This window comes from Proteus sp. STS61-E (assembly GCF_040932335.1).
GTDB classification, from domain to species: Bacteria; Pseudomonadota; Gammaproteobacteria; order Enterobacterales; family Enterobacteriaceae; genus Proteus; species Proteus mirabilis_B.
In genome coordinates this window covers 173,015-288,357 of the sequence record NZ_JBFQGE010000002.1, presented here as the reverse complement: position 1 = coordinate 288,357, position 115,343 = coordinate 173,015, and the positions used below count along the sequence as shown (strand labels likewise).

101 protein-coding genes, 1 tRNA gene and 3 pseudogenes (1 of these 105 cut by a window edge) are annotated in these 115,343 nt (G+C 36.2%); 69 read left to right on the top strand and 36 right to left on the bottom strand.

Going from position 1 to position 115,343, the window contains the following annotated elements; all coding sequences use genetic code 11:
- From AB4J89_RS07150 to allD, 8 genes are all read left to right on the top strand, one after another.
- Window positions 1–884 carry the 3' end of a DNA translocase FtsK 4TM domain-containing protein gene (locus tag AB4J89_RS07150; RefSeq protein ID WP_368468726.1) on the top strand. Its footprint begins 2,827 nt before the window's first position, so the window shows 884 of its 3,711 coding nt (coding positions 2,828–3,711); its start codon lies off the left edge, out of view; the stop codon is at window positions 882–884.
- A gap of 113 nt (window positions 885–997) precedes the next feature.
- The gene (lolA, locus tag AB4J89_RS07145; RefSeq protein WP_368468724.1) at window positions 998–1,606 is read left to right on the top strand and encodes an outer membrane lipoprotein chaperone LolA; all 609 of its coding nucleotides are present in this window, start codon (window positions 998–1,000) and stop codon (window positions 1,604–1,606) included.
- Between the two features lie 7 nt (window positions 1,607–1,613).
- Complete coding sequence (locus AB4J89_RS07140; RefSeq protein ID WP_368468722.1) at window positions 1,614–2,963, top strand: replication-associated recombination protein A; 1,350 nt, start codon at window positions 1,614–1,616, stop codon at window positions 2,961–2,963.
- 118 nt (window positions 2,964–3,081) lie between these two features.
- Entirely contained in the window at window positions 3,082–4,371 is a 1,290-nt protein-coding gene (serS, locus tag AB4J89_RS07135) for a serine--tRNA ligase (RefSeq protein ID WP_088493304.1), read from the top strand.
- 259 nt (window positions 4,372–4,630) lie between these two features.
- A complete protein-coding gene (locus tag AB4J89_RS07130; RefSeq protein WP_368468720.1) occupies window positions 4,631–5,662 on the top strand; it encodes a methionine ABC transporter ATP-binding protein in 1,032 nt (343 codons plus the stop codon).
- 1 nt (window position 5,663) lies between these two features.
- A complete protein-coding gene (locus AB4J89_RS07125) occupies window positions 5,664–6,350 on the top strand; it encodes a methionine ABC transporter permease (RefSeq protein ID WP_088493303.1) in 687 nt (228 codons plus the stop codon).
- Window positions 6,351–6,398: 48 nt separating this feature from the next.
- Window positions 6,399–7,223, top strand: coding sequence for a MetQ/NlpA family ABC transporter substrate-binding protein (locus AB4J89_RS07120; RefSeq protein ID WP_088493302.1), 825 nt, complete (start codon window positions 6,399–6,401; stop codon window positions 7,221–7,223).
- Window positions 7,224–7,480: 257 nt separating this feature from the next.
- The gene (allD, locus tag AB4J89_RS07115) at window positions 7,481–8,530 is read left to right on the top strand and encodes an ureidoglycolate dehydrogenase (RefSeq protein ID WP_368468718.1); all 1,050 of its coding nucleotides are present in this window, start codon (window positions 7,481–7,483) and stop codon (window positions 8,528–8,530) included.
- Window positions 8,531–8,616: 86 nt separating this feature from the next.
- Here the strand turns inward: allD and AB4J89_RS07110 are convergent, their stop codons facing one another.
- The 5 genes from AB4J89_RS07110 to ycaO form a co-directional block, all read right to left on the bottom strand.
- Window positions 8,617–9,513 (bottom strand): BPSS1780 family membrane protein, encoded by an 897-nt coding sequence (locus tag AB4J89_RS07110; RefSeq protein ID WP_088493300.1) that lies wholly within the window; start codon window positions 9,511–9,513, stop codon window positions 8,617–8,619.
- Between the two features lie 373 nt (window positions 9,514–9,886).
- Window positions 9,887–10,627 (bottom strand): pyruvate formate lyase 1-activating protein, encoded by a 741-nt coding sequence (gene pflA / locus AB4J89_RS07105; protein WP_023581312.1) that lies wholly within the window; start codon window positions 10,625–10,627, stop codon window positions 9,887–9,889.
- A 108-nt stretch (window positions 10,628–10,735) separates the two neighbouring features.
- Complete coding sequence (pflB, locus tag AB4J89_RS07100; RefSeq protein WP_088493299.1) at window positions 10,736–13,018, bottom strand: formate C-acetyltransferase; 2,283 nt, start codon at window positions 13,016–13,018, stop codon at window positions 10,736–10,738.
- Window positions 13,019–13,072: 54 nt separating this feature from the next.
- The gene (gene focA, locus AB4J89_RS07095; protein WP_075673549.1) at window positions 13,073–13,927 is read right to left on the bottom strand and encodes a formate transporter FocA; all 855 of its coding nucleotides are present in this window, start codon (window positions 13,925–13,927) and stop codon (window positions 13,073–13,075) included.
- Window positions 13,928–14,599: 672 nt separating this feature from the next.
- Window positions 14,600–16,357 carry a 30S ribosomal protein S12 methylthiotransferase accessory factor YcaO gene (ycaO, locus tag AB4J89_RS07090; protein WP_088493298.1) on the bottom strand — a complete coding sequence of 586 codons (1,758 nt, stop codon included), beginning with the start codon at window positions 16,355–16,357 and terminating at the stop codon, window positions 14,600–14,602.
- A gap of 228 nt (window positions 16,358–16,585) precedes the next feature.
- On the opposite strand from ycaO, the gene ansB reads away from it, so the two are divergent.
- Complete coding sequence (ansB, locus tag AB4J89_RS07085; protein WP_368468714.1) at window positions 16,586–17,623, top strand: L-asparaginase 2; 1,038 nt, start codon at window positions 16,586–16,588, stop codon at window positions 17,621–17,623.
- 68 nt (window positions 17,624–17,691) lie between these two features.
- Here ansB and AB4J89_RS07080 read toward each other — a convergent pair whose 3' ends face one another.
- On the bottom strand, window positions 17,692–19,122 hold the full coding sequence (locus AB4J89_RS07080; RefSeq protein WP_368468712.1) for an MFS transporter: 1,431 nt from the start codon (window positions 19,120–19,122) through the stop codon (window positions 17,692–17,694).
- A gap of 136 nt (window positions 19,123–19,258) precedes the next feature.
- Here AB4J89_RS07080 and serC point away from each other — a divergent pair, with 136 nt between their 5' ends.
- The 11 genes from serC to kdsB all read left to right on the top strand — a co-directional run bounded on the left by serC (window position 19,259) and on the right by kdsB (window position 32,687).
- Window positions 19,259–20,347 (top strand): 3-phosphoserine/phosphohydroxythreonine transaminase, encoded by a 1,089-nt coding sequence (serC, locus tag AB4J89_RS07075; RefSeq protein ID WP_088493295.1) that lies wholly within the window; start codon window positions 19,259–19,261, stop codon window positions 20,345–20,347.
- A 196-nt stretch (window positions 20,348–20,543) separates the two neighbouring features.
- A complete protein-coding gene (gene aroA / locus AB4J89_RS07070) occupies window positions 20,544–21,830 on the top strand; it encodes a 3-phosphoshikimate 1-carboxyvinyltransferase (protein WP_368468710.1) in 1,287 nt (428 codons plus the stop codon).
- Between the two features lie 312 nt (window positions 21,831–22,142).
- Window positions 22,143–22,829, top strand: a complete 687-nt coding sequence (gene cmk / locus AB4J89_RS07065; RefSeq protein WP_100159572.1) for a (d)CMP kinase — start codon at window positions 22,143–22,145, stop codon at window positions 22,827–22,829.
- Between the two features lie 173 nt (window positions 22,830–23,002).
- Complete coding sequence (gene rpsA, locus AB4J89_RS07060; protein ID WP_006537421.1) at window positions 23,003–24,676, top strand: 30S ribosomal protein S1; 1,674 nt, start codon at window positions 23,003–23,005, stop codon at window positions 24,674–24,676.
- Between the two features lie 64 nt (window positions 24,677–24,740).
- Window positions 24,741–25,028 carry an integration host factor subunit beta gene (gene ihfB / locus AB4J89_RS07055; RefSeq protein WP_006537420.1) on the top strand — a complete coding sequence of 96 codons (288 nt, stop codon included), beginning with the start codon at window positions 24,741–24,743 and terminating at the stop codon, window positions 25,026–25,028.
- Window positions 25,029–25,680: 652 nt separating this feature from the next.
- Complete coding sequence (locus AB4J89_RS07050; RefSeq protein ID WP_368468878.1) at window positions 25,681–27,828, top strand: DNA internalization-related competence protein ComEC/Rec2; 2,148 nt, start codon at window positions 25,681–25,683, stop codon at window positions 27,826–27,828.
- Between the two features lie 36 nt (window positions 27,829–27,864).
- Window positions 27,865–29,610: a lipid A ABC transporter ATP-binding protein/permease MsbA gene (gene msbA / locus AB4J89_RS07045; RefSeq protein ID WP_088493292.1), complete on the top strand. Its 1,746-nt coding sequence runs from the start codon at window positions 27,865–27,867 to the stop codon at window positions 29,608–29,610.
- Window positions 29,607–30,596, top strand: a complete 990-nt coding sequence (gene lpxK / locus AB4J89_RS07040; RefSeq protein ID WP_088493291.1) for a tetraacyldisaccharide 4'-kinase — start codon at window positions 29,607–29,609, stop codon at window positions 30,594–30,596. The genes msbA and lpxK overlap by 4 nt, the downstream gene beginning before the upstream one ends.
- Window positions 30,597–31,110: 514 nt before the next feature.
- A complete protein-coding gene (locus AB4J89_RS07035; protein ID WP_023581324.1) occupies window positions 31,111–31,326 on the top strand; it encodes a cold-shock protein in 216 nt (71 codons plus the stop codon).
- Window positions 31,327–31,741: 415 nt separating this feature from the next.
- Entirely contained in the window at window positions 31,742–31,921 is a 180-nt protein-coding gene (locus AB4J89_RS07030) for a Trm112 family protein (RefSeq protein WP_004244593.1), read from the top strand.
- Between the two features lie 4 nt (window positions 31,922–31,925).
- A complete protein-coding gene (gene kdsB, locus AB4J89_RS07025; RefSeq protein WP_088493290.1) occupies window positions 31,926–32,687 on the top strand; it encodes a 3-deoxy-manno-octulosonate cytidylyltransferase in 762 nt (253 codons plus the stop codon).
- An 80-nt stretch (window positions 32,688–32,767) separates the two neighbouring features.
- Here kdsB and elyC read toward each other — a convergent pair whose 3' ends face one another.
- Entirely contained in the window at window positions 32,768–33,598 is an 831-nt protein-coding gene (elyC, locus tag AB4J89_RS07020) for an envelope biogenesis factor ElyC (protein WP_194952151.1), read from the bottom strand.
- A 374-nt stretch (window positions 33,599–33,972) separates the two neighbouring features.
- Between elyC and cmoM the strand changes: the two genes are divergently transcribed.
- From cmoM to AB4J89_RS06980, 8 genes are all read left to right on the top strand, one after another.
- Window positions 33,973–34,746: a tRNA uridine 5-oxyacetic acid(34) methyltransferase CmoM gene (cmoM, locus tag AB4J89_RS07015; protein WP_088493288.1), complete on the top strand. Its 774-nt coding sequence runs from the start codon at window positions 33,973–33,975 to the stop codon at window positions 34,744–34,746.
- Between the two features lie 9 nt (window positions 34,747–34,755).
- Entirely contained in the window at window positions 34,756–36,078 is a 1,323-nt protein-coding gene (gene mukF / locus AB4J89_RS07010) for a chromosome partition protein MukF (RefSeq protein WP_088493287.1), read from the top strand.
- Window positions 36,059–36,790, top strand: a complete 732-nt coding sequence (gene mukE / locus AB4J89_RS07005) for a chromosome partition protein MukE (protein WP_211838953.1) — start codon at window positions 36,059–36,061, stop codon at window positions 36,788–36,790. The genes mukF and mukE overlap by 20 nt, the downstream gene beginning before the upstream one ends.
- Window positions 36,787–41,247, top strand: coding sequence for a chromosome partition protein MukB (gene mukB / locus AB4J89_RS07000; RefSeq protein ID WP_368468704.1), 4,461 nt, complete (start codon window positions 36,787–36,789; stop codon window positions 41,245–41,247). Before mukE ends, mukB begins: the two co-directional genes overlap by 4 nt.
- Before the next feature lie 226 nt (window positions 41,248–41,473).
- Window positions 41,474–42,187: an acid phosphatase AphA gene (gene aphA, locus AB4J89_RS06995; protein WP_088493285.1), complete on the top strand. Its 714-nt coding sequence runs from the start codon at window positions 41,474–41,476 to the stop codon at window positions 42,185–42,187.
- Between the two features lie 379 nt (window positions 42,188–42,566).
- Entirely contained in the window at window positions 42,567–44,294 is a 1,728-nt protein-coding gene (gene ldtD / locus AB4J89_RS06990; protein ID WP_368468702.1) for a L,D-transpeptidase, read from the top strand.
- A 329-nt stretch (window positions 44,295–44,623) separates the two neighbouring features.
- A complete protein-coding gene (locus AB4J89_RS06985; RefSeq protein WP_075673124.1) occupies window positions 44,624–45,172 on the top strand; it encodes a YcbK family protein in 549 nt (182 codons plus the stop codon).
- A gap of 37 nt (window positions 45,173–45,209) precedes the next feature.
- Window positions 45,210–45,860, top strand: a complete 651-nt coding sequence (locus AB4J89_RS06980) for an MBL fold metallo-hydrolase (protein ID WP_088493284.1) — start codon at window positions 45,210–45,212, stop codon at window positions 45,858–45,860.
- A gap of 153 nt (window positions 45,861–46,013) precedes the next feature.
- Here AB4J89_RS06980 and AB4J89_RS06975 read toward each other — a convergent pair whose 3' ends face one another.
- The 4 genes from AB4J89_RS06975 to pncB all read right to left on the bottom strand — a co-directional run bounded on the left by AB4J89_RS06975 (window position 46,014) and on the right by pncB (window position 51,961).
- Window positions 46,014–47,204, bottom strand: coding sequence for an amino acid aminotransferase (locus AB4J89_RS06975; protein ID WP_088493283.1), 1,191 nt, complete (start codon window positions 47,202–47,204; stop codon window positions 46,014–46,016).
- 420 nt (window positions 47,205–47,624) lie between these two features.
- Window positions 47,625–48,737: a porin gene (locus AB4J89_RS06970; protein ID WP_088493282.1), complete on the bottom strand. Its 1,113-nt coding sequence runs from the start codon at window positions 48,735–48,737 to the stop codon at window positions 47,625–47,627.
- 340 nt (window positions 48,738–49,077) lie between these two features.
- Window positions 49,078–50,478 carry an asparagine--tRNA ligase gene (gene asnS / locus AB4J89_RS06965; RefSeq protein WP_088493281.1) on the bottom strand — a complete coding sequence of 467 codons (1,401 nt, stop codon included), beginning with the start codon at window positions 50,476–50,478 and terminating at the stop codon, window positions 49,078–49,080.
- 268 nt (window positions 50,479–50,746) lie between these two features.
- Window positions 50,747–51,961, bottom strand: coding sequence for a nicotinate phosphoribosyltransferase (gene pncB, locus AB4J89_RS06960; RefSeq protein WP_088493280.1), 1,215 nt, complete (start codon window positions 51,959–51,961; stop codon window positions 50,747–50,749).
- A 340-nt stretch (window positions 51,962–52,301) separates the two neighbouring features.
- Here pncB and pepN point away from each other — a divergent pair, with 340 nt between their 5' ends.
- From pepN to AB4J89_RS06935, 5 genes are all read left to right on the top strand, one after another.
- On the top strand, window positions 52,302–54,917 hold the full coding sequence (pepN, locus tag AB4J89_RS06955; RefSeq protein ID WP_368468698.1) for an aminopeptidase N: 2,616 nt from the start codon (window positions 52,302–52,304) through the stop codon (window positions 54,915–54,917).
- A 204-nt stretch (window positions 54,918–55,121) separates the two neighbouring features.
- On the top strand, window positions 55,122–56,132 hold the full coding sequence (pyrD, locus tag AB4J89_RS06950; protein ID WP_036912193.1) for a quinone-dependent dihydroorotate dehydrogenase: 1,011 nt from the start codon (window positions 55,122–55,124) through the stop codon (window positions 56,130–56,132).
- A gap of 218 nt (window positions 56,133–56,350) precedes the next feature.
- Window positions 56,351–56,902 (top strand): cell division protein ZapC, encoded by a 552-nt coding sequence (locus AB4J89_RS06945; RefSeq protein WP_088493278.1) that lies wholly within the window; start codon window positions 56,351–56,353, stop codon window positions 56,900–56,902.
- A gap of 604 nt (window positions 56,903–57,506) precedes the next feature.
- Window positions 57,507–58,832, top strand: a complete 1,326-nt coding sequence (locus AB4J89_RS06940; protein WP_368468695.1) for a colicin E3/pyocin S6 family cytotoxin — start codon at window positions 57,507–57,509, stop codon at window positions 58,830–58,832.
- Between the two features lie 10 nt (window positions 58,833–58,842).
- Window positions 58,843–59,100: a colicin E3-like toxin immunity protein gene (locus tag AB4J89_RS06935; RefSeq protein ID WP_088493276.1), complete on the top strand. Its 258-nt coding sequence runs from the start codon at window positions 58,843–58,845 to the stop codon at window positions 59,098–59,100.
- A 347-nt stretch (window positions 59,101–59,447) separates the two neighbouring features.
- Here AB4J89_RS06935 and AB4J89_RS06930 read toward each other — a convergent pair whose 3' ends face one another.
- Window positions 59,448–60,572, bottom strand: a complete 1,125-nt coding sequence (locus AB4J89_RS06930) for a YcbX family protein (RefSeq protein WP_088493275.1) — start codon at window positions 60,570–60,572, stop codon at window positions 59,448–59,450.
- Window positions 60,573–60,679: 107 nt separating this feature from the next.
- On the opposite strand from AB4J89_RS06930, the gene rlmKL reads away from it, so the two are divergent.
- The 8 genes from rlmKL (at window position 60,680) to AB4J89_RS06890 (ending at window position 70,853) form a co-directional block, all read left to right on the top strand.
- Window positions 60,680–62,794, top strand: coding sequence for a bifunctional 23S rRNA (guanine(2069)-N(7))-methyltransferase RlmK/23S rRNA (guanine(2445)-N(2))-methyltransferase RlmL (rlmKL, locus tag AB4J89_RS06925; protein WP_368468693.1), 2,115 nt, complete (start codon window positions 60,680–60,682; stop codon window positions 62,792–62,794).
- A 6-nt stretch (window positions 62,795–62,800) separates the two neighbouring features.
- A complete protein-coding gene (locus tag AB4J89_RS06920) occupies window positions 62,801–64,729 on the top strand; it encodes an ABC transporter ATP-binding protein (protein ID WP_088493273.1) in 1,929 nt (642 codons plus the stop codon).
- Between the two features lie 85 nt (window positions 64,730–64,814).
- Window positions 64,815–66,104: a membrane integrity-associated transporter subunit PqiA gene (gene pqiA / locus AB4J89_RS06915; RefSeq protein ID WP_311755171.1), complete on the top strand. Its 1,290-nt coding sequence runs from the start codon at window positions 64,815–64,817 to the stop codon at window positions 66,102–66,104.
- Window positions 66,097–67,749: an intermembrane transport protein PqiB gene (gene pqiB / locus AB4J89_RS06910; RefSeq protein ID WP_088493271.1), complete on the top strand. Its 1,653-nt coding sequence runs from the start codon at window positions 66,097–66,099 to the stop codon at window positions 67,747–67,749. The genes pqiA and pqiB overlap by 8 nt, the downstream gene beginning before the upstream one ends.
- The gene (gene pqiC / locus AB4J89_RS06905; RefSeq protein ID WP_349473213.1) at window positions 67,746–68,321 is read left to right on the top strand and encodes a membrane integrity-associated transporter subunit PqiC; all 576 of its coding nucleotides are present in this window, start codon (window positions 67,746–67,748) and stop codon (window positions 68,319–68,321) included. Before pqiB ends, pqiC begins: the two co-directional genes overlap by 4 nt.
- A 101-nt stretch (window positions 68,322–68,422) precedes the next feature.
- Complete coding sequence (locus AB4J89_RS06900) at window positions 68,423–68,836, top strand: ASCH domain-containing protein (RefSeq protein WP_088493269.1); 414 nt, start codon at window positions 68,423–68,425, stop codon at window positions 68,834–68,836.
- A gap of 474 nt (window positions 68,837–69,310) precedes the next feature.
- Window positions 69,311–69,481 (top strand): ribosome modulation factor, encoded by a 171-nt coding sequence (gene rmf / locus AB4J89_RS06895; protein WP_023581348.1) that lies wholly within the window; start codon window positions 69,311–69,313, stop codon window positions 69,479–69,481.
- A gap of 880 nt (window positions 69,482–70,361) precedes the next feature.
- Complete coding sequence (locus AB4J89_RS06890) at window positions 70,362–70,853, top strand: hypothetical protein (protein WP_088493266.1); 492 nt, start codon at window positions 70,362–70,364, stop codon at window positions 70,851–70,853.
- Window positions 70,854–70,970: 117 nt separating this feature from the next.
- Here the strand turns inward: AB4J89_RS06890 and fabA are convergent, their stop codons facing one another.
- Complete coding sequence (gene fabA / locus AB4J89_RS06885) at window positions 70,971–71,489, bottom strand: bifunctional 3-hydroxydecanoyl-ACP dehydratase/trans-2-decenoyl-ACP isomerase (protein ID WP_023581351.1); 519 nt, start codon at window positions 71,487–71,489, stop codon at window positions 70,971–70,973.
- Between the two features lie 83 nt (window positions 71,490–71,572).
- Complete coding sequence (locus tag AB4J89_RS06880; RefSeq protein WP_088493265.1) at window positions 71,573–73,315, bottom strand: Lon protease family protein; 1,743 nt, start codon at window positions 73,313–73,315, stop codon at window positions 71,573–71,575.
- 361 nt (window positions 73,316–73,676) lie between these two features.
- Here AB4J89_RS06880 and matP point away from each other — a divergent pair, with 361 nt between their 5' ends.
- A complete protein-coding gene (gene matP, locus AB4J89_RS06875; RefSeq protein ID WP_088493264.1) occupies window positions 73,677–74,138 on the top strand; it encodes a macrodomain Ter protein MatP in 462 nt (153 codons plus the stop codon).
- 198 nt (window positions 74,139–74,336) lie between these two features.
- Here the strand turns inward: matP and ompA are convergent, their stop codons facing one another.
- Both ompA and sulA read right to left on the bottom strand, forming a co-directional pair.
- The gene (ompA, locus tag AB4J89_RS06870; RefSeq protein WP_088493263.1) at window positions 74,337–75,425 is read right to left on the bottom strand and encodes a porin OmpA; all 1,089 of its coding nucleotides are present in this window, start codon (window positions 75,423–75,425) and stop codon (window positions 74,337–74,339) included.
- A gap of 347 nt (window positions 75,426–75,772) precedes the next feature.
- Window positions 75,773–76,324, bottom strand: coding sequence for an SOS-induced cell division inhibitor SulA (sulA, locus tag AB4J89_RS06865; protein WP_088493262.1), 552 nt, complete (start codon window positions 76,322–76,324; stop codon window positions 75,773–75,775).
- Between the two features lie 229 nt (window positions 76,325–76,553).
- Between sulA and AB4J89_RS06860 the strand changes: the two genes are divergently transcribed.
- Window positions 76,554–77,162 carry a TfoX/Sxy family DNA transformation protein gene (locus AB4J89_RS06860; RefSeq protein ID WP_311755175.1) on the top strand — a complete coding sequence of 203 codons (609 nt, stop codon included), beginning with the start codon at window positions 76,554–76,556 and terminating at the stop codon, window positions 77,160–77,162.
- A 70-nt stretch (window positions 77,163–77,232) separates the two neighbouring features.
- Here AB4J89_RS06860 and yccS read toward each other — a convergent pair whose 3' ends face one another.
- Complete coding sequence (gene yccS, locus AB4J89_RS06855) at window positions 77,233–79,401, bottom strand: YccS family putative transporter (protein ID WP_368468686.1); 2,169 nt, start codon at window positions 79,399–79,401, stop codon at window positions 77,233–77,235.
- A 114-nt stretch (window positions 79,402–79,515) separates the two neighbouring features.
- Here yccS and helD point away from each other — a divergent pair, with 114 nt between their 5' ends.
- Window positions 79,516–81,567, top strand: a complete 2,052-nt coding sequence (gene helD / locus AB4J89_RS06850; protein WP_102949386.1) for a DNA helicase IV — start codon at window positions 79,516–79,518, stop codon at window positions 81,565–81,567.
- 1 nt (window position 81,568) lies between these two features.
- Here helD and AB4J89_RS06845 read toward each other — a convergent pair whose 3' ends face one another.
- Window positions 81,569–82,027, bottom strand: a complete 459-nt coding sequence (locus AB4J89_RS06845; RefSeq protein WP_075673145.1) for a methylglyoxal synthase — start codon at window positions 82,025–82,027, stop codon at window positions 81,569–81,571.
- 137 nt (window positions 82,028–82,164) lie between these two features.
- On the opposite strand from AB4J89_RS06845, the gene AB4J89_RS06840 reads away from it, so the two are divergent.
- Window positions 82,165–82,578 (top strand): CoA-binding protein, encoded by a 414-nt coding sequence (locus AB4J89_RS06840; protein WP_088493259.1) that lies wholly within the window; start codon window positions 82,165–82,167, stop codon window positions 82,576–82,578.
- Window positions 82,579–82,656: 78 nt separating this feature from the next.
- Here the strand turns inward: AB4J89_RS06840 and hspQ are convergent, their stop codons facing one another.
- Window positions 82,657–82,977 carry a heat shock protein HspQ gene (hspQ, locus tag AB4J89_RS06835; RefSeq protein ID WP_006537351.1) on the bottom strand — a complete coding sequence of 107 codons (321 nt, stop codon included), beginning with the start codon at window positions 82,975–82,977 and terminating at the stop codon, window positions 82,657–82,659.
- A gap of 197 nt (window positions 82,978–83,174) precedes the next feature.
- On the opposite strand from hspQ, the gene AB4J89_RS06830 reads away from it, so the two are divergent.
- The gene (locus tag AB4J89_RS06830; protein ID WP_368468683.1) at window positions 83,175–83,456 is read left to right on the top strand and encodes an acylphosphatase; all 282 of its coding nucleotides are present in this window, start codon (window positions 83,175–83,177) and stop codon (window positions 83,454–83,456) included.
- Between the two features lie 43 nt (window positions 83,457–83,499).
- Here the strand turns inward: AB4J89_RS06830 and tusE are convergent, their stop codons facing one another.
- A complete protein-coding gene (gene tusE / locus AB4J89_RS06825) occupies window positions 83,500–83,829 on the bottom strand; it encodes a sulfurtransferase TusE (protein ID WP_368468681.1) in 330 nt (109 codons plus the stop codon).
- A gap of 182 nt (window positions 83,830–84,011) precedes the next feature.
- Between tusE and AB4J89_RS06820 the strand changes: the two genes are divergently transcribed.
- Both AB4J89_RS06820 and AB4J89_RS06815 read left to right on the top strand, forming a co-directional pair.
- Window positions 84,012–84,099 (top strand) — tRNA-Ser (locus AB4J89_RS06820).
- Between the two features lie 165 nt (window positions 84,100–84,264).
- Window positions 84,265–84,513: pseudogene (locus AB4J89_RS06815) on the top strand (Arm DNA-binding domain-containing protein); the annotation flags it as partial.
- On the opposite strand, the gene AB4J89_RS06810 reads toward AB4J89_RS06815, so the two are convergent.
- Window positions 84,440–84,688 carry a 3'-5' exoribonuclease gene (locus AB4J89_RS06810; RefSeq protein WP_368468876.1) on the bottom strand — a complete coding sequence of 83 codons (249 nt, stop codon included), beginning with the start codon at window positions 84,686–84,688 and terminating at the stop codon, window positions 84,440–84,442. The pseudogene AB4J89_RS06815 and the gene AB4J89_RS06810 overlap by 74 nt on opposite strands.
- A gap of 44 nt (window positions 84,689–84,732) precedes the next feature.
- Window positions 84,733–84,957: pseudogene (locus AB4J89_RS06805) on the bottom strand (single-stranded DNA-binding protein); the annotation flags it as partial.
- A 20-nt stretch (window positions 84,958–84,977) separates the two neighbouring features.
- On the opposite strand from AB4J89_RS06805, the gene AB4J89_RS06800 reads away from it, so the two are divergent.
- The 5 genes from AB4J89_RS06800 to AB4J89_RS06780 all read left to right on the top strand — a co-directional run bounded on the left by AB4J89_RS06800 (window position 84,978) and on the right by AB4J89_RS06780 (window position 87,253).
- A complete protein-coding gene (locus AB4J89_RS06800) occupies window positions 84,978–85,202 on the top strand; it encodes a phage tail assembly chaperone (protein WP_368468679.1) in 225 nt (74 codons plus the stop codon).
- A gap of 26 nt (window positions 85,203–85,228) precedes the next feature.
- Entirely contained in the window at window positions 85,229–85,504 is a 276-nt protein-coding gene (locus tag AB4J89_RS06795) for a DUF1799 domain-containing protein (RefSeq protein ID WP_311755180.1), read from the top strand.
- A 112-nt stretch (window positions 85,505–85,616) separates the two neighbouring features.
- On the top strand, window positions 85,617–86,219 hold the full coding sequence (locus AB4J89_RS06790) for a hypothetical protein (RefSeq protein WP_311755181.1): 603 nt from the start codon (window positions 85,617–85,619) through the stop codon (window positions 86,217–86,219).
- Between the two features lie 248 nt (window positions 86,220–86,467).
- Window positions 86,468–86,803, top strand: a complete 336-nt coding sequence (locus tag AB4J89_RS06785) for a hypothetical protein (RefSeq protein WP_311755182.1) — start codon at window positions 86,468–86,470, stop codon at window positions 86,801–86,803.
- Between the two features lie 102 nt (window positions 86,804–86,905).
- Window positions 86,906–87,253, top strand: coding sequence for a hypothetical protein (locus tag AB4J89_RS06780; RefSeq protein ID WP_368468676.1), 348 nt, complete (start codon window positions 86,906–86,908; stop codon window positions 87,251–87,253).
- A gap of 172 nt (window positions 87,254–87,425) precedes the next feature.
- Here the strand turns inward: AB4J89_RS06780 and AB4J89_RS06775 are convergent, their stop codons facing one another.
- The 5 genes from AB4J89_RS06775 to AB4J89_RS06755 all read right to left on the bottom strand — a co-directional run bounded on the left by AB4J89_RS06775 (window position 87,426) and on the right by AB4J89_RS06755 (window position 92,098).
- A complete protein-coding gene (locus AB4J89_RS06775) occupies window positions 87,426–87,869 on the bottom strand; it encodes a hypothetical protein (RefSeq protein ID WP_368468674.1) in 444 nt (147 codons plus the stop codon).
- A 273-nt stretch (window positions 87,870–88,142) separates the two neighbouring features.
- Window positions 88,143–89,075: a nucleoside hydrolase gene (locus AB4J89_RS06770; protein WP_368468672.1), complete on the bottom strand. Its 933-nt coding sequence runs from the start codon at window positions 89,073–89,075 to the stop codon at window positions 88,143–88,145.
- A gap of 73 nt (window positions 89,076–89,148) precedes the next feature.
- The gene (locus AB4J89_RS06765) at window positions 89,149–90,336 is read right to left on the bottom strand and encodes a NupC/NupG family nucleoside CNT transporter (protein WP_368468670.1); all 1,188 of its coding nucleotides are present in this window, start codon (window positions 90,334–90,336) and stop codon (window positions 89,149–89,151) included.
- A 52-nt stretch (window positions 90,337–90,388) separates the two neighbouring features.
- The gene (locus tag AB4J89_RS06760; RefSeq protein ID WP_193775116.1) at window positions 90,389–91,588 is read right to left on the bottom strand and encodes a PfkB family carbohydrate kinase; all 1,200 of its coding nucleotides are present in this window, start codon (window positions 91,586–91,588) and stop codon (window positions 90,389–90,391) included.
- A gap of 315 nt (window positions 91,589–91,903) precedes the next feature.
- Window positions 91,904–92,098, bottom strand: coding sequence for a hypothetical protein (locus AB4J89_RS06755; protein WP_088493253.1), 195 nt, complete (start codon window positions 92,096–92,098; stop codon window positions 91,904–91,906).
- Window positions 92,099–92,285: 187 nt separating this feature from the next.
- Between AB4J89_RS06755 and AB4J89_RS06750 the strand changes: the two genes are divergently transcribed.
- The gene (locus AB4J89_RS06750; protein ID WP_088493252.1) at window positions 92,286–93,695 is read left to right on the top strand and encodes a DKNYY domain-containing protein; all 1,410 of its coding nucleotides are present in this window, start codon (window positions 92,286–92,288) and stop codon (window positions 93,693–93,695) included.
- A gap of 97 nt (window positions 93,696–93,792) precedes the next feature.
- On the opposite strand, the gene AB4J89_RS06745 is transcribed toward AB4J89_RS06750, so the two are convergent.
- Window positions 93,793–94,245 (bottom strand): multidrug/biocide efflux PACE transporter, encoded by a 453-nt coding sequence (locus tag AB4J89_RS06745; RefSeq protein ID WP_311755185.1) that lies wholly within the window; start codon window positions 94,243–94,245, stop codon window positions 93,793–93,795.
- A 100-nt stretch (window positions 94,246–94,345) separates the two neighbouring features.
- Between AB4J89_RS06745 and AB4J89_RS06740 the strand changes: the two genes are divergently transcribed.
- Complete coding sequence (locus AB4J89_RS06740) at window positions 94,346–95,218, top strand: LysR family transcriptional regulator (RefSeq protein ID WP_088493250.1); 873 nt, start codon at window positions 94,346–94,348, stop codon at window positions 95,216–95,218.
- A 72-nt stretch (window positions 95,219–95,290) separates the two neighbouring features.
- Here the strand turns inward: AB4J89_RS06740 and AB4J89_RS06735 are convergent, their stop codons facing one another.
- On the bottom strand, window positions 95,291–95,629 hold the full coding sequence (locus tag AB4J89_RS06735; protein ID WP_368468666.1) for a DUF1869 domain-containing protein: 339 nt from the start codon (window positions 95,627–95,629) through the stop codon (window positions 95,291–95,293).
- Between the two features lie 8 nt (window positions 95,630–95,637).
- On the bottom strand, window positions 95,638–95,970 hold the full coding sequence (locus AB4J89_RS06730) for a DUF1971 domain-containing protein (RefSeq protein WP_088493248.1): 333 nt from the start codon (window positions 95,968–95,970) through the stop codon (window positions 95,638–95,640).
- Window positions 95,971–96,337: 367 nt separating this feature from the next.
- Between AB4J89_RS06730 and cbpA the strand changes: the two genes are divergently transcribed.
- The 3 genes from cbpA (at window position 96,338) to AB4J89_RS06715 (ending at window position 99,145) form a co-directional block, all read left to right on the top strand.
- A complete protein-coding gene (cbpA, locus tag AB4J89_RS06725; RefSeq protein WP_088493247.1) occupies window positions 96,338–97,279 on the top strand; it encodes a curved DNA-binding protein in 942 nt (313 codons plus the stop codon).
- Window positions 97,279–97,584: a chaperone modulator CbpM gene (gene cbpM, locus AB4J89_RS06720; RefSeq protein WP_023581369.1), complete on the top strand. Its 306-nt coding sequence runs from the start codon at window positions 97,279–97,281 to the stop codon at window positions 97,582–97,584. Before cbpA ends, cbpM begins: the two co-directional genes overlap by 1 nt.
- A gap of 286 nt (window positions 97,585–97,870) precedes the next feature.
- Window positions 97,871–99,145: an amidohydrolase gene (locus AB4J89_RS06715; RefSeq protein WP_088493246.1), complete on the top strand. Its 1,275-nt coding sequence runs from the start codon at window positions 97,871–97,873 to the stop codon at window positions 99,143–99,145.
- 51 nt (window positions 99,146–99,196) lie between these two features.
- Here the strand turns inward: AB4J89_RS06715 and AB4J89_RS06710 are convergent, their stop codons facing one another.
- Window positions 99,197–100,129: a LysR family transcriptional regulator gene (locus AB4J89_RS06710; RefSeq protein WP_311755187.1), complete on the bottom strand. Its 933-nt coding sequence runs from the start codon at window positions 100,127–100,129 to the stop codon at window positions 99,197–99,199.
- Between the two features lie 224 nt (window positions 100,130–100,353).
- Between AB4J89_RS06710 and AB4J89_RS06705 the strand changes: the two genes are divergently transcribed.
- From AB4J89_RS06705 to AB4J89_RS06695, 3 genes are all read left to right on the top strand, one after another.
- Entirely contained in the window at window positions 100,354–100,518 is a 165-nt protein-coding gene (locus tag AB4J89_RS06705) for a hypothetical protein (RefSeq protein ID WP_368468663.1), read from the top strand.
- Entirely contained in the window at window positions 100,515–100,928 is a 414-nt protein-coding gene (locus tag AB4J89_RS06700) for a hypothetical protein (RefSeq protein ID WP_311755188.1), read from the top strand. Before AB4J89_RS06705 ends, AB4J89_RS06700 begins: the two co-directional genes overlap by 4 nt.
- A 414-nt stretch (window positions 100,929–101,342) precedes the next feature.
- Window positions 101,343–102,839, top strand: a complete 1,497-nt coding sequence (locus tag AB4J89_RS06695; protein WP_088493243.1) for a C69 family dipeptidase — start codon at window positions 101,343–101,345, stop codon at window positions 102,837–102,839.
- Between the two features lie 79 nt (window positions 102,840–102,918).
- Here AB4J89_RS06695 and AB4J89_RS06690 read toward each other — a convergent pair whose 3' ends face one another.
- Window positions 102,919–103,815: an AraC family transcriptional regulator gene (locus tag AB4J89_RS06690; protein WP_088493242.1), complete on the bottom strand. Its 897-nt coding sequence runs from the start codon at window positions 103,813–103,815 to the stop codon at window positions 102,919–102,921.
- A 381-nt stretch (window positions 103,816–104,196) separates the two neighbouring features.
- Between AB4J89_RS06690 and AB4J89_RS06685 the strand changes: the two genes are divergently transcribed.
- From AB4J89_RS06685 to lpxL, 5 genes are all read left to right on the top strand, one after another.
- Entirely contained in the window at window positions 104,197–104,529 is a 333-nt protein-coding gene (locus tag AB4J89_RS06685) for an MliC family protein (protein ID WP_088493241.1), read from the top strand.
- A 202-nt stretch (window positions 104,530–104,731) separates the two neighbouring features.
- A complete protein-coding gene (locus AB4J89_RS06680) occupies window positions 104,732–105,268 on the top strand; it encodes a GNAT family N-acetyltransferase (protein WP_088495949.1) in 537 nt (178 codons plus the stop codon).
- A gap of 260 nt (window positions 105,269–105,528) precedes the next feature.
- On the top strand, window positions 105,529–106,386 hold the full coding sequence (locus AB4J89_RS06675) for an alpha/beta fold hydrolase (RefSeq protein ID WP_088495948.1): 858 nt from the start codon (window positions 105,529–105,531) through the stop codon (window positions 106,384–106,386).
- A 395-nt stretch (window positions 106,387–106,781) separates the two neighbouring features.
- Complete coding sequence (gene cspA / locus AB4J89_RS06670; protein ID WP_006537332.1) at window positions 106,782–106,994, top strand: RNA chaperone/antiterminator CspA; 213 nt, start codon at window positions 106,782–106,784, stop codon at window positions 106,992–106,994.
- A gap of 466 nt (window positions 106,995–107,460) precedes the next feature.
- Entirely contained in the window at window positions 107,461–108,390 is a 930-nt protein-coding gene (gene lpxL / locus AB4J89_RS06665) for an LpxL/LpxP family Kdo(2)-lipid IV(A) lauroyl/palmitoleoyl acyltransferase (RefSeq protein ID WP_102949385.1), read from the top strand.
- A 437-nt stretch (window positions 108,391–108,827) separates the two neighbouring features.
- Here the strand turns inward: lpxL and AB4J89_RS06660 are convergent, their stop codons facing one another.
- From AB4J89_RS06660 to AB4J89_RS06650, 3 genes are all read right to left on the bottom strand, one after another.
- Window positions 108,828–109,139 (bottom strand): hypothetical protein, encoded by a 312-nt coding sequence (locus AB4J89_RS06660; protein WP_088493240.1) that lies wholly within the window; start codon window positions 109,137–109,139, stop codon window positions 108,828–108,830.
- Window positions 109,140–110,563: 1,424 nt separating this feature from the next.
- Window positions 110,564–111,985: an SMI1/KNR4 family protein gene (locus AB4J89_RS06655; RefSeq protein WP_088493239.1), complete on the bottom strand. Its 1,422-nt coding sequence runs from the start codon at window positions 111,983–111,985 to the stop codon at window positions 110,564–110,566.
- A 388-nt stretch (window positions 111,986–112,373) separates the two neighbouring features.
- The gene (locus AB4J89_RS06650) at window positions 112,374–112,535 is read right to left on the bottom strand and encodes a hypothetical protein (RefSeq protein WP_193775115.1); all 162 of its coding nucleotides are present in this window, start codon (window positions 112,533–112,535) and stop codon (window positions 112,374–112,376) included.
- Between the two features lie 224 nt (window positions 112,536–112,759).
- Here AB4J89_RS06650 and AB4J89_RS06645 point away from each other — a divergent pair, with 224 nt between their 5' ends.
- The gene (locus AB4J89_RS06645) at window positions 112,760–113,695 is read left to right on the top strand and encodes a 5'-nucleotidase (protein ID WP_088493238.1); all 936 of its coding nucleotides are present in this window, start codon (window positions 112,760–112,762) and stop codon (window positions 113,693–113,695) included.
- A gap of 220 nt (window positions 113,696–113,915) precedes the next feature.
- Window positions 113,916–114,095 carry a hypothetical protein gene (locus AB4J89_RS06640; protein ID WP_088493237.1) on the top strand — a complete coding sequence of 60 codons (180 nt, stop codon included), beginning with the start codon at window positions 113,916–113,918 and terminating at the stop codon, window positions 114,093–114,095.
- A gap of 146 nt (window positions 114,096–114,241) precedes the next feature.
- Here AB4J89_RS06640 and AB4J89_RS06635 read toward each other — a convergent pair.
- Window positions 114,242–114,514 (bottom strand): annotated as a pseudogene (locus tag AB4J89_RS06635) (DUF1543 domain-containing protein); the annotation flags it as partial.
- A 213-nt stretch (window positions 114,515–114,727) separates the two neighbouring features.
- Here AB4J89_RS06635 and AB4J89_RS06630 point away from each other — a divergent pair.
- The gene (locus AB4J89_RS06630) at window positions 114,728–115,291 is read left to right on the top strand and encodes an RBBP9/YdeN family alpha/beta hydrolase (RefSeq protein ID WP_368468657.1); all 564 of its coding nucleotides are present in this window, start codon (window positions 114,728–114,730) and stop codon (window positions 115,289–115,291) included.
- Window positions 115,292–115,343 lie beyond the last annotated feature (52 nt).

The following is a 115,343-nucleotide window of genomic DNA, read 5'->3' as shown; positions in this document are numbered from 1 at the left end:
TTCTAACAGAAGTTGTTACCGATATGAAAGATGCCGCAAGTGCTCTGCGTTGGAGCGTGGCTGAAATGGAACGTCGTTATAAACTAATGTCAGCATTAGGTGTGCGTAATCTTGCAGGTTATAACGAAAAAATTAAAGAAGCTGAAGCAATGGCGCGTCCTATTCCTGATCCTTTCTGGAAGCCAAGCGACAGTATGGCAACAGAAATACCGACGTTAGGAAAAGAACCTTATATTGTTGTTGTCGTTGATGAATTTGCTGATTTGATGATGACGGCGGGTAAAAAAGTTGAAGAGCTGATTGCTCGCTTAGCGCAAAAAGCACGTGCTGCGGGTATTCACCTTGTGCTTGCGACACAAAGACCTTCTGTTGATATTATTACAGGCTTAATTAAAGCCAATATTCCGAGCCGTATCGCATTTACTGTATCGAGTAAAATCGACTCTCGAACTATTTTAGACCAAGGTGGTGCAGAGTCATTACTAGGTATGGGTGATATGCTTTATGCACCGAATGGTTTTGTGCCTGAACGTGTTCACGGTGCTTTTGTTAGTGATGATGAAGTCCATGCCGTGGCAACTGACTGGAAAGCTCGAGGTCGTCCTCAATATATTGAAGCCATCACAAAATGTGGCGAAGAAGGTGAAGGTAATAGTGGCGGTGGATATGATGATGGTGAAGAGCTTGATCCGTTATTTGACCAAGCCGTAGAATTTGTGGTTGAAAAACAGCGTGTTTCTATTTCTGGTGTACAACGCCAATTTAGAATTGGTTATAACCGCGCGGCAAGAATTGTGGAACAGATGGAAATGCAAGGTATTGTGAGTGCGCCAAACCACAACAATACACGTGATGTACTTTCACCACCACCTTCAGATATGTAATATCTTGAAAACACAGTTATCAGCTAATGAGATAGCGTGATAATCTGCATAACATCATCAATAATTTATACGCCGACATTATGTCGGCGTTATCTCATGCCGAGGCTTGTAGAATGAAAAAAGTATTATTTGCAGTGTGTGCGATGACATTAATAAGTAGCCAAGCCGCTTGGGCTGATGCACGTCAGGATTTGCAACAACGATTAAATAAAGTAAATAGTTTTCAAGCGAACTTTAGTCAAACCGTGACCAGTAATGAAGGCTCACTTATTCAAAAAGGGGAAGGAAGTTTAAAAGTACAACGCCCTGATTTGTTTAATTGGCAAATGACAGCACCGGATGAGAGTACACTTATCTCTGATGGCAAAACATTGTGGTTTTACAATCCTTTTGTCGAGCAAGTCACTGCAACTTGGCTTGAGCGTTCTACAACCAATACGCCTTTTATGCTGATCGCCCGTAATGACAGCAAAGAGTGGCAAAATTATGATGTAAAACAGTCTGGTGATCGTTTTGAGTTAACACCTAAAGTAGAAAATAACTTAAAACATTTCACAATAACTGTATTACCTAACGGACAAATTCAGCAATTTGCCGCCACAGAACAAGACGGTCAAGTAAGCAATTATCAATTGACTGCACAGACTGCTGCGCCAATCGATGCATCCGTGTTTCGTTTTACACCTCCTGCGGGTGTGACTGTGGACGACCAACGTCAGTGAGGATATTTTGAGTAATTTATCACTCGATTTTTCACGCAATGAGTTCCAACCTTTAGCCGCAAGAATGCGACCTGAAACGTTGGAACAATATATCGGACAAACGCATTTACTTGCTGAAGGTAAGCCATTACCTCGAGCAATTAAAGCGGGTCAATTGCATTCCATGATCTTATGGGGACCTCCTGGCACGGGTAAAACTACCCTTGCCGAGATCATTGGTCGCTATGCGCAAGCCGATATAGAACGCTTATCTGCGGTGACTTCGGGTATTAAAGAAATCAGAGAATCTATTGAAATTGCGCGCCAAAATCGCAATGCAGGGCGTAGAACGATCCTGTTTGTTGATGAAGTTCACCGCTTTAATAAGAGTCAACAAGATGCATTTTTGCCCCATATTGAAGACGGTACGATCACTTTTATTGGTGCAACAACCGAAAATCCCTCTTTTGAATTAAATTCCGCGTTGCTATCCAGAGCAAGAGTTTATCTATTACGTTCGTTAACTGAAGCTGATATTGAGCAAGTGCTACAACAAGCGCTAGACGATCCAGAGCGAGGTTTAGGCGGACGCAATATTATCCTGCCAGATGATACGCGCAAAATGATTGCACAACTGGTTAATGGTGATGCCCGTCGTTCACTAAATTTGCTTGAAATGATGGCGGATATTGCTGAGGTCGATAATCAAGGAAAACGAGTATTAACGCCGGCATTACTGACAGAAATCAGTGGTGAGCGTAGTGCTCGTTTTGATAATAAAGGTGATCGCTTTTACGATCTAATCTCTGCATTACATAAGTCTGTAAGGGGATCTGCACCTGATGCCGCTCTTTATTGGTATGCACGGATCATAACAACAGGTGGCGATCCACTTTATGTGGCTCGTCGCTTATTGGCGATTGCGTCAGAAGATGTGGGGAATGCCGATCCTCGCGCCATGCAAGTGGCAATTGCTGCATGGGATTGCTTTACTCGTGTTGGTCCCGCAGAAGGTGAGCGCGCTATTGCTCAAGCAATTGTGTATCTGGCTTGCGCACCAAAAAGTAATGCTGTTTATACTGCATTTAAAGCAGCCATTGCTGATGCCAAAAGTAAGCCTGATTATGATGTACCTGAGCATTTGCGTAATGCACCAACAAAATTAATGAAAGAAATGGGACTGGGTGCTGAATATCGTTATGCTCATGATGAGCCTAATGCTTACGCGGCTGGAGAGGTCTATTTCCCTAAAGAAATGGCAAATACGCAGTACTATTACCCAGTAAAAAGAGGGTTAGAGATCAAGGTTGCAGAGAAATTAGACTGGCTTTCTCAACAAGATCAAAATAGTGTTACAAAACGCTATCGCAAAATGTAAAGATGCGGTAAGGTTATTAAATTATCATTAATTTCTTAACTATGCCTTGTCTCAGATATCTTTTTTATAAGATAGGAGAGAAGGTTTTTATTAATCTATCAATAAGCACAGGATAAGCATGCTCGATCCAAATCTACTGCGTAATGAGCTAGACGCGGTCGCCGAAAAACTGGCTCGCAGGGGGTTCACCCTCGATGTGGAAAAAATCCGTCAACAAGAAGAACGCCGTAAGGTGTTACAAGTTGAAACTGAATCCCTGCAAGCAGAACGTAATTCTCGATCGAAGTCCATTGGTGCGGCAAAAGCGCGTGGTGAAGATATTGAGCCACTTCGTCAAGAAGTTAACCTGTTAGGTGAAAAACTTGAAGCTGCAAAAGCCGAACTTGAAGTGCTTCAAGCGGAAATTCGTGATTACGTTTTAACGATCCCTAACATGCCAGATGATGCTGTTCCAAATGGCAAAGATGACAGTGAAAACGTTGAAGTTTCTCGTTGGGGCACACCAAAGACTTATGATTTTGAATTAAAAGATCATGTGACTTTAGGTGAACTAACAGATGGTTTAGATTTTGCTTCTGCGGTGAAAATCACTGGTTCACGTTTTGTTGTGATGAAAGGTCAAGTTGCACGTTTACATCGTGCTATCACACAATTTATGCTGAATTTGCATACAGAAGAGCACGGCTACCAAGAAATGTATGTTCCTTACTTGGTCAACCACGCAACTCTGTACGGTACAGGTCAGTTACCTAAATTTAGTGAAGACTTATTCCACACTAAACCGTTAGAAGAAGAAGCAGAAAGCCAATACGCGCTTATTCCAACAGCAGAAGTGCCTGTGACAAATATGGTAAGAGACGTTATTCTTGAAGAAGACGACTTACCATTGAAAATGACGGCTCATACACCATGTTTCCGTTCAGAAGCAGGCTCTTATGGTCGTGATACTCGTGGCCTTATTCGTATGCACCAATTTGATAAAGTTGAGCTGGTTCAAATTGCTCATCCTGAAAAATCAATGGAAGCATTAGAAGAGCTAACGGGTCATGCTGAAAAAGTACTGCAATTACTGAATCTGCCATATCGCAAAGTTGTGCTTTGCACCGGTGATATCGGTTTTGGTTCACGCAAAACTTATGACTTAGAAGTTTGGGTTCCGGCTCAAAATACTTACCGTGAAATTTCTTCATGCTCAAATATGTGGGATTTCCAAGCACGTCGTATGCAAGCACGCTTCCGTTCTAAAGGTGACAAGAAAATTCAACTTGTTCATACCTTAAATGGCTCTGGTTTAGCAGTAGGTCGTACTTTAGTTGCAATTATGGAAAACTATCAAATGGCTGATGGCCGTATTGAAATTCCAGAAGTGTTACGTCCATACATGAACGGTTTAGAATATATCGGTTAATTATTCTCTAATTAATTGAGTATTAATAATTTAACCCTCTGTTTAGGCAGAGGGTTTTTTATTATCTGTAGTAAATATATATCACCATTAATTTATCTTATATTGGAGATTAAATTCATAAAATAAATTATTTCCAAAGTAAAAATTCAATAATAGAAGCAATAGAAATAATTTAATTCTAAGGTATGTCATTTTTGTTTATCGCATTTTCATTCCCTGCTTGACAATTCCTCTCATTAACATTAATTTGGATTTCTAGATGTTTAGCCGTCTAGATTTCCATTTAATAAGTGAGTTGATTAAAATGATAACACTAAAAAATGTCAGCAAAATTTATCAGCGAGGGAAAAAGCAAACTGTTGCTGTTGATGATATTAATTTGAATATTGAGCAGGGAGATATCTTTGGCATCATTGGTTATAGTGGTGCTGGGAAAAGTAGCTTAATTCGTTTATTGAATCGCTTAGAGCCTGTAACAAAAGGGGAAGTGATTGTTGGTAAATACAATATTACCACTAGTAGTGAACGTGAGATCCGTAAAATCCGTCACTCAATTGGTATGATCTTTCAACATTTCAATTTACTGTGGTCACGCACTGTTAGAGCGAATATTGAATTTCCGCTCGAAATTTCAGGGTTAGATAAGAAACAACGTTTTCAACGTGCGGGCGAATTAATGGAGTTAGTTGGGCTTGCTGATAAAGCCGATGAATATCCATCAACATTAAGTGGTGGACAAAAACAACGTGTTGGTATTGCTAGGGCATTAGCAAATAATCCTGATGTTTTATTATGTGATGAAGCAACATCTGCATTAGATCCAAAAACAACACAAACAATTTTAGCTCTGCTCGCTGAAATTAATAAAAAAATGAATATTACGATTGTGTTGATCACACATGAAATGCAAGTTGTAAAAGCAATATGTAATAAAGTAGCGGTTATCGAGCAAGGAAAAATAATTGAACAAGGTGAAGTAGTAAAAATCTTTAACCAGCCAAAACATAAAGTGACACAACAGTTTTTATCACAATCAATACATGTAACAGATAACAGTGATGATATTGATAATATAAAACAGCAAAGTACAGTAATAAAACTGTTACTGCAAGAGGGTAAAAAATATGACTGTTTACTTTATGATTTAATTTCTAATTTTAATGAACCTATTAATTTAATAAAAGGTAGTTTTTCGAAAGAGAGTGGGTTTATTTATTTACAGTTAAATAATAAATCGGATGAAATCATCCAATATCTTGAGAATAATAAATTTGATATAGCGGTCGTGTGATATGGATGAAATACAAAGTTGGATTAATAGTTATTTACCTCATTTAAAACTCAATGTATTAGGTGAAGAAACATTAAATACATTATATATGACACTTGTTTCTGGTGCATTATCTTGCTTATTAGGGATCTTAATTGGTGTTGCATTATTTCTAACGGCAAAAGAAGGATATAAAGAGCAGGTTTCTATATATAGAACACTCTCATTTATTGTAAATATTTTTAGAGCGGTTCCTTTTATTATTTTAATTATCTTATTGTTTCCTTTTACTAAATTAATTGTGGGAACCATATTAGGTGTTAATGCAGCACTACCTGCATTAGTGATTTCAGCTGCTGCTTTTTATGCTAGGTTGGTTGAATTAGCATTACGTGAAGTTGATAAAGGTGTAATAGAAGCAAGCCTCTCAATGGGCGCTAATTTACCAACACTAATATTTAAGGTGTTATTACCTGAATCTTCGCCAGCTCTTGTTTCTGGTTTAACGGTAACATTGATTTCTTTAGTGGGTGGAACAGCTGTTGCCGGTGCAATAGGTGCGGGAGGGTTAGGTAATTTGGCTTATTTAGAAGGGTTTCAGCGCAGCCATCTTGATGTAGTTTGGATTGCAACATTAGTGATTTTATTTATTGTGTTATGTATTCAGTTATTGGGAGATAGTGTTGTAAGAAATATAGATAAACGCTAATTAAAAAATACTTCAATTAAAAATCAAATTTAAAATAAGGTTATAACAATGAAATTAACAGTATTTAAAAAACTGGGATCACTGCTACTTATTAGCCTAGCGCTCTCTGCTTGTAAACCATCAGATGAAAAATCAGAAAATAAATTAATTATCGGTGCATCAAGTACACCTCACGCGGAAATTCTGGAATTTATTAAACCACAATTAGCAAAAGAAGGATTAGAGTTAGATATTCGAATTTTTAATGATTATATTATTCCTAATCAGGCATTAGCGGAAAAAGAATTAGATGCAAACTTCTTTCAACATGTCCCTTATTTAAATAAAACACTTGCCGATCATCCTGATTGGAAATTAGTATCAGCAGGTGCAGTACATATGCACCCATATCGTTTTTTTTCACAGAAATATAAAAGCTTACAAGATTTACCTAATGGTGCAAAAATGATAAGCAGTAATAATCTAGCTCAACATGGACATATATTAAAACTTTTCCAAGATGAAGGTATAATTAAATTACGAGATGGTATTGATCCTGACGACTCTACAATTGATGATATTGTTGAGAATCCTCGTAACATTAAGTTTTTATTTACCTATGATGGCCCATTATTGCCACAAATTTATAAAAATGGAGAAGCGGATGTCGCTTCTATTGATGGACACTTTGCCATTAATGCAGGGCTCGATTTAACCAAAGAAGTTATTTATACAGAGCCTGCTGCTAACAGTAAGTTTGCCAATGTGATTGTCATAAGAGAGGAAGATAAAAATGATCCACGCATTGCTAAATTAATGGCACAGTTAAAAGCACCTGAAACCAAAAAGTTTATTTTGGATAACTTTAAAGGTGAAGCTGTTCCTGTTCCATAATCAATCTATTTTTAAATTAATGTGTAAAAGAGTGGTGTAAGAAATTATGCCACTTTTTTGTTTATTATAAGGGGGATTATAAAAAGGTTTTTAATAAAGAAATGACTATTTAACAAAAATATAACGCAATCCGTCATTGGTTAAACCGATCACGGCAGATCCTATTTATGCTGTTAAATTAGACTTATCGCTCGAATTTACCTCAGTTATTTTATGACGTTTCTATTTAATTAGAACCCTACAAAAGAGCATATTCTATGATAGTTTCTAAACAGCAGTTACATCAATTAATAAAAAACAAATTACATCATGCAGGATTGAGTGAGTCTCATGCAGATACGGTGGCTGATGTCTTAGTCCATGCTGATGCCAAAGGTATTCATTCTCATGGTGCTGTGCGTGTAGAGTATTATGCAGAACGGATCAGTAAAAGCGGTACAAATACAGCTCCTGATTTTACTTATACAGAAACGGGACCCTGTAGCGCTGTATTTGATGGTGATAATGGTGCTGGGCATGTTGCAGCGAAAGACGCAATGGAACGCGCAATTAAAATGGCACAGGAGAAGGGCGTCGCAGTCGTTGGTGTAAGACGAATTGGTCATAGTGGCGCACTTTCTTATTTTGTCGAGCAGGCATCACAAGCAGGAATGATAGGTATTTCGCTGTGTCAATCTGATCCAATGGTTGTTCCTTTTGGCGGCTCCGAAGTGTATTACGGCACTAATCCTATCGCTTTTTCGGCTCCCGGAGTAGGCGATAAACATATTACATTTGATATGGCAACAACCGTACAAGCATGGGGCAAAGTGTTAGATGCGCGTTCACGCCATGTCGATATTCCCGATACTTGGGCTGTCGATGAAAGTGGTAAACCTACAACCGATCCCTTTGCAGTAAAAGGTTTATTGCCTATTGCAGGACCTAAAGGCTATGGCTTGATGATGATGGTTGATGTGTTGTCTGGTATTTTACTTGGACTTCCTTTTGGAAAGCATGTCAGTTCGATGTATCACGATTTAACACAAGGGCGAGAATTAGGCCAATTGCATATTGTTATCAATCCTGCTTTCTTTACTGATGCCACTCTATTTAGAGAACATATCTCACAGGTTATGGGGGAATTAAATGCAATTAAACCTGCTCCTGATGTAGAGAAAGTGCTTTATCCTGGTGAGAATAGCCAAATAGAAGAACAAAGAAGCGAAAAAGAAGGCATTGAAATTGTTGATGAAATTTATAACTATTTGATCTCTGACGTGCTTTATAATAAATCTTATGATAATAAAAATCCGTTTGCGGGTTAATGATAATAGCTATTTATTCTAGACAATAAAAAGCAGTAGAATTTACGCTCTACTGCTTTTTTATTTAAGCAAGTTAATGCTAAGAATTAACTAACTAATTTACCAATATTAGATTCAGCGGTTTTATTTAGAGAAATTGTTCCATTTCCACCACTTCCGCCAATTCCACCGTTATTTCCTTGATTTCCTACATTATGGTGATAAAAAACGTCACGATAAGAGCCATACATTGCAGTGTAAGAAAGAGGAATGGTAATTAATAACCCTAAGCCAAATGGAATAACACTAATCGCGATAATAAAGAACAGCAAAATAAAGAAGAAGAAACCACCCGCTAAATTTATTTTTACTGCTGACAGGCTTGCTTTAACCGCAGGAAGAGCCTTGTAACCATTAACTAATACAAGTGCAGGAACAAACCAATAGGCAGCAGTACTTAACGCACCAAAAATAGCGATAATAATAAAAAATAATGTAAATCCAGATGAGTTATCCACCATCATTTCAGCAATGATTTCTTCAGGATAATCGCTATTGATAGCATAAAAAATATCCATCATAGCGGCACTGCTGACTAAAATAGCCAGAATAATACCTGCAAGTAAAATGAGAAAACTAATACCGTAAGCACCCATCAAACTAAGATAGCGTTTATTATAGAAACCAACAAATAAGGTATCAACATCAATACGTTGGGTTTCATACTGCTGATGAGCAATAGCCACGACACCTGCAGCTAATACAGTAGTAACAAAAGGTGAAATGATTGGACCCAATAGCGGAATAAATCCAAGAATGGTTGATATAATAAGACTAACGATAAAGTAGATAATAATAACGCCTATCCACATCCAAAAACGTTCTTTTATTAAATCCCATCCCAGTCCTAACCAGCGAACACCACCTGAGGCGCCTCGCGCTTGAGGAATAGGCGTAAATACCTCTTGTGGCTCTGTTAGCGATGAATTATTGTCTTGTTCCATTTCCTGTACCTTAATCCCGATATTTTTGTTTATAAATATAAGCGCTCTATAATATCTTTTTGTTTTGTTATTAATCAACTGTATTAAAGCTAATATAGGTTAAGGATAATCTTATAAAGACTATTTCGGTTTTTTGATAAGCGTGTTTCATATTTAATAATAAAAAACCGAATAGAGAAGAGCGTAAAAATCATTAATCTTATGAAAAATATATTATTTCTTAGAAAGTACTTTCAAGAATAGAGAGATATAAAATAAGAGGGATGAAGAGAAATGAAAAATAAGGCTTTCTAGTATCGATATGGTGTTACTTTATAAACAAAAAGCAGCGCTTAAAACCGCTGCTTCTTAAATTAATATTAAGTAGAATAACTTAATAGATAACTTTATGGCCGTAAGATTCAAGAATTGATTTTACATTTTCCATCGTCTCTTTTGACGGTGGATGAATACCATCTAGTTTGTATTCTTCTCCTAAAGCTACCCATTTATGTTTGCCGAGTTCGTGGTAAGGAAGAAGTTCTACTTTCTCGATATTTTTCATATCTTTAATAAATTCGCCTAAACGATGAGCAGAATCATCATCATCAGACCAGCCCGGTACAACAACATAACGAACCCATGTTTTTTGGCCTCGTTTTGCTAAATAACGTGCGAATTCAAGTGTACGCTGGTTTGATACACCAACCAGTTTCTGGTGGATCTCATCATTGACTTGTTTTAGGTCGAGCATCACTAAGTCAGTGGCATCCATTAATTCATCAATAACGGGATCATAACGACGAACAAAACCGTTAGTATCTAAACAGGTATGGATATTTTCTTTCTGGCAAGCACGGAACCAATCACGTACAAACTCTGCTTGCAAAATTGCTTCGCCGCCTGAAGCAGTAACGCCGCCGCCAGAAGCATTCATAAAATGACGATAGGTAACCGCCTCTTTCATTAGTTCATCAACTGTGACGATTTGCCCACCATGAGTATCCCATGTGTCACGATTGTGACAATAGAGGCATCTCATTAGGCATCCTTGAAAGAAAACAATGAAACGTATTCCGGGACCGTCAACAGTACCGCAGGATTCAAATGAGTGGATACGACCAAGTACGGACATAACAGGGTTACTCCAAAACTGTCTAATAAAAAGGCCCCAAAGTAGGGGCCTTTATTCTAAGCGATTTTATCTACTTTCTCAGTAAATAAATGCATATAGTTATCTTTATTACATTGTTTGTGTAAATGTACGGGTGATAACGTCTTGCTGTTGCTCTTTAGTCAGTGAGTTAAAGCGAACTGCATAACCAGAAACACGGATAGTTAACTGAGGATATTTCTCAGGATCTTCCATTGCTTCTAACAGCATTTCACGGTTCATCACGTTGACGTTCAGGTGTTGACCACCTTCGATGCCAGCTTCGTGGTGGAAGTAACCATCCATCAGACCAGCAAGGTTCGCTTTACGAACATCATCATCTTTACCTAATGCATTAGGTACGATTGAGAAGGTGTAAGAAATACCATCTTTCGCATAAGCAAATGGCAGTTTCGCAACAGAAGTCAGAGAAGCTACCGCACCTTTTTGGTCACGACCGTGCATTGGGTTAGCACCTGGTCCGAATGGCGCGCCTGCACGACGACCGTCTGGAGTGTTACCTGTTTTCTTACCGTAAACAACGTTTGAAGTAATAGTCAGGATTGACTGTGTAGGTACCGCATTACGGTATGTACGCAGTTTCTGAATTTTCTTCATGAAACGTTCAACTAAGTCACAAGCGATGTCATCTACACGAGAATCGTTGTTACCGAATTGTGGGTATTCGCCATCAATTTTGAAGTCAACCGCTAAGCCGTTTTCATCACGGATTGGAGAAACTTTTGCATATTTGATTGCAGACAGTGAGTCAGCAGCAACAGACAGACCTGCGATACCACATGCCATTGTACGATATACATCACGGTCATGAAGTGCCATCAGAGCTGCTTCATAGCTGTATTTATCGTGCATGTAGTGGATAACGTTCAGCGCAGTGACGTACTGAGTTGCTAACCAATCCATAAAGTGATCCATTTGGTTCATCACGGTATCGAAGTTTAATACTTCGTCCATGATTGGCGCATGTTTTGGACCTACTTGGATTTTCAGTTTTTCATCAACACCACCATTGATGGTATACAGTAAGGTTTTCGCTAAGTTTGCACGAGCACCGAAGAACTGCATTTGTTTACCAACAACCATTGGGCTAACACAACATGCGATTGCATAGTCATCGCTGTCGAAGTCAGGACGCATTAAGTCATCATTTTCGTACTGGATTGAAGAAGTATCGATTGAGACTTTCGCTGCGTATTTTTTAAAGTTGATAGGCAGTTGTTCTGACCACAGGATGGTCATGTTTGGTTCTGGTGATGGACCCATTGTGTACAGGGTATTTAAGAAACGGAAAGTATTCTTAGTTACCAGAGTACGACCATCTAAACCCATACCTGCTAAAGATTCTGTTGCCCAGATTGGGTCACCAGAGAACAGCTCATCATATTCAGGAGTACGTAAGAAACGAACCATACGTAATTTCATGACTAAGTGGTCAATTAATTCCTGAGCTTGTTCTTCTGTCAGTAAACCTGCATCAATATCACGTTGGATGTAGATATCTAAGAAAGTAGATACACGACCAAATGACATTGCAGCACCGTTTTGAGATTTAACCGCGGCTAAGTAACCGAAGTAAGTCCATTGTACTGCTTCTTTAGCGTTTTGAGCTGGGCGAGAAATATCGTAACCGTATTTCGCAGCCATTTCTTGGATTTGACCTAAAGCAGCGTGCTGCTCTGCGATTTCTTCACGCAGTTGGATAGTCATTTCCAGATCTTCGCCTTTTTCCATTCTTTCTTGTAAAGAGGTGAATTGGGCAAATTTATCTTTACGCAGGAACTCAATACCGTACAGTGCAACACGACGGTAGTCACCGATGATACGGCCACGACCATATGCATCTGGTAAACCTGTTAAGATACCAGATTTACGGCATTTCATGATGTCTGGAGTATAAACATCGAAAACGCCTTGGTTGTGAGTTTTACGGTAATCAGTAAAGATTTTTTTCAGTTCTGGATCTAGCTCACGGTTGTAAGCTTGACAAGAACTTTCAACCATACGGATACCACCGAATGGGATGATCGCACGTTTCAGAGGTGCATCAGTCTGTAAACCTACGATTTGTTCTAAATCTTTAGTGATGTAACCCGCATCGTGAGATGTGATAGTTGAAGCAACAGAAGTATCAAAATCAACCGGCGCATGCGTGCGGTTTTCGATTTTGATGCCTTCCATAACTTGTTCCCAAAGTGTATCAGTTGCTTTAGTGGAACCTGCTAGGAAAGATTCGTCGCCTTCATATGGAGTGTAGTTTTTTTGAATAAAGTCACGAACGTTAACACCGTTCTGCCATTCACCTTCAGAAAAACCTTTCCATGCTTCAGCAAATTTTTCATTTAAATCAGACATGATACTTCTACCTTTTTACAATGGAACTTAAGAAATCAGTCATACCTGCACGGATTAATGTTTGTCACCGCGCAGATGCATTAACCAGTATACCAGACCGACTAGGACTGCCCCGCCAATAATGTTACCGATAGTGACAGGTAATAAATTATTAGAGAGAAAATTTGATACAGTTAAATTTGAAAATTGTTCGGATGATGCACCTACTTTAGTCCAGAATTCTGCTGGTGCAAAATTCTTAATAACAATACCTAAAGGAATAAGGAACATGTTAGCGATACTGTGCTCAAAACCACTAGCAACGAACATACCGATAGGTAAAATCAGTGCAAAAAGCTTGTCAATCAGTGTACGACCTGCATAGCTCATCCATACTGCAAGACAAACCATTAAGTTAGCTAGAATACCTAAACAAACCGCTTCAATAAACGTGTGCTCTAGTTTATGTTGCGCAGTTTGTAAAACATTCAGCCCCCAAAGCCCATTTGCAGCCATATGTTGACCAGCAAACCACATTAAGGCGACAAAAAAGAGTGCGCCAACAAAGTTACCAAGATAGACATTTATCCAGTTAGCAAACATTTTGCCCCAAGATATACGTCCGGTTGCTTTAGGTATAATAGTAAGAACAGTTGAGGTGAATAAGTCCGCGCCACAAACGACAACGAGCATTAACCCCAGAGAGAAGCAGATCCCACCGACTAATTTAGCCAGCCCAAAAGGAACAGATGCGGTACCTGTAGTAGCAGTAATATAAAAAACAAAAGCAATAGATATAAACATTCCCGCAGTAAATGCAGATAAGTAAGTCATTGGGATCTGTTTATTTGCTTTATAACAACATGCGTCATCGGCAACTTTTGCCATATCAGCAGGTGATAATAAATTAAAAGGGCTGTCAGCTTTCATACTAACACTCTCTTATATGTTGGAATAATTATAGCACGCAATAATAGTAGCAAAGGGGCTTACTTCTAAAATTGATATGGATCATGGTCGCTCATTAGAATCCCGTTTTTAGTGCGTAAAAACCCGCTATTTTAGCTATAACTATTTGATTAATAAAATAAAAAAATTTTTTAAAAATTATCAAAAAATTTTAGACTAGCTGGATAAATAAAGTAAAAAGTAAATATAAAGTATTATTTAAACCCCGTATGTTAAGAATTAAAAATCAAATTTAACGCCTTATTTACTTTTGCTATAAATATAAACATTACTTTATTTGTGGTTAATCTTTATTGATTACTCCAGACATATATCCATTATAAAAATAAGGTTTTTTAATTTTTGGGATCTGGTTAAACAAATAGCAATTTAAACTAGAATTAAGTGATATTCTTAGTGCAAAAATTCAATATGTATTTATAGTGTCATATTAAATGCCTTAAATCGTCACTTTTGCCATATTTTGACAATTTTGTCAGGTGGCAAATTTGTCATATTGACAAATCTGTCAATATTTTATTTTTAGCAAAATAAAACACTCTACTTCTCAATAGAGTGTTTCAATTTAAATACGCGCTTATTATTCAATTAAAATTAATTATTATTTAATAAATAACCTTAAACAAAATAGGTTTATTTAGTCGATTGACGTTTTGCTTTCTGTAATTTCTCATAGGCTGCCAGTAACGACTGATGAACAGGTAAATTAGCTAAGTCAGGATCAATAGTTTGTAATCCGTAAAATGCTTGTTTACCTTGCATTGCGTTTAAGGCTGCTTGTAATGTTTTTTCGCCATACATACGAGAAAATGCGTGCATATATTGTGCTGGTTCACGTTCAGTCTCTTGTTGTAATAATAAGAGATTATGTAAACAGCGATAATAGTTTTGACGCTCTGGCGTAAATAAAGAAGCATTAAAATCTTGAGTCCATTCAACCCAAACGAGCGCTTGATCAAGATCGCCACCCGCAAGTGCTAACATTGATTTTAATTCGCCTACACGTAAATGGCTCCATCCATTATCTTTACCCGGAGCAATACCAATCATTTCTCTGATACGTGTAAAGTCGTCTAAGCCATCTTCATCAAACTGACCAATAAGCGAAAGGTACTCTTCTTGAGTGCCTTGGCTTGTTGGTAGCGAAAGAATAGTGTCGCGCCAATGTACACCCATGATGTTATTGGCTAATTGTAAATCTTCAGCAGGATAAATATCTGATAAACCAGGCACTAAAATACGGCAAGCGTAAACACCTAAGTGTGAGTAGTCCATGATATAGACTTCTGCATCGCACTGTTGGCAAAGTGACATTAAGGTGTGGAACTCTTCTTCTGTCGTGCCACTGAAGTTCCAATCAACAAATGTGTAATCGGCATCTTTCTTAAAAAGATCCCAACTAATTAAACCGCTTGAATCAATAAAGTGTGTTTCAAGATTAGTGTGATCACCGACTTCTTCATCATCAAAGCTTGGCGGATTAAAGACATCGAGATCTTTAAGGCTACGGCCTTGTAATAACTCAGTGACAGTACGCTCTAAAGCCACACCAAAATCAGGGTGAGCGCCAAAAGAGGCAAAGCATGTACCATTTTGTGGATTGAATAACACGACACAAATAACAGGGAATTGACCCCCTAAAGATGCGTCAAAGCTAAAGATTGGGAAACCTTCTTGCTCTAATGTTTCAATTGCCTCAATAACAGCAGGATAGCGAGCTAAAACTTCTTTAGGAATTTCAGGTAAGCTAATTCTTTCAGTGATAATGCGATTTTTTACATAACGTTCAAAAACTTCAGACAGTCCTTGAACGCGTGCTTCATTCTTTGTATTCCCTGCTGACATACCATTAGATGCATATAAGTTAGCAATAATGTTTACAGGAATATAAACAGGCTTTTCATCAGACTGACGTATAAATGGTAGTGCGCAAATTCCGCGATCATGATTACTTGATTGTAAATCAACTAACTCACTACCGCATAACTCACCTTCAGGATCATAAAATTCACGTAAGCGTGTATCTAATAAGCCCGCAGGAACAGAATCATCTTCTGTTAGTGGGAACCATTTTTCACTTGGATAGTGAACAAATTCACCTTCTGCAATATCAGCACCTAGCCAGAAATCAGAGAAGAAATAATTGGTCGAAAGACGCTCAAAGTATTCGCCTAATGCGGAAGCTAATGCTGCTTTTTTGCTAGCACCTTTACCGTTAGTAAAACATAAAGGGCAATCTTTATCGCGAATATGAACAGACCAAACGTTAGGAACAGGGTTTAACCATGAAGCTTCTTCAATGTTAAATCCTAAGTCGGTTAATTTTTTCTGAAAGCTAGCGATAGAATCTTCCAGTGCGGCATCTTTGCCAGGAATAAATGTTTGTGACATGGCAGGTTTCATCAATATTTTGCTGGTGATAGTTAGGGGCACATGATACTGAAATCCCCTGTAATGCACTAATAATTTCTCTCATTTACCCAAGGCTAACTATATTTATCACTCATAATTTATTTGATATATGAATTTTTTTAATAAATTCGTTTGATTTATCACGGAATTAATAATTTTAAATCATCATAATTGGATTTATTTATAAACTCATAAGGGATCAGTTCGATGATGAAAAAAACATTGCTCGCCAGCCTGTTAGCTGTAATCAGTGGTTCTGCTTTTGCCTTACCTAATGTCACCATTTTAGCAACAGGTGGCACAATTGCTGGTGGTGGCGATTCAGCAACAACATCAAGCTATACAGCAGGTAAATTAGGCATTGATACATTGATTAATGCAGTACCTGAGGCTAAAAAAGTCGCTAATTTAAAAGGCGAGCAAGTCGTGAATATCGGCTCTCAAGATATGAATGACCAAGTATGGCTTAAGCTGGCTAATAAAATTAATGCAGACTGCGATAAAACAGATGGCTTTGTGATCACTCATGGTACAGATACCATGGAAGAAACAGCCTATTTTCTTGATTTAACCACTGCATGTAAAAAACCTGTCGTTATGGTGGGTGCAATGCGTCCTGCAACAGCATTAGGTGCCGAAGGTCCTTTAAATCTATTTAATGCTGTTGTGATTGCGAGTGATAAAGCCTCTGAAAATCGTGGTGTGTTAGTAACCATGAATAATGCAGTTATCAGTGGTAAAGATGTTGTGAAAATGAACACGACTGAAGTTCAGGCATTCCAGCCTGTTAACGCAGGTGCTCAAGGTTACGTGCATAACGGTAAGGTTCATTATTACACTGCCGCATTACCTCGTGCAGATAAACCTGTATTTGATGTCAGTAAACTAACTGAATTACCAAAAGTTGGTATTGTTTATAACTACTCCAATGCTTCTAATTTACCAGCAAAAGCCTTTATTGATAATGGCTATAAAGGTATTGTCAGCGCGGGTGTTGGTAACGGCAACTTATATACTGATATTTTTGATACCTTAGCCGATGGCGCTAAAAAAGGTGTGGTTATTGTGCGTGCAAGCCGTGTACCAGTAGGCTTTACTACACAAAATGGTGAAGTTGATGATGCAAAATATGGATTTGTTGCATCAGAGCGCTTAAACCCACAAAAAGCGAGAGTGTTATTACAATTATCTTTAACACAAACGCAAGAGCCTGCGAAAATCCAAGAGAATTTCGAAAAGTATTAATTTAAAAGAGTTTGAATAATAACAAGGCCTCATTAATGAGGCTTTGTTATTTGTAAAGAGTGAAATGACTAATTTGTCTTAGCTCGAGAGACAACAACTCTTGCTGTAAAAAAAGCAATTAATGGTGTTATTGCAAAAACAATAAAGAGCCAATGTGCAGCATTTTGAGCACCTATCATGCCACCCGGATCTGTTAACCCTGCCATATTAACCACCGTCCCTGAAATAGAGGCACCAACAGCCGTTGAAAATAATTGGATAGTCGTAATGGATGTCGCTGCTTTTTGAGCTTCTTGCCCTTGAGAGACATGCAATACACGAGTTAAATAATGGGGCCATGCCATACCTATTCCAGCACCTGTAAAAAAGAGGGCTATACAAATAATGATAATTTGCCCATAAGGTATGGTTAAAACATTAGAGATACATAAACCAAGGATCACAATGGCTGAAAAATTAATCATTGGGCCAAAACGCATTAATCTCTGAGCAGTAGATTGTTTACTTGATGAAGACATAATGGCAGAGAAAGACCAACCCGCACCAACTAATGCCGCTAAATAACCCGAAAGTAGAGGAGTAATGTTATGGATAATTTGCAAGAAATAGGGCACAAAGACTTCTGTTTGTACGCTGATCCCTAATAAAGCCATGGTGAGATATATTGGTGCTAATGGTGCAGAAAAAGAAAATGTTCCTTTAGGAAATAAGCCATTATTTGATTTTTTATCAATATTGACTAACAGTAAAATAAAGATCAAAGCAAATATAAAGGATAAGGCGTTATATAAAATAACGTTATAAAGACTACCAATAGAAATAGATAATACAGCGAGCATTAATAAAATAAGCTGTTGATAAGGTAACGGCGCTTTGGCGACAATATTATCAGCATTATTTTCGGTAGGAAGAATAGTAAATAATAAAATAGCGTAAGGAATGCCTACAAATAAAATAGACCAAAATGCGCCACGCCAAACATCATATTCAGCAAATATTCCACCCAGTGCGGGACCTAATAATGTCGATATTCCCCACATACTAGACATTAACGCCATGGCTCTGGACCAAAGTGGTTGAGGAAACATGACTCGAACTAAAGAGTAAGCAAGTGCCAGCAACATTCCTCCACCAGCGCCTTGAATAAATCGCCCTAAAAGCAATATCTGCATTGAGGGTGCTGTTGCACAAATAATAGAGCCAGCTAAAAAGCAAATGGTGGCAAAAAGATAACTATTGCGAGGTGCAAATGCACTCAGTAATCGTGAAGTTAATGCAGAAGAAAGAATTGAAGCCAGAATAAAAACAGTGGTGTTCCATGCATATAAATTAAGCCCACCAATATCACGTACAATTGAAGGTAGCGTTGTGATCGTAATATAGACATTAATTGCGTGTAATGCGACGCCTCCTGCTAAAGCGAGCGATTTTAGACTATTTTTTCCATGAAGAAGCATTCCCCAGCTCGCTTCTTCTTTTTTATTTACACTCCCCGACATAAAACACTCCTAACCATTATTTTTACGCGCTGCATATTATGCGTTAGTTCACAATAATCATTGCGCCAATTTAACGGGAATGATACAACCGATAAAGGTCATTTTGTAAAAACATATTCAGATAGGGTGAATTTGAATGAGTCAGGTATATAACTTTAGTGCAGGTCCGGCTATGTTACCGGCAGAAGTCCTTCGTCGTGCAGAATTAGAATTATGCAACTGGCATGAACTTGGGCGTTCGGTTATGGAAATTAGCCACCGCAGTAAAGAGTTTCTTGAAGTTGCTCGTCAGGCAGAGCAAGATCTTCGTGATCTTCTTAATGTGCCAGAAAACTACAAAATTCTTTTTTGCCACGGTGGTGCTCGAGGTCATTTTGCTGCTTTACCTCTCAATTTATTAGGCGATAAAGCAAGCGCTGATTATATTGATGGTGGTTATTGGGCTAAAAGTGCAGCCGAAGAAGCTGAAAAATATTGTTCGCCAAATATCATTAAAATTAAAACAGAAGTTGATGGCAAAATTGGTGTTAAACCAATGAAAGAGTGGCAATTAAGCGCTGATGCAGCTTATGTGCATTATTGCCCAAATGAAACCATTGATGGTATTGCCATTCATGAAGAGCCTGATTTTGATGACAGCAAAATTGTTATTGCTGACTATTCATCTTCTATTTTATCTCAACCGATAGATGTTAGCCGTTTTGGTGTTATCTATGCGGGTGCACAAAAGAATATTGGTCCTGCGGGTTTAACTATTGTCATTATTCGTGAAGATCTATTAGGTAAAGCACGCAAAGAAACACCTTCAGTATTTGATTACACAGTGCTTGCTGAAAATGATTCTATGTTTAATACACCACCTACTTTTGCTTGGTATTTATCAGGTATGGTCTTTAAGTGGCTGAAAGAGCAAGGTGGTTTGCAAGAGATGGCAAAACGTAACTATGAAAAAGCAGCACTTCTTTATAGTGCAATTGATAATAGTGATTTTTATATCAATCGTATTGCCACAGAGAATCGTTCACTAATGAATGTGCCTTTCCAAATGTCTTCTCCTGAACTGGATTCAGTATTCTTAAAAGAGGCGGAAGCACAAGGTTTAGTCGCATTAAAAGGTCACCGTGTATCAGGTGGTATGCGTGCTTCAATTTATAACGCAATGCCATTGGAAGGTGTTCAAGCATTAGTCGACTTTATGGCTGATTTTGAACGACGCCATGCGTAATAAATAAAATCTAGAATAAGAAAGCCTGCTTAAAATACAGGTTTTCTTATTATTCAATCTTTAAGATGTTAATAATTAAAATTGAGTTACCAAGTACAGAATTAATAAATAAAAATATAAGTACCTAAATAATTTTATATTTAATTAAATGGCATCCCCGCTTAAATTACTTGTTTATTGGAGTTTTTACCTGTTTATGGAATCGTTAACATTACAACCTATCGCTCATATCGAAGGTGTTATTAATTTACCAGGATCAAAAAGTGTCTCTAACCGTGCGTTGTTATTAGCGGCTTTAGCCAAAGGTAAAACTCGTCTAACCAACTTATTAGATAGTGATGATATTCGCCATATGCTTAATGCATTAAAAGCCTTAGGTGTGCAATATCAATTATCAAATAACAATACGGTATGTGATATTGAAGGACTAGGTGGCGAATTTAAAACAAATTCCTCGTTAGAACTCTTCTTAGGTAACGCAGGTACAGCAATGAGACCATTGGCGGCCGCATTAAATCTCGGTCAGCATGATATTATTCTTACTGGCGAACCTCGTATGAAAGAGCGTCCAATTGGGCATTTAGTTGACGCTTTACGTCAAGGTGGCGCAAAAATTGACTACCTTGAACAGACTGATTATCCACCAATTCGCTTACGTGGTGGTTTTTTAGGTGGCAATGTTGAGGTTGATGGTAGTGTTTCTAGCCAGTTTTTGACTGCTTTATTAATGATGGCACCTTTAGCAGAGCAAGATACGATCATCACCATTAAAGGTGAATTAGTATCAAAACCTTATATTGATATTACCTTAGCGTTAATTAATACCTTTGGTGGGAAAATTGAAAACCAAGACTACCAGCGCTTTGTTATAAAAGGTGGCCAGCAATATCAATCACCAGAAAAGTACCTTGTAGAAGGCGATGCTTCATCTGCTTCTTACTTTTTAGCTGCGGCTGCCATTAAAGGTGGCACTGTACGAGTTACAGGTATTGGCAAAAACAGCTTACAAGGGGATATTCATTTTGCTTCTGTGCTTGAAAAAATGGGCGCAAAAGTACGCTGGGGTGAGGACTATATTGAGTGTGAGCGTGGAACGTTAAAAGGCATTGATATGGATATGAATACTATCCCTGATGCAGCAATGACCATTGCTACCACAGCACTTTTTGCTGAAGGGGAGACCGTTATTCGCAATATTTATAACTGGCGCGTAAAAGAAACTGACCGATTAGCGGCAATGGCTGCCGAGTTACAAAAAGTGGGTGCTATTGTTGAAGAAGGGCACGACTACCTAAAAGTAACACCACCAAAACAGTTAACCACTGCGGATATTGAAACGTATAACGATCATCGTATTGCGATGTGCTTTTCGCTGGTGGCGCTTTCTGATACACCAATTACTATTCTTGATCCAGGATGTACCGCAAAAACCTTCCCTGATTATTTCGAGAAATTAGAAACACTTTCTCAACGTAATAATTAATATGAAAATCATTAATTAAAATGAGTCAAAATTAAATCAGTTAAATCGGCAGTATTGGGCTTTTTGAAGAACAATACTGCCGGTTTTTTATTATAATTAGGCTAATTTTTTCTCAAAAACATCCATCTCGAAAAAATAATCTTAAATAAGACTCTTTAGTGCTTAACTGCTTGTTTCTTCCTATACATTGTATGCGTATAATGACGCGCATATATTAATACTGTTTTTCTCTGTTTGAATACTATGCCTATTATATCAATGTAATAAGAGCAACAAACACAGAAATGCAGTGCCCACGAAAAGGAGAAACTCATGGCGGTTATCGTCCCTGTTATAACTGTTGATGGGCCTAGCGGAGCAGGTAAAGGAACATTATGCCAAGCATTAGCGAAAGCATTTGGCTGGCATTTACTCGATTCTGGCGCTATTTATCGTGTATTGGCATTAGCAGCTTTACATCATCATGTAGATATCACCTCCGAAGATGCTTTAGTACCTTTGGCGGCAAATTTGGATGTGCGTTTTATTCCTAATGAGAATGGCTTAAATGTCATTCTTGAAGGTGAAGATGTTTCAACTGAAATTCGAACAGAAACAGTTGGGAATACGGCATCACAAGCTGCAACTTTTCCTCGAGTAAGAGAAGCATTATTACGTCGTCAACGCGCATTTCGTACAGCACCGGGCTTAATTGCTGATGGTCGAGATATGGGCACAATTGTTTTTCCTGACGCTCAAGTGAAAATATTTTTAGAAGCGAGTGCAGAAGAGCGCGCGCGTCGTCGCATGTTACAGTTGCAGGAAAAGGGCTTTAATGTTAACTTTGAGCGCCTTTTATCCGAGATAAAAGAACGCGATTACCGTGACCGGAATCGCGCTGTTGCGCCACTTGTTGCGGCGAAAGATGCATTAATTCTCGATTCTACAAGCTTGTCTATTGACGAAGTCATTGAAAAATCGTTGACTTATGCTAAAAAAAATCTGCAATTATCAGCGTAATTAATTTTTATTTCGTTTATACTAGGTAATTATCAAAATCGGGTTGACGTGTTAATGAAAACACAACAATGCCCGATGACCTTGTCACAAAGGATGTAACGAGGTATGTGAAACAACCCCATTCGGCCGGATGCTAAATGGACGTTAATTAAATTTACTTGAAGATCATTAACATGACAGAATCTTTTGCTCAACTCTTTGAAGAATCCCTAAAAACAATCGAAACTCGTCCTGGCGCTATCGTTCGCGGCGTTGTAGTTGCTATCGATAAAGACGTTGTTCTGGTTGATGCAGGTCTGAAATCAGAATCTGCTATTCCTGTAGAACAATTCAAAAACGCTCAAGGCGAATTAGAAATCCAAGTGGGCGACGAAATTGATGTTGCTCTGGACGCGGTTGAAGATGGCTTCGGTGAAACCGTTCTGTCTCGTGAGAAAGCTAAACGTCACGAAGCGTGGCTGATGCTGGAAAAAGCTTACGAAGAAAACGAAACTGTTGTTGGTATCATCAACGGTAAAGTTAAAGGTGGTTTCACTGTTGAACTGAACGGCATTCGTGCGTTCTTACCAGGTTCACTGGTAGACGTTCGCCCAGTTCGCGATACAACTCATCTGGAAAACAAAGAGCTTGAGTTCAAAGTCATCAAATTAGACCAAAAACGTAACAACGTTGTTGTGTCTCGTCGTGCGGTTATCGAATCTGAAAACAGCGCAGAACGCGATCAGTTATTAGAAAACCTGCAAGAAGGCATGGAAGTTAAAGGTATCGTTAAGAACCTTACTGACTACGGTGCATTCGTTGATCTGGGCGGTGTTGACGGCTTACTGCACATCACTGACATGGCTTGGAAACGTGTTAAACACCCAAGCGAAATTGTCAATGTTGGCGACGAAATCACTGTTAAAGTCCTGAAATTCGACCGTGAACGCACTCGCGTATCATTAGGTCTGAAACAACTGGGCGAAGATCCATGGGTAGCTATCGCTAAACGTTATCCAGAAGGTACTAAACTGACTGGTCGTGTAACTAACCTGACTGATTACGGCTGCTTCGTAGAAATCGAAGAAGGCGTTGAAGGTCTGGTACACGTTTCTGAAATGGATTGGACTAACAAAAACATTCACCCATCTAAAGTTGTTAACGTTGGTGATGTTGTTGAAGTTATGGTTCTTGACATCGATGAAGAACGTCGCCGTATTTCACTGGGTCTGAAACAGTGCAAATCTAACCCATGGCAGCAGTTCGCAGAAACTCACAACAAGAACGACCGTGTTGAAGGTAAAATCAAGTCTATCACTGACTTCGGTATCTTCATCGGTTTAGACGGCGGTATCGACGGTCTGGTTCATTTATCTGACATTTCTTGGAATGTTGCAGGTGAAGAAGCAGTTCGTGAATACAAAAAAGGCGACGAAATCGCTGCTGTAGTTCTGCAAGTTGATGCTGAACGTGAACGTATCTCACTGGGCGTTAAACAATTATCAGAAGATCCATTCAATAATTACCTGTCTGCTCACAAAAAAGGTGCTATTGTTTCTGGTAAAGTAACTGCTGTTGACGCTAAAGGCGCAACTGTAGAATTAGCTGACGGTGTTGAAGGTTACCTGCGTGCTTCAGAAGCTTCACGTGACCGCGTTGAAGATGCAACTCTGGTTCTGAATGTTGGCGAAGCTGTAGAAGCTAAATACACTGGCGTTGACCGTAAAAACCGCGTTATCAACTTATCTGTTCGTGCTAAGGACGAAGCAGACGAGAAAGACGCTATCGCTTCTGTAAACAACAAAGAAGAAGTTGGTTTTTCAAACAACGCTATGGCTGAAGCTTTCAAAGCAGCTAAAGGCGAATAATTTAAGTTATTAACGGAAGGCAACGTTAATCGTTGCCTATTTATCGGTAGTTTAGGGAGGTAATATGACCAAGTCTGAGTTAATCGAGAGACTTGCAGGCCTACAATCTCATCTTTCGGCTAAGACGGTTGAAGAAGCTGTAAAAGAAATGCTTGATCATATGGCTGATACTTTAGCTGATGGTGAGCGTATCGAAGTCCGCGGATTCGGCAGTTTTTCTCTACACTACCGTGCGCCGCGTACGGGTCGTAACCCGAAAACTGGTGATAAAGTAGATCTGGAAGGTAAATACGTTCCACACTTTAAGCCAGGTAAAGAGTTACGTGACCGTGTAAATATTTATACGGAATAATAACTCCTGTCGAAATGGCACGATGTTAGTTAACTTTCTCAAAAACGGTACTTAGGTGCCGTTTTTTTATTACCTATTATTATCACTTATTATCATTTTTAGTTTATTTTTCTGCTCCCTAATTTTTTCAATCTTCAATCTTCAATCTTCAATCCCAATTCTGGATTGAACGATTCGTTCTATTAATTTTATCTCACTAGCCCCTTTCTTTTTTATTACTTTATTCTGCTTTGATTTTAATTTCTCTATTTAATTACCTATATCACTTAGTTGTTTTGCTTTTTACGAGTTTCTTCTCAAAACTTATTGTATGTAACAAGAGATCTTTTTCTTTTTATAAAGCATCACTAAAAAACGACCTAAAAGCCTATCTTTAGCTAAATAATAACATCATGATATTTAAAGAATGATTGTTGGAAAGGATGCTAGAAATGATTTTATTGAATCGAATGATAGAATTTTTTGAGTTAAAGATGGTATCAATAAAACATAGGTGCTTTCATTCAGCTTATTTTCAAAGGCTCTATTTCACAAAGTTAACTTTAGATAATATTGCTTTGGCAATGATATTAGGTTGCTTACCTTTATTAGTTCAACATACCCTTTTAGTCGGACTATTTATTCTATTATTATTCTTGTTGCACTATTTCTAGTGTTTATTCCTTTTTGTTCACTTCGCTTTTCAGCGATATTTCTGTTTTTTTGGGTTTATTCAAATATGGTTGCGTCATCGTTAATGACGAGAACAGAGCAGTTTGCTGATAATATGGCAACATTTGAAACCAAGGTTATGGAGTATCGCCAATTAATAGATGGTAATATTATTATCAAAATACCAATTACGAAGAAGACACGCTTTTCATCATCTGTTTATGCAAACGTGTATTGGCGAAATCCGCCTAAAAATATAGCTGTGGGACAATATTGGAAGTTTAAAATTCAATTTAGAGCTGTACATAGTTATTTAAATGAAGGTGGGTTTGATAGCCAAAAATATGCCGTTTCTATGAAGGAAACATTAACGGGTAAGGTGATGACAGCCAAGTTTATCCGAGATGATATATCACTACGTACTCAACTTATTCAGACAATCTCAGCTCATTGGCAAACTGCAAAAAATAAAGGTGAAATTATTGCTTTAGTCTTAGGTGATAAGCGATATCTCGAACCTGAGAAAAAAGATCTCTATATGAAAACAGGGGTTGCACATTTAATTGTGATATCGGGTTTACATATAGGTTTAGCTGCCTTTTTTGGTTGGGTTATTGCAAGAGGCATTCAATTTTTTTTCCCTATCAGATGGATTAATCCAAGATTTCCATTAGTTATAGCTTGGCTATGTGGTGTTTTCTATGCTGCGTTATCAGGTTGGGGAATACCAGCAATAAGAGCCGTTATTGGATTAACAGTTTGGGTGATTTTACATTGGGGGAGTCGATTATTTTTACCTTGGCAATGGGCACTGTGGAGTGCTGCACTTATTCTTATTGTTGAGCCTCTTTCTATACTTTCAGCCAGTTTTTGGCTTTCATTTTCTGCTGTATTTGCCATTATCTTTTGGTATTGGATGTACCCATTAAAAGCTAAATATAACCATCAAAAACGGTGGTTTATTTTAAGGTTGGTACATTTACAATTTGGTTTATTAATTATTTTATTACCATTTCAATTATATTTATTTAATGGCGCTAATTTTTTTAGTTTTATCGTTAACTTATGGGCAATTCCTATTATTTCTTTTATTACCGTGCCATTAATAATGCTCGGATTATTGACATTCTTTCTCTCATTTTTACAACCAATAATTTGGCACTGGGTTGATCTTTCTATTAACCTTGCTTTTGGCTGTGCTTCCTTATTTTTACCATATTGGCAAAATAGTGGTGCCATTCCTTTATTATTAGGATTTTTGGGGATTGGAATTATTTTAATTATAAAAATGTCATGGTGGCGTCATCATTTTATTTGTATTGTGGTTATTGGTGCTATTTTATATTGTGAATTCGTCGTCTCTTCACGTTATCAATGGCGAATATCTATGTTAGATGTTGGACATGGCTTGGCGGTTATTCTTGAAAAAGAAGGGGAGGCGATTATTTATGACACGGGAATGCGTTGGAAAAATGGAGGTTCGATTGCAAAGAGTGTCATCATTCCTTATTTAAGGCATCATCGACTCACGCCAGTTGCATTGATCATTAGTCATGATCATCTTGATCATACAGGGGGAATGGAAGATTTAATAAAAACTTATCCTAATTTAAGTATTCGTAGTAGTTTTGACGATCCTTCGCATTTACCTTGCTTAAGTGATAAATCATGGCAGTGGAAAGGTCTGCAATTTGATGCATTGTGGCCGCAGAATAAATTAAGCTCTCCGAAAAACAATCAATCCTGTGTGATCAATGTTAGTGATGGGAAAAACAATATTCTACTAACTGGAGATATAGAAAAAGAAGCTGAAGCTCAATTAGTAAGAGTAAAAAAAGAACAACTAAAAGCAGATGTTTTACAAGTTCCTCATCATGGTAGTCAAACATCATCCACATTGATGTTTATTCAAGCAGTATCACCAAAATTTGCACTTGTTTCTGCTGCTCGTTATAGCCCTTGGCGTTTGCCTTCTGATAAAGTACATCATCGTTATAAAAAAGAAGCTATTAATTGGCTAACAACCTCTATTAGTGGGCAAATTTCTATCGAGTTTAATCAAGATAATATTGATGTATTTACCTATAGGCGAGATATTTTGCCTCGTTGGTATCATCAGTGGTTTGGTGTTTTGACGTTTCCCGAGTAGAATGACCGGCTAATTATTAAAAGTTTGGTAATATATATGAATGATATAGATCTATCAACGTGGCAAACATTCCGCCGCCTATGGCCAATGATCCGGCTTTTCAAAGCGGGTTTGATCACTGCTGCAATTGCATTAATCATCAATGCGGGCGTGGATGCATTTATGATTTCTTTATTAAAACCACTTCTTGATGAAGGTTTTGGTAAAGCCAGTAATGACGTATTAAAATGGATGCCTTTTGCCGTTATTGGACTGATAGCTCTGCGTGGTATATCTAACTTTATTTCAAGTTACTGTCTTTCTTGGGTCTCTGGGAAAGTTGTAATGAATATGCGTCGCCGACTGTTTTCTCATATTATGGGAATGCCGGTGAGCTTTTTTGATCAGCAATCAACAGGGACTTTACTCTCTCGTATCACATACGATTCAGAACAAGTTGCTTCTTCATCATCAGGTGCATTAATTACCGTTGTACGTGAAGGTGCTTATATCATCGGACTATTTTGTTTGATGTTTTATTATAGCTGGCAATTATCCCTGATCCTTATCGTTATCGCACCTATTGTTGCTGTTGTTATTCGTATAGTATCGACTCGTTTTAGAACGATCAGTAAACGTATCCAAAATAGCATGGGACAAGTGACAACTAGCGCAGAACAAATGCTAAAAGGGCATAAAGAAGTTCTGATTTTTAATGGCCAAGAAGTTGAAAATAAACGCTTTAACCATGTAAGCAATCATATTCGCCGTCAAGGTATGCGTATGGTTGTCGCATCATCAATTTCAGATCCTATTATTCAGATAATCGCTTCTCTTGCATTAGCATTTGTCCTGTATGCAGCAAGTTTCCCTGAGATAATGGATACATTAACAGCAGGTACAATTACTGTTGTCTTCTCCTCAATGGTTGCATTAATGCGTCCATTGAAATCACTGACTAATGTGAATGCTCAATTCCAGCGCGGTATGGCTGCTTGTCAGACTCTTTTTGCTATCCTCGATATGGAGCAAGAAAAAGACACTGGTAAGCTTGAACTGAAAAAACCAACTGGCGATATTGAGTTTCGTAATGTGACTTTCCAATATGTTACAAAAGATACACCAGCACTGAAAAATATGTCATTTACTATTCCAGCGGGTAAAACTGTTGCATTAGTTGGACGCTCAGGCTCTGGTAAGTCTACGATTGCAAACTTGATCACACGTTTTTATGACATTAATGAAGGCGAAATATTAATTAATGGTCATGATATTCGTGAATACACATTGAAATCTTTGCGTAATCAAGTCGCGTTGGTTTCTCAAAATGTGCATCTTTTTAATGAAACCGTGGCAAACAATATCGTCTACGCATGTGAAGATTTGTATACCCGCGAAGATATTGAAAAAGCAGCGAAGATGGCACATGCGATGGATTTTATCCAAAAAATGGATAAAGGCTTAGATACTGAAATTGGTGAAAATGGTGTGTTACTTTCAGGTGGACAACGTCAGCGCATTGCAATTGCAAGAGCGTTATTACGAGATTCACCGATCCTTATTCTTGATGAAGCAACATCAGCGCTAGATACAGAATCAGAGCGCGCTATCCAGTCAGCACTTGATGAATTACAGAAAAACAGAACCTCTTTAGTGATTGCTCACCGTTTATCAACTATTGAAAAAGCAGATGAAATATTAGTTATTGAAGACGGTGAAATTGTTGAACGTGGCGCACACCTTGATTTGATTGAGAAACAAGGTATTTATGCACAACTTCACAGGATGCAATTTGGCAAATGATTGAACGGGTTTGGTCTGGTAAATCTTGGTTTTATATCCTATTACTTCCATTTTCATGGTTGTATGGTGCGATCACACTGTTAAGGCGTTTTGCATATCAGAAAGGATGGTTAGCATCATGGAAAGCGCCTGTTCCTGTTGTGATTGTTGGCAATTTAACTGCTGGCGGGAATGGTAAAACGCCTGTTGTGATATGGCTTGTTGAGCAATTAATACAGCAGGGATTTAAACCAGGTGTTGTCTCTCGTGGTTACGGCGGGAAATCAGACCATTATCCATTACTTTTGACATCCGATACGACACCTGCCATGGCAGGTGATGAACCTGTGTTGATTTATCATCGAACAGGTGCTCCCGTTGCGGTTGCACCTAATCGACGAGATGCAGTAAAAGCGCTATTAGCTCAACATGAGCTTGATGTGATCATCACTGATGATGGTTTGCAGCATTACGCATTACAGCGTGATTATGAAATTGTTGTCATTGATGGTCAGCGCCGATTCGGCAATGGTTGGTGGTTACCAGCAGGCCCTATGCGAGAGCGTGCAGGGCGCTTAGATTCTGTGGATGCAATTATCGTTAATGGTGGAATAAGCCAGAATAATGAGATTGGCATGGCGCTGGAAGGTGATACTGCAGTTAATCTTAAAACAGGAGAGAAAAAACCAGTTCAGCAAATTAAAAAGGCTGTTGCTATCGCTGGAATTGGTCATCCTCCTCGGTTTTTTAACTCTTTACATGAAAAAGGGATAGAGTTAATCACAACAAAAGCATTTAGTGATCATAGTGATTATAGTGCTCAAGAATTACAGGATTTAACACCTGACTTAGAGCCCCTTATTATGACAGAAAAGGATGCTGTGAAATGTCAGCATTTTGCACAAGATAATTGGTGGTATTTGCCTGTTAGCGCTGAATTAAATAGTCAATCTGTGCTAAAACAAGTCAGCAATTTAATTTACGGCTCGAAAAAAACTTGTATCTGATCTGAAACAATGATATTTATAGTGGAAATCAGGATAGCGTTACATAAAAGATTACCTACCTACAGTCGCATATCGCTTTTGTCGTAGTTCAATTTAATTCGCCACTACTCTATCTACTCAAAAGCCTTGTGTGGAGAGTTTGTGGATCTTGAATGTAGGGTTAATATTTTGTGCAGTGAATAGCGTCGGCTTTTGTGCACAACGGATGATAAAAACCATTTTTGATGGTGACTAATTATCTCTATATTCGGTTATCTTTTTTATCAGTGCGCAATAAATATCAGAATGTCATCTTTTTGTCATATTGATACTGTAAATATTTATTGAGCTTTATGATATTTATTAAGTTTGGCTATCACGATTTTGAACATTTTTATTGAATAATAAAATGCACTACTTAAATTAATGTGTTCAGAATTTAATTGGGGTTTTATATAAGAAGACTTAATAAAAAGTAGGATGCATTTGTATAGAAAAATCAAACTATACAAAGAACAAAAGGAGTTTATCTATCATGACATTACAATTAAGAATGGGTCGCGTAAAATGGTTCGACAATAACAAGGGTTATGGTCTTATTGTTGCAAGAGATATTGAACAAGAAGTTTATGTCAATAAAAAAGCGATTGCCAATACAAAAAATAAAGCATTAACAGAAGGTCAAGACGTTGAGTTTTCTGTTATCAGAACAGCAGCAGGTTTAGAAGCCGCTGATGTTATCGGATTTTAAATAAGGCTTAGCCTTGTTAAAGATGTAGATAAAACGATAGTTTAGCATTAAGATTAAATTATCGTTTATGCCTATTTTGAGGTAGGTAAGCCACAATAGTTTACCACCAAGTCGAATAAGTAATATAAAAGAGTCGTTTCGTTAATTAGAATGCAATAAAGATAATAAAAAGGTTAAATTATTATCAATAAAAGCTGAATGTAATTCTTTATTAATGATGTTGCAGACTCAACGATAAAAAGCCACATTAATGTGGCTTTTTTGTTGCTTATAGTAAAAGAGAAAATAATAAATTTATTAATAACTAAAATAATTTTCGAATTATCACTAAACGAGAGGTTTTGAGTATTAACGCTGATCATTCCTTATGATATCCTTTTGCCATATAAAATGATTAACCCTTGAGAGGGACAAAATGGATCACCGCTTACTCGAAATTATTGCTTGCCCAGTTTGCCACGGCAAACTTATCTTTGATAAAGAAAATTCAGAGCTTATCTGCAAAATTGATCATTTAGCTTATCCTGTTCGTGACAATATCCCCGTTCTTCTGGAGAATGAAGCAAGAGAATTATCACTAGAAGAGGAAAAGTAACTTCATGTTCACGGTCATTATCCCTGGTCGATATGCATCGACCCGTTTACCGGGTAAACCCCTCGCGGATATTCATGGCAAACCTATGATTGTTCGTGTAATGGAACAGGCTATGCGCTCTGGTGCAAACCGTGTCATTGTTGCAACTGATAATTTAGATGTTGTTGCAGCTGTTGAAAAAGCGGGCGGAGAAGCCTGTATGACTCGCGAAGATCACCATTCGGGTACAGAGCGTTTAGCGGAAGTCATTGAAAAATACAAATTTGCGGATGATGAGATAATCGTTAACGTACAAGGTGATGAGCCTCTTATTCCACCTGCGATTATTACTCAAGTAGCCGAAAATTTGGCGAGTTGTGGTGCAGGAATGGCAACATTAGCAGTGCCTATTGTTGACTCAAAAGAAGCTTTTAACCCTAATGCGGTGAAAGTCGTGATGGATGCAAAAGGTTTCGCACTTTATTTTTCTCGTGCAACCATTCCTTGGGAAAGAGACCGTTTTAATTTATCACATGATGAAATTGGTGAACATTATCTTCGCCATATTGGCATTTATGCTTATCGTGCAGGTTTTATACGTCGATATATTACTTGGGAGCCAAGCCCATTAGAATCTATTGAAATGTTAGAGCAACTGCGGGTGCTGTGGTATGGCGAAAAAATCCATGTTGCAAAAGCATTAGAAGTTCCGGGTGTGGGTGTAGATACTCAAGATGATCTTATTGCAGCCAGAGCTGCATATCGAGCACTTAACCAAGAGTTCTGATTTGTTAACAGTGACAAATAAATTCTAACGGCACTTAAATTAAGTGCCGTTTTTGTATCAGTCAGCAAAAATATTTCTAATTATTGGTTTTCTTCTTTATCAGACTGATGACTTTCATTTTCAGGAATAGTGGCGGGTTGTCCGGCAGGTTTTACTGATTGCCACACCGACCCCAAAAACTCATACCATGCACGTTCACTGTGTTGAAAATAAGTCGCAGAGGGAAAATATTTCTCCCAAGGATGTAATGGTGAAGAGATAGCCAGTTGGTTAGCTGGTGCAACGATAGGTTTCATGCCTCGGGCTAAAAAGAAACGTTCCGCACGTGCTAAATGATTGGCAGACGTTACAAGTAAAAATGGTTTCTTACCAATTAATTTATCAACTTCATAGGCTTCTTCTTCAGTATCTTTTGGTGTTGATAATGCGATAGTTCTCTCGGCAGGTACACCCAAAGATTGCGCCACCTGAGCCGCTACCTCTGCACTACTTATCTGATTAACACCAGCACCACCTGTAAAAATCATTATCGCATTAGGATTGCGATAATAAAGCCTTACACCTTCAGCAACACGAAATAAACTATTGTTAAGAAGATTAGAACTGGGTGCCCAATCTGGGTTATAAGTAAAACCACCACCTAAAACAACAATGTAGTTCACATCTTGTTGCGAATTTTCTCGTAATTCATAACGAGCTTGATACTCTTTTTCACTTGGCATTAATAGTGTATCAGCAACAGGTTGTATGCCTAAAATAGTTAGCAGAACAAGCACAACAGTGAGTAGGCTTTTTCCTGTTTTTTGCCAACGAGTAAACCAAAGTAGTGCTAATGCAAAAAAGGCGATTAATAAGAGCAAAGGCAAGGGCATCAGAAAGCCTGCAACATATTTTTTGAGCAAAAACAGCATAAATCATCCTAGATTGAGTGAAATACATGCAATTGATAGCGAAAGCTTAGTGAAAACTAGGGGAATTCCAAGACATTGTGTCAAAATAGCTCATCAACAACGTTTCACTAAGTTTTTATCAATAGAAATAAAGAACCGTTTAATTATTTATAAAACGATAAACGTTTGAACGTTAATTTTTTCATTAATAAGCGTTATATTTATACTGCGCTTTGCGAATAATCTGATTCATGACTTATTTCTTTAGAGAAAACAGTCAGTATCATAGAACACTGGTAAAATTGCCGTCTTTATTTATGTACAGTGTCTCATATTTTTGAATTTATCAGAACGCAAAGAGCGCAAGTAGTAAGTTGTTATCATGAGGCGTTTTAATGTCAGATCGTAATTTTGACGATATTGCAGATAAATTCTCCCGCAATATCTATGGCACAACAAAGGGTAAAATACGTCAAGCAGTGATTTGGGAAGATTTACAACAATTATTGACCCTCTTACCTAACCGGAGTTTGCGTATTTTAGATGCAGGTGGGGGTGAAGGTTATTTCTCTCGTCAGCTTGCTAAATTAGGACACCAAATTATCTTATGTGATTTATCACAAGAGATGCTTAATCGTGCACAAGAGGCTGCGGTTGAAGAGGGTGTTGTCGAGAACATGACGTTTATTTGTTGTGCAGCTCAAGAGATCAAAGAGCATATAGATGAAAGGGTTGACTTAATTCTATTTCATGCAGTATTGGAATGGATCACGGATCAGAAAGACGCTGTAAATGTTCTTACCGATATGTTGTTACCTAATGGTATCTTATCGCTAATGTTTTACAACGCGAATGGCATTGTCATGAGAAATGCGATTTTAGGAAATTTTCATCTAGCAAATCCTGAGATCCCTCGTAGAAGAAAAAAATCGCTATCACCTCAAAACCCATTGCAACCAGAAGATGTCTATCAATGGTTAGATGAGTTTTCAATGACAATATTAGGAAAAACGGGTGTCCGCGTTTTCCATGATTATTTGCAAAGTCGTCAGTTACAAAATAAAGATTTTCCATCGTTGCTTGCATTAGAGCAACGATATTGTCGGCAAGAGCCCTATATCAGTCTGGGGCGTTACATTCATGTCATGGCACAAAAGCGTGTAAATTAAGGATGTACTATGAGTGATTTTACCCAGACAGTTCCTGAGTTAGTGTCTTGGGCGAGAAAAAATGACTTCTCAATCTCACTGCCACCAGAAAGATTAGCTTTTTTGATGGCTGTTGCTGTATTAAACAGCGAGCGTCTTGATGGCGAAATCAGTGAAGGGGAGTTAATTGATGCCTTTCGAGAAGTATGTAAAGGCTTCGAACAACCCGCAGAATCAATACAAGTTCGCGCAAATAATGCCATTAATGACATGGTAAAGCAGCGACTTTTTAACCGTTTTACCAGTGAATTGGTAGAAGGTAATGCAATATACCGTTTAACTCCGTTGGGAATTGGGATTAGTGATTACTATATTCGCCAACGTGAGTTTTCATCATTGCGCTTATCGATGCAACTTTCCATTGTGGCGGGTGAGCTTGATTCAGCAGCTAGTTCCGCTGAAGATGGTGGTGATGAATATCATTGGCATCGTAACGTTTTTGCACCTCTGAAATATTCAGTGGCAGAAATTTTCGATAGCATTGATTTGTCTCAGCGGATCATGGATGAGCAGCAAAATACAGTAAAAGAAGATATTGCTGCGCTATTAAACCAAGATTGGCAAGCGGCTATTTCAAGTTGTGAACAGTTGCTATCTGAAACTTCGGGCACATTAAGAGAGCTACAAGATACGCTTGAAGCCGCTGGTGACAAACTTCAAGCCAATCTCTTACGCATTCAAGAAGCAAACATGAATTCTGGTCATGTTGAGCAAATCGATACATTAGTATTTGAACTTCAAAGTAAGTTAGACCGCATTATTAGTTGGGGTCAGCAATCCATTGATTTGTGGATTGGATACGATAGACATGTCCATAAATTTATTCGTACAGCGATTGATATGGATAAAAACCGTATTTTCTCTCGCCGTTTACGTCAATCTGTACAAAACTATTTCGACAGCCCATGGGCATTAACTTACGCTAATGCTGATCGGTTGTTTGATATGCGTGACGAAGAGCTTGCCCTACGTGATGAAGAAGTCACAGGTGAGTTACCTGAAGAGCTTGAATATCAAATGTTCAGTGAAGTGAACGAACAAATAGCGCAATGGGTAGAGCAAGAGCTTGCTTCTTACAAATTAGAACAACGGGCATTAGATCTCAGTTCAGTGTTAGTTGAATACCTTAATCGTTATCCGCAACAGAAACATTTCGATGTTGCACGTATTGTTATTGACCAAGCAGTACGATTAGGTGTGGCGAAAGCTGAGCTCGCAGGATTACCTGCAAAATGGTCAGAAATTAACGAATATGGAGCTAAGGTACAAGCGCATGTCATCGATACATACTGAACAATTTATGCCAGCAAAACTGGCGCAGGCATTAGCGAACTCACTTTTTCCTGAACTGGATAGCCAGTTACGTGCAGGTCGACATATCGGTATAGACTCTCTAGATAATCATGCTTTCTTGATGGACTTTCAAGATGAGTTATCAGACTTTTATGCGCGTTATAACGTCGAATTAATTCGAGCGCCAGAAGGTTTCTTCTATTTGCGACCTCGCTCAACCACACTTATTCCACGCTCTGTTCTTTCTGAAATGGATATGCTGGTGGGGAAAATTCTTTGTTATCTCTATCTTAGCCCTGAACGATTAGCAAATCAGGGAATATTCACCGTTCAAGAGCTATTCGATGAATTAAGAACATTAGCAGATGAAAACAAACTTTTACGTTTAGTGAATCAACGCTCAACGGGTTCTGATCTTGATTTGCAAAAATTACAAGAAAAAATGAGAACCTCGCTAAATCGTTTACGTCGTTTAGGCATGATTTCATTCTTATTAAATGATATGCAGCGTTTTTCTATCACTGAATCTGTTTTCCGCTTTGGTGCCGATGTGCGCAGTGGCGATTCACCACTTGAGGCTCAAATGCGAATGATCCGTGATGGTGAAGCTATGGCGCTTGAAGATAGCTCAGAAGCTCTCAACGATGATGAAGAAAATGAAGATGAGCAATTACAATCCAGTGAAGATGATGCGGAGGGAGAAAATAAATGATTGAACGGGGAAAATTTCGCTCATTAACACTTATCAACTGGAATGGGTTCTTTGCTCGTACTTTTGATTTAGATGAGTTGGTGACTACGTTATCAGGTGGTAATGGTGCGGGTAAATCAACCACGATGGCTGCATTTATCACAGCTATGATCCCTGATCTTACTTTACTTCACTTCCGTAATACCACAGAAGCAGGGTCGACAAGCGGATCACGCGATAAAGGGTTATACGGGAAACTGCGTCCTGGTGTGTGTTATGCCGTATTGGATGTGATTAACTCGCGTCACTTACGTGCTGTGGTCGGTGTCCGTTTACAGCAAATTGCAGGACGTGATAAGAAAGTTGATATCAAACCCTTTATGATCCAAGGGCTGCCAATGGCAGAAAACCCAACAGAAATTTTGACGCAAGCTGTTGCGGATCGCCAAGCCCGTGTTTTACCGCTAAATGAATTAAAAGAAAAAGTTGAAGCCATTGATGGGGTTGTTTTCAGACAATTTAACTCTATTACTGATTTCCATGCTGTGATGTTTGATTTAGGGGTTATTCCTAAACGTTTACGCTCAGCGAGTGATCGCGCTAAATTCTATCGCTTAATTGAAGCCTCATTGTATGGCGGTATTTCAAGCGCAATTACACGCTCTTTACGTGATTATTTACTACCTGAAAATAGCGGTGTAAGAAAAGCTTTCCAAGATATGGAAGGCGCATTGCGTGAAAACCGAATGACGCTTGAAGCTATTCGTGTCACTCAATCTGATCGTGACTTATTTAAGCACTTAATTACAGAAGCGACATCTTATGTTGCTGCTGACTATATGCGTCATGCGAATGAACGACGTGTTCATCTTGATGAAGCTTTAAGTGTGCGCCGTGAGTTATGGAGCCAGCGTAAATCCATTAATAGCGAAGCGTATCGTTTTGTTGAGATGGGTAAAGAGTTAGAAGAGCAACAAGCGTTATCTTCTGATCTTGAAGCGGATTATCAAGCGGCAAGTGACCGATTAAACTTAGTACAAAATGCAGTTCGCCAACAAGAAAAAATTGACCGTTATGTCGCTGATGTTGAAGAGATAACTTTCCGTTTAGAAGAACAAAGCGAAGTAGTTGAAGAAGCGGCATCTAAAAAAGAAGAACTTGAAGCACGCGTAGAATCGGCAGAAGAAGAAGTCGATGAACTGAAAAATCAGTTAGCAGACTATCAGCAGGCATTAGACGTACAACAAACACGCGCTATTCAATATCGCCAAGCTGTGCAGGCTTTAGAGCGAGCTAAAGCACAATGTGATATTGCTGATTTAGACGAAACCAATGCAGAGCAATGGGCTGAACGTATCCAAGCAAAAATTCAAACCATTACGCATTCATTGCTTTCTATGGAGCAGAAACTCAATGTTTCTGAAGCTGCGAAAACACAATTCGATCAAGCCTATAAGCTGGTGAGTTCAATTGTCGGTGAAGTTGAACGTCAAAATGCATGGGATGCTGCAAAAACGGCATTACGTGAATGGTCTTCTCATCGACATCAAGCGGATAGGGTTCACCCTATTCGTATGCAATTAGCTGAATTAGAACAGCGTTTACATCAACGAAACAATGCAGAACGCCAACTTGAAGAATTTAACAAACATCATGGTAAATCGATGGAGCCTGATGATCTGTTAATTCTTCAAGATGAATTAGAAGCAAAAATTGAAGAGCTTAGCGATTACGTTAATGAGTCTGGCGAACAGCGCATGCAAATGCGCCAAGAGTTAGATCAACTTAAACAACAAATTGAAAAGCTGAAAAAACAAGCACCTGCATGGCTTGCAGCACAAGATGCGTTAACACAATTATGTGAGCAGACTCGTCAATCTTTTGAAACGGGTCATCAAGTAACTGAATATATGCAACAGTTACTTGAAAAAGAGCGCGAAGCAACGGTATTACGTGATGAAACAGCAACTCGCAAACAGCAAATTGAAGCGCAAATTGAACGTTTAAGTCAGCCAAGTGGTGCTGAAGATGGGCGATTAATTACCTTAGCTGAACGCTTTAATGGTGTTTTATTATCAGAAATTTATGATGATATTACGTTAGACGATGCGCCTTATTTCTCTGCATTATATGGTCCAGCACGCCATGCGATTGTTGTACAAGATTTATCTCAAGTTCAGGCGCAATTAGAAACGTTAGAAGATTGTCCTGAAGATCTCTATTTTATTGAAGGCGATCCACAATCTTTCGATGACAGTGTATTTAATGCGCAAGAGATGGATAAAGCCGTTCTTATCAAGAGCACTGATAGACAATGGCGTTATTCTCGCTACCCTGAAATTCCACTGTTTGGTCGAGCGGCGCGTGAAAATCAATTAGAAATTTTATCTCGTCAGCGTGATGAGCTTTCTGAAATTTACGCAACACAAGCTTTTGATGTACAGAAGATCCAACGTGCTCACCATGCCTTTAGTCAGTTTGTGGGACAACATATTTCTGTGGCATTTGAGGCTGATCCAGAAGAGGATATTCGCCAGCTCAACCAAAGACGTAATGAGCTAGAAAGAGCGTTAACACAATATGAAGAGAGTACTCAGCAACAGCGTCAACATTATGCGCGTGCTAAAGAATCGCTAAATCTTCTTAATAAACTTATTCCTCAAGTTAATATCTTGATGGATGAAACACTGATTGATCGAGTTGAAGAGTTACGTGAAGAGCTGTATGCCGCTGAAGAATCAATGCGCCACTTACAGCGTCATGAAAAAGCATTAGCAACATTAGAGCCTATCGCTTCAATCTTGCAAAGTGATCCACAAGCGCATGAACAATTAGCACAAGATTACGAGCAAGCAAAAGCAGAACAGCAACGTTATCAGCAGCAAGCTTTCTTGCTGGTGGAAGTGGTACAGCGTCGCCCTCACTTTAGTTATAGCGATGCCGTTGAGATTGTCAGTGAAAATAGTGATCTTAACGAGAAGCTACGTCACCGCTTAGAAATGGCTGAAACAGAACGCGCTACGGCAAGAGAACTTTATCGTCAACAGCAAGCACAATGTGCTCAATTTAATCAAGTACTCGCATCATTAAAAAGCTCCTTTGACACTAAATCTGAATTACTCAGAGAGCTTGAGCAAGAGATGCGCGATACAGGGATACATATTGATATTGGTGCAGAAGCAAGAGCCAAAGAGTTGCGCGATCAACGTTATTCTGCGGTAAGTGCAAACCGCACACGCATCAGCCAGCTTGAGCGAGATATCGCACTAAGTGAAGCTGAGCGAGATAATCTAACCAAGAAAATTCGTAAACTTGAACGTGACTACATTCAAATTCGTGAGCATGTTGTGAGTGCAAAAGCGGGTTGGTGCGCAGTTATGCGATTAGTGAAAGAAAATGGTATGGAGCGTCGTTTACATCGTCGAGACTTTGCTTATCTTTCTGCTGATGAATTACGTTCAATGTCGGATAAGGCGTTAGGCGCGTTACGCCAAGCGGTTGCTGATAATGAATATTTACGTGATGCGTTACGTCGCTCAGAAGACGCGAAGTACCCCGATCGCAAAGTTCAGTTCTTTATTGCGGTATACCAGCATTTAAGAGAACGTATTCGCCAAGACATCATTAAAACGGATGATCCAGTTGATGCGATTGAACAGATGGAAATCGAGCTTGCTCGCTTAACTGAAGAGTTAACTAGCCGTGAACAAAAATTAGCGATTAGTTCACGAAGTGTAGCGAATATTATTCGTAAAACTATTCAGCGTGAGCAAAACCGTATTCGTATGCTAAACCAAGGTTTACAAGCGGTTTCATTTGGTCAGGTGCGTGGTGTCCGACTCAACGTCAATATCCGTGAAAGTCACCAAGTGTTATTGGATGTATTATCTGAAGAAGATAACCAGTATCAAGATCTATTTAAAAACCAAAACCTGACTTTCTCCGAAGCAATGGCGAAACTTTATCAGCGTTTAAACCCTCAAGTGGATATTGGTCAACGTATGCCACAAACTGTGGGTGAAGAGCTGTTAGATTACCGTAATTACCTTGAAATGGATGTTGAGGTTAATCGTGGACCAGAAGGTTGGTTAAAAGCAGAAAGTGGTGCTTTATCAACCGGTGAAGCTATTGGTACGGGGATGTCAATTCTGGTAATGGTCGTACAGAGTTGGGAAGAAGAATCACGACGCTTAAGAGGAAAAGATATCTCTCCTTGTCGTTTGCTCTTCCTTGATGAAGCGGCTCGTTTAGATGCGAAATCTATCGCGACGTTATTTGAGCTTTGCGATCGTCTTGATATGCAGCTAATTATTGCAGCACCAGAAAATATCAGCCCAGAAAAAGGAACAACCTATAAATTAGTACGTAAAGTGTTCAATGGTACTGAACATGTACACGTTGTTGGATTAAAAGGTTTTGGTCAACAGGCTGAAAAAGATAAAATTGCATCATCAAATGTTGCTGAAATAACAGAATGATTTTATTCCATTATTAGCCTCAAGATGGCAAGAATAAAGGCGCTACGGGCTTATGCTTATAGCGCCTTCTTTTTTTAAAGTGTTACATAGATCAAAAAATGAAAGTAAATTAACAAAAAAATGAAATTTTAAATGGCATAACGTGCGCCATATCTCATTTAAATGTAATCATGATGTTTATGATTGTTCCCGTATGTGATTAATATAAAAATTTAAAGGAAAAAGAATGCGTAAAGTCACGTTAGCTTTTAGTGCAATTGCTTTAGCGTTAAGCTTAAACGGCGCAGCAATGGCAAAAGTACATCTGCCAGAAGTTGTTAGCCCAGGCGTTACCGTTGCACAACTTGCACAACAACAACCAATTCATTGGGTTTCTGTTGCTGATATTGAAAAAAGCCTTGCAGGTCAAGCACCGATGGCGGTTGGTTTTGATATTGATGACACCGTTCTGTTCTCAAGCCCAGGTTTCTACCGTGGTAAACTGGAATACTCTCCAAACGATTTCAGCTACCTGAAAAATCCAGAATTCTGGGAAAAAATGAATAACGAGTGGGATAAATTCAGTATGCCTAAACAAGTCGGTATCGATCTTGTTCAGATGCACTTAAAACGTGGAGATACTGTTTATTTCATTACTGGTCGTACTCAAACTAAAACTGAGACTGTGACCAAATATGTACAAGAAGGCTTAAACATTCCTGCTGATAAAATGCAGCCTGTTATTTTTGCTGGTGACCAACCGGGCGCAAATAACAAAGTAAGCTGGATGCGTGATCATAAACTAAAAATTTACTACGGTGATGCTGATGCAGATATCGCAGCAGCAGATGAGCTGAACATCCGTGGTATTCGTATTCTGCGTGCTGCTAACTCTTCTTACCAACCACTGCCAAAAGCAGGTCAGTTTGGTGAAGAAGTGGTTATCAATTCAGAGTACTAATCTTTACCCTTTGTTTACCTTTATTTGTAAGGCGTAGGAAACTACGCCTTTTTCTATTTTCTATTTTCTATTTTCTATTTTCTATTTTAAGACACCTTCCATTTAAATAATCTTATTATCTATTCACAATTCTTTATTATTCATTAATAGCTATTTTCAACTTGTCTATTTTTTGTTCTTTTATTACGTCTTTATTTAAATTATATATTTTGAATATAAAAACGCTTAAATAGTCTTTTTTTGATGAAATAAAATCAAATTTCTATCAGGGGCTTACAAAACTTTAAAAATATTAGTTTATTCCTATAAAACTCTTTTCCAAGCTCATCTAATATTCTAGGATACCAAAATAATAATAAGGGATGAGGGTAGAGGATTTATGGCGCATCAACCAATTAAAAGAGCAATCGCATATTCAGTTGTTATAGGTACACTCCTTTCTGGGCATTATGCAATGGCCACTGAAACAGAGTCAGTGACTTTATCTACACCCGAAACAGAAAACGCGATATTAGTTCCTGTAAATAATGAAGCTATGCCAGCACCTGCAATTGTGGCAATGAATGTTCCACAAGTGACTGAGTTAGAAGCAAGAACAAAACTACAATCGTGGAGCCCAACGGGATATAAACCGTTATATTTAACCCAGCTAGCGAAAGTTTACCAAGCGAATAACTTAGCATTAATCTGGCAAGATGAAAAAATAGTACAGCAATTACAGCAACAAATTGCTGAAGCCGCTATGTCAGGGACTCAACCTCAATTTGGGCAATGGCTAATACAATTAGGAGCGCCTGAATTAACAAAAGAAGCACGTGATCTTATTTTATCAGATGCTTTTTTAGGCTATATCAGTTTTGTTGAGCAAGTGAATAAATCAGGCATATCTTTACTGTATCGTGATGTGATGCAAACATTACCATCGCCAACTGATAAATCAGTCGTGGAATTACAGCAAAATATCCAAAATAACACCTTAGGTAGTTTTGTTATTTCCTATGCACCGTCCCATCCTTATTACAACTTAATGAAAGAGGAAGTGCGTAAGCAGTTACATAGCTCAGTTGTTTGGCCAGAAATGCAAGGAACAACATCATTAAAGCCAAATCAATCGTCACAAGAAGTTGTACCTCTAAGACAGATTTTACGTAATTTAAAATTAATTCCTGAACTGGCTGCGAATGAGCAGGAAATAGCGACAACTGTTTATGATGCGTCTTTAGTTGCGGCTGTTAAATTATTTCAAACTGCGCATGGGTTAGAGCCAGATGGTATTATTGGGCGACAAACGCGAGTATGGTTAAATATAACACCAGCACAACGCGCGAGTATTATGGCATTAAATATTCAACGTCTTCGCCTGACACCCGCCATTGGTAATACTGGAATTTGGGTTAATATTCCTGATTTCTCACTCTATTTTTATGCGAATAACGAGCTTATTCTTGACTCAAAAGTCATTGTCGGTCGTCCTGATAGAAAAACACCGATTATGAGTAGCGCACTCAATAATGTTGTGGTTAATCCACCTTGGAATGTGCCAACAAGTATGACTCGTAAAGATATTGTACCTAGAGGAAAGGCAGATCCTAGTTACTTTAGTCGTAAGGGATATACCATTTATTCAGGGTGGGGGAATGATGCTTACCCTATTAACCCTTATGACATTGATTGGCAAAATATGAGTGCAAATAACTTTCCTTACCGAATTTGGCAGGCTCCGGGACCAACAAACTCATTAGGGCGTTATAAATTTAATATGCCAAATTCAGATGCAATATATCTGCATGACACACCAAACCATTCACTGTTCTCAAAAAATATGAGAGCAATCAGTTCAGGTTGTATTCGTGTTAATAAAGCGTCTGAACTTGCTTCCATTTTATTGGGTGATGCGGGATGGAAACAAGATAGAATTGATGCAGCATTAAAACGTGGATCAACTCAATATGCGCCAATTCCTGAACGTATTCCGGTTTATTTATATTATCAAACAGCATGGGTGGCTCAGGAAAATGCACCTCAATATCGTTCAGATATTTATGGTTATGACAAAGTCACTACTAATGTACAACCCTATTTAGAGAATATTAAGAAATACTTGTAATATAAAAAAGTATAAATTGAATAAAGGGTGGCTAAATTGGCTACCCTTTATTTATATATAAATCAATGAGATATTTTTATATATTGTATTTTTTAATAAGGAAACTGAAAGAATAATAAATATACAAAATATTTTTAAAATTTCTATTAAAAATAGAATGATAAAAAGAGCCCTTAGTATAAATAACTAAATTAATAAGATTTGAAATGCTGATAAATTAAAATGAATCGTTATTTACAATACTATACAAACCATAAGAAACAATTCGAGAAAAATATTGTCATAATAAAGGTTCTTCCTCCTGAAATAATTTTTTGAGTGCATATACTATGGATATTATTGATTCACACCGCCGTAAGTGGCTGGGGCTTGGTATGGCCGCAGTGGGGTTAGGGTTATTGCCTTCTCATGCATTTGCTTCATTAGCAACACCTCGTCCAAAAATCCTTCGCTTTAATAATTTAAATACCGGTGAAACTATTAAAGCCGAGTTTTTTGATGGAAAACGCTATAACAAACATGAGCTTGCTAAATTAAATCACCTTTTTAGAGATTATCGTCAAAACAAAATCAAAACTATTGATCCCGCACTGTTTGACCAAATTTACTTACTGCAAGTGATGCTTAATAACAATAAGCCTGTTGAACTTATTTCAGGTTATCGTTCATTAGTAACCAATAATAATTTGCGCCAAAGCAGTAGTGGTGTAGCAAAGAAAAGTTATCATACACGCGGACAAGCAATGGATTTTCGTTTAGTGGGCACTGATCTTTCTAAAGTTCGTCAAGTTGCATTAAGAATGAAAGCGGGTGGTGTAGGTTATTATCCAAGAAGTAATTTTGTGCATATTGATACAGGACCTGTTCGCTCATGGTAATCTATTGAGAATTAGTTAATAGAGAGTGGAGTGATTCATGATGTATCACATTGTACCTGTGACAAACTATATGCAAAATTGCACCCTTATTTGGTGTGATGAAACGAAGGAAGCGGCAATTGTTGATCCTGGTGGAGATGTCGAAACGCTTATTGCAGAAATCGAAGCCCGCCAATTAACATTAACCAAAGTATTATTAACGCACGGACACTTTGATCATATTGCAGGCACCTCTCAAATTGTTGAGCATTTTAATGTTCCTGTTTATGGTCCTCATAAAGATGATAATTTCTTATTAGAGGAATTAGAACAACAGTGTCGTATGTTTAATTTCCCTTGCGGAAAGTCATTTGCACCAGATAGCTGGCTAAATGAAGGCGATACCATCACAATTGGTAACACCGTTTCGTTATCTGTTTTACATTGCCCAGGTCATACACCGGGACATATTATTTTTGTAAATCATCAGAATAAACTTATCTCTATGGGAGATGTGTTATTCAAAGAAAGCATTGGTCGTACCGATTTTCCGCGTGGAAACCATGCCGATCTTATTGCTTCAATCAAAAATAAAGTCTTACCTTTAGGCGATGATTATCTGTTTATTCCGGGACACGGCCCTATGTCTAATTTAGGGCATGAACGCCAATATAACCCTTTTTTACAAGATGAAATGCCAATCTGGTGATCTTCTCGAATATAAGTAAACAAATGAAAGCTCTTTATTATAAAGAGCTTTTTTTATCAGTAAAAAATGTGATTTATATTTTTATTGATCTGAATAAAAATGCCACGTTATTAAACAACGTGGCATTTATCTTCATTACACTTGATAAGGTAATTAGAGTACTGCAACAATGGCTTCACAAAGTGGAACCATATTCTCAAGAGTTAAACCTGCAACGTTAATACGACCAGATCCTACGATATAAATACCGTATTCAGCACGTAAACGCTCAACTTGCTCTTTATTTAAACCACTAAATGAGAACATACCATTTTGGTCGATAATAAAGCTAAAGTCTTGTTTAGCACCTTTTTCTTGCAGCGTAGTCACTAACAGCTGGCGCATACGCTGAATACGTTCGCGCATGGTTGTTAGCTCTTCAATCCACTCTTCTTTTAACTCTGGGTTAGAAAGAATAGTTGTTACCACTGAAGCGCCGTGTGCTGGTGGATTTGAGTAGTTTGCACGAATAATTGCTTTTGCTTGGCTAAAGGCTTTTTCAGCAGTGTCACTGTCTTTGGTGACAATGGTACATGCACCTACACGTTCATTGTAAAGACCGAAGTTTTTAGAATATGAACTAGCAACAATAAGCTCAGGATTTTTTTCTGCAAAGAGACGTAAGCCTTGAGCATCTTCTTGAAGACCGCGAGCAAAACCTTGGTATGCAAAGTCAAAAACAGGCAACCAGCCTTTTTCTGCTGATAGTTCAGCTAATTGACGCCATTGTTCTTCAGTTGGATCAATACCGCTTGGGTTATGGCAGCAACCGTGGAACAGAACAACATCACCCGCTTGAGCTTTAGCAAGGCTTGCTAACATGCCTTCAAAATCTAACCCACGATTTTCTGCATCGTAATAATCATAATTGCAGATCTCAAGACCTGCAGTTTGGAAAATATTGTTATGGTTAGGCCAAGTTGGGTTACTAATCCAAACACGTTTTGCTGTGGTTTGTTGAGCAATAAAATCAGCCGCAATACGTAAAGCACCTGTACCACCTGGAGCCTGTGCCGTGCGTGCGCGTTTTTCAGAGATAATAGGATGTTGTTCACCAAACAAAAGTGCTTGGGTCACATTGCCAAATTCAGGAATACCGCTAATAGGAAGGTAGTTTTTGGTGGTTTCGTTTTCTAACAGGTATTTTTCTGCTTTCTTAACGGTGGTTAAAACAGGCGTTTTACCTGTCTCATCCTTGTAAACACCAATTCCTAAATTAATTTTGTTTTCACGAGGATCAGAACGGAAACTATCAGCTAAACCCAGAATAGGATCGGCTGGTGCAGCAATGATTTTCTCAAACATAGTGTAATTGTTCCCTAAGCTCAAAACGAAGCCGAAATATGAGTATCAAGAGTAACGCTATGAGGCCTTTTTGCCAACTGTTTGTAGAGAAATTAACAAGAAGTTGTGAACTAAGTGAGAATAAATAGCAAATCAAGATGTAAATAAGTGAATATCCTGTGATTACATTAACATGTAAAAATAATCACTAAAAAGACAGAATTGTTTAGTATGATAAACTTTTGAATATTTCAAAAATGGAAACCATAGAGAGTGCTATCACAAGAGAAACGCTAATCAAGCGTGATTAATATAGGGATAAAATAAAAAGATAAGGGAAAGGAGGAGAGAAGGCGTATTAAATTGTACAAATAAAAAAGCAACACCGAAGTGTTGCTTTTCAAATCAATTAACTTGACTGTTTAATTACCTAAGCGGTAATTAGAACTGATAAGTCAGACCTAAACCAACTACGTTGTCAGTAGCAACGCCGTAAGTTTTAGTGAAGTCATTTTCGTCTAACAGGTTGATTTTGTAATCAACAACTGCAGTCATATTTTTGTTAAATTTGTAGAAAGAACCTACAGAGATATATTTAACTAAATCTTGGTCGTTGCCTTGAGCAGTACCTAAGTCTTTACCTTTAGATTGAACGTAACCTAAAGATGGTTTCAGACCTAAGTCAACGAAGTCATACTGTGCAGTTAACTCGATGTTTTGAGTTTTGTTTGCGATCAGAGCATCTGAACCGTAGTAGTTCATGTTACGGCTTTCACCGTACATAGCTGCTAAGTAAACGTTGTTAGCTGCAAATTTACCACCGAAGTTCCATGCTTCTGCATTTTTACCAGTAGCAGCACTGTGGTGTTCTTGCCAGTTAGTACGAGCAGAGTTAGAGTAACCACCACCCAGTGTTACGCCCCAGCCTAAGTTATAAGCTGTAGAGAAACCGAAGCCGTCGCCATTCGCTTTAGCTGTATCAACACGTTTGCTACTGTTGTTAGTGTTTTCGTTGTTTTTACCTTGGTATTGCAGAGCAAAGTTCAGGCCATCAACGTAACCGAACATATCAGTGTTACGGTAAGTTAAAACACCAGTAGTACGGCCAGTCATGTAAACGTCAGACTGAGACATAGAGTCGCCGCCCCATAAAGGCAGAACGTCTGTCCATGCGTTGGTGTCGTAAATTACACCATAGTTACGGCCATAATCTAATGAACCGTAGTCAGCGAATTTAAAACCAGCGTAAGCGAAACGAGTTTTAGATGAGTTTTCGCTTTCAGTGGTGTTAGTTTTGATTTCATATTCGAAACGACCGAAACCAACTAAATCTTTATTGATTTGAGTTTCGCCTTTGAAACCGATACGTGCACGAGAAGCGTCACCGCTTTCGTGATCACTGTTTGTATCAGAATCTGCGAAGTAATGACGAACGTCAACTTTACCGTAGATGTCTACTTTGTTGCCGTCTTTGTTGTACATTTCAGCTGCGTTTGCTGCACCAGCAAACATTAAAGCTGGGATTACCACTGCAAGAAGATTGCGCTTCATCATTATTATTACCCTCATTGGTGTTATTCAGACACCTTTGCCACTGCCAGAAATAGTTTCTTAATTTTTATGGAACTATTTATGAGAGTTAAGTGTCGTCTGTGTCGGGTGACAGTGTTCCATTGGTAAAAAATTTTATCTACCCCCAATTTGCTACAAAAACGAAAAAAGTGTAACAAATTGTAACTATGTATTTCAAAGTGTGTATTTTGGGGAACTTTTGAATTAAATAACAGCCATGCATAAAAAAAGCCAACCTTGAGGTTGGCTTCTTCACTTAAGTAAAACTAGTACAATAAAACAGCAATGCAAATTTTCAGTTGAATACTAATTAATCACTAAATTAAAAATCTGCATTTCTTGGTGTGCGTGGGAATGGAATAACTTCACGAACGTTTGCGACACCGGTCACATAAGCAACTAAACGTTCAAAACCTAAACCAAATCCTGAATGAGGCACGGTGCCATAACGACGCAGGTCGCGATACCACCAGTAGTCTTCTTTGTTCATTCCCATTTCTTCTAAACGTTTATCAAACATATCTAAACGTTCTTCACGTTGAGAACCACCGATGATTTCACCAATTCCCGGCGCTAACACGTCCATTGCTGCAACTGTTTTACCGTCTTCATTCATACGCATATAGAATGCTTTGATATCTTTCGGGTAGTTTTTCACAACAACAGGTGCTTTAAAGTGTTTCTCTGCAAGGTAACGCTCATGCTCAGAAGAGAGGTCAACACCCCAATAAACTGGGTTTTCAAATTTCTCACCACAGTTTTCAAGCACAGTAACTGCATCGGTATAATCGATTTGAGCAAAATCAGAGGTGATAAAGTTCTCTAAGCGTGAGATAGCGTCTTTATCGACACGTTGTGCAAAGAATTCCATATCATCTTTACGTTCTGCTAACACGGCTGCAAAGGTGTATTTCAACATTTTTTCAGCAAGGGCTGCGATATCGTTAAGATCAGCAAATGCCACTTCAGGCTCAACCATCCAGAATTCAGCGAGATGACGGCTGGTATTTGAGTTTTCAGCACGGAATGTTGGACCAAAAGTATACACTTTGCTTAATGCAGAGGCGTAAGTTTCACCATTTAGCTGACCAGAAACAGTTAAAAACGCTTCACGGCCAAAAAAGTCTTCACTGAAATCGACTTCGCCTTTATCTGTGCGTGGCAGATTGTTCATATCTAATGTAGAGACACGGAACATTTCACCTGCACCTTCTGTATCAGCCGCTGTGATCAGTGGCGTAGAAACCCAGAAGAAGCCTTGTTCATCGAAGAAACGATGTAGTGCTTGTGCTAATGTGTGGCGAACACGAGCAACTGCACCAATTAAGTTAGTACGAGGACGAAGGTGAGCAACTTCACGTAGGTACTCAATACTATGACGTTTGGCGGCCATCGGATAAGTTTCCGGATCATCGACCATTCCTACCACAACAACGCTAGTGGCTTGAATTTCAAAGTTCTGTCCCTGGCCCGGAGATTCAACAATTTTACCGGTGACTACCACAGAACAGCCTGTGGTTAAGTGCAGCACTTCATCTTGATAATTCGGTAAATTATTATTAATGATGGCCTGTACTGGATTAAAGCAGGAACCGTCATAGACGGTAAGGAATGAGATACCAGCTTTTGAATCTCTTCTTGTACGTACCCAACCGCGAACGGTGACGTCTTCGCCAACCGCGATACGGCCTTGCAGTACGTCGACTACAGGCGCAACGATCATAAATAAATCTCTCTTCGTTTAATTAAAATAATTGTTTGGTTAATTCATTCTGCCCTTGTCGGACAGTTTTTCTATGTTACTTGCAATAGCGCAGGAAACAAGTAGGAAATTTTAGTTTAAAGAGTCAATAAAGAAGAGAAAAGCTTTTGTATAAAATAAATTGATTAAAATAGATGAAATATTGATAAAAGTAGCGGTTATGGCAGAGGTAAGACAAAAGAAAGGGCAATTTTTACCCTTTCTTTTATTAATGAAGATTTTTCGCTAATTAACAGGCTTGTTTAACAAGAGGAACGTCAAAGGCTTTGCGTAGCTTGTCAACAAAGTCATTGTCGTCACAAATGGTTTTACCTGGGCTATCTGATAATTTAGCAACTGGCTTACCATTACATTCCACCAGCTTAATCACAATATTAAGCGGTGTGATTTCAGGAATGTTGCAAGTGAGTCGAGTACCAATACCAAAGATTAAACGAATACGCTTATGGAAATGTTTATAAAGTACCAGCGCTTTTTGAAAATCAAGACTATCAGAAAAGACTAATACTTTACTCATTGGATCAATGCCCAATTTTTCATAATGCGCGATCGCTTTTTCACCCCATTCAATAGGATCGCCAGAGTCGTGACGTAAACCTTGGTAGCTCTCTGCAAAGTTTTTATCAAAATCACGCAAAAACGCATCCATTGTAATGCAATCTGTTAATGCGATACCTAATTGATCAGGGTATTCATCTAACCAAGACTGCAAGGCGGCGCGCTGACTATTTGCCAGTTCAGGGCTAATCTGTTGATGAGCCTGAAACCACTCGTGAGCTTGTGTTCCCACTGGAGCTAATTGCATCCGTTCAGCTAAATGATAATTACTTGTACCAATAAGATAAGGAAAATGATTTTTCAGCTCATCCACAATGGCACACTGCACATCATAAGAAAAACGGCGGCGAGTACCAAAATCCATCAACTTAAAATCAGCTAAGTCAACCTGTTGCTCAGCAGCATCACGGTAGAAGATATCGATTAATTTACGTAGCTGATTAACTGCATCATCTGGTGTGATTTGAGGCGAGCGGGCACGATGTACAATTTCACTCACTAAAGCCAACAACGGAACTTCCCATAGAATAACTTCGCGCCAAGGGCCTGTTATTCTGATCGTCAGTTGGTTTTCAGGTGTCGCTGAAATTTGGACTTGTTCTGGTTTAAAGCGGAAATGTTTGAACCATTGCAGATAGTCATTTTTGAAAAAGGGGAGACTCTGAAGATAGTCAAATTCTTCATTCGTTAATGACAGGTCTGCCATCATATTAACTTGATGGCGTAAGGTTGTTGCATATTCACCTAGACGTTCATCACTCCGACAGCGGAACTCAGCAACGACAGGAATATCACTATAATGGTGGTAAACCGCTTGTTGCATGTGGAGCTTATATGCATCGGTATCCAACAGTGATGTAATAATCGGTGTAGCGTCTAAAATCATAGCGCGTCAAGCATCCTCACGGAGCGTTTTTATGTCTGCTAAATCGTTAAGGTTGGAGAGTATACCCGAATATGACGACAAAGCGTCACTATTCAACAATATTTCTCTGCGACATAAAAACAAGCTGTAAAACTTAGATGAGTTTACCACGTTAAACATAATTTGGGAGTATATTAGCATCATTTACCAAATAAATTGGTTACATGTATTAATAAACTATTAACATTCTGTTGACTTTTAATGTTTTCAATTGAATATTCGACTGGCTAAACAGATTTTTGACGAGTAAGCTTTGGTAATATAACCGTTAAATAGTCGTGTTAACTAAAAGGTTTTTTCTATGACACAACAAAGAATCGCGAAATTTCGCAAAGATTATCGTGCTCCTGACTACACAATCACCGATTTACATCTTGATTTTATCTTAGATAAAGAAAATACCCAGGTTACAGCGATAAGCCAGTGTAAACGCCTAAACTCAGATGCAACGGCATTAGTGTTAGATGGTGAAGACTTAACATTAAAATCAATTGCAGTAAATGATGTTGCTTGGACACACTATAAAGAAGAAAACGGCAAACTCATCATTGAACAACTGCCAGAGCAATTTACATTAAAAATTGTTAATGAGATTAATCCATCAGCTAATACAGCATTAGAAGGACTGTATGTTTCTGGTGATGCATTATGTACGCAGTGCGAAGCAGAAGGCTTCCGCCATATTACCTACTATTTAGATAGACCAGATGTATTAGCTCGTTACACCACAACAATTACAGCAGACAAAAAACAGTATCCTTACTTATTGTCAAATGGTAACCGTATTGCACAAGGTGAACTTGATGATGGTCGTCATTGGGTAACATGGGAAGATCCACATCCAAAACCAAGTTATTTATTTGCGGTAGTGGCGGGTGACTTTGATGTATTACGAGATACTTTTACCACCAAAAGCGGTCGTGAAGTTGCTTTAGAGCTTTTTGTTGATAAAGGTAATTTAGATCGTGCAGATTGGGCAATGACATCATTGAAAAATGCGATGGCATGGGATCAATCTCGCTTTAATTTAGAATACGATCTCGATATCTATATGATAGTCGCTGTTGATTTCTTTAATATGGGTGCGATGGAGAATAAAGGACTGAATGTCTTTAACTCTAAATATGTGCTAGCAAAAAGTGAAACGGCAACCGACAAAGATTACTTAGGTATTGAGTCTGTTATTGGTCATGAATATTTCCATAACTGGACAGGTAACCGCATTACTTGCCGTGATTGGTTTCAGTTAAGCCTAAAAGAAGGTTTAACCGTTTTCCGTGATCAAGAATTTAGCTCTGATTTAGGCTCTCGCTCTGTTAATCGTATCAATAATGTACGAGTGATGCGTACCGCACAGTTTGCAGAAGATGCAAGCCCTATGGCACATCCAATTCGTCCTGATAGTGTGATCGAAATGAACAACTTCTATACTTTAACAGTATATGAAAAAGGTTCAGAAGTGATCCGAATGATCCACACCTTATTAGGCGAAGAGCAATTCCAAGCTGGCATTCAAATGTATATTCATCGTCATGATGGTAGTGCTGCAACTTGTGACGATTTTATTCAAGCAATGGAAGATGCCTCTAATGTTGATCTGACCTTATTCCGTCGTTGGTATAGCCAATCGGGTACGCCACAACTGACAGTTCGTGATAGTTATGATGCTAATAAAAAGCAATACACTTTAACTGTTAGCCAAATGACGCCACCGACAGCCGATCAATCAGAGAAACAGCCATTACATATTCCATTAGATATTGAATTATATGATAGCCAAGGCAATGTGATCCCTCTGCGTTCACAAGGTCAAACTATTTCTAATGTATTAAATGTGGTACGTGAAGAGCAGCAGTTTATCTTTGACGATGTACCAGAACAACCGATCCCATCTTTATTACGTGAGTTCTCTGCGCCTGTAAAACTTGATTATCCATTTACGGATGAGCAACTCTCTTTCCTAATGAAATATGCACGCAATGCATTTTCACGTTGGGATGCAGCTCAAGCATTATTAGGTCGTTATATAAAAGAAAATGTTGCTCGAGTTCAAAAAGGCGAAACCTGCATTCTTCCTGAAATGGTGGTTGATGCTTTCCGTGCAGTATTACTTGATAAAGATATTGACCCTGCATTAGCGGCACTTATTCTGACATTACCAACAGATGTCGAAGCGGGCGAATCATTTAATGTTATTGATCCTGTTGCCATCCATAAAGCGCTTGGTTTTATTCGTACAACACTGGCAACTGAAATGGCAGATGAATTCTCTGCTGTTTATCATTCAATGCATATTGGTGCTTATCGTGTTAATCATGATGATATTGCAAAACGTGATTTGCGTAATGTTTGTTTAGCTTATTTAGCAGTTGAAAATGAGCAAACAGGCAATCAACTTGTTGATGTGCAATACCACAACAGTGATAACATGACTGATGCACTTGCCGCACTTAATGCTGCTGTAATGGCTCAGTTACCTTGCAAAGATGCGTTATTACAAGAATTCGATGATAAATGGCATCAAGACGGTTTAGTGATGGATAAATGGTTTAGTTTACAAGCCATGAGCCCAGCAGCAGATGTGTTACAGACAGTACGTAGTCTGTTATCTCATCGCTCATTTACACTTGCAAACCCTAACCGCACTCGTGCGTTAATTGGTGCCTTTGTAAATAATAACCCAGTCGCTTTCCACGCTGAAGATGGTTCTGGTTACTTATTATTGACAGAAATTCTGATTGATTTAAATAGCCGTAATCCACAAGTTGCATCACGCCTTATTGAGCCGTTTATTCGTCTCAAACGTTATGATGCAACACGCCAAGAAAAAATGCGTGCAGAGTTATTAAAACTGAAAGAACTTGAGAATTTATCAGGTGATTTATATGAGAAAATCACCAAAGCGTTAGCTGATTAATATTACGTTTTATATCACTTTATGAGTGAGTAAATAATATAAAATCAGCATGATAATTAGATCCCCAGCATAGTCTGGGGATTTTTTATGGCGAATTGTGAAATTGAAGCGTTTACTTTTCGTGCTTTTATCTATATGATGCTCGACGCTTAAATTGTCGTAGACATATCATTCCTAATACCCGATATTCTCAATGGAGATCGTATGTATTATTCCTTAGTAAGGAAGGCATTGTTTCGGCTAGATCCTGAACGTGCCCATGATTTTACCTTCCGTCAGTTAAAACGTTTATCTCATTCCCCATTTCAATTTCTTATTCAGCAGTCACTTCCTTCAAAACCCGTTTCCTGTATGGGACTCTCATTTAAAAATCCACTTGGTCTTGCCGCTGGTCTTGATAAGAACGGTGATTGTATAGATGCATTGGGTGCAATGGGATTTGGTTTTATTGAAGTAGGTACAGTGACGCCACGTCCTCAAGTGGGAAATGATAAACCTCGTTTATTCCGCTTAGTGGAAGCTGAAGGCTTAATTAACCGAATGGGCTTTAATAACCTTGGCGTCGATAACTTAATTGAAAATGTAAAACAATCTCGTTATGGTGGCGTACTGGGTATTAATATCGGTAAAAATAAAGATACCCCGGTAGAGCAAGGTAAAGATGATTATCTGATTTGTATGGAAAAAGTCTATGCTCATGCCGGTTATATCGCAATCAACATTTCATCACCAAATACCCCAGGTTTGCGTACTCTACAATACGGTGAAGCATTAGACGATTTGCTATCAGCAATTAAAAATAAACAATTAGAGTTGCAGGGAAAATATCAAAAATATGTTCCTGTCGCTGTTAAAATTGCACCTGATTTAACACATGAAGAATTAATTCAAGTTGCAGATAGCTTAGTCCGTCATCATATTGATGGTGTTATTGCGACAAATACCACATTAGATAAATCATTAGTTAGTGGGTTAGATCACTGTAATGAAGCTGGGGGATTAAGTGGTCGCCCGGTACAATCAAAAAGTACACAAATAATTCGCCAATTAAATGAAGAATTAAAAGGTGCATTACCTATTATTGGTGTAGGTGGAATTGATTCATTAACAGCAGCAAGAGAAAAAATGGACGCTGGCGCTTCTCTTATTCAAGTCTATTCTGGATTCATTTATCAAGGTCCTGCACTTATCAAATCTATAATTAATCATATCTAAATACATTTAATAATGAGTTAGGGGCTTTTCTTCTGCCCCTAACTCGTTTATATTGCCCCTAGTTGGTTATTTTTTATTAAATTGCACTGATTGTGCTTAATTAATAGTAAAATGAATCCTGTTTTTGTTAGGTGATATTAAATATTTTATTTAGGTCATTTAATTTTGATTTTTTATCAGAGTATAAAACAGGGAATGAATCGAAGGGGGATTAATTAGTGATAATAAAACCCGATGATCGCTGGCGTTGGTATTTTGATGTTGAGCAACAAAAATTAATGCTTGATTTAGCAAATGGTATGGTTTTTCGTTCCCGCTTTCCAAGCAAAATGTTGAGTGAGAGTGCTCGACAATCAGCATCTTTTACCGTCGATGATGCGGCTCTTTATTATGGATACGATGAGCAAATTCGACAAATAGATATGCCATCAGAATCAAGAGCTGAATTAGCTTTAAATGCATTAATAGCCCATCGCTTTTTAAAGCCGCTGATGCCTAAGAGTTGGTATTTTGAAGTTAACAATAATCAAATCAACCCTTATTTATCTCAAGTGGTAGAAGCTTCATTAAAAGAAGAAGGCGAAACAGCTCTTTTTTTAGTGACTGAAGTGGGGGCTCAAGCTTGTTTATGTTTATTAGCTCAACCGCAGTTAACATTATTTGATAGAACACTTAATTTTTGTGACCCAATAAAAATTATGAATGACAGGTTAAGCGATTATCATAAAGAGTCAGAGTCAGGATCATTTTTGTACGAGAAAGTTATTTAACAAAAAGAGTAAAAAGGACTTACTCTTTTTATCGTTACTCATCATTTATAACATTCTAAAAACAAATTTACCCTAAATAACACTCCCCAAAATCAAATCTTCATTACTCTCTTTCTGTATCTTTTTCCTAGAAACAAATAAATAGGTTTATTGATAATTCATTATTAAGTTTTTAATAAGATAATTCTTATTAAACAAACTGTTTTATTTAAAATAAAAAAGAATGTAAGGGCAAATTACCTTCTTTTAATTTGTGATAAAGATAAGTGTTATTTTCTATTAAGCGAAAGTTTCACATTACCGCTAGGAATACAGCTACAGGCTAAGATTTTACCTGAGCATTATGGCTGAGCCAAGATAACCCTTTTTTATTAAAAATACTCTTTCATGGAAAGGGGACATGATTGGTCAAGAATTTGTGTGGTTATTAATATGACACTTTGAATAAGAGAAATTTTCTTATGTCGTGCCTAATGTTGAATGTGAACTATGAATAAAGCGGTTTATAAATCTCGTATCAAAAAACAGAATGGTCAAATGACAGTGTATTGCTCATATTAGATCACTATTGTCATTGCATGATTGAATATAAAAAGGAATTTATATGAGTGAACGAGTCAAACCGATCGAAGTAATGAGACGTAACATTTGCCCTGTATGCGCAAAAATGGACTGTCCATTTTTAACAAAGGATAAGCATTGCAAAGAGATGATGGATGCTTTCAGGGAAGGTGATATACCCAAAGCAATAAAAATTTATTCTCAGCGTTATTTACCGTATGCAGGGCTGATGAGTGGTAGTCTAAAGAAAGCAGTTGAATCATATGATTCTATTGTTCAAATGTTTACATCGACATCTAAACAGCAAATCAGTATTCCTGCTGAGTTAAATACAGCAATAATATCTGCACAGTCTACGTTAATACCAGGAAAGAGTATCAATAAAGCCACATTAGCTCCAGTCGCTATATTCACTCCTGCAATAACAACGACAAGTGCAACGTCCGTGACAGAAACTTTAGGGGCTATTTTAGGGCGTGCATTAGGTTTAGGTGCTGGCCTTATGCTGTATTCTCCTCCTGTTGGGGTAGGGAGTGATAGATATCCTGCCGTTATTTACCAAGAGTATCCTAAAAACCAAGAAACCGCACTTACTGTGGCAGGGCTGAAATTAAACATCCCTAAAGAAGCACAGTTAAGAGATATTGCAAAGCAAAAAGGGATAATTAATACCTCAGCTACTGTAATCGAACAGGTAGTTAATGGGACGAAGCAAATTGAATTAGTGAGAACGGATGCACCTGTTAAAACTCGTGTAGTTGAAGCGAGAAAAACAGTTGAAAAAGGTATTTTTGCTTATACTTTACCAAATGAGAAACAAGAAAGAATAGTTCAGATTGGTAGTGTAGCGATATTAACGGGTACGGCTTTACCTCAACCTGAAAGGCATAAATATCTATCAGGTAAGGTATTCGATATACCTAGATTTAATAACTTACCTTTACAGCAACCAACATTCTTTACTGAGAGTGAGAAAAAGCAGTCCAAGCTGAAAGAGCCTATAATTTTGGTGTTTCCATGGGAATTGGGAATAAAACCAATTTATTTATCGACAGGGAAGAAAGATAAACCTCGTCAGGGAGTAAAAGAACGTGGTCATAGTTATCATGAACCTCCTAAAACTCAAGATATTAAAGGGTTAGGTGAATTAAAAGAAAGTAAACCTAAAACACCGAAACAGGGCGGTGCAGGTAGACGAACTCGCTGGATTGGAGACAAAGGGCGTAAAATTTATGAATGGGATTATCAGCATGGGGAAATAGAAGGTTACCGCGCTAGTGATGGACAGCATATTGGTGCATTTGATCCAAAAACGGGTAATCAATTAAAGCCTGCTGATCCAAAACGTAGTATCAAAAAATATCTGTAAGGACAATATAATGGGATTAAAATTGAGAGTTTATTGGTTTGATAAAAAAACTGATGATTTTATTGGTGAAGAGTATTCCAAAGATTTTGGTGATGATGACTTCCTAATTGATGAAACTATTAACCCCCAAGATGAAAATATTATCAATAATGGTGAGTTTGATTTGGAAACAGAGTGGGTTAACAATATTCAAAAACATATAACTCATAAAATTGAACAAGATAAATATGACTATTTTATTAGTTTTGCTTATCGTGATAAATGGTAAATATATACAATATTCACTTACATCATTTTAAAAGCCTCTTAACAGAGGCTTTTTTATTGTGCCTGACCCGTCCTAGCAAGAAATGAGTTTAACTCACTCATCCCCAATAAAATCCTTTCCATTATCTTTATACTTAATAAGGTAATGCTTTTCTGGCAAACCATAACGACTGACAATGCAATGAATATTGGGGAAGCTTACTTGCCCTAAGAATTCAATAAACTCAGTTATATATGAGTGAGGTATAATTAATCAATTTAATGTTTACCGATAACGATATATATCATACATAACTGTGTTTATATTTAGTTTTTTATTTAATTTATTTGTTCATATCAATTTGATTTTTATTTTCTATTAAGCGAAAGTTTCACATTCCCGCTAGGAACACAGCTACAGGCTAAGATTTTACCTGAGCGTTTAATTGCGCCAGCTTTTAATGCATTAACATCACCTTCATCCAATTGGATAACACAAGAGCCGCAAAGGCCAGCTCGGCAACTATAAGGAATGGTATAACCATTATTTTCAAGCTGCTCTAACAGAACTTCTTGGTTATTACCTTCGAAAACTTCACCATTAAATTCAATGCTAACAGTCTGTTCTTGTGTGTTTTCAATGATAGGTGCTGATTGTGTTTCAACAGGTGCTGTTACAAGATACTGTTTCGCTTCTTTATAAGCTAATACTTCAACAGTATCTCCCACACGTATAATACCAGTTTGACGAATGATGACATTTTGACCAAAATCGACATCACCCGTTTCATCACTACGGAATGTTTGCAGTGTTGCGAGTGGTTCTGTGTTAGGATGTTTCACGCCTTTATCGATACTAATTGTGGTCATGATACAACGGCTACAAGGTTTCATCAGATCCATCACAACAGAGCCAACACGAATAGTCTGCCAAGTATCTTCTTCAAAAGGCTTTGCACCTGTTATGAGGATATTCCCTCGAAATTGCTCAATATTAATTGAAGCAGGGCAACGCTGTTGTAAGTATTGAAATGAGGCTTCATTAATTAATAAGTAAGGGTAGCCATCAGCGAAAGAAACAGCGGTTTCTGGATTTTTTTTCACTCGGCGTGTCGATTTTTCGCCAGTCCAACGAAGTTGAACATCCATTTTTAAATAACGACTGAACCACTGATTTATTTCATCTGGAGCCACATACGCGGTAAAATGGTTGCCCCAAACTTCTGTCGGTTGCAATGTGGTCTCAAAATCTTGATAGGTGATAGCAATACCTTCACCATCAGGTGCTTGAATATAGATACCATTTGCCATGACAGTGGGAATAAAACACAGCAAAACGGGAAATTTTCGTGCCGTGATAAAAGTCCCTTCTGGGGTGGTTATCATAAAATCGCGATCAAACGTGAATCCGCTCTCACGAGCAAATGCATGAGAAAGTCGAATTCCCTTCATTGATTTAACTGGGTGTATATAAAGGCGTGAAACGTTGATCATCAGTGCTCCCAAAAGACATTATTATTTTTTATAGCCAGTAACTTTATGACAACGTAATACAATTAGCTATAATGCCCAACAATTTTATTTTAGGTGGTAACAATATTATGCGCTCTCTGTTTGCCAGCACAGGCCGAGGTCTGGAAGAACTATTAAAATCTGAACTTGAACACCTTGGTGCTCAGGCTTGCCAGATAACTCAAGGCGGTGTTTATTTTCGTGCTGATGATAAAACCATGTATCAGTCTTTACTTTGGAGTCGTTTAGCGTCGCGCATTATGTTGCCGTTAAATGAATTCAATGTTTATAGTGATCTAGACTTATACCTTGGTGTGCAGGCAATTGATTGGAGTGAGATTTTTACTGTTGATCAGACTTTTGCTATCCATTTTAATGGCACGAATGATGTTATTCGGAATAGCCAATATGGTGCATTAAAAGCGAAAGATGCCATCGTTGACTCCTTCCAACGTAAAATAGGGCAACGTCCAGATGTCGCTAAACAGTCCCCTGATATCCGCTTAACCATTCACCTTCATAAAGAAAAAGCTTCGCTATCTTTAGATTTAAGTGGTGATGGTTTACATCAACGTGGCTACCGTGATTTAACAGGGCAAGCACCTTTAAAAGAGAACTTAGCTGCCGCTATTATCATGCGTTCAGGCTGGAAAATCGACACACCATTGATCGATCCAATGTGTGGCTCCGGTACATTATTAATTGAAGCAGCCATGATGGCGACTGATTGTGCTCCAGCATTAAATCGTGTGCATTGGGGATTCCGTCATTGGTTAGGTCACGATGAAGCGTTATGGAAAGAAGTGACCCATGAAGCTTTTTCCCGTTTCCGTGAAGGTAAAAAGAACACTACTGCGCGTTTCTATGGTTTTGATGTTGATAAACGCGTATTGGATATGGCAAGAGCCAATGCACGCAGAGCTGATGTTGCTGAACTGATCACCTTTGCTCACGGTGATGCGGCTAAACTGACAAACCCTGTTTCAGCGGAAATCAAAGGGACAATTATCAGTAACCCACCGTATGGTGAACGCTTGGAAAGTGAACCAGCATTAATTGCACTTCACAGCCAATTAGGACGAGCAGTAAAAGCACACTTCCCAGGTTGGAGATTGTCACTATTTAGTGCATCACCTGAGTTGTTAAGTTGCATTCAATTGCGTGCTGAACGAGAGTTCAAAGCAAAAAATGGTCCTCTAGATTGTGTACAAAAGAACTATTTGCTTTCTGATACACCGTCAACGATTAACACTGGACTTGCTGAAGATTTTGCAAACCGTTTACGTAAAAACGAGAAAAAGCTCGCGAAATGGGCAAAACAACAGCAAATTGAATGTTATCGCTTATACGATGCTGATTTACCTGAATATAATGTTGCTGTAGATCGCTATGGCGATAAAGTGGTTATCCAAGAGTATGCGCCACCTAAAACAGTTAATGAGCACAAAGCTCGTCAGCGTTTATTCGATGTGATTAGTGCAACAATGGAAGTACTGGCATTACGTTCTGATCAACTGATTTTAAAAACTCGCCAACGTCAAAAAGGCAAACAGCAGTATGAAAAAATGGCCGAAAAGGGTGATTTTTTCTTAGTTGACGAGTTTGGTGCAAAATTCTGGGTGAATTTAACAGATTATCTTGATACAGGGTTGTTCTTAGATCACCGTATTGCACGAAAAATGCTGAGTGAAATGAGCAATGGAAAAGACTTCTTAAATCTTTTTGCTTATACCGGTACGGCTTCTGTTCATGCTGGAATTGGTGGTGCGAAAAGCACAACAACAGTTGATATGTCTCGTACTTATCTTGAATGGGCTGAGAAAAATTTCCAAGCGAATGGCCTGTCAGGTAGACAACACCGTTTAATGCAAGCAGATTGCATTCAATGGTTAATGCAGAGCAATGAACAATTTGATGTGATTTTTATCGATCCGCCTACGTTTTCTAACTCAAAACGAATGGAAAACACCTTTGATGTACAGCGTGATCACATTGAATTAATGAAACATCTGAAACGTTTGTTGAGAAAAGGCGGAACAATTATGTTCTCAAATAACAAACGTGGATTCAAAATGGAACATGACGAGTTAGCAAAAATTGGGTTGTGTGCAAAAGAGATAACACAGAAAACATTATCACAAGACTTTGCACGTAACCGCCAAATTCACAATTGCTGGCTGCTAACTCATGCTGGTGAGGAATAATTTACAATGCCGTTAATTAGTTTGACTGGGGCTTATTTATCTTTCAGTGATGCTCCACTATTAGATAGCACCGATTTATTTATTGAAGAAAATGAACGCGTTTGTTTAGTTGGGCGCAATGGTGCGGGTAAATCAACATTACTAAGAGTGTTATCTAAAGAGCAACCTTTAGATGATGGTCAAGTTGTTTATGAACAAGATCTTGTGACAGCTCGCTTACAGCAAGATCCCCCTAGAGATATTGAAGGCACTATCTTCGACTTTGTTGCAGAAGGTGTTGAAGAAGATGCTAAATACCTAACAGATTATCACCATATTTCTAAACTGATTGAGACAGATCCTTCTGACAAAAATCTCAATAAAATGGCAGAGCTACAAGAAGTACTTGATAGCCGTAACTTGTGGTTGCTTGATAGCCGAATTGCAGAAGTGCTAGAAAAACTTGGTTTAGATGGTGAAGCAGAGCTTTCTTCTTTATCAGGTGGTTGGTTAAGAAAAGCAGCCTTAGGGCGTGCATTAGTCAGCGCACCTAGAGTGCTATTTTTAGATGAACCAACAAACCACCTTGATATTGAGACGATCCTTTGGCTTGAGAAATTCTTAAAAGATTTCCAAGGAAGTATCGTGTTTATTTCCCATGACCGTTCATTTATCCGTAATATGGCAACGCGTATTATCGATCTTGATCGTGGAAAACTTTCTTCATGGCCGGGAAATTACGATAAGTATCTTGAAAGTAAAGAAGAAGCACTGCGTGTTGAAGAGCAACAAAACGCAGAGTTTGATCGCAAATTAGCGCAAGAAGAAGCGTGGATACGCCAAGGTATTAAAGCACGACGCACTCGTAACGAAGGTCGTGTAAGAGCATTAAAAGCATTGCGTGTTGAACGCAGTGAACGTCGTGAAGTGTTAGGCAGTGCTCGTATGCAGGTCGAAGAAGCTACGCGTTCAGGCAAAATTGTTTTTGAACTTGAAGATGTTAATTACAGCATTGGAATGCGTAAGTTAGTTCGTGATTTTTCTGCCAAAGTACAACGTGGCGATAAAATTGCGCTGGTGGGGCCAAATGGCTGCGGTAAAACCACTTTATTGAAACTTATGCTAGGGGATTTAAAAGCAGACAGCGGGCGAGTTCATTGTGGTACTAAGCTTGAAGTCGCTTACTTTGATCAGCATCGTGCAGCACTTGATCCTGATAAAACAGTGATGGATAACCTTGCTGAAGGTAAGCAAGAAGTCATGGTAAATGGCCGCCCTCGTCACGTACTTGGTTATTTGCAAGACTTTTTATTCCCACCTAAACGTGCAATGACTCCCGTTCGTGCACTTTCAGGAGGTGAGAGAAATCGTCTATTACTGGCGCGTTTATTCTTAAAACCAAGTAACTTGCTTATTCTCGATGAACCAACCAACGATCTCGATGTTGAAACATTGGAATTGTTAGAAGAGCTAGTTGATGCTTACCAAGGCACTGTTTTACTAGTTAGCCATGATCGTGAATTTGTTGATAATAGTGTTACTGAGTGTTGGATCTTTGAAGGCGATGGTGTTATTAACAGCTACGTTGGTGGATATTTCGATGCTCAGCAACAAAGAGCACAGTCGGTTTCACTAAAAAGTGAAGCAAACAAATCACGTAACGCACCAGAAAAAGCTGAAAAAGAAGCAAAAGCGAAAGATAGCTCTAAAAAGAACACTCGCACTAACAAATTAAGTTATCATTTGACGCGAGAACTCGAGCAACTTCCTGCAAAATTAGAAAGCTTAGAAACTCAGTTAAGCGCGTTACAAGAAGAAGTGAGTGGGGCAGATTTCTTTACTCGTCCTCATGAAGAGACAGAAAAAGTTTTAAAGGCGCTTGCAGATAAAGAACAAGAGCTTGAAACTGCTTTTGATAGATGGCAAGAGCTAGAATTGATGCAAAACGGCGAATAGCCAACCGAAAACGGGGCATCACGCCCCGTTTTACTTTCTGGATTAAATATTCTTTTATTGATTATTCTAAATAAGAGGTGTCGCAGTGTGCTCTGGTCAACAACATCGGCATGAACATAAACATGAGCAAATATTATGTCCGCAGTGCGATCTGGTGGTCAGCGTTCCTCAATTAGCACAAGGAACAAAAGCAACGTGCCCTCGCTGCCATACAGTATTAACTGCACGTTGGCGTCAACCTTTTTATCAACCTGTTGCATTAGCAATCAGCGCATTATTTATGTTGCTGATGGCAAGCCAGTTTACCTTCGTGAGTATGGAAGTGGCGGGTATCGCCAACAATGTCACACTGATGCAAATTCCAACCGTTATGTTTAGCGAAAATTACGTTGAATTAGGCGCATTTTTCCTACTCTTTGTCCAAATAGTGCCCGCTTTTTGTATGGTGGCAATCTTACTTCTTTGCACACCTATTCAATTACCTAGAAAGCTACAAATTTGGTTATCACGTATTTTATTCCAATTAAAATCGTGGTGTATGGCAGAGATTTTTCTTGCAGGAATTTTAGTTAGCTTTGTAAAATTAATGGCTTATGGTGATATTGGGCTAGGGCTTAGTTTCCTACCTTATGTGCTTTATTGCTTGTTTCAAATTCGAGCATTCCAGTGCCTTGATAGACATACTTTATGGGAAAAATTAGAACCTCGACCGAGTTATCCTGATATAGAATCAGGTAAGTCTGGGTTAAAACAAGGGGTTAGATTATGTCGTTCATGTACGGCAATTTTACCAGTAGATCAATACGAATGTAGCCGTTGTGAAGTGACAGGACATGCAAGAAGACCTAAAAGCTTACAATGGACGGTCTCTTTGTTGATTACGTCGTTAATTCTTTATATCCCTGCTAATTTATTACCCATTATGGTCACTGAATCTTTAGGTAATAACATTTATTCGACCATTATGGCTGGGGTTATTTTGCTATGGGAAGATGGCTCTTACCCCGTTGCAATGGTGATATTTATTGCCAGTATTATGGTGCCAAGTTTAAAAATGCTCGCAATTGCTTGGTTGTGTTGGGATGCACACAAATCTAATGGAAAAAGAGATCCTGCTAGAATGCATTTTCTCTATGAAGTTGTTGAATATGTAGGGCGTTGGTCGATGATTGACGTCTTCGTCATTGCTGTTTTAGCTTCATTAGTCAGAATGGGACGTCTGATGAGCATCTATCCTGATTTTGGTGTGGTGCTATTTGCATTGGTTGTAGTGTTAACTATGTTCTCTGCAATGATGTTTGATCCTCGGTTGACGTGGGATAAGTGTACAACTGATGATGATAAACCCACGATTAAGGAGCCTAAGGGTGACTGAAAAGAATGAAACTGCTTTAACTGAAGCAAAAATTAACAAGCTAAAAAGCTGGTCTCCAGTTTGGATCATACCACTCGTCACCTTACTGATTGGTGCGTGGATACTTTATTATCATTTCAGCCATCAAGGTCCAGAAGTTACATTAATTACCTATAATGCAGATGGCATTGAAGCAGGTAAAACTAAAATTAAAAGTCGTAGTGTAGATATCGGTCTAGTTGAAAGTGTCACACTCGATAGTAATTTTAGTCGCGTTATTATTACGGCTCGCCTTGATAAAGACATGAAAGAGTTATTACGCGCAGATACTGCATTTTGGGTTGTAAGACCTCAAGTCGGTAAAGAAGGTGTAACGGGTTTAGGAACCTTGCTTTCTGGTGCTTACATAGAGTTACAGCCGGGATTGAAAGGCAAAGAAGAAGATGAATTTAATCTTCTTGACTCGCCACCGTTAGCTTCGCCAGATGCAAAAGGTATTCGCATCAATTTGGTAAGTGAAGCAGCAGGCCAATTAAATGCGGGTGATCCTGTTTTATTTAGAGGTTACCAAGTCGGCTCTGTTGAAACGAGTGAATTCAATATTGATAGCCGAGATATGCATTATCAACTCTTTATCAAAGCGCCTTATGACAAAATGGTGACATCAAATGTTCGGTTCTGGAAAGATTCTGGTATCGCTTTTGATATGTCTTCATCGGGTGTGCGTGTTGAAATGGCATCACTTTCTACGCTCTTTAGTGGTGGTGTTAGTTTTGATGTCCCTGCGGGATGGGTCCCAGGTGATCCTATTGCACCTAAAACAGAATTTAAGCTCTACGATAATGAAAAGAGTATTCAAAACTCACTATATACTGACTATCGTAGCTACATCATGTTCTTCTCTGATTCTGTAAGAGGGTTGCAAGCCGGAGCTCCTGTAGAATTCCGTGGAATTCGCATGGGAACGGTTGTACAAGTCCCTTATTACACTAAAGGTATGCAACAATCGCTGGATAAAGATTTTCGTATTCCCGTACTTATTCATGTTGAACCAGAACGTTTTGCCAATGATGTCGGTGAGAGTTTCGACTTCGTTAAAGAAATTACTTTTGCTTCCAATAATGGATTAAGAGCATCACTGAAATCAGGTAACCTATTAACTGGTGCACTTTATATTGACCTTGATTTCTACCCTGATGAAGCTAAATGGGAAGGCCCTCAAGAGGTTGCTGGTTTCCAACAAATTCCAACGGTTGGCTCTGGTTTAGCGCAAATTCAGCAAAAAGTAATGACTTCGCTGGATAAGATCAACAATCTGCCTGTTGAACCAATGCTTAAAGAGATGACAGCAACATTATCTGAAAGTCAAAAAGCAGTCAGCGAGGCTAAAGAAACACTGAAAGCATTGAATGCCATGATTGGTAGTGATGAATTTAGAAACCTTCCTAATGATATTCAGCAGTCATTAAAAGAGATCAATCGTAGTATGCAAGGCTTCCAACCGGGCTCTCCTGCATACGGAAAAATGATTGATAATATGCAACAGCTTGATCAGGTGTTAAGAGAGATGCAGCCTTTATTGAAAACATTGAACAATAAGAGCAACGCATTGATTTTCGAAGCGAAGGAAGGTAAAGATCCAGAACCAAAGAGGGCTGAAAAATGAAGAAATACATCATTGGGATATTTGTACTGATGTTAACGGCATGTTCAAGCCAGACTAATAAAACGTATTATCAGTTACCTGATGTTTATCAAGGTAGCGTACCAGAACAAGTCTCGGCAACACAGTCAGCTAAGAAGCCTCAAATTTGGGTTCAACCGATCCGTTTATCCAATATGTTAGTTAATGCTGGAATTGTTTATCAAACGACGGATATTAACTATACCGTGGCTAATCAGCACCTATGGATTAATCCGCTTGATCAGCAATTACAACAGAACCTTATTTCAGGTTTAACAAAAGCATTACCGGGTACAGTGGTTGCTAATCAACCTGTTGAAGATAACTTGGCAAAGTTAACGGTCACCGTTAATTACTTTCAAGGTCGTTATGATGGACAGGTAATTATCTCAGGTGACTGGATTTATACTGAAAACAATAAAGTGATTAATCAGCCATTCTCTTTAGTTTTAACGCAAACAGAAGATGGTTATCCAGCTTTAGTGCGTACATTAGGACAGGGATGGGAGCAAGTTGTTTCTGATATAGCGAAAGCAATTCAAGCTCAATACTAACTGACTTAGCATTACGTTTATTCAAACCCAGTATTCTCTTAAATTGTATTTAAGTTGAATATTGGGTTTTGTTTATTTAAAAAACAAAAAAAGGAAACAATATGTTAGAAAGCCTTAAAAAGAAATATCCCACTGCGATCAGTTGGTCATTTGGGGATAATGCTCAGTTAGCGGATGAGCTTGCTATGCTGGTGGTAGAAGGAAAAAAAACGGCAACGTGTAGCTCATTAAATGGTTTTTTTAGTGACAGCGTTATTCCTGTTATTGGAGGCTTTAGCATTATTCTAAATAGTAAAAATGAGCCTATTTGTGTTATTCGAACACGTTCTTTGCAACTAATCCGATTTAATGAAGTCACCGAAGAATTGGCTAAGAGAGAAGGTGAAGGGGATTTAAGTTTGGCATATTGGCAAGAAGGACATAAAGCCTTCTTTAATCGAGAAGGTCATTTTTCAGAAGATATGGAGCTGGTATTTGAAGAGTTTGAATTAATAGAAGTATGTAAGAGGTGTTAATAGCCTATTTTATTTTTAATAATAGCTAATTCCTTAATAAAACAAAGGTAATTAAAAAGAGTTTTCTACAAAAAAATAAAAATAGAGCAAAAAATTATATTTATAAACCAAGTCTTATATTGACATAAATTTAAATAAAAACATCATTTTGTCTTACTTGATTTATTTGTTTTATGAGATAAAAATAAAAAATTTATTTTTTCTTTTCTTTATTGTTTTAAAATATCAATAAGTTATATTTATCTAGAATATAACTTATTAAAAGAATTAGATATGTTTTAATAAAAACATTAAATAAAATAAATGATAACAGTGGTTATTAAACTTGCGGTTGGCTCAACATCACAAATATGACATTTGTATTAACTTCTTTACTTGCTTAAATGCTCAATAAAGCGTATCAATTTATAGTGGTTGTTGAAAAAACAATCATTATCTTTCCGCTTAAACTTAGAACGTGAGGGTTGTCTAGATATGAAAAGACAGAAACGAGATCGTTTAGCAAGAGCATTATCGAAAGGTTATCAAGCTGGTATGCAAGGTCGTTCAAAAGAACTTTGCCCTTATTTCGCCATTGATGCGCGTTCACATTGGCTTGGAGGTTGGCGACAGGCGATGGAAGATCGCCCGAGTCTGGTAAAATAAATAACCCGTCGTAGTGAAATAGATAATAGCTTATTTTTAGCTATATTAAATATTATCACTAAGATTTTACCGACAATCAAAACGAGGGTTATTTATATGCATTCCTATGTACATATTGAGCATAGGACAATTTGAGTATAAATAACAAACGATTAATTTGGATATAAAAAAGGCTTACATATTTTGTAAGCCTTTTTGCGTTATATTATCATTACTTTTTTAATTTTATTTCATGAAAATTTTTTGCGTAAGCGAAAACCATAAATAGTAAGAAAAATAGCAATTATTGTATTGATAGAATTATATAGCCAATCAATTTTTTCTGAAGTAAACCAAGTTATAAAAGATGTAAATATCAGAAATATGCCACCATAAAACATAAAGTCTGCCTGTTTTTTAGGTACTTTTCCTTTGTTAATCACTTATTTTCTTTAAATTTTCTTTTTATAAAAACTAATTTAACTTAAAGGTTTTCTTTTGATTTTTTAAATAATTTATATAAGTTTGGGCTATATAAACATAATGAGGTTATAGAAAAGCCTAAGATCCATTTTATATCGAATTGACTAGCATACATACAAATAAATATAATCAATAAAATTGTGAGACGATAGCCAATTGCTTTACAAAGAAAAAAAGTAAGTTCAATAAGAAAGCTAAAGAGTTCTACAATTGCGCTTATAATCATATCCATACGATTATTCCTTAACGTAATCTACTTGTACTAAGTTGATATAAATTTCTAGTGTCATATTTATTTAGGATAAGAAAACTCACTTAACTTAAACTTATCTTTATATATAAAATTTATTTACTAATTTAATGACACTATACATAGATTAATTTATTATAGCGACTTTTATTTACAAGGAAGACTTCAATGAAAAAACCAATCTCATTATGGATAATATTAATTGTTTTTACTTTTTTCACACTAGGGCAATTAATGTCTTCATTTACTAGTGTTTCGACTTTATTGAGTGTATTTATAAAAAATAGTGCGAATTTTAATTTAATAGCTTCTCTTTCTATATTGTGGAGTATGATACAAACTTTTTCACTCCCTACTTTATATGTTATTACACTTTTTGTTATTTTTATGAAGAAAGAAATAGCACCAATGATGCTGAAAATATTCTGGAGTATATCAATGTTTCCGATCACTATCGCAATAGTAATTGGAATTCAAAATGCATTTGATAATACAAATGGTAGTAATCAAGCAGAAAATTCAGGTGAAGTATTAGGTGTTTTATTTTTAGCCGGTTTATTTGTTTATCTCACATATAGCTTATTTTTCTCTGCTAAAATTAAGCATCATTTTCAGTGTCTAAAAGATAAGCAATCGACGATATGTGTTGATAAAAACTGAATTGAATATGATCTGTTTTTTATAAAGAAAATAAATACACTGTTAGTGTAGATAAAAAAATACCGTGTACTTTATGTTACACGGTATTTTTATAATAGATTCAGATTATTATCGAACTTAGAATGCAGTTGTATCTTTAAATAAGCCAACTTTTAAGTCTTTTGCTTCATAAATCAGCTTACCATCAACATACACTTCACCATCGGCAATACCCATAATCAGTTTACGATTGATAACACGTTTGAAATCAATTTTATAGGTAACTTTTTTTGCTGTTGGTAATATTTGTCCGGTAAATTTAACTTCACCAACGCCAAGCGCACGGCCTTTACCTTCACCACCAAGCCAGCCAAGATAGAAGCCAACAAGTTGCCACATGGCATCTAGGCCTAAGCAACCTGGCATAACAGGATCATTGACAAAGTGGCAATCAAAGAACCATAAATCTGGCTTGATATCGAATTCTGCTTCGATAAAGCCTTTATTATGGGTGCCGCCATCTTCTGTCATTTTAATGATGCGATCCATCATTAGCATATTACCAGATGGCAGTGGTGGGCCATCTTGGCCAAATAATTCACCACGGCCTGAAGCAATGAGGTCTTCTTTAGAATAAGATTCGCGTTTATCAACCATTGTCTATATAGCCTTTATCAAGTGTAAGACAACAGAATAGCTTACACTTGTACGCTGAACAACTCCGATCACTTGAAACAGAATTATCTGAATAGACGTAAGAACCAAGGTAATTTAGGTCTATCCTGATTATTTGCGAGTGTTATACGATCATGAATAACAGCTAACAAGTGTGAGTCTGATTGTTCTGGTTCACATTGCTCTTCATAATATGGCTGACGAGTCAGTAATGTTATTGCTTCTGCTACATGAGTGACAGGCCAAATATGAAATTTCCCTTCTTTTACCGCTTGTTGCACATTTTCGTTAAGTACAAGATGACGAATATTAGCAAGAGGAATAATCACGCCTTGCGTACCCGTTAATCCTCGTTGTTGGCAGATATCAAAGAAGCCTTCGATTTTCTGGTTTACGCCACCAATTGGTTGAACTTGACCAAATTGATCGACAGCACCTGTAACTGCGATTTGCTGATCAATAGGTTGTTGTGCCAGTGTACTAATAAATGCACACAATTCAGCCAAAGAAGCGCTATCACCATCAACCTCACCATATGATTGCTCAAAAACAATCGAGGTGCTAAATGGCTGTGGTTGGTCTAAACGTAATTCTGAGTTTAAGTAAGCTTGCATAATCATCATTCCTTTAGCATGAAGATTGCCACCAAGCTCCGCTTTTCGCTCAACATCCGTAAACTCACCATCACCTATATGTGCAACGCAGGTAATGCGAGTCGGTTCTCCAATTAAATCAGGATATCCCGGGTAATCTAAGACAGAAAGTCCATTGATTTGACCAATAGCTTCACCCTCTGTTTGTATCATGACTTGGTCTTGCAAAATCTCATCACGACTACGCTCTAATAAATAACTATGTCGCCATAGGCGATTTTCTTCTGCTTTTTTCAATGCATCAGCAGTTAGAGAAGCCTCATGATTAAAACGTATTGCATAACGAAGTTGGCGTAAAATCCATTCTAAATCTAGGCTCAGCATTAGCTGATCTTCATGTTGTCTTGCGGCTTGTGTTAGCAAGACTTCCCAAGCATCCGCAGATAGAGAAGGGAGGCGATATTTTTGGCACAGTGAATTTACAAAGCCACACCATTGAGAAAGAGCGGTTTCATCTTCTAAATACATGTCGTATTCATATTCACCATATAAAGCCGTGCTACTTAGCTCAGGCTCCATAAATTCAAGCTCTTCAAGGCTTAGCCTATCACCAACTAAAATCACCCGAAGATTGAGCGGCATACTCTCAATAGGTAAAGGCAGAGATTGATTGTCATTCCAGACAAGCCACTCAAAACGCTGCTCTTCAACCATTTTTTTAAGGCGGAACCACATTAGTGGTTGTGCAAGTAAAGATTTTATAGAGAGGACTAAGATGCCTCCATTTACTTTATGCAATAAGCCAGGGCTAAGAGTAACTTCGTCTTTATGGCAATAGAATGAACCAAAGAGTTGTTCTGGCTCTATCCATTGGCAACAAGTAATAGATTCTGATGATGAAAATGCGCCGTGTACATTTTCTTGCCAATCGATTTTATTGGTTTCTGCTTGATAACTGCCAACAACGGGATCAGTTTTGATACCTGATTGCGTTAACGTGTCTGTCAGCATATCAAAGTAAGCAGCAGAATCATCCACTTTTAACAGCATAAACTGCCCTGAATCTGCATTATTTAACCATTGCAGGCTTTCATACAGGCGAGGTTGAACCTCACGAAGTAGAGATGCAGGTAATTGAGATGCTGTTTGAAAGAAAGTTTGGTAGGAGGCGTAATCAGGACGTAACGCCTGCCATTCTAATTCGTTGTTTTTCAAGGTTACCGTTTTTATTATTGATTAGTGAAAAGAGATAATTAGATATCGTATAAGTTGATATCTATCCTGCAATAAGACGGTTCTTTAACTGTCATCAACTGCATAGGCAGGGAATATGTACCGCTACGACCTTATAATGACGAGCTAATAAGTGGTCATCAAGGTTTTATGATAGCGACGCTCGATTCTATCATAACGTGCTCAGAAAACTATCCCTTATCAAGGCTTGTTATTAATTGATAAGAAAGATTATCTAAAATAACTTCGCCTATAAAATAGTCAAAAAATTTCGGTTCAGTGGCAGTATTTTTGTAAAATTGTTGATATGCTACTATATAGTTACGTTGTCACGGGATTTTGTATGAAATATCAACAATTAGAGAATCTAGAATGTGGCTGGAAATGGGCATATCTAGTAAAAAAACACCGTGAAGGTGAATTAATTACCCGTTATATAGAAAAAAGTGCTGCTGATGAAGTTGTCGAGCAATTGTTGCTTCTTGAATCGCAACCATTAAAAGTTTTAGAGTGGATAGATTTGCATATGAATCCTGATTTATCTAATAGGATGAAGCAAACTATTAGAGCTCGTAGAAAACGTTATTTTAATGCTGAGCATCAACACACTCGTAAAAAATCAATCGATTTAACGTTTAAAGTTTGGCAACGCTTATCTGCATTGTCACAGCGAAGAGGAATAACATTATCAGAAACGATAGTGCAATTAATTGAAGACGCTGAGCGAAAAGAACAATACGCATTAAAAGTGCATAGTTTAAAAGATGGACTGATTGAGTTATTAGAACGCGATAAAGAAAAATAAGTTACATTAATTTTGGCTTACTGGCTTCAATAATTTATTTTTATAGCTATTTTCGTTCTCTGTTTTTCTTGTGATATTTCATACCTGCCCGAAAGCGTTTTGTCTTTATATTTCTACCTTATTTTATCTTCATAAAGAAAAACCCTGCCATTGGCAGGGTTTTGAATTCATCAACAGTAGATTATTCTACTATCTGAATTATTTAGCAGGAACAACAACTTCAGTTGTACCTTGGATTTCGATCTCAACACGACGGTCTGGCGCTAAGCAATCGATCAGAGCTGAACGAGCTTTAACGTTGTCACATGTGTTGCCAGTAACTGGATTTTCTTTACCACGACCTTCTGCAGAGATGCTGTTTGCAGGGATACCTTTAGAAACCAGGTAATCAACTACAGATTGAGCACGTTTTTCTGACAGAGGCAGGTTGTAGTTTTGTGAACCGATACGGTCAGTGTAACCGATAACTACTACACGACCTTGAGTTGGGTCGATGTTAGCCAGTTCAGCGTACAGACCATTCAGAGCTTCTTGACCTTCAGCTTTCAGAGTAGATTTGTTGAAGTTGAACAGAACGTCTGAACGCAGAGTAAAGGTTTTGTTCTCAACAACTGGAGCTGGAGCTACAACTGGTGCTGGAGCTACAACTGGAGCTGGAGTTTCTTGGTTGAAGCGGTAAGCAACACCAACACTCAGCATGCCGTTGTCTGGACGTGCATTCAGAGTACCTTTATCACCGATGTTGTTGATCCACTGATATTCAACACGGGTAGCGATGTTTGGAGTGATCGCGTATTCAGTACCTAATGCGAATACTGGAGAAACACCAGTGTCGTTATTAGAGAAGTTCTTCTGAGTTGGAGCTGGAGAAGTAGCTGCAACTGTTGCAGAAGAATCTGCACGCCATACCATACCACCTAAACGTGTATAAACGTCTAAGTCTTCCATTACTGGATAGCTTAATTTAGTGGTTAATTGGATACCTTGAGCACGGAATGCACCGTTGTCATATGAACCTTTGTAAGTCATACGACCTAACCAATCATAACCCAGTTCAAAACCTAAGTATTGGTTGTACTGATAACCAGCAAATGCACCTGCACCTAACTGATCACGGTGAGTGTTACCGTTACCGATAGAAGTTTCACCGAAATGGTTACTAGTACCTTGGTATTGAGACCAACCTAATTTACCACCGGTATACCAGGTATTGTCTTTTGGAGCTGCTTGCGCTGCAGTTGCGAAAGCTGCCACTGCCACTGCTAATGCGATAGCTGTCTTTTTCATTTTACGCCTCGTTATCATCCAAGTTAGGCATTTGGCTTTAAGCCTTATTATTTGCCCTTGGTTAAATTATTGTTAGGAATCCAATGCTTTCATCAAATGATGATCCCAAAAATGGGATTTAAAGCATAACCTTAACGACATAAAGTCTACAATGAACTTAAAAAGTTACAAGTAATCCTTTAAAATTCGACTTAAAATTTTAAAAAAATCCGCCTTATTCCACAATGGGGAAGATTCTGTATTTTTGTTAAATTTACTGTAACTATATGATTTAGGTTATAAATACATTTGACTTATCTTAAATGATATCAGGGTGTTTTGAGTATTAGGAAAACTCTTAAATTTCACTAATGGTAGTGAATTGAATGAATTTTTACGGAATTCAAATGTCGTTTAGATGCATTACTACTTTCTAAATGGATATTCGTATTAATTTGCTGTCGCATAATAAACCCAAGGGTTTTTCCTTTGCTGGCAGCAGATTCTAACCGTTTCATCTCTTCTGACGATATTTCTGGTAACCAACCAAGCACTACACTGTAATTACCACTCACCAGTGCTTTTTCCATTAAATCAACAGTGGTTATCATATTTATATGATTTAATTGAATTATTTTGTTAAGTGGTAATCCTGCATTTTTTAACCAAGCACGATTTAGCTTTTGTTGTGGGTTTAACCACAATAACCAACGTGATTCATGGCTATACTGTTTTAGTAGTGGCAAAAGAATGTGATTAATGACGAGCGGGTTTTGGTAGAGAAGTTCACTCACCATACCTTGTTTATTATTACTATCGTAAGTCGCCACTGTTGAAGGGATAGATAGAGGCAATACCTCATTTGAGATCTCTTGGAGAATGGCGTTTTGTCTTGTCGGAGATGATGTTGAGAGTTTCATATTTACCTCGTTCCACATGTACTGTATGAATATACAGTATCTCTATATTTCGCTTAAATCAAGCTCATTTTTTTGAAAGTTCCTCTCAAATTTCATGTAAATCTCTATTTTTAAGTCGTTAACTATTGGCAATAAAAAGGAAATTCTTTATTGTCTTTTTTGTTATATCTTATGCATGTTTTTGAATTCAAAGATAAAATTTAATCTTAAAATTTGTGTTGGAGTTTCAATGTTATTTTTACCTGAGCAAAGGAAGGCTCATTTGTTATCGCGTATTGCGCAATATGGGGAGTTAACAACAAAGTCTCAATTTGGTGGTGTTAGCTTAATGATTGATGATGTTATGTTTGCTATCACGTCTGACAATGAGTTTTATTTAAAAGGAAGTGGCTTTTTAGAAACTCTCTATAAGGCAACAAAAATGAGTTCCTATACCTATTTGAAAAAAGGAATTCCTATCATATTGCGTTATTACCACATAACAGATTCGTTATGGGAAAATCAGCAAAAATTAGATCAATATATTGATATGTCATATCACTACAGCATTCAAGAATATTTGGGGCAACGAAAGAAGCCTTGCAGAATAAAAGACTTACCTAATCTAGGTGTGATATTAGAAAAAAGATTGAATCAAATTGGTATTAATCAAGTTGAAGAACTGCGCTTAATCGGTGCTAAAGCGTGTTATCTAAAACTAATGCATAGCCACAATTTGAGAAATAGTGAACTTTTACTTTCATTGGCAGGAGCAATCGTTGGGTGTCATCGTTCAGTATTACCTAGTCAACTTAAAATGGAGTTATTAAATTGGTACAACGAATTATCTTTTCAATAAGATAAAAGTAATGACCGTTATTTTCTCTAATGTGCTTATGGGAATTAGAGAAAATAACGTCAATAAGAGATTAGGCTTGGGGTTGAGGTAGGCTATTTAATTCGCTTTGCTCAATAATTTGGATACAACTAATAATTTGTGGCAGTAAATCTAATAGTAATCGGATTTGAGTGAGTACCAATTGAATACGAGGATTATCTGCATTAGGTAATAGATTGATCCTTTCAATTAATTCTACATGAGATTGCTTAAATCCTTCATCTTGAGGCGTTTTTCGACGTAAAGCAGAATCGATATAACAAACAGTATCATTAAGCAAAGTGAGTACATTCTCATCTTCTATTTTTGAACGATGAACGCCAAGTGCAGAAATATAACTGAGTAAAGTATGGTTTAAGCAAAGCAACTGGAAAGCTACTTCTTGGGAGGCTTGATAACTTTTTGGCTCTGATGACATATTGGAGATCAGTGATGCTAACTCACCATCACTGCTATGGGCATTTCGACGAGCAATTCGATAACTCAAGCTATTATCTTTTCCTTGGTAATACTGAATAAGAATGGCATCAAGATAATAGCAGTTATTTGTCATTGTTTTTTGAATAACAACAGGCAATTGGCGGAATTTCCAATCAGGCCAAATAAAGCTGACAGCAAACCACGCTATGGCACAGCCAATTAAGGTATCAATAATACGGGGGAGGGCAACATCATAACCTTCACCCAGTAAATTGAAGCTTAATAAAACCAATAAAGTAATAAATAGTGTGGCATGTGCATATTGTATGGTTCTAAATGCGAAAAAGAGCGTACCAGTTATCACAATTAAAACTAACTGCCCTTCGATTGAAGGAACAAAATATAAAATAGGGAAACCGATTAAAATACCAATAATAGTACCACTCACACGTAAGGTAAGACGTCGTCGAGTGGCATTGTAGTTGGGTTGGCAAACAAATAGGCTGGTCAATAATATCCAATAGCCTCTATCCAATTGGAAAAATTGAATAATGGCATAACCAATACATAACACGAGTGACATCCTAACGGCATGTCTAAAAAGTGCTGATTTAGGCGTGAGATGTTCTTTTATTCTTAGAGCAATATCGCGCCACCCAGTTAAACCATCATCAGAAAGTTGTGTTTCTTCCTTTTGGTCATGGGATATTTGGTATTGCTCTGTACTAATACTTCGTAAAAGCGCATCAATACCTTGAAGATTTTGCAGTAAGTTATTTAAAGGTGTTATTAATTGAGGTTCTGAAGTCGTGTTTTTTAAATGACTTAATGCATTCTCTAAATAACTTATCGCGCGTTCTAATGAAGGATTATGCTGATATTTTTTATGCCAAAGAATAGATTGTGCAACTTGTTCACAAGCTCGTGCTTGCATAGAAAGTAAGCGTTGAAAACGAAATAACACATCGCTATGTCGCAATTCATTACTTAATAGTTGGTATTGAACATGCGACGAACTTGCTCGCTCATGAATATCTTGAGCAACAAAATAGTAGTGAAGTGTGAAACGACTACTACGTTGACCCCTGTCGCCTTTTAATCGACTTAATAGTGTAACTTTAGTTTGGTTCATCGTGTCAATTAATTGGCTATTTGCCATTGCTAAATTATAAAGCGAATGTTGATAGTCATCTTCGATATCAGGATCAAATAATGTTGCTTTAGCTTCGAGGTAAGTTGCAAGTTGTTGGTAGCAGCGTGTTAAATTGTCCTGAACTGGACGAATTGGGAATAATAAGTGACCAACTAATGTTAAAGAGTTATACCAGATAGCTCCTAACAGTAATAAAACGGGTTGTTCATACCATTCAGGGAAAATAGGCATACCCAGCATAGTATAAATTGCGATTAATAAAGCACCAAAAGCAATAGTCGCGTAACGTTGCCCTAAAGCACCTAATAAAATAAATCCCCAAGTAGAAATGGCTAAACCACAAAAGAATAAAATAGGGTATGGATAAAGCAGCCCTATTGATGCTGAAGCAAGAAGAAAACAGCATAAGGTGATAACGAGGTTTTTTAAACGACCAACAAGCCTATCATCTAAGTCAGTTAATGCAGCTGCTACCACGCCTAAAGTTAGAGGAATTGTATATTTAGGCTCTTGCCCTAAAATCCAAGGAAACAAAGTCGTTCCTGTAAGCGCGATTATTATGCGAATATAATATAAAAAGTGGCTATTATAGATAAATCGGCGGGCGCCATTTAGCAAAGTGAACACAAAAAGCCCTTAAATAAACAAGATGAAGATAATTACCTCTTAGAATATAGGGTTTATCACCGATTAAAAAGAGCTTAACAACAGACTATTTGTTATTTATTGCAGGAATTACGTATGGAACTGAAATCCACCCCGATGGGACAACGTTTAGCACAGCATCCTTATAATAGAGTCAAATTGTTAAATGCAGGTATTGAAGTCAGTGGTGAAAAACATCAGTATTTAATTCCTTTTAACGAATTGATTAATATTTTCTGTAAAAAAGGGATAGTGTGGGGGGAATTAGAATTTTTATTGCCTGAAGATAAAGTCGTTAGATTACATGGAACTGATTGGGAAGAAACTCAGCAGTTTTATCGTTATCTTTATCAGACATGGCAAAACTGGAGCAAAGAAATGAGCGAAATAAGTGCTCAGGTTCTTGAGAAACAACTCCATAATATTAATGAAATCACTCAATCAAATAGATGGATAAAACAGTCTAAACTTATTGAAATTCAAAAATCTATCAAAGAAAGCTTTTCTGCTATTCCTCTTCCTCTCGAACGTCTTATTCAATTTGATAATTGCCAAGCGCTCTATCTTCAATGCTTAGAGTGGTTAAAGCAAGGTGAAACACTGATTAATAAAGAAAACACTGCATGGGTAGCTCAAATATTAAGTGAGCATGAGGAGTTTTTTAATACGATTGAATCATCGCCATTAAATGAATCACAATGTCGTGCCGTAATTAATGGTGAAGACAATATTCTTGTTCTCGCGGGGGCGGGAAGTGGTAAAACATCGGTATTAGTTGCGAGAGCGGGTTGGTTATTACGCCGTCAGTTAGCGCAGCCCGATCAAATTTTATTACTTGCTTTTGGACGTAAAGCCGCACAAGAAATGAATGAAAGACTTTCGAGTCGTTTAAATGCCGATATTATGGCAAAAACATTTCATGCTCTGGCATTATCTATTATTCAACAAGCGACAAAAAAACAACCTAAAATTAGTGAGCTTGAAATAAACAGTGAAAAAAGAAGAGCTCTATTATTAGGCGAATGGCGAGAGCAATGCCAACAGAAAAAAGCACAAGCAAAAGGGTGGCGAGAGTGGTTATCTCAAGAATTTGAATGGGATATTCCTGATGGTGAGTTTTGGCATGATAAAAAATTAGAAAATCAAGTTGCTGTAAGATTAGAGCGCTGGGTTGGTTTATTAAGAATGCAAGGGGGTAGCCAAAAATCTCTAATTGAAAGTGTACAGCCTGAATATACAGAAGCCTTTAAAAAGTATTTAAAATTATTATCACCATTATTAAAAGCTTGGAAAACGGCATTAAAAGAAGAAGATGCGATCGACTTTTCGGGCTTATTACATCAAGCTATTAATCTGATTGAAAAAGGGCGTTTTATTAGCCCATGGAAACATATTCTTGTTGATGAATTCCAAGATATTTCACCATTAAGAGCTTCATTATTAACTGCATTAAAACAGCAGAATAAACAAACATCTCTATTTGCAGTGGGCGATGATTGGCAAGCCATTTATCGTTTTAGTGGTGCAGAATTATTATTAACGACTTCTTTCCATCACTCTTTTGGTGAAGGGGCAGAATGTGCACTAGATACGACTTATCGTTTTAATGACACGATAGGAAATGTTGCCAATACGTTTATTCAACAAAACCCAACTCAACTATCTAAACCTTTAAACAGTTTAGTGAAAGGTAATAAAAAGTCAGTTGTACTGTTATCTGACGATCAACTTGAAAATTTACTAAATAAAATGAGTGGTTATGTAGAAGAAAATGAAACTATTCTTTTACTTGCTCGTTATCACTATTTAAAACCAGAATTATTAAAAAAAGCAAAAACACGCTGGCCTAAATTAGACCTACAATTTATGACTTTTCACGCTTCAAAAGGGCAACAAGCGGATTACGTTATTATTTTAGGTTTACAAGAAGGTAAAGATGGTTTTCCAGCGCCGGCAAGGGAATCGATTATTGAATTGGCATTACTGCCTAGTGTTGAAGATTATCCTAATGCAGAAGAACGACGCTTAATGTATGTCGCTTTAACAAGAGCAAAAAAACAAGTATGGCTATTATTTAATAAACAACAGCCATCCTGTTTTGTTTCAGAGCTAAAATCTCAAGGTGTTCCTATACAACGAAAACCTTAGATTATTTTAATCTCTCTTTTAAATAACCTTCATAATCTGGAATTTTAATTGTAGATTCTTGTGAAAAGAGAGGTGATGAAATTAAAAAGTTCGCAGTTGCACGATTTGTTGCAACTGGGATGTTCCAGACCGTAGCTAAGCGTAGAAGAGCTTTAACATCTGGGTCGTGCGGAACGGCATTTAATGGGTCCCAAAAGAAAATCATAATATCAATTTTCTTTTCAGCGATCATTGCACCAATCTGTTGGTCACCGCCCATTGGGCCACTTAGCATTTGAGTAACAGTAAGACCTGTGTGGTGGTTAATTAAATTACCGGTAGTTCCTGTTGCAAATAACTTGTGTAGAGACAGTTGTTCACGATTATTTTCAACCCATTCCAGTAATGAGCTTTTACAGTGATCATGGGCAACAAGCGCGATATTTTTTTCTTTTAAGAGCGTGCGGTCAATTTGTTCCATTTGATACCTTTAAAAATAAATATAGTAATTGTTCCAGTTTTCAAAATACCTTTTTTTTATCTTATAAGCTATGAACAGATCAAGATACTATGATGTATCATAATATTTTCAATCTTCATGATGAACGGAGTAGATAAATGGTGGATTCAGACATTTATGACATTTTAAGAAGCGTTAAGACCATTGCGCTTGTTGGTGCGAGTAATAAAGAAGATCGCCCAAGCTATAAAGTCATGAAATTCCTATTAGAACAAGGCTATGATGTTATTCCTGTTAATCCAGGTATGTCAGGGCAAACCTTACTGGGGCAACAATGTTATGCTTCATTAAAAGATATCCCTGTTGCTATTGATATGGTTGATGTTTTTCGTCAATCTGACGTTGCATTAGAAATTGCACAAGAAGCAATTGAAATTAATGCCAAAGTATTATGGTTGCAAATTGGTGTTATTAATGAAGATGCTAAAGATTTAGCTGAAGATGCAGGGTTACGTGTGGTAATGGATCGTTGCCCTAAAAAAGAAATTGAAGCACATGGCCTTCCTTGGTAATACACCAAAATAAAATCGCCGAAAACAAATCGGCGATTATCATTTCATTCAGATCACTGCTTATGTAGATTAATTGGGTTAATTTCTTAATCGTGGTGCCTGTAATTGGCTACGAATTGACTGTGATAACTCATCCAATGAGTCATTATCTAAGTGTTCATCTGAAACTTCATAGGTTATCTGCGCTTCAGCAAGATAAGTATGAACGGGTTGTCCTTCATCATCTTCCATCACAACATGGTACCAAGGTGCTGCTCGCAAGGTCACATTAGATGCAATATCATCCTCATTAGGTTGATCAAGGGAATATTCAGCATCCACATCGACAACAACGCCTAAGTAGCCGAGTAATTTATGTCTAACTTGCTGTCCTATCCCAAATTTGCTGGCGGTCATCATAGTATCACCTCCATAGAGCCTTGCTTATTGGTTATATATATGAGGGCATAAAGTGAAATTTCAAGGATTTCAAAAAAATATAATCCTTTGCTTTCATTATGAATAAAGAACCTCACAAAATCAGATTATCTATTGTATAAAGAAAAGACAATAACCAAGACAGAATTTTTATTTGAAGAACACTATTAGAAGGGCATATGAAAATCGGTAGAGAATATATTATTCAAGGGCGAGTTCAAGGTGTTGGTTTTCGTTTTTTCACTTATCAATGGATGAGAAAACAACCAATAACAGGATATGTTTGGAATCGTGATGATGGTAGCGTGGGAGTAAAGGCTTTCGCGAAAGAAAATTCGTTAAAAGAATTTGAGGAGTGGTTAGAAGCTGGTGGTCCAAGAAGTGCCAAAATTACATTTTGGTCTGCAACATCTTGCGAATATGAACAAATGGCAGATTTTTCAATCCACCATTATGAGTAATATTATTTTAATAATTTTTAATTATCTTTATCGAAAGATAAGATTAAATACATTTGACGGGTTTTGGTAAACCGGCAAGCTTTGTAGCTTGTTTTGCCGGGCCTTTAGGAAACAAACGATAAAGATAACGGCTATTTCCTTTTTCATCGCCATATTTTTGTGCAAGTGCTTTTACTAGCATGCGAATAGCAGGGGAGGTATTAAATTCTAAATAAAACTGGCGAACAAAACGAATAATCTCCCAATGTTGTTCTGTAAGCTCAATTTCTTCTAGTTCAGCTAATGTTGGAACCATATTTTCATTCCACTCATTGCTATTTTTTAAATAACCGTGACTATCTGTCTCGATTTCTTTTCCGTTAAATACAAACATGTGCGTAGCAACCAATCAAAAATAATACCGCTAATTTAGCAAAAATAAGGAAAATACCCAAGTAGAACCCATAAATCGTTGATAAATTAAGCCATTGACTTGTAATGCGTTTAATTTTACGGCAAACAGTACAATAAGGGCTTTACAACATAAGCTTAGGTGTTTATATTGCTCCCCATTGCGGAGGGGTGGCCGAGCGGCTGAAGGCAGCGGTCTTGAAAACCGCCGATGGGAAACCATCCGAGAGTTCGAATCTCTCCTCCTCCGCCATATCATCATCTCCTAGCGTCTCCTGAAGTCTCCTAATCCCAGCAAAATCAAGCAACCCAACAAAATCATTGTCTCCTAACGTCACTCTAAATCTCTACAATTTGTTGTATAGTTTTTTGTATAGAAATTCCCTCTACAATTTTCCTATACAATATTGGTGATTTTATGAAGCTAACGGACATGGTGATTAAAAAAGCCAAGCCACGAGAAAAAGTCTATTCACTGGGTGATGGCAACGGACTGTCTTTAATTGTTGAACCTAACGGATCAAAAGGGTGGAGATTCAGATATCCGTTCAATGGCAAATCAAAGATGATATCGCTTGGTATATACCCTGTCATTACATTAAATGAAGCCAGAGAAAAAAGAGATGACGCTGGAAGATTAGTTGCATATGGAACCGATCCGTCTGAGCATCATTACTTTGCTTCATCCACCACATGATTGTGCTTGCATCAGGCTCTTCTCCATATAGCATGGATGATTCTAGAGAAATGTTAATTTCGGTACTTGCGCCTAAATCACCAGTTTTGTGGTCAAAAAATACAGCTCCAATTGAAATTACTGGCGAGTTAGGGGGATTAGCCATCGTTTCTAGATCTAGCATTAAATTATTCATTGTATTACCTTGATTTAAAAAGGAATGTCATTATTAAAATCTAATGGTGGCTCAGGTTGATGAGTTTGCGGCTGTTGCTGTCGGTGTTGCTGCGTCTGCTGAGGTTGTTGCGCTGGCTTCTGGCTTCCTGCCTGATTATCACCGTTACCACCTAACATCTGCATAGAACCGCCAATATTAACTACCACTTCCGTCGTGTATCGGTCTTGGTCACTTTGGTCTAGCCATTTCCTGGTTTGTCGGTAAAGAAACGCTAGAAGTGGTGACATTTACCTTTAAGCATCAACCAATGAGCCAGCTTGATGAGGTGCGAGAAAAGCTAACTACAGAGTTCTTTGAGCAAATTATTGAAGATTGGGCGATTGAAGAGCCATATAACAAAGAAAACTTAAATCTATTGTTAGATAACTATCCATCGGCATCTCGTGCTATTGCTTCCACGTATTACAACGAACTATTAGGCAATCGCGAAAAAAACTCTTAACGGTCGCCGAAGCAATGTATGGCGGAATGAGTTCCAAAGAATCGGCTGAGTTCGAGCGTGCTTTTGGATTTCCGCCAGATATTGATGATGTTGAAATATGGCCTGATGTTTGGGATTCTTATCAAGTATTTTCAGCCATGAATACACAGTGGCGTGTAGGCATGAATGGTATCACTGGTTTGGATTACAGCCCATTAAACCAAGTGATGGACCTACTCAACATCAAAGATAGAGCGACCGAGTTTAGTGATCTACGCATTATGGAGGTTAAGGCGTTAGAGGTGATGCATAAGAGGTTGTAGTAGATTAGTTGCTAATAAAAATAAGAATTTAACACAATGGAAAGTAAGTGGAATTATAAATAATGTTAATGTATCTTAATTGGTACATCATTTTAGATGAAATGGAATTATTATGAAAAAGTGTAAAATAAAATTATCTCTTTCTTCTTTTTTTTCTCATTTAGCTGTTATTTTTCTTATTCCTCTTTATTCACTTATTATAGCTGCTGGTATTAGCTTTGCTGTCGCACTTGGATGGACACCAGATAAAATTAAAATGTGTACGTTTGATTTGATTTTTGCTGTAGCTGGATGTGCTTCTTTTATTTTATCTAAAATATTTAATATCATATATAATAAAAAGCCAAAAGAAAAAAGGGATTTGTGGCTTTTTTTCACGATACTCATGGATCTTTGTGCCATAGTTTTAATAAGCATTGAAGTACTGAGTAATGACAAGTCTATTGATTTTGATATGTCATCAGCCTTACTTTCTTTCTTTGTGGTGAATATGATGCTTATCATGGTTTATGGTCATAATAGTGAAACATGGGAAAGTAAGAAAATTTCCATGATGGAAAAGGATATGAAAAAAAATATCGAAAGGGCTATCAAAGAATCAAAAGCAAACTTAATTTATGAAAAAATAAAAAGTGAATCTCTAGACCTTAAAACAGAAGGTCAAACTATAAAGTCTATTTTTAAAAAAATTGAGAGTTCAAAAATAAACAAATAAGACGAAAAGTGAAAATTAATTTTTAGTTTCAATAAATCTAATGGTGCTTGATGGGTAAATGCTAAATTATTAAACTTTAATAGGTATCGCTCATACTTAATATATTCTATTGTGATGTTCGCAAAAAAACACTCTGGTGGGTCTTTTATTATCAGAAACTCATAGTGTATTGATTCATATATTTAAACTTCAACTCTCATTCCAATTAAGATAACATTAACAAAACTAATTAAAGGAATAATGAGATCGTGAATAAATCAATAATTGTAATTGTCCTGTCTTGCATTGGTTTTAGTGCTTATGCAGGAACAACCTATACAAATGAAGAATTAAATAGGCTTGTAGAGTCGGGAACGCCACCGAAAGAAATGCCTGAGCAAGTTGATAAAATAAAACCAGCACCATTTCCAACCTGTAAATTAGCTATTAATAACATTTATAAAAAAGTGCATGGAGAATACCCAGTTGAGATAACAGGAAATGGTACAGATACATACGCCATAAAAGTATGGACATACGATGGTGTGGCAATGACTAAATGCATTGATGGCAATAGAATATTATCAGGAGCAGAGTACGAGTGATAGGTACGTTAGTAGCCTTGGTTAATAAGCGTTAATTGTCTTATTAATCGTACAGTTCATACTCATATAGCTTTAATTCATAAACAAGGGCATCCGTGCCCTTTGTTGTTTTCTGAAAGCGCTAAGTTCAGTTTTTATCATTCATCACTGTTCAAATTACCAGATAACTCACAAAAACCAGTTAACTTTAGAGCCTCGCCATTAGTATTCGGCATTAAGTTAGGTTGGGGATTTGGCGAAAACACCAGTGATACGTTAAAAACTGAAATTCAGTACAGTAATCTATCAAATTCCAGAAAAGATGAATATGTTTGCAATGAGTTTGTTGTAAAAATACCAGCGGGGAAGGGAATAAGCAGCATTGGTATAAAAATACCTTATGCTGGAGGTGGGCATGGCGGGGAGTGGCCGGAGTTTATTTTAAGGGGGCGAGTTTTTTGCATTTCCTGATTCAAGCTAGATAATAGTAAGTGATAAGACAAAGAATAATGTAAAACAAAAATTATCTGATTGGATTCACACCAATAAAAAATATATAAGGTGTTGTCGTATAATGACTTGCATATTTTATCGTTCTTTATATGCAACACTGTGGCAAAATCGACACTAATATTATTTTTCATTATTTTTCATTATTTTTAGCTTGAAGATAATCAGTAAGAAATGCTTGTGCATTACCTTCATGGGATATCTCTTCAGAGTAATTTACTGATATAGGCTGAGGTTCTCCTGGGATATAAAGGTTACCACAGCATTTATTCTCAATAATTAGAGCAACAAATTTATTTCCATTAATATTTATTGAGTATCGAGTATCTTTACTTGTTTTTTCAACTTGCATCTTCTGAATTTTTAAATTCCAGTCATGGTCAATACCTTCGAGCTGCACTAATGCTTCATTAGCATTACGATCACCAATACGTAGGGTCCAAACAATCACTCCTTGTTGACCTTTATAGGCAATGACATTATCTGCCACATCAGGGCGTTGTTCTGCGTGTGCGCTCCCTATTATGCAGGTAAATAATATAACGATTAAAGCCATTAACTTTTTATAACTAGCCATGTTTATTTATCCTAATATATTGTTATATAAATAATTGTGTAAAAAAATATTTCATTAATATGACATTAGTTATCATAATGGATTTATTTGTTTTTAAATAGAGTACAGGATTATTATTAGGATATTTCTTGTTTTTTCTTGGTAAGGTATTGTCAATTATTGAGAGGAAAGAATAATATTAACTTTCAAATAAAAATAAGTTTTAAAAGTAATATAATAAAGTTTGATACAGAGAAGTTATACTTCTCTGTATTGTTTTCTATTTGTTCCAGTTTACAAAGATAAAATTCGTTCAGATATCAGAGACATTAATTTCTCAGATTGAACATCGGTAATTATCATTGTGTTCATACGGCATTCGGTTGAATTACTATTGTTTTTAGGGGGCATTGAATCATCATGGATTGTTGCAAAACTTAAACCAACGAGTTTGCGTGATTCGTATTCAATATCAATATGGCCATTTATACCAGTGAAAATATCTGGGCGGATTAAATAACCGATTACACAAGGATCATGTAAAAAAGGATCAAATGCGGCATATCCACGAGACATTTTTGCGGCTGTTCTAGCAATAACGTTACCTTGGTCTAACGATTGGCATAAACCTGCTCTGATATCAGCCTTATGGGTGACATCTAGCCCCAGCATAGTAATGTGTTCTGCAGTATCAAAGACGATATGTGCCGCGTGTGGATCGACATAAAAATTGAATTCGGCTGCTGGTGTTATATTCCCATTACAAAATGCAGCCCCTCCCATTAGAACAATATCTTTCACATTATCCTTAAGCCTTGGTTCTTTTAGCATTGCCATGGCAATATTGGTCAGTGGTGCTGTCGGGCAAAGGGTGACTTCTTTAGGATTAGACATCACAGTATCAATAATGAAATCCACTGCATGTATGTCGGGATAAGTGTAATTGGATCTCGGTAACGTTACACCCGCAAGACCGTTATTACCGTGCACTTGAGTTTTACTCCCTCGACGCGCTATCAAAGGCCGTTCACACCCTCTGGCTAAAGGGATGTCGGGGCGAGACACAAACGAAAGAATGTTGCGGGCATTCTCATGAACTTTATCAAGTTCAATATTTCCTGCGACGGTTGTAATTCCCATAACTTTAATTTCAGGTGATGCCAATGCGAGTAAAATTGCAATAGCGTCATCTACACCTGGATCACAATCTATAATAATTTTAGTCATATACTTCTCCTTTGATAACTTACATAACGCATTGAATAAAAACTAGAATTAAAAAATACTCATGAAATAAATATCAGTTAATAAAAATACCGACCATCGTTGCAGATAAGCAACTCACCAACGTTGAACCCACGATCAGTCTAAAACTATTCGCCGCTATCATTTTTCCATGTTCTTTACTGATACTGGCGACACAAGCAATAATCATTCCGACTGAACCAAAATTTGCGAACGAAATTAGGAATACAGAGATAATGGCTTCCGTTCTTGGGCTCAGATCCTCTAATTTTATATAATCAATCATTGCAACAAATTCATTCGTTAAAATTTTTGTGGCAATAATTTTCCCGAATTCAATACTGTCCTGCCAAGGGACGCCAAGCACAAATGCAATAGGAGAGAAAATATAACCAAGAAGACCTTGGAAACTTATTCCTATGAGGTGTAAAAAAATATCATTCAACATGCTAATTAGAGCAATAAAGCCAAGAAGCATTGGAACTATCGCTAGAATTAATTTAAAACCATCGAGCATATGCTCTGTTAGTACTTCAAAAAAACTATGATGTTCATTTTTAGGGCCAGAAAAATTGTTAGATATCTCAATAGGATCGTTAGGGTTTATAATGGAAACAATAACGAAAGTACTAAAAAAGTTTAGGCAAACACCGATAAAGACAAATTGAGGTGATAACATTTGAGTGTAAGCACCCAATATTGCGATATCGACAGTAGATAATGAGCATGCAGCTATTGTGTACATTTGTGGTTTTGTTAAATTGGGTATGTATTCTTTAATTGATACATACACTGCCATCATACCCACAACGACAGCACTAACTGCTGAAAAAGATTCAAGTTTACCAACTTTTGCAACTTTATTAATAAGGTATCCGATAGTTAGAATAATCAGCCGGAGAATACCAAAATATTTTAATATCCCAATAATTGAGCAAATAAACACTAAAGGCATTAGAGCAACAATAACGAACACAATAGGTGTTTTTGTGCTTATATCTCCAAATACAAAATCAATTCCTTTATTTGCATGATGTACTAAATATTCTATACCTATATTCGTCGTATTAAGAATTATGATCCCAATAGATGTGTGTAGAAGTATAAAAGCAACGGTGGCCTCTATTAATAAAAGAATAAAAATAGGAATAAATTTTCTTTTTATTTTATTAGCATTAAAACTAATTGAAGATGCCACTATAAAAATTAAGAGAAGGCTAATAATGAAAATTAAATATTTCATAATGACCTCGATTATATAATTTATTAACGGGGGGGTTATTTATGCACTTCCCTTACATACGCTCTTTTTTTAATCTGACATCAACACTTGTTTTAGATGGCATTGATGATGCCCCTTTTTTTTCAACGGCCAATGATGCATAAGCAATAGAAAACTTAATTGCTTCATCCATATTTTTACCTTCTATTAATTTTGCAGCTAAAGCACCTGTGAATGCATCACCAGCGCCGCTTGTATCAACAACAGAAGCACTCATTGCTTTGTAATATTTCATTGTGGTGCCATTGAAATAAAGTGCACCACTGTCACCAAGTGTCATTACTATTTCTTTAACACCTAAGTTGTGTATTGTTTTTATGGCTTCCTGTGCTGAAATAACGCTATCAATTTTAATGTTTGATATTAATTCTGCTTCTGTTCCATTTGGTATTAATAAATCAATAGATGACAAATGTGAGACAATTTGATCTGAATAGGGCGCTGGGTTAAGAATGACATAACATCCCGATTTTTTTGCTATTTCAATCGCAAACTTGGTCGCATCTATATTATTTTCTAATTGAGTAAGAAAAATCTTTGCAGATTGTAGATTATTAATATCTGAAAGAATTTCAGCTTTAGTGATTGTTGCATTAGCCCCTAGATCAATAATAATACTATTGTTACCAGTGGTGTTCTCAACCATAACTAATGCATTTCCTGTCTTTGCATTGGCATCCTTAATTAAGGTATATGAATTTATCTTTGTAGTACCAAAATATTTCTCTGCGGTAGCGCCAAATGAATCGTCGCCTACTTTAACAAAAAAATGCACATGATCATTTAATTCAGCTGCCGCAACCGCTTGATTAGCACCTTTTCCACCAGGGAAAAAGTTTGTAGAGATTGCTTTGATTGTCTCTCCAACAAAAGGAAATCTTTCAACTTCTGTGACAACATCTAAATTGAAAGATCCTAAAATATATAATGAGCATTTATCTGCAATTTTTTTATCTCTACCTTGTTCTTCGCAATCAATTTGAAGCACTCTGGTTTCATCAATAGTTCTATTTATTATTGGTTCTAATTCAATTTTTTGTAATCTCACTCCACCATGAAATTTAGTTGCTATACCTAATAACTGTAATTCATCTATGTATCTTCTTACGGTTCTTTCCGATACATGAAGTAGAGCACTGAGCTCTTTTACATAGATAGAATTATCTTTCACTAATTTTTTTCTGATAAATGCAATACTACTCTTTTTTTTCATATCACCCTCTTTTGTTAAAAAATGTTTTACCATTTGTTAAGATAATAGAGGTTAATTAAGTTTATTCTGCTTGAGTAGTCACGTTTTTTGCTCGTAATTGGACAATTATCTGTCCGTTTAGATAAATTTTAAGAAAAATATATGATGATGGGTAATGGATAATGAGAGACTTAATGTTATATTAGAATAAAAATAAAATCATTGATGGTTGTCTGTCTGTTTTTTATTTTTAATAGTGGAATATTTTAAGAGAAAAGGGAATATTCATAATTTATTACTCTTAAAATATCCCTCGATAGGTAACCATAATTTAAATTACAGTGCTTGGCTTAAAAAAAACAAAATAAGACTAATATCCACAATAATGAGTAATACGCCAATAAGTACTCTTATAAAAAGGCATGAAAGCGTGGTTGGTGGAGCTTTAGGAAATAATGCAGAAAAACTCCAATATGCTAATGCTGCAATTAGAAATATAGCAAAAATCATATAGCTAATAAAAAGCATCATACTTAAATTCCTTTCTTGTTAAATGTTATATATTTAATTCTTTAATCTAAAAATGATTGTTTATCAGAGCATTACCATAGTATTATAAATTTAATTTACTATTGAGATTTATTAAGTCATGTTAGCATAAATGCAGTATTAAAATTTATCGTTATTATCTGAATCTTAAGAGACTTTATATCATTTTATGAAGATATCTAAAATTATTGTCATGATTAGTATTGGTATTATTCTGACATCGATTGTATTTTTGTCAGGCTTAATACTCTCTTTTTATAAAGTATCCGGAAGTGATATTAATAATGGTAAAAAAATCGGAAACAGTATTTTTACGCTTTATAACGATAAAATTTATGCTACTGTACCTAGTAATGGAGAGTATGTCATTGTATCTGCGGACCCTAGCAGTTTCAGAACCCTATCAAAAAAGTTTAATTACCGAGAACGTCAATTTGCGATAGATAAGAATAATAGTTACTGCGGTAACCGTATTATTCCTGATCTTGATCCCAATAAAGTAGATGCATTAGGACACAGCTATTTTTCAGATGGTAAACACACCCTTTATTGTGCGCCTTTTACGTTACAAAATGTCGAATTATCTAACCTTAAGGAATTATATCAAACATGGTTATATGGTTGGTCATTTGGCGAAAAGCCTCAGACGTTTTACTATCCAATAAGAACGCTTCCTTTATCAAAAATACCTTATCAACCCATACTTGATGCCGATTTAATCAGCAATGGAGAGCAAGTTTTTTATGAAGGAAATTTGATGCCTGATGTATCCGTTGAACAGTTAGAAGCAATTAACATATTGTATAACGATGGGTCTTTAAGAAAAAGTCATCTTTATCATCATGATAAACTTAATGTTTATTATAAACAGTACAAGTTAGGTATAAATAATAGCCCTGATTTATATAGTTTCTATATTGGTAATTTATATCAAAATGCTTACTTATTTGAACCTAACACCGGGCAAATATCGATGAACAACATCGATTTCCCCTTAGACAATGCACCTTATAAAGTAATAAGTCATCATGGTGGGCATGTTTATCATGGCTTATTTTTGTCTAATCAAGGTGTTTATTTCTACGATACTCAACAAAAGAAAATCCGTAGAGCTGGAGATAATCCGTTCTTAAAAGGCCATTGGAAAGAGATAGCACCGTTAGTTTTTTCTTATAATAGTAAAACTTATTTTTTACAAACATCAGAAAATTGGGGAGGAAATAAATCACCAGGATTAATTTCTCGTAGTACACACCTTTATCTTCTAGATGAAAATACGGTAGGTGAGTGGAAAAAGCTAGGAGATGTTACTTATCATCGTTATGGTGAAGTGTGGCAAAAAGGGAATAGCTATTATTATTTTGATAAGTTAGGAACAACCCAAGGAATTTATCAAACGATATACAGAATCGTTAATATGAGCACTTTAGAGCATCTCCTTAACGATGAATTAAGGGTTGATGAAATGAGAAAAATAATAGGGGATAAAGAACAACTACAGCCTGCTGGTGGTATTAAAATATTAACGGCAAAAACGCAGTATAGAAAAACACTGACTCATTTATTCGATGATGAGTAGAAATACTTAATGAGATTAATTTATTTTTATTAATAGTGATAATAAAAAAGCACTTAATAAGTCATTATTAGGTGCTTAAAAATTTAGTCGCTACATGTCAATTACGTGCAATTACCCGTTTTTCTTTACGATCAAACCAATTTTCACGTAATTTGTCGTAACTAAGATTAAATGCATAAGTATAGAAAAGGAAAAAGGCAAAGAAGCCTACTTCTAATAAGAATGCACTCCATAACGACATATTTAATAAAAATGCCAATATTGGTAAACCAATAATCACAAAACTTAATTCAAAACCAATAGCATGCATGACTCGTATTTTTGTTGGTCTTGGTCCTTTGATTAAAGGCCAATAGTGGTCAAAAATCATGTTATAAAATAAATTCAATAACATAGCTAATGTTGATAAAACAATAGCAACCGTTCCCATTTGAAAAATTGAGCGACCCAAAATCCATGCACTAAGTGGCGCTGTTATTGCGATGGCTATCACTTCAAATGAAACAGCGTGAAAAACGCGCTCAGTAAATGTTTTTTGATATTGGCTCATATCCCACCTCAAATTAATTATTTAACAAAAAACGAGTGCAATTATTGGTGATATTTTGTATATATACAAAATAGGAGCCATCGAAAAAACCGATACCATAATGAACTATTCTATAGAAACCTTGCGTACATTCATTGAAGCAGCTTCGTTAAAATCATTTTCTGCGGCTGCGCGAAAATTAAATAAAAGCCAATCTACTGTCAGTAGTACGATCAGTGGATTTGAAGATGATATGGGCTTTGAACTATTTGAACGTAAAGGAAGAGAATCAACGCTGACTTTTGCAGGGCAAAAGGTATTAAGTTTAGTTGAAGACATATTAGCAGCGGATGAACGCTTACAAGCATTAAGAATAGAACTATCTCCAGAAATGGAGCCACGGCTAAGCTGTGTTTTTTCTGATATGTATCAACCCCCTCATTCTGAACAACTTTTAAAGGTTCTAGATAAAGAATTTCCTCACATTGAGTTTGAATTTCTTGTTGCTGAAAATGATGATGTCATCGATATGCTACAAAATAATCAGGCACATATAGGTATGATGGAATCACGAATAGAATATCCCGCTGATATCGCTTTTGCTCGTTTACCGATAAGTGGTAAGTTAGGATTATATGCACATAAAAATCATCCTCTTGCGAAAGAAAATAAAATTAGCTATCAGCATTTAACGATGTATCGCCAATTAAGGCTAAGTAGTCGAGCTCAATTTATTATTAATAGTGAAAAGAATTGGCTTGCCCCTAATTATTTGTTATTGCTTGAAATGGCAGAGCAAGAAATGGGATGGGCAATATTGCCCACTTGGCTAGTCGAGCAATTTGGGCATAAATTATTGGTTAGCCTAAATTACGATCAGTTTCCGAAAAAAATAGATATCGATTTAGTATGGTCAAGAAACAATCCACCCGGAAAAGCGGGATATTGGATGATTGATAAACTTTTGAAAAATAATATTCCACATTCTATTTAGGCACAGAAAATAAATCACCTTCATTACTAGTAGGCATAGTGAAGGTGATTTATATTTTTTGACAGTGCTACTTCACCAGCCACAAACATTGGTTTCTTCATCCATATCATAGCCACGTACAATATTGATAAGATCTTTTACCATTAAGCTAGATATATCGGCGTCTAATAAATCAGCTAAAAAGCTATCTTTATCAACAGAAACACCGTTATTTTTGTTTGTTAATACTAAGGTGAGTTCTTGTGAGTCAATATTTACCTTATTTTTCAGCTCATTAACCAACAGTAAAACTTCTTTAGTAGCGACTTCTGGAATATATAAAATTTTAGGATTTAGAAATATTTTTTGAGATTTCTCTTTGCCATGAGTATTAATCAGTTCTAATAAATAGCCTTTATTTTCATCTTCCATATTATTATTTAACCTTCGGCAAGTATTTTAGGATCGACGTAAAAATCGACATTAAAAACAGTATCTTCAGTTCGGGCTTCTATTTTGTGCCATGTCTCTGGTGGAAATACACCAAATTCACCGGCATGGATCACTAACGTTTCCGTAGGCTCTGGGCTAAACTCATCTGCATATGCGTAATAAACAATCACTCCTTGCATAACAGATAGCTTTGGATAAACCCCTTGACGAGTTCCTTTATCTAAATGTCTTTCCCAAATAGATTTAGGCGCAGTATCTTTAGTCCAAAGTGGCGTTGATCGCACATGAATATAGTGAGTGGGAATTATAATTCGTTCCATTTTACCTCCCTAAAAATGAGTGTCTTATTTTCCTATTTTCATCTTATTTAAGAAGAAAAATTATTGTTAATAATGCAATAAACTATTGTGCTATCGAATAAAATCTACCTCTTCTAATAAGGTATTTCAAATGCAATTTTAAAGAAAAAAATAATAATGTCGTGCTGGGTTAATTAATATCTTGTTTTCCTTAATTAAATTATTTTTTTAAAAATTAAATTATTTTTTAAGGATTGGTCGTTTTTTAGACGTTTGGTTGGTGTTATTATAGGGTTTTTACTCATCAACATAATTTGTTTGTTCTATAATTAATCAAGTCTAGGGTATTAATATTTAATTCATTATTTAACATAATTGAGATGTCACTATGGAATTAAAGGATTACTACGCCATAATGGGTGTCAAACCCACTGATGATACTAAAACGATTAAAACAGCTTATCGCCGTTTAGCGAAAAAATATCATCCCGATGTAAGTAAAGAGCCAAATGCAGAAGAGCGTTTTAAAGAAATTGCTCAAGCATGGGAAATATTAGGCGATGAACAACGTAGAGCCGAATATGATGAACTTTGGGCTCATCGTAACGATCCTAAATTTAGGCAATTTACACAACAACATTCAAATAAGGATCAAGAAAGCTTTAGCCAAGAAGATTTTGATGATTTTTACGCTTCATTTTTTGGTCAACACTCTCCATTTGAAGGTCGCCGAACTCAACAAGCACCTAAACAGCGTGGACACGATTTAGAAATAGAACTAGCTGTTTTTCTGGAAGAATCGCAGGAAGAGCATAAGCGTACGATTAGTTATCACTTACCTGTTTACAATGTTTTCGGAATTTTGGAAAAAGAGATCCCTAAAACTTTAAATGTTAAAATTCCAGCCGGTGTTATTGATGGGCAACGTATTCGTTTAAAAGGTCAGGGTACAATAGGTGAGAATGGAGGCGAAAATGGTGATTTATGGTTAACAATTCGTATTGCACCTCATCCTCTATTTGATATTAAAGGCCATGATTTAGAAATAGTTGTTCCTGTGGCTCCTTGGGAAGCTGCATTAGGTGCAAAAATTCCTATTCCTACAATAAAAGAAAAAATCTTGTTAACTATTCCGGCGGGAAGTCAGGCAGGACAAAAACTACGTATTAAAGGAAAAGGGTTAGTTAGTAAAAAGGTTAGTGGTGATTTATATGCAATTTTAAAAATTGTTATGCCACCTAAACCTGATGAAAAGACACGCGAATTATGGCAACAAATTGCAGATAGCCAGACCGATTATAATCCACGTAAAGACTGGGAGAATAAATAATGGGTCAATTAACAACAACTGTATTTACTGTTACTGAATTTTGTCATCACACTGGAATATCAAATGATGAGCTCAAAGAATTTGTAGCTCTTGGTGTGATTGAACCGTTAGAAATTGAAACTCAGGAGTGGTTTTTCGATGATAATGCTATCGTGGTGACACATCGTGCATTAAAACTTCATAAAGAGCTAGCATTAGATTGGCACGGTATCGCTATAGCACTGACTTTATTAGATGAAAATGAACAGTTAAAACAAGAAAATAAGCAACTACGTCAGCAGTTAATGCGATTTATAAATGAATAATTATTAATAAAATAGCTACTAAAAGAGTAAACACTTTAGTGGCTATTTTTATGCCTAAATTTTATTAATACTTTATAGTTATATATTTATTATCAATTGATTTAAAACATTATTTCTCATTAATCCCTCTGATTGCCATTATTAAAATATCTGCTTTAAAAATAAGCAAAATGGTGTTGAGATCACACCAATAAGTATAAGTATTAAGTTATGATAATCATAATATCATATTTATCATTTTCTCTCTTTTAGCAATAAGAGATTTATTTTTTGTAAGGGAAAAATAATGAAGCCAATCCAAATCAATAAATTAATAGAATGGCGTAGAACGTTTCACCAGTTTCCAGAAATTGGCTGGACAGAATTTGTGACAACAGGGACGATAATAAACATATTGCGAGATATGAATATTGAAGTGAAAACAGGCCCTTATATTATTTGTCGAGAAAGCATTTTAGGTCGAGATGAAAAATTAGTTAATGAGGCTATTCAAATAGCTGAAGAGAAAGGGATCAGTGCTGAGTTATTGGCTGAAATGGATGGTTTAACAGGGTGTATGGCTATTATTGATACAGAAATTCCTGGTCCTACATTTACCTTTCGTTTTGATATTGATTGTGTTTATGTCCAAGAGTCAAATGATGATACTCATCTGCCTAATAAACAGGGATTTGCTTCGTGTCGTTCTGGACTAATGCATGCTTGTGGTCATGATGGACACACCGCAATAGGACTTGGTCTTGCTCATTGGTTAAAACAAAACATTCACGCTTTACGTGGGAAATATAAATTAATATTCCAACCCGCAGAAGAAGGAGTGAGAGGAGCAAGAGCAATAAGCGACAGTGGAGTATTAGATGATACTGATTATTTTATGGGAATGCATATTGGATGTAATTTAAAAAAAGGTGAAATCGCACTCGATCCTTTTGATTTTCTTTGTACCACTAAATTAGATATTTCTTTAAAAGGAAAACCCACCAATGCTGTTGATGAACCAGAAAAGGGAAATAACGCATTAGCCGGAGCTTGCTTTTTAGCTAATGAGATATTAGCAACGCCAAGACATGGCAAAGGCATGACGAGAGTAAATATTGGAACTTTAATTGCAGGTGAAAATCGTAGTCTTATTCCTAGCTCTGCAAAAATGCAATTAGAAGTTCGTGGGCAAGATGCTGAAATAACACAATACTTATTTAATAGTATAAAAAAATATGTCGATGGCATTGCCACTGGTTACCAACTAGAAACAAAAATAGATATTACGGGTGAAGCAACAAATTTCAGAAATGATCGAGAAATGATAGATATCATGCAAGGTGTTGTTGATGCACATCCAGATTTATTAAATGTCGTATTACCTTTAGGAGGAAGTGAGGATGTCTCATTAATGGTAAGAAGAGTACAAGAGAAAAAAGGGAAAGCGATATTCTTCTTAGTCGGCGCAGATCAACGTGATGGACATCATAAAGAAAAATTTGATATCGATGAAGAGGCACTTTCTATTGGCTTAACACTTTTTACTGAAGGTATTCTCTCTATTCTTGATATGCATAAATAAGAGAAAGGTCTCTTCTATTTATCGATATTTCATAGAATGAGACCTTAATAGCTATTTGATTGGAGTTGAAAATAAAGAAGTATCCGGTTGATGATCTTTAATAAACTCGATATAGAGTTGTGTTTCATGCTCTGTTTTTTTCGAGGTGAAAAAACAGATATTACTCATAATCGTCGGTGTAAATTCTCTATAAACAATATCATCTGTTTCAATAATAGGAAATGAATTAATTAAACTGACTCCTAACCCATTTTTTACAAATGTCATAGCTGTATCTTGATCAGAAACTTCAGCAATAATATTAGGTTTAGATTTTGATTTATTGAGTGCTCGATCAATAACAGTACGGCCAATATTACTTTTAACTAAAGCAATAAAAGGTTGTTCATGTAAATCATCAGGTGTAATGGTGTTTTTTGTACATAACTCATGTATTTTAGGGATCGCACAAATAATTTGAGTTTCTCTCATCGGAATTTGAGTCAAATTATAATTGCTATTAATAGTCATATTATCAGTAATAACAATATCAGCTTGTTCTTTTGCAATTAAAGAAAGAAGTTGTTCACTTCTAGATATTTCTAAATGAACATTAACTTGGTATTTCTTGATAAACAGAGTGGTGGCATGATTGATAAAACCATAAGCTAATGTGGGTGGAACTAGAATTCGTAGACTCCGTTTTTTTTCTTGATGATGAAAATGGCTCAATCGACTGAAAGATTCAGCGATATTGGCGATTTCTTCATAAAGTAATAAGGCATCAGAGTTTGGGATTAATTTATTATTTTCACGAGTGAATAACTTTTTACCACAACGTTTCTCGATCTGATTTAATGTTTGGCTTACCGCTGGTTGAGAAATACCCAACTGTTCTGCTGCATTAGTGACACTTCCCTGATCGATCACAGTTTGTATGATTTCAAGGTCACGTAAAGTCGCCCATCCCCCTGACCAAGAAGTTCTTTTTATATTAATAGCCATTATGTTTTTTGTTTTAGTCAGTTTATCTTGTGTACGATTATACCGTTAATGAATTGATTATTGAATAATAGTGATGATGGAAATTTTAAACATTTTTTATAAGGAATATTTTAAGAGTAAAGATGTAGATTATAAATGTTATTTGGGGTTTATAACTTTTACTATAAAGTAGATAATATGATATTATAATACATGTAACGTAATGTTATTAAAGGGTTAATTGTATGAAAAGCCGATTTCATTTAAAATATTCATTATCAGTAAATGAATTAAAAAAACTCCAAAAAAAAATGAAATTAAAAGAGAAAAAGTATATTAAAGGTTATGCTTTTCTTTCTAATTTATTAATTTTATTATTATCTTTATCTGGTTTGTCTATTTTTTCTTGATTTTAAATGCGATTAATATTTATTTAAATAATGATATTGTAAGTGATGAGTTACAGAGACTGAAAGATCTTAATCTTTTTATTCTTATTATTTTTGCTTCTTTCTTAGTTATGTTGGGAATTCTTTCCTCTCTAGAGGATTATTTAACCAAAAGAAATGAAAAAAGAGAAGTTGAAGGAATTGGCCATAATTTTGACTTAAGAATAAATAGAAAGTTTATAGAGCAGAGAGATGAAAATATTTCTCATAAAACTTATTGGTCTGCTGCTATTGATACTTTTGTCTATAAAAAATCTATTTTTATAGATTTAGAAAGATATAATTATATAATAATTCCAATAAGAGCCGTTGGAACAATAGAAGAATTTAATCAACTATTTGAATTTATACAAGAAAAAAGTAGAAAATAGATTTTAATAAAAGAGCTTCAAAAATAAAATTGGAGCTTTTTTTATGTTAACACAATAATATTAACATAAGTTATTATCAGATTTAATGTATTGCTATCGTCTTTAATATCAATGGTTATTTATATAAATAACACTGTTATTAATTACATTAAAATAATGTTAATAACAAAATTCATCTGGTTTTATTTGTATACGAAATATACCTTTCAATAAAGCGCTCTGATATTAATATGATGCATAAAATTAATATTTTTATTTTGAAATATAATGATCATTGAGATATAAATCACGGAAACCCAAGCTTTTTCATTGCTAATATTTCGCATCAAATTATCTATCTGGTTTTTTATTTTGATTCTAAAAAGATACTTAATTGATCTATAAATTATAAATAACAAGCAAATGGGGAGTTTTATGTCTTTATTCAAAAAAGGTATTATTGCTTTATCCGTTAATATTGCATTAGTTTCTTCAGCTTTAGCCTGTACAACGCTATTAGCGGGAAGCGAAGCGACAAATGATGGTTCGTTGATTATTGCTCGTAGCGCAGATAGCGATGCATTAAAAGCACAACATTTTGTTATTCATCCGGCTAAAACGAATCAAACGGGAATTTACAGTACCAAAGAGCATAATGGTGCTAATAATTTCACTTATCCATTACCTAAGAATTCATTACGTTATACCACTGTACCGAATTGGAAAACACAACTGCATGGTGCAACCGGATTTAATGAACTGGGTGTGGGGGTTAGTGGTACAGAATCTATTTTTGCTTCACCTAAAGCGCTCTCTTTTGATCCTTATGTTGAAGATACTGGGATAACTGAAGATGATATTCCAGATGTCTTACTTTCAAGAGCAAAAACAGCTCGTGAAGCAGTGGAATTATTAGGAAGTATTATTGAAAAACAAGGTGCTGGTGAAGGATTTGGTGTTGCTGTTGTTGATAAAAATGAGCTTTGGTATTTAGAAACTGGAACAGGGCATCATTGGATCGCACAAAAATTACCTAAAGATAAGTACTTTGCGACAGGAAACCAAGGCCGATTACAACAGTACGATATTAACAGCGATGATGTTTTAGGCTCTAAAAATCTAGTGGAATTTGCTGTTGAGAAAGGGCTTTATAATCCTGAAAAAGAAGGGGCGTTTAATTTTTCAAAAGCTTATACACGAGATGATGAACGAGATCGTACTTATAATGATCCGCGTGTGTGGGTTATTCAGCAACAATTTAATCCATCATTAAAACAAGCTGTGGATGATGGTCGTAATTTCGCACCTTTATTAACACCAGAGAAAAAAGTATCTGTTGAAGAAGCTAAAGCGATGTTACGTAATCACTTTGAAGGAACAGAGCACGACCCATATACTAATGGATTAAATGGTCAAGAATCTTGGCGTCCAATTAGTGTATTTAGAACTTATGAAGCGCATGTTATGCAAGTCCGCCCTGAACTTCCTCAAGAAATAGGTGAAGTGACTTATGTCGGTTTAGGTATGGCGGATTTAACTGCATTTGTTCCGTATTACAGTGGATTAAAAGCTTATCCACAACATTATGGAATAGGAACAAATCAAGCAGACAGTGATTCTATTTACTGGAAATATCGTAAGTTACAAACATTAGTAATGACAGATTATCCAAAACTTGCACCAATTGTGAAAAAAGCTTACCAAGAATGGGAAGCAAAAACTGCATTAGAGCAAAAAGAAATGGAAGCTAAATATCTCACTATGGTAAAAACGGATAAAGCCGGTGCGGATAAAATGCTCAATGAATTTAATTTGCGAGTCATGGCTGATGCTGAAAAATTAACTGAAAACTTAATGAATGAATTGTTTACAGTAAGAACAAAAGACATTCAAGACGATATTTTCTTTGCTAATAAGTCTAAGAAGGATTGATAGAAAAGAAGTATTTTAGATATTTATTTGAATAGAAAGATCCCAATTTAATTGGGATCTTTTTTGTGGATAAAACTCATTAAAGAACAGGAATATAGTAGCTAATTTTTTGTAGGTAATGGCTACTTTGATCAAGTAATTTATCGTAATCTACAGATTCTTTTAGTGTATATCGTTCGATGTCAGGACCCGGTCTGCGCAATAAATTCATTTTCGGTAGCACTTTGGTATAGACGGTATAAATAATGTCATCATAACCAGTTAATGAATCTAAGATTTCATTCATATGAAATGTAATGGCCAGATAGTTACCACTCGGCAATTCTAATTGTGACATGGCAGAAACATTTGATGTTTTTGCTAATTTTTCTTTATCAACGGCAGTGCTATAAATATACATAGTATCTTCTAATGTACTTGCAGATGCTCGGTGCATTGCATATAACTCTGTGGGGATTGTATGTACATCTTTTAAAAATTTACGCCAAAATTCTTTTCTGAATTTTTTCTTGTCTGAATCCCATGTTGAAATAGGCTTATTGTAATGATGTGACATGCCAACTAATTTTTGAGATGGGAATGTAACTACCTCATATTTAGCACTCAGTTCAACAGTTTCTAATGCAGGAAAAATCAGTTCACTAATATCCCAACCGGGTTTTTTTCTATATTCTGAAGGTGTAATATTAAACTGTTTTTTAAAGGCTCGGCAAAATGTTTGTTGGGAATCAAAGCGATACTTCAACGAAATATCTAAGAGGCTACAACGTGTTACTCTTAACGCGTAGGCGCCGCAAGATAAACGACGAGCGAGTATGTATTTTCCTAAAGATATTCCTGTATACGCTTTAAATAAGCGCTGAAAATGCCATTTTGTATAGCCTGATTTCTCAGCAACAATATCTAACGATAAACGTGAATCGAGATTTTGCTCAATCCAAACGATGATATCTTTAACAACATTCTCTTGTAGCATGAATATTCCTATTATTTTTTTCTATCGATATTTTTCAACAAGATCGACTTAATTTATTGAACTACAATAAATTTATAGGTGTTAGAATAATAGCATATCGTATAGTGATAGTTACATTGAATAAAGTAAAATAGGCGGGTAATAATGTAAAGTTATGTATTGCAATTTATTTGAATTAAAATTGACATTAATTAAAAAATTGTATTTTAACTCAGTCATCAATGATTGATGATTTTTTATTAAAATTAATCTTAAATTAAAATATTCATATATATTTTGGGGTTTTAATAAAATGCGGAGATATCCTATTTTATCTTTAAAAGATAAATCCTAGTCTAAATTTATTAGTAATATCTTACTTAGTTATTTTAGGAGATGTAAATGAATAAGTTACTTTCTATTTCTGCTATTGCTTTAGTTTCTTCATTAATAACAGCTCCTGCTTTGGCAGCTAAAACGGATACTTATAACTGTGAAGGCCAAAAAATCAGAGTTTCTTTCCCTACTGAACAGTTAGCTGTTATGTATTACAGCGATGAAATTATTGTTTTAAAAGAGGCCGTTGCGGCTAGTGGCGCTCGTTATGTTGGTGAGAACTTCCAAATTTGGGGCAAAGGTAAAGGTGAATTTAATTTAGCAACGATTTCAGAAGATGATGCAGTTAATGGGCGAATTGCTGAAGATAAGGGCCGTACCTGTAAATTAGTAAAATAACGTAGAAACTAGTTATAAATAAAAAAGAGGGCAATTTATTGTCCTCTTTTTTATAAGAAAAAGCTTAAGTAAATATAATAATTAAAAATAAAAAAATAAGTATAGAAAAGTAATAACGCATTTTTTATCACACAAATAAGTTGGTCATAAAAAACAAATCAGTTATAAAGATAGTCTTATTGTGATTGCTAAATAGTTTTTTATGATTATTAAATATACATCCAAGCATACTTGTCACTTATCTAAAATAGAGAAAGAAATACTGTATTCTTTGTTAATAGAAAGTTTTGGTGATGACTTTTCATTAGATGACTTTCAGCATGCATTAGGTGGTATGCATATTTTTGCTTATTATCAAGAAAAGATGGTAGGGCATGTTGCTATTGTTCAAAGAAATATGGCGATTGATAATAATCCTATTTCGGTAGGATATGTTGAGGCAATGGCTGTTTTAAAGGATTATCGTCGACAAGGAATAGGTAAAGAATTAATGACTCAAGCGAATGATATTATCAAGTCTTGTTATCAGCTTGGGCTACTCTCTGCTTCTGAGAAAGGTATACCGTTATATTCTTTGTTAGGATGGCGTAAATGGACAGGTAAGCTCTTTGAATTAAACCAAGGTGTTTATAAACAAACAGAGGGTGATGATGAAGGAATTATGGCATTGAGTCCTATAAATGAAATTGATTTAACTTCATCGTTATATTGTGATTTTCGTAGTGGTGATCAGTGGTAAAGCCCTTACTTATTACAGCTAATTGGTTATACTAATAGAGAGTAGTATCAAATCTACTCTTTTTTATTTAAAAAAAACAAAAAATAAATTTTTGGTTTATCCACTTATCTGCAACTAAACAATATTTATTGTGAGTTTATATGAAGTCTTACCCTTAGCTAGTCTCAATATTAATTTTTAAAAGAAGAACTTTAAAATAGGCATTGCTATTCAATATGGCAGGTAATGTGTTATCAAAAATTAATAAAAGACAAAATCTAATGAAAATTAAAAACTCAAGAAAATATAATGTATCATTACCAGATAATAGAATTTTAACGTGGTATGAATCGGGTCCAGAGCAAGGTAAGCCAGTATTATTTTGCACTGGTGCAGGTATGAGCGGTTTATTAGGTGTAGAAGTTGACCTCTTAAGTAAACTTAATATTCGGCTGATTACGCCAACTCGCCCAGGATTGGGTGATTCTACTTTTGATCCTAAAAAATCGTTAAAATCTTTTTCTGAAGATATTTTATTTTTATTAGATCATCTTCGTATCAAAAATATTAATGTAATGGGATTTTCACAGGGGGCTGTTTTTGCGATGGCTCTTTGTGTTTACTGTCATGTTGATAAATTACTGATTGTCGCAGGGCAAGATCAATTTGATTATCCTGATACACAAAATAAGCTAACAGATGATGTTGTTAATATGCAACGTCAAGCTGTTGGAGCACCAGATCTGTTAACCAGTTGGATTAAGCAAAATATAACAGCTAAATGGCTAATAGATTTTATTTTAAATTACAGTGCTGATGTTGATTTGGCTATTTATAAATCAGTTGATTTTCTCCCTGTTTATCAAGAATGTATGGCAGAAGCTTTTAAACAGGGCAATGATGGATACACTCAAGATTTGCTGATTGCGATGCAACCTTGGGGATTTTCACCTGAAGAAATAAAGACACCAACAACTTTATGGTACGGAATGAAGGATACTAGTACCGTTCATTCTCCGGACTTTGGAGATTTATTATTTCAACGTTTTCCTAACGCTGAGCGGCATTTATGGCCAGAAGAAGGTGGTTCACTTCTGTGGACGAAAACAGAAGAAATTTTATTAGAACTAGTTGATTAAGGTGATGTAGTACATTAATGATAGAGTAGATACTGGTTATCTTAAAAAATAACAGTATCTACTTTTTTATTCATGTTTTTAAATTAAAATAATGAGATAGGTAAAATAGATAATTATTTTTATCTTATAATTATTTTCTAATTTGGTGTGTGAAAATTTTTTTTAAAATAAAGATGAAAATAATTTGCTATAAAACGAATTATATGACTTAATAGCGTCACTGGTTTGGAAGTACAGACCTATTTATGTTAGTGCAGTTTTAAGTAGTTCACCGTTTAGCGTTATCCCTGATACCTCTTCGTTGCGAATTCCTTCAAATAGTGACCATAAGTAAAAATCCGAAATCAAACCGCAAACAATGCCTTATGGCAAAATAATTAATTAAAGGAAATCTTATGTCTAATACAATGACTGGTACAGTAAAATGGTTTAACGATGATAAAGGTTTTGGCTTTATCACTCCTAAAGACGGTAGCAAAGACGTATTCGTACACTTTTCAGCGATCCAAAGCGATAGCTTCAAATCTCTGAAAGAAGGTCAAGAAGTTTCATTTTCTATCGAAAATGGCGCTAAAGGCCCAGCAGCAGCGAACGTAATCGCTCTGTAATCTATTGAGTCGTTATTACTGTATATATTGCTTAATGCGATATCGATACAAGTAAGACCTAAAAAACCTCACTTCGGTGGGGTTTTTTTATATCAATTTCTAGCATTATTTAAAGTTGAGATAAATTTATTAAAACATATAAAAAATAGGATTATTAAAGTTATGTAAGTATTTAATGTAAATTGTTTTAAACTTTAAAAACATATTTACTTTAATACCTAATAATTTTTACAGAAAAATAAATTAATGGATAAATAAATCCTTATAATGGCAAAATAAAGGCATTAAGATATTGTCTTCTCAACCAAAAGAAAGAAAAAAATTTTATTAGAATAAGAGATATCAGATAAATCATAAAAAATAATTTAAGATAAAAAATAAAAGTAATATTTAATGACTTATCTTAAATAATTGTTGTCTAATTTAATGCGGCTTAAATGCTTTTTAGTTCCTAAAGGACAAACTTGTGTACGCGAAAAATATTTTTTCATTACATCTATTACACCCCAAATATTTCTTAACTTGGTTTGGTGTCTTTATTCTTTTTTTATTAGTACAACTTCCTTATTCTTGGTTACTTTTTTTAGGTAAACACCTTGGGTTGTTATCCCGCTTCTTTGTCAAAAGAAGAGTGTTGATAATAAAGAAAAATTTAGAATTATGTTTCCCTAATAAAGATGAAAATGAAATTAACACGCTTGTTATGGATAATTTATCGTCACTAGGTGTCGCATTATTTGAAACGGGCATGGCATGGTTTTGGAGTGATCGTCGATTAAAGAATCTATTTGAAGTGCAAGGGATCTCCAATTTCACTGATGCAAATGATAAAAAAGCTGGAATTTTACTCATTGGTATACATTCTATGTCACTAGAGTTAGGTGGGCGCATTATGGGGCTTTGTTTCCCTGTAAATGCGATGTATAGACCACATAATAATAAAGCAATGGAGTTTATCCAAACCAAAGCAAGGTGCCGTTCAGATAAAGGTATGATTGATAGACGTAACTTAAAGTTTATGGTTATGGAACTAAAAAAAGGGAAAGCAATTTGGTTTGCTCCTGACCAAGACTTTGGTTTAAAAGGTACAACATTTTCTCCATTCTTTTCTGTTGAAAAAACATCAACCTCAAAAGGGGTTGCTATATTAGCAAAATTATCAGGGGCACCTTCTTTAACTGTTACTTTGGTCAGAAATGAAAATCAGAAAGGTAAAAAATACAGTTTAATCATTGGTAAAGAGCTGATTAATTATCCTTCTGAAGATATTCAGAAGGACACGGATAGAATGAATAAGTTGATTGAAACAGAAATTATGCGAGCCCCAGATCAATATTTATGGGCACACCGTCGTTTTAAAACTCGACCAGCAGGTGAAGCCAGTTTTTATAATTAACTCTTAATATATAAAAAAAGACCAACACATAATGTGTTGGTCACAGTAAATACTGGAAGCAATGTGAGCAATGTCGTTGTGAAAAACCAAGTAAAATACTCAACTATTCACAAGGTAAAAGATAATCATTATCACTTAACTTGTCAACCCTAGAATTTGTATGGATTTAGAAGATAAGAATAGAGGTGACAAAGTAAAGATAAGAAGACCAGAGGATAGGAAGATAAGAATTTTTATAAATGAGTTAAAACAGAGTTAGCAGATATAGAAATAAACTATATCTGCCTAATATATTATAACCATAATAGAAAATACCATTTATATAGTAATGAATTCTAATTCTTGGAAAATATATACTCGTTATTTAATAATAAATATTATTTCTATTTAATAGAGATTAATGTTTATTAAAAATATAGGGTTTTAAAGTTGCTATATTAGTTATATACGATATCCATTATACCTACATTTTCTTTGATCCAATTGATGCTCATTGAACCTTTATTTTCACTCAATTGAGCGTTAAATACTTTATTCGGTTCAATTTTATGTAGAGTTTCTTCCATTTCAGTACCATTCCAGCAATTTGCTTTGAAAGTATTTCCTACTGAATGAGTCATACAATTTCCTTCTACAATAGAGCCTGTAAAAGTAATTGTTCCTGAGCCGATAGTTTTATTGTTATTTGCCATAACTGGAGCAGATAATAAGAGTGCTAGACAAGTTCCAATAACAAAATTCTTTTTCATTCTATATTCCTCAATATTATTTATTTGACTAATTTTTTTGTGCACGATGAAAAATTATCTTTTCGTGCTGGGTTGATGGAAGGAATATTAGAGGAAAAAAATATATCAATCTGTAAAAAATCTTGATGGTTAATGACAGCTAGATAAAGAATTATGAATGATTTTATGATTTTTTCAGTGCTTTATTATTAGCGTAAATTGATTTAAATTTATATAACTAACTGAGAAATAAGAAATAATATTGTTTTTGATTATTTTTGTTAATAAGTTAATTTTTTTTGATATTAGTTAAATTGCTTAATTTTCTAGTGATACATTTTGTCGTTAAAATAGAAAACTTATAAAATGAGTAATTTCAGAGTTCAAAAAAATTTGTCAAAGTATTACAAAGAAACGGTTATTAAGAATAAAAAATAATCTTAATTAGATGAGTTTTAACTGGATAAGATAGAGCCTATTATTGAAGGAAACTCAATTACAGATAAAATGCTTTATACCGGTGTATAAAATCTTAAAAATAATAGATGCCTGCAAATAGGAATATTAAAGATAATTTGCAAGCATTCGATATAGAAACTGGGGGCGCAGAATAATAAAAAGGTCATAGCAGTTGAGCTGACCTAAGTTTATATGACTAATTGAAATGCTTTTTATTATTGAGAATAAATTGTTTTAGTGTCGTTGCAGATTTCCCTGTTATTTTCTCAAAGTTATCAAATATCTCACCGTCTCTAGATAATTTGCCAGAAGTAAAATCAACATAGTGATCGTAAATACTTTTCATATAAGCAAGCTCAAGTTGACTTTTGAAGGTGTTGTATATCTTGCTTTGTAACTAATCTGAGTTTTATTGCCATATACCCTCCCATACATTGCAAAAGATATAACAGCCCTAATATGTTTGCGCTATGGGAAAAGAATATAAAAGCACGTTTAGTTTGAAAATAGTGGGGATTTAGTGATTGAGCATCTTAAGAAGAGAGTTCAGATAAAAAAATCCCCGCACAAGGCGGGGGGGAAATTAAATATCTATCAGTGATGAAATACTGAAACCAATAGTAAGGGAAAAAAAGATATCAATCTGTAACAAACTTTAAAAAGAAATAATAAGAATAAGTGCAGAATTAAAATGATTTTCTACAAAGATAAATGACCGTGTAAGTTTGTTGTTATTTAACTAATTGATTTTATTTACTTTTAAATTTCGCCTAACGGTGAGGCAAAATGATGTAAACTAAAATCATCTTGGTTTAACTATAAAGTTTGCATACATTTAGTTGAATGCCTTGATAATTTAGTTTGTTGGTTAGAATAACGATAAGCTTCTTTATAATGAGATTGGAATTGAAAATAGACAATAATACGATCTAATTATTGTCTATTGGGAACAACTAAACAAAGGGAAATGTATATTTATCTACTAGTTACCATTGAGTAACATCAATTTCATTGTTCTGGTATACCTTTGCAATATAAGAAGAAATATTATTGCGTATATAAGGATTTCTTTCTTTGGGGTACATTTTCCAAGCTTGTTGCAGGTAAGGTAACAATGCACTGTCGATATAGTTTGAACTCGATAGTGCCTGAATTGCGCCTAAGCTGATCTCTTCATTCTCAGAGATTGCGAGTTCATAAAACGCTGATATTTTATCTTTCAAATTAACATCATGAGAAGCAGCATAAATTGCACTTCTTATTATTTCTACATTTTGGTGAGTAAAGAATGGTTGGAAATCCTCAACTAAAACAGCGTTTAATTCGGTCAAAGAATAACCGATAAAACGCAATGTATCTTCGTTATTAGTTACTTTAAGTATTGGGAGGAGACTCTCTTTGAAAAGAGCACATTGATCTTTATATTTAAAGTAAATAATAGGAATAACCACATCTGTTTTTTCATCAAATGGAGCAACTAAAGCTTGCTGAATATAAGGCAGTGCTTGTTCTTTAAAATAGGTGGCTAAAACATTTAATGAAACTTTATATAACTCAATATCTTCAGTTTGTAGTTGTTGCTTTAAAAAATCCAAACTGTTGTTGGATAATTCAGGTAGTTTAGTTAGTGAATTGATCGCACTAATTTTTTTCGTGATATCTTTATTATTTTGGACAAATTGAAGTAACGTTTCTTCATTACCGCCCATACGATGACCAAACCAGCTTGTGTCATAGCCTAAAATTACTTCATCTAACCAACGTTCATACCATTGTGTAAATGAAGTTTCATAGGAAAATGTGTAAGGAGTATCTGAATTAACCCAATCGGAGGTATATAAAATATGGCCTTTATAATCACCATTAACGACTAATAAAAGATCGTATTCGCAACCACAAGTACCTAAATAAAGCGTACCTTGATGAACTCTATCGCAAATAGTATCAAAGTCTTCATCACTACAGTCTTCGGGTACATGACATAATGCTTTCCATTCATCGATATCCATTTTAGGGCTAAGTAAGCAAGGCAGGGCACAATTTTGTATGCTATTTCTATCGATTGCATCATCAAAAGCATATAGACCATAGTAAGGACCAGCGCCACCATAAGAGCCTGTACCGCCGTTACCAATTTCAGTCACAAAGGCGATATAATCTTCAGGAAATTCACATCCTATTTTTGCTTGTAACTGATTAACTTTCTCTTTTGATAGCGGAGAATTTAGCTGATATTTATGATTATCAGCACCAAATTCTTTATATTCATGATCAATATTAGCAACGAGTGCTAATTTCTCACGGATACGTTCAATAGGATTATCTGCATATTTTTTATTAAGTTGTTCCCATTGCTGCTCTGGTGTTAGCTCTTCATTTTTTCCAATGATCGTGGAAATAAAACCCATAATTTAAAGTCCCTATTGATGATATGGTTTAATTATAAAGAGGTTATTTCATAATCCTTTTTAGATAGTGATAACCAAATACAATATTATTATCTTACTTAAATTTCACTATAAACTATTTTAGCTTCAATAAGATAATAGTATTTTGTATGAAAGCTTATCCTTCATTTAGTGTTAAGTGGCGTATGGTTTTATGCAGATAAAAAAAAGACCAACGCTAGGAGAGTTGGTCAATAAATACTAGAAGCAATGTGAGCAATGTCGTTGTGAAAAACCAAGTAAAATACTCAACTATTCACAAGTTAAAAGATAATCATTATCATTTGGTATGTCAACCCTATGAAGATTGCGGTCATTATTTATTCACACTAAAAGTCAATAGGTTCTCTTACTTTACAGAAACCAAAGTGGGAATTTTATTATTAATAACAATGAGATCACTATTTTTTGATTGAGGGCTTATTGTATTTTTAACAGCATTCATTTTTTTCATTTTGTTGACTAAATCTTTAAAGTATTTAGAGCGTAAACGTATCGTTTTCTTAACCATGATTTTTCTCCTTATTGATGATAGCTATAACAATAATAAGGATACTCTTTAAATGCAAATGATAATCAATATCATGCGTGATAATGTATAATTTGATGATAAATGCTCATAAGTAAGTAAACAGCATTATTTTGTCTGCATTTTTGTGTACAAGTTTTCTTATCTTCAGTCTCTTGATAGAGTGATATTATGAAGAATAAAAGGAACTAATAGGGAATTTTGCGATGGCATATGATTTGACGAAAAGATTAGTCATAGGGCTTTCTTCTAGTGCATTATTTGATTTGCAAGAATCAGATAATATTTTTCGTACAGAAGGAGAGGAAGCTTATCGAAAATATCAACATAAAATGCAGGATATGCCTTTGGATAAAGGTGTTGCATTTCCTTTTATTAGCCGCCTTTTGAAATTAAATAACATTAGACCTGACGATCCACTAGTTGAAGTTATTTTGTTATCCAGAAATGATCCCGACACTGGATTAAGAGTGATGAATTCTATTGAACATTATAACTTGGGGATCACCCGAGCTGTATTTCTTCAAGGAAAATCGCCTCATATTTATATTCCAGCATTTGATATTGAGTTATTTTTATCTGCTGATCATGATGATGTTTTACAAGCGATTAATGCAAATTACCCAGCAGGGCAGATATTAGCCGGTCATGTTAATGATGATGATGCTGATGAATTAAGAATTGCTTTTGACTTTGATGGTGTGATTGCGGATGATGAAGCTGAAGTCATTTATAAAACTTCAGGCGAGTTATCTCAATTTCATAATCATGAAGCCAAAATGGTTGATGTACCTCATAACCCTGGACCATTAAAAAAATTCCTACTGCGTATCTCTGACATTCAAAAATTGGAATTAGAGAAAGTAAAACAAGATCCTACTTATATTCCATTACTTAAGATCGCTATTGTTACTGCGCGCAATGCACCATCTCATAAACGTGTTATTAACACGATGAGAGCATGGGGAATTTCTGTCAATGAAGCTTTTTTTATGGGTGGGGTGGAGAAAGCCAATGTTCTGAGAATTTTAAAACCACATATATTCTTTGATGACCAAAAGCTGCATTTAAAATCATCATCTGAATTACCTTCGGTACATATTCCTTTTGGAATAGCTAATAAGAATATTAATAATAAGTAAGATATTTTGAATAAATTGAGTGTTTGGTATATATAGCATACACTCGATTTTTCTTTTGTCTAATTATGCTTTTAATTCGTTTTAAATAATAAAAGCGCTTAATGCTGGATCTATTTTATAAGAATGGTATGGTGTTAAATAATTACTTAAAATTATAAATTTAAATATTTGTAATTAATTGAAAGAGGTTAAATTTTTAATTTAAATAAGGAAAATTGAAGTGGATAATAATCATAGATTTTTTTCTGATGAAGTGTGTCCTAAAACTGCATTATATGGTCAATTTTATGGTGATAATCACTATGCTGGTCGAGATTACGAGCGCAAAATATATTATGGGAATAAATTCCCAAAAACTAAGAAAGGTTTTTATTTTAAAAAATTAATGAATTTTAAATAATAAAAATAAAAAGCAAATACGATAAAGTCATTTTAAACAAAAATATCAATGTGGTTTAAACTGATATATATTTAGAAATAAATTGATGATTGCGTAACTAATACAATTTACCGCGCTGAAAAATAACAGCGCAGCAAAATTTATTATTAAATCTTTTCAATACCAATAGGTTGATAACCTTGCCATAACGGTTTGAAATGTTCACCTGAATTATTTGGTATTAGATGAATGTATAAATCACCGATTTTGCTCAATAAAACGCAATCATCAACATCTTTCAGATTGTCTTTATGTTGTTGCTGACTATTTACTAAAAGTGTTGCAATAGTTCTCTCTTTAGCTTCATTTGCTGATTTAGCAACAAATAAATCAAACTCATGCAGTTCAGCTAGATTTGATGGATGATAGCCTCCCACATTATTCTAATGGTGTGATCACTATTTTTTCATCATTAACAGTTATCTCACCTAAATGAACTGTCCATTTAGCGAAAATCGCCGTAAACTCTCGCCCTATATGGGTGGGGATATAAGTACGCTGAATTTAAACAAACCTCGCTTTAGCAGATTTTTTTGATACTTGTGTTCATTATAATTTTTATATTGATAACCTATTTGTATTTAGAGGTGATTGTGAAAGGTAAAAGAGTTTTTATTATTCATGGATATACGGCATCTCCGGAAGATAACTGGTTTCCATGGTTAAAAGAAAAGCTTGAAGCTTTAGGATGTGATGTTGCTGTTCCAGCTATGCCCGAATCTAATTCACCAGAACCTAAAAGGTGGCAACAACAGCTTATTGATGCAAATATCAAACTCGATAAAGATACCATTCTTATTGGGCATAGCCTTGGTTGTATCACGCTTTTACGTTTTCTTTCTGAGCAAGCCTCTGAGAATGTAAGAATCGGTGGATATATTTTAGTTTCTGGTTTTGACCGTAAGCAGGATACCTTGCCCGAATTAAATTCTCATATTTATGAGCAATTAGATTATAACAAGTTGATTAAGGCATCAGATAAAAGAGTATCGATAATTTCATCTAATGACTGGGTTGTAGATCCCCAAGCTTCTAAAGATTTGGCTAATAGCCTACAAACTGAAATTATCATTGAAGATAATGCAGGGCACTTTCTTGATAGAGAAGGATATACTGAATTACCAATAATGCTTGATGTATTTAAAAATATGCTTTAATAGATATAGTTTATAAATTTAAAACCTCGCACTAGCGAGGTTAGCTTTCGTT

What these genes read in the sequence shown, in the direction of transcription:
- lolA (WP_368468724.1), top strand. Translation starts at nt 998, where the DNA reads ATGAAAAAAGTATTATTTGCAGTGTGTGCGATGACATTAATAAGTAGC.
- serS (WP_088493304.1), top strand. Translation starts at nt 3,082, where the DNA reads ATGCTCGATCCAAATCTACTGCGTAATGAGCTAGACGCGGTCGCCGAA.
- AB4J89_RS07130 (WP_368468720.1), top strand. Translation starts at nt 4,631, where the DNA reads ATGTTTAGCCGTCTAGATTTCCATTTAATAAGTGAGTTGATTAAAATG.
- AB4J89_RS07125 (WP_088493303.1), top strand. Translation starts at nt 5,664, where the DNA reads ATGGATGAAATACAAAGTTGGATTAATAGTTATTTACCTCATTTAAAA.
- AB4J89_RS07120 (WP_088493302.1), top strand. Translation starts at nt 6,399, where the DNA reads ATGAAATTAACAGTATTTAAAAAACTGGGATCACTGCTACTTATTAGC.
- allD (WP_368468718.1), top strand. Translation starts at nt 7,481, where the DNA reads ATGATAGTTTCTAAACAGCAGTTACATCAATTAATAAAAAACAAATTA.
- AB4J89_RS07110 (WP_088493300.1), bottom strand. Translation starts at nt 9,513, where the DNA reads ATGGAACAAGACAATAATTCATCGCTAACAGAGCCACAAGAGGTATTT.
- pflA (WP_023581312.1), bottom strand. Translation starts at nt 10,627, where the DNA reads ATGTCCGTACTTGGTCGTATCCACTCATTTGAATCCTGCGGTACTGTT.
- pflB (WP_088493299.1), bottom strand. Translation starts at nt 13,018, where the DNA reads ATGTCTGATTTAAATGAAAAATTTGCTGAAGCATGGAAAGGTTTTTCT.
- focA (WP_075673549.1), bottom strand. Translation starts at nt 13,927, where the DNA reads ATGAAAGCTGACAGCCCTTTTAATTTATTATCACCTGCTGATATGGCA.
- ycaO (WP_088493298.1), bottom strand. Translation starts at nt 16,357, where the DNA reads ATGTCACAAACATTTATTCCTGGCAAAGATGCCGCACTGGAAGATTCT.
- ansB (WP_368468714.1), top strand. Translation starts at nt 16,586, where the DNA reads ATGATGAAAAAAACATTGCTCGCCAGCCTGTTAGCTGTAATCAGTGGT.
- AB4J89_RS07080 (WP_368468712.1), bottom strand. Translation starts at nt 19,122, where the DNA reads ATGTCGGGGAGTGTAAATAAAAAAGAAGAAGCGAGCTGGGGAATGCTT.
- serC (WP_088493295.1), top strand. Translation starts at nt 19,259, where the DNA reads ATGAGTCAGGTATATAACTTTAGTGCAGGTCCGGCTATGTTACCGGCA.
- aroA (WP_368468710.1), top strand. Translation starts at nt 20,544, where the DNA reads ATGGAATCGTTAACATTACAACCTATCGCTCATATCGAAGGTGTTATT.
- cmk (WP_100159572.1), top strand. Translation starts at nt 22,143, where the DNA reads ATGGCGGTTATCGTCCCTGTTATAACTGTTGATGGGCCTAGCGGAGCA.
- rpsA (WP_006537421.1), top strand. Translation starts at nt 23,003, where the DNA reads ATGACAGAATCTTTTGCTCAACTCTTTGAAGAATCCCTAAAAACAATC.
- ihfB (WP_006537420.1), top strand. Translation starts at nt 24,741, where the DNA reads ATGACCAAGTCTGAGTTAATCGAGAGACTTGCAGGCCTACAATCTCAT.
- msbA (WP_088493292.1), top strand. Translation starts at nt 27,865, where the DNA reads ATGAATGATATAGATCTATCAACGTGGCAAACATTCCGCCGCCTATGG.
- lpxK (WP_088493291.1), top strand. Translation starts at nt 29,607, where the DNA reads ATGATTGAACGGGTTTGGTCTGGTAAATCTTGGTTTTATATCCTATTA.
- AB4J89_RS07035 (WP_023581324.1), top strand. Translation starts at nt 31,111, where the DNA reads ATGACATTACAATTAAGAATGGGTCGCGTAAAATGGTTCGACAATAAC.
- AB4J89_RS07030 (WP_004244593.1), top strand. Translation starts at nt 31,742, where the DNA reads ATGGATCACCGCTTACTCGAAATTATTGCTTGCCCAGTTTGCCACGGC.
- kdsB (WP_088493290.1), top strand. Translation starts at nt 31,926, where the DNA reads ATGTTCACGGTCATTATCCCTGGTCGATATGCATCGACCCGTTTACCG.
- elyC (WP_194952151.1), bottom strand. Translation starts at nt 33,598, where the DNA reads ATGCTGTTTTTGCTCAAAAAATATGTTGCAGGCTTTCTGATGCCCTTG.
- cmoM (WP_088493288.1), top strand. Translation starts at nt 33,973, where the DNA reads ATGTCAGATCGTAATTTTGACGATATTGCAGATAAATTCTCCCGCAAT.
- mukF (WP_088493287.1), top strand. Translation starts at nt 34,756, where the DNA reads ATGAGTGATTTTACCCAGACAGTTCCTGAGTTAGTGTCTTGGGCGAGA.
- mukE (WP_211838953.1), top strand. Translation starts at nt 36,059, where the DNA reads ATGTCATCGATACATACTGAACAATTTATGCCAGCAAAACTGGCGCAG.
- mukB (WP_368468704.1), top strand. Translation starts at nt 36,787, where the DNA reads ATGATTGAACGGGGAAAATTTCGCTCATTAACACTTATCAACTGGAAT.
- aphA (WP_088493285.1), top strand. Translation starts at nt 41,474, where the DNA reads ATGCGTAAAGTCACGTTAGCTTTTAGTGCAATTGCTTTAGCGTTAAGC.
- ldtD (WP_368468702.1), top strand. Translation starts at nt 42,567, where the DNA reads ATGGCGCATCAACCAATTAAAAGAGCAATCGCATATTCAGTTGTTATA.
- AB4J89_RS06985 (WP_075673124.1), top strand. Translation starts at nt 44,624, where the DNA reads ATGGATATTATTGATTCACACCGCCGTAAGTGGCTGGGGCTTGGTATG.
- AB4J89_RS06980 (WP_088493284.1), top strand. Translation starts at nt 45,210, where the DNA reads ATGATGTATCACATTGTACCTGTGACAAACTATATGCAAAATTGCACC.
- AB4J89_RS06975 (WP_088493283.1), bottom strand. Translation starts at nt 47,204, where the DNA reads ATGTTTGAGAAAATCATTGCTGCACCAGCCGATCCTATTCTGGGTTTA.
- AB4J89_RS06970 (WP_088493282.1), bottom strand. Translation starts at nt 48,737, where the DNA reads ATGATGAAGCGCAATCTTCTTGCAGTGGTAATCCCAGCTTTAATGTTT.
- asnS (WP_088493281.1), bottom strand. Translation starts at nt 50,478, where the DNA reads ATGATCGTTGCGCCTGTAGTCGACGTACTGCAAGGCCGTATCGCGGTT.
- pncB (WP_088493280.1), bottom strand. Translation starts at nt 51,961, where the DNA reads ATGATTTTAGACGCTACACCGATTATTACATCACTGTTGGATACCGAT.
- pepN (WP_368468698.1), top strand. Translation starts at nt 52,302, where the DNA reads ATGACACAACAAAGAATCGCGAAATTTCGCAAAGATTATCGTGCTCCT.
- pyrD (WP_036912193.1), top strand. Translation starts at nt 55,122, where the DNA reads ATGTATTATTCCTTAGTAAGGAAGGCATTGTTTCGGCTAGATCCTGAA.
- AB4J89_RS06940 (WP_368468695.1), top strand. Translation starts at nt 57,507, where the DNA reads ATGAGTGAACGAGTCAAACCGATCGAAGTAATGAGACGTAACATTTGC.
- AB4J89_RS06935 (WP_088493276.1), top strand. Translation starts at nt 58,843, where the DNA reads ATGGGATTAAAATTGAGAGTTTATTGGTTTGATAAAAAAACTGATGAT.
- AB4J89_RS06930 (WP_088493275.1), bottom strand. Translation starts at nt 60,572, where the DNA reads ATGATCAACGTTTCACGCCTTTATATACACCCAGTTAAATCAATGAAG.
- rlmKL (WP_368468693.1), top strand. Translation starts at nt 60,680, where the DNA reads ATGCGCTCTCTGTTTGCCAGCACAGGCCGAGGTCTGGAAGAACTATTA.
- AB4J89_RS06920 (WP_088493273.1), top strand. Translation starts at nt 62,801, where the DNA reads ATGCCGTTAATTAGTTTGACTGGGGCTTATTTATCTTTCAGTGATGCT.
- pqiC (WP_349473213.1), top strand. Translation starts at nt 67,746, where the DNA reads ATGAAGAAATACATCATTGGGATATTTGTACTGATGTTAACGGCATGT.
- AB4J89_RS06900 (WP_088493269.1), top strand. Translation starts at nt 68,423, where the DNA reads ATGTTAGAAAGCCTTAAAAAGAAATATCCCACTGCGATCAGTTGGTCA.
- rmf (WP_023581348.1), top strand. Translation starts at nt 69,311, where the DNA reads ATGAAAAGACAGAAACGAGATCGTTTAGCAAGAGCATTATCGAAAGGT.
- AB4J89_RS06890 (WP_088493266.1), top strand. Translation starts at nt 70,362, where the DNA reads ATGAAAAAACCAATCTCATTATGGATAATATTAATTGTTTTTACTTTT.
- fabA (WP_023581351.1), bottom strand. Translation starts at nt 71,489, where the DNA reads ATGGTTGATAAACGCGAATCTTATTCTAAAGAAGACCTCATTGCTTCA.
- matP (WP_088493264.1), top strand. Translation starts at nt 73,677, where the DNA reads ATGAAATATCAACAATTAGAGAATCTAGAATGTGGCTGGAAATGGGCA.
- ompA (WP_088493263.1), bottom strand. Translation starts at nt 75,425, where the DNA reads ATGAAAAAGACAGCTATCGCATTAGCAGTGGCAGTGGCAGCTTTCGCA.
- sulA (WP_088493262.1), bottom strand. Translation starts at nt 76,324, where the DNA reads ATGAAACTCTCAACATCATCTCCGACAAGACAAAACGCCATTCTCCAA.
- AB4J89_RS06860 (WP_311755175.1), top strand. Translation starts at nt 76,554, where the DNA reads ATGTTATTTTTACCTGAGCAAAGGAAGGCTCATTTGTTATCGCGTATT.
- helD (WP_102949386.1), top strand. Translation starts at nt 79,516, where the DNA reads ATGGAACTGAAATCCACCCCGATGGGACAACGTTTAGCACAGCATCCT.
- AB4J89_RS06845 (WP_075673145.1), bottom strand. Translation starts at nt 82,027, where the DNA reads ATGGAACAAATTGACCGCACGCTCTTAAAAGAAAAAAATATCGCGCTT.
- AB4J89_RS06840 (WP_088493259.1), top strand. Translation starts at nt 82,165, where the DNA reads ATGGTGGATTCAGACATTTATGACATTTTAAGAAGCGTTAAGACCATT.
- hspQ (WP_006537351.1), bottom strand. Translation starts at nt 82,977, where the DNA reads ATGATGACCGCCAGCAAATTTGGGATAGGACAGCAAGTTAGACATAAA.
- AB4J89_RS06830 (WP_368468683.1), top strand. Translation starts at nt 83,175, where the DNA reads ATGAAAATCGGTAGAGAATATATTATTCAAGGGCGAGTTCAAGGTGTT.
- tusE (WP_368468681.1), bottom strand. Translation starts at nt 83,829, where the DNA reads ATGTTTGTATTTAACGGAAAAGAAATCGAGACAGATAGTCACGGTTAT.
- AB4J89_RS06810 (WP_368468876.1), bottom strand. Translation starts at nt 84,688, where the DNA reads ATGGCTAATCCCCCTAACTCGCCAGTAATTTCAATTGGAGCTGTATTT.
- AB4J89_RS06795 (WP_311755180.1), top strand. Translation starts at nt 85,229, where the DNA reads ATGAGTTCCAAAGAATCGGCTGAGTTCGAGCGTGCTTTTGGATTTCCG.
- AB4J89_RS06790 (WP_311755181.1), top strand. Translation starts at nt 85,617, where the DNA reads ATGAAAAAGTGTAAAATAAAATTATCTCTTTCTTCTTTTTTTTCTCAT.
- AB4J89_RS06775 (WP_368468674.1), bottom strand. Translation starts at nt 87,869, where the DNA reads ATGGCTAGTTATAAAAAGTTAATGGCTTTAATCGTTATATTATTTACC.
- AB4J89_RS06770 (WP_368468672.1), bottom strand. Translation starts at nt 89,075, where the DNA reads ATGACTAAAATTATTATAGATTGTGATCCAGGTGTAGATGACGCTATT.
- AB4J89_RS06765 (WP_368468670.1), bottom strand. Translation starts at nt 90,336, where the DNA reads ATGAAATATTTAATTTTCATTATTAGCCTTCTCTTAATTTTTATAGTG.
- AB4J89_RS06760 (WP_193775116.1), bottom strand. Translation starts at nt 91,588, where the DNA reads ATGAAAAAAAAGAGTAGTATTGCATTTATCAGAAAAAAATTAGTGAAA.
- AB4J89_RS06755 (WP_088493253.1), bottom strand. Translation starts at nt 92,098, where the DNA reads ATGATGCTTTTTATTAGCTATATGATTTTTGCTATATTTCTAATTGCA.
- AB4J89_RS06750 (WP_088493252.1), top strand. Translation starts at nt 92,286, where the DNA reads ATGAAGATATCTAAAATTATTGTCATGATTAGTATTGGTATTATTCTG.
- AB4J89_RS06745 (WP_311755185.1), bottom strand. Translation starts at nt 94,245, where the DNA reads ATGAGCCAATATCAAAAAACATTTACTGAGCGCGTTTTTCACGCTGTT.
- AB4J89_RS06740 (WP_088493250.1), top strand. Translation starts at nt 94,346, where the DNA reads ATGAACTATTCTATAGAAACCTTGCGTACATTCATTGAAGCAGCTTCG.
- AB4J89_RS06735 (WP_368468666.1), bottom strand. Translation starts at nt 95,629, where the DNA reads ATGGAAGATGAAAATAAAGGCTATTTATTAGAACTGATTAATACTCAT.
- AB4J89_RS06730 (WP_088493248.1), bottom strand. Translation starts at nt 95,970, where the DNA reads ATGGAACGAATTATAATTCCCACTCACTATATTCATGTGCGATCAACG.
- cbpA (WP_088493247.1), top strand. Translation starts at nt 96,338, where the DNA reads ATGGAATTAAAGGATTACTACGCCATAATGGGTGTCAAACCCACTGAT.
- cbpM (WP_023581369.1), top strand. Translation starts at nt 97,279, where the DNA reads ATGGGTCAATTAACAACAACTGTATTTACTGTTACTGAATTTTGTCAT.
- AB4J89_RS06715 (WP_088493246.1), top strand. Translation starts at nt 97,871, where the DNA reads ATGAAGCCAATCCAAATCAATAAATTAATAGAATGGCGTAGAACGTTT.
- AB4J89_RS06710 (WP_311755187.1), bottom strand. Translation starts at nt 100,129, where the DNA reads ATGGCTATTAATATAAAAAGAACTTCTTGGTCAGGGGGATGGGCGACT.
- AB4J89_RS06705 (WP_368468663.1), top strand. Translation starts at nt 100,354, where the DNA reads ATGAAAAGCCGATTTCATTTAAAATATTCATTATCAGTAAATGAATTA.
- AB4J89_RS06695 (WP_088493243.1), top strand. Translation starts at nt 101,343, where the DNA reads ATGTCTTTATTCAAAAAAGGTATTATTGCTTTATCCGTTAATATTGCA.
- AB4J89_RS06690 (WP_088493242.1), bottom strand. Translation starts at nt 103,815, where the DNA reads ATGCTACAAGAGAATGTTGTTAAAGATATCATCGTTTGGATTGAGCAA.
- AB4J89_RS06685 (WP_088493241.1), top strand. Translation starts at nt 104,197, where the DNA reads ATGAATAAGTTACTTTCTATTTCTGCTATTGCTTTAGTTTCTTCATTA.
- AB4J89_RS06680 (WP_088495949.1), top strand. Translation starts at nt 104,732, where the DNA reads ATGATTATTAAATATACATCCAAGCATACTTGTCACTTATCTAAAATA.
- AB4J89_RS06675 (WP_088495948.1), top strand. Translation starts at nt 105,529, where the DNA reads ATGAAAATTAAAAACTCAAGAAAATATAATGTATCATTACCAGATAAT.
- cspA (WP_006537332.1), top strand. Translation starts at nt 106,782, where the DNA reads ATGTCTAATACAATGACTGGTACAGTAAAATGGTTTAACGATGATAAA.
- AB4J89_RS06660 (WP_088493240.1), bottom strand. Translation starts at nt 109,139, where the DNA reads ATGAAAAAGAATTTTGTTATTGGAACTTGTCTAGCACTCTTATTATCT.
- AB4J89_RS06655 (WP_088493239.1), bottom strand. Translation starts at nt 111,985, where the DNA reads ATGGGTTTTATTTCCACGATCATTGGAAAAAATGAAGAGCTAACACCA.
- AB4J89_RS06650 (WP_193775115.1), bottom strand. Translation starts at nt 112,535, where the DNA reads ATGGTTAAGAAAACGATACGTTTACGCTCTAAATACTTTAAAGATTTA.
- AB4J89_RS06645 (WP_088493238.1), top strand. Translation starts at nt 112,760, where the DNA reads ATGGCATATGATTTGACGAAAAGATTAGTCATAGGGCTTTCTTCTAGT.